The organism is Streptomyces sp. JL2001 (assembly GCF_050917515.1).
Lineage (GTDB): Bacteria > Actinomycetota > Actinomycetes > Streptomycetales > Streptomycetaceae > Streptomyces.
On record NZ_CP169421.1, the window covers coordinates 6,602,774 to 6,711,129 of the forward strand.

Sequence of the window (108,356 nt, forward strand, 5' to 3'; positions counted from 1 at the left end):
GGACGTCCCTGTACCGGATGGCCCAGGGGTACGACGACCGGCCCGTGGTGGCCGAGCGGGACGCGAAGTCGGTCTCGGTCGAGGACACCTTCGACGTGGACCTGCACGACCGGCTGCGGATCCGCATGGAGGTCGAGCGGCTGGCGGAGCGCTGTGTGGGGCGGCTGCGGGGCTCCGGGCACTCCGGGCGCACGATCGTCCTCAAGGTGCGGCGGTACGACTTCTCGACCCTCACGCGGTCCGAGACGCTGCGCGGACCGACGGACGACCCGGTGGTGGTCCGGGAGGCGGCGGGCCGGCTGCTGGAGTCCGTGGACACGACGGGCGGGATCCGGCTCCTCGGCGTCGGCGTGAGCGGCCTGGCGGACTACACCCAGGAGGACCTCTTCGCCCAGGCGGAGGCGCGGGCGGAGGAGACGGGGACGCGGCCGGGATCGGCGGACACGGCGGGGGCGGGTCCGGAGACCGCTCCGGCGGCACGGGAGGCCGAAACGGCCGTGCCGGAACCGGAGCCGTCCGCCGCCGAGCGCCGCTGGGCACCCGGCCACGACGTGCGGCACTCCGCGTTCGGCGCCGGCTGGGTGCAGGGCAGCGGAGTGGGGCGGGTCACCGTCCGCTTCGAGGAGCCGGGCTCGGCGCCGGGCCGGGTGCGCACCTTCCTCGTCGACGACCCGGACCTGGCGCCGGCGGACCCGCTGCCCCTGGTCGAGGGCGGGCCGACGGGCGTGGCGGCCGCCCGGACAGGGCCGGGGCCCGGAGGGCCCTGACCCTTGACGCGGCGACCGGGAGGGCGGTCAGGCGTCGCCCTGCCCCGCCAAGCGGCCGAAGTCGCGGTCCGGGGGCGGCGGGGGGAGGGCGATGTCGTAGTGGCGGTAGAGCTGGAGCTCCTGCTCGGGGGAGAGGTGCCGGCCCACGCCGAAGTCGGGGGCGTCCTTGATCAAGGCGCGTTCGAACGGGATGTGGAGGCCGTCGCCGACCAGTTCGCTCGGCTCCAGGGGGACGAAGGCGTCCCGGCTGAAGAGACCCGTGCGGACCGCCGCCCACTCGGGAACTCCGGTCGCGTCGTCCAGGTACACCTCGTCCACGGTGCCGATCTTGTGTCCGTTGCGGTCGAACGCCTTGCGGCCGATCAGGCTGCGCGGATCGATGTCGGTCTGCACGGTCCCTCCAACAGGTCGCAACTGCTCTACAAGGACTACGAAAGTGCACATCTGGGATGTCGGCCACTTGAGCGACGGGGAACGGAACCTCGCTGGTAGGCTGGCTGTGGCTGCTGACCCCGTGCGGGAGAGTCCTCCGGAGAAACCTTTCGGAGGCGCCGAAGGAGCAAATCCTCCCCGGAATCTCTCAGGCCCCTGTACCGCACGGACGAGGTCACTCTGGAAAGCAGGGCGGGAGTCGTCCGTCGACATCCGCCCTCACCGACGGTGAAAGCCGGCGCGCTCCTTCGGCATGCCGGTGAAACTCTCAGGTTGAGATGACAGAGGGGGAGGCCGTCCGGGTACCCGCGCCGTGGTGCCCCTCGCAGGTCGTGACGACCAGGAGGCCTCCGTACATGACCGCCAACCGCACTCCGCTCTCCGAGCTCGAACAGGGCATCCCGTTCGAGCAGCGGCACATCGGGCCCGACGCCGAAGCCCGGGCCAAGATGCTCGCGCAGGTCGGCTACGGCTCCCTCGACGAGCTCACCGACGCCGCGGTGCCGGACGTGATCAAGAACGCCGAGGCGCTCGGGCTGCCCGCGGCCCGCACCGAGGCCGAGGTCCTCGCCGAGCTGCGCACCCTCGCCGACCGCAACCAGGTCCTCGCCCCGATGATCGGCCTCGGCTACTACGGCACCTTCACGCCGCCGGTGATCCTCCGGAACGTGATGGAGAACCCCGCCTGGTACACCGCGTACACGCCGTATCAGCCGGAGATCTCGCAGGGCCGCCTGGAGGCGCTGCTCAACTTCCAGACGATGGTCGCCGACCTGACCGGTCTGCCCACCTCCGGCGCCTCCCTCCTGGACGAGGGCACCGCCGCCGCCGAGGCGATGGCGCTGTCCCGCCGGGTCGGCAAGGTCAAGAACGGCGTCTACCTCATCGACGCCGACACCATGCCGCAGACGATCGCGGTCATCGAGACCCGCGCCGAGCCGACCGGCGTCGAGGTCGTCGTCGCCGACCTCGGCGAGGGCATCCCGGCCGAGATCGCCGAGCGCGGCGTCTTCGGCGTCCTCCTCCAGTACCCCGGTGCCTCCGGCGCCGTGCGCGACCTGAAGGCCGTCGTCGACCAGGCCCACGAGCTCGGCGCCATCGTCACCGTCGCCGCCGACCTGCTCGCGCTCACCCTGCTCACCTCGCCCGGTGAGCTCGGCGCCGACATCGCCGTCGGCACCACCCAGCGCTTCGGCGTGCCCATGGGCTTCGGCGGTCCGCACGCCGGCTACATGGCCGTCCAGGACAAGCACGCCCGTTCGCTGCCCGGCCGCCTCGTCGGCGTCTCCGTCGACGCCGACGGCAACCGCGCCTACCGCCTGGCCCTGCAGACCCGCGAGCAGCACATCCGCCGCGAGAAGGCCACCAGCAACATCTGTACGGCGCAGGTCCTCCTCGCCGTCATGGCCGGCATGTACGCCGTCTACCACGGTCCGGACGGCCTGAAGCAGATCGCGGAGCGCACCCACCGCTACGCCGCGATCCTGGCCCGCGGCCTGCGCGACGGCGGCGTCGAGGTCGTCACCGACACCTTCTTCGACACCGTCACCGTCCGCGTGCCCGGCAAGGCCGACGAGGTCGTGGCCGCCGCCCGCGAGGCCGGCGTCAACCTCTACCGCGCCGACGCCGACCACGTGTCCGTGTCCTGCGACGAGACCACCGGCCGCGCCCAGCTCGCCGCCGTCTGGTCCGCCTTCGGCGTCGAGGCCGACGTCGCGGCCCTGGACGCCCTCGCCGAGGACGCGCTGCCCGCCGGACTGCTCCGCTCCGACGCGTACCTGACCCACCCGGTCTTCCACGCGCACCGCTCCGAGACGTCGATGCTGCGCTACCTGCGCAAGCTCGCCGACCGCGACTACGCCCTCGACCGCGGCATGATCCCGCTCGGCTCCTGCACCATGAAGCTGAACGCGACCACCGAGATGGAGTCGGTGACCTGGCCCGAGTTCGGCCAGATGCACCCCTTCGCGCCGGTCGAGCAGGCGCAGGGCTACCTCACGCTCATCACCGAGCTGGAGGAGCGCCTCGCCGAGGTCACCGGGTACGACAAGGTCTCGATCCAGCCGAACGCCGGTTCGCAGGGCGAGCTGGCCGGCCTGCTGGCCGTCCGCGCCTACCACCGCGCCAACGGCGACCTCCAGCGCACCGTCTGCCTCATCCCGTCCTCCGCGCACGGCACCAACGCCGCCAGCGCCGTGATGGCCGGCATGAAGGTCGTCGTCGTCAAGACCGCCGACGACGGCGAGATCGACGTCGAGGACCTGCGGGCCAAGATCGCGCAGTACCGCGACGAGCTGTCCGTGCTGATGATCACCTACCCCTCCACCCACGGTGTGTTCGAGGAGCACGTCGCCGACATCTGCGCCGAGGTCCACGACGCCGGCGGTCAGGTGTACGTCGACGGTGCCAACCTCAACGCCCTGGTCGGCCTCGCGAAGCCGGGCCGGTTCGGCGGCGACGTCTCGCACCTGAACCTGCACAAGACCTTCTGCATCCCGCACGGCGGCGGCGGCCCGGGCGTCGGCCCGGTGGGTGTGCGCGCCCACCTCGCCCCGTACCTCCCGAACCACCCGCTGCAGCCCACCGCGGGCCCGGAGACGGGCGTCGGCCCGATCTCGGCCGCCCCGTGGGGCTCGGCCGGCATCCTGCCGATCTCGTGGTCGTACGTCCGCCTGATGGGCGGCGAGGGCCTCAAGCGCGCCACGCAGGTGGCCGTCCTGGCGGCGAACTACATCGCCAAGCGCCTGGAGCCGCACTACCCGGTGCTCTACACCGGACCGGCCGGCCTGGTCGCCCACGAGTGCATCGTCGACCTGCGTCCGCTCTCCAAGGCGACCGGTGTCAGCGTCGACGACATCGCCAAGCGCCTGATCGACTACGGCTTCCACGCGCCGACGATGTCGTTCCCGGTGGCCGGCACGCTGATGATCGAGCCGACCGAGTCCGAGGACCTCACCGAGCTCGACCGCTTCTGCGACACGATGATCGCCATCCGCGGCGAGATCGAGAAGGTCGCGTCGGGCACGTGGCCGGCCGACGACAACCCGCTGCACAACGCGCCGCACACCGCGGCCGCGCTGGGCGGCGAGTGGAACCACGCGTACACCCGTGACGAGGCGGTCTTCCCGGCCGGCGTGTCCGCGGCGGACAAGTACTGGCCGCCGGTCCGCCGTATCGACGGGGCCTTCGGCGACCGCAACCTGGTCTGCTCCTGCCCGCCGATGGACGAGTACGACAACTGAGCATGAATGAGGGCCGGTTCGGAGATTCTCTCCGGGCCGGCCCTTTGTCGTGCGGGGCGCCGCCGGACGGGGCGGAGCCGGGGGCCGCGGTCTCGCGCGGCCTCTCGCGCGCGGTGGCTGCCGTGCGCGGCGGTGACGTGGGGGATCAGGCGGCCTGGGCCACCTGGCCCGCCGTCAGCGGGCGGTGCGGGGCGATGATCTGCCCGTCGGGCAGCAGTTCACCGGTGTCCTCGAAGAGCAGGACGCCGTTGCACAGCAGGCTCCAGCCCTGCTCGGGGTGGTGTGCCATCAGACGGGCCGCCTCCCGGTCGGCGGAGTGGGCGGTCGGGCAGGCGGGCTGGTGCTGGCACATGGATGGGTTCTTTCGCTGTGTCGTGGTGTGTGTCCTGCGGCTCGACGCGGTGCTCATGGCCGCTCCCCGTGGTCGGTTCGGTTGGTCCAGTCTTCCCCTACGGACGTCGATCCGCAGGGATTTCGCGGCAGCTCTTCCTACTGCATGAAGACGTATCACCCGCCCGGGCGGTTCAAGTCAACTGGGCCATCTCTTCGGGTGGTTCGTTATGGCCCTGGTGGGCTAGTCCGTCCGGGGGGAGGCGTTCGAGGCGTACGTTCGGCGCCTGTGTTCGACGTGCCGGGCGCAGAACAGTGCCCCGCGACGCGGACCGGTCGCGGGGCTCGGGGCTCTCGGAGTGACGGCTCAGGCCGGCGCCGGAGTGCCGAACAGCGGCGGTGGCGCGAGCCGCAGGGTCAGGACCGGCAGCAGGTCGGCGACCCGGTGCGGCAGATGGGCGGCGATCCCCGGCGGCGCGGGCGCGAGCGGGATGAGCAGGTCCGCGGGGTCGGGTGCGGAGGTGCCGTCCGCGGCGGTGTCGCCGTGCAGCCACAGCGTCAGCATGTACAGCTCCGGTACCGACAGCAGGCGCGGCTGGTACGGGGTGGCCAGCGTCTCGGCCTGGAGCAGGGCGCGTTCGGTGGCCGTGACGTAGGGCCCTTCGAAGAAGTGCGAGAAGGTCCAGCCGTCCGGGGTGAGCATGGTGTCCGCCGCGGCGACGGCCCGCTCGGGTCCCCGGATCAGGAAGCGCCAGCCGACGAGCCTGGTGCGCGGTGCGTGCCCCGGCGGGACGACCTGGTCCCGTACGTCGAGGACGTGGACGGGCAGGGGCAGTTCGGGGCTCAGCGGTCCCTGGGCGGACCGGAGGGCGGGCGTTCGCGCCTCGCGGACGGCGGTGGGGGAGCCGAGCGCGGCGAGGACACTGCGCAGTGCCGGCGCAGGGGCCGGGGAGGGTCGGAGCATGATGGGTCGCCTCTCACTCAGGAGACACGGTGTTGCGTGGGCAGGTACGACGGCGCTGTCGGCTGCCGGGCCGGAGGGGAGTCAGGATCCACGGCCGGGCGCCAACACTCTGCCTCGTTCGCGGAGTTTATACGACACGTGTTCACACGATGTTTCCGCTAGCCGTCGCCGATATTGCGGACAAGGCTTCATCCGGCCTTATTTCTACCGCGATTCCGAGGATTTATGAAGAGTGCGCGTCGCCTGCCTGCGACGCTGCCCGCACGGCGGACGGCCGGTTCACGACCCTTACTTCCGGGCTCGTATGACTCCGGAATATGTCCATTGTCGAGTGCCTGTGGAATGTGCCCGCCGGATGCTTCTCCCAGCCTACCGTCGAAGAGGGGTGTCGCACAGACGTTATGGATCAGTCGGCCGGGGCATCATCGTCCGTGACGCGCGGCCGTCGCCGCAGCCGCCGGAATCGAGGAGGGACGCTTCCATGGGGGAGAAGGTCGTGGCAGACGGGTTCGGCCTGTCCGATCGGCAGAGGTACCGCAGGAAGCTCCAGCAGTGTCTGGCGGGACTCGCGAGGCTTCTGGCGGAGAAGAGGTTCGACCGGCCGCAGAATCTGATGGGCCTGGAGATCGAACTCAATCTCGCGGGATCGGACGGTATGCCGCGCATGGTCAATGCGGCCGTGCTCGACCGGATCGCGAGTACGGATTTCCAGACCGAACTGGGAATGTTCAACCTCGAAGTTAACATCGCCCCGCACCGCATCGGCGGCCGGGTTTTCGACCGGCTCGCCGAGGAGCTCCGGATCGGTCTGGGATATGCCGATCGCAAAGCCCGGGAAGTCGATGCCGGCGTGGTCATGATCGGAATTCTGCCGACGCTCGCGCAGGGCGATCTCGTCTTCGAGAACCTCTCGGACGTGGACCGCTACACGCTTCTCAACGATCAGATCGTCGCCGCCCGGGGCGAGGACTTCGCCCTCGACATCCAGGGGGTGGAACGGCTGACCTGCACGTCGACCTCGATCGTGCCCGAGGCGGCCTGCACGTCCGTCCAGCTGCATCTGCAGGTCACCCCGGGCCGGTTCGCGTCGGTGTGGAACGCCGCGCAGGCCGTGACCGCGGTCCAGACGGCGGTCGGGGCCAACTCGCCCTTCCTCTTCGGCCGTGAGCTGTGGCGGGAGTCGCGCCCACCGTTGTTCCAGCAGTCCACGGACACCCGGCCGCCGGAGCTCCAGGCGCAGGGCGTACGGCCGCGGACCTGGTTCGGCGAGCGCTGGGTGGACTCCGCGTACGACCTGTTCGAGGAGAACCTCCGGTACTTCCCGCCGCTGCTGCCGATCCTCGACGACGAGGATCCGCTGCGCGTCCTGGACGAGGGCGGTGTGCCGCGGCTGCAGGAACTCGTCCTGCACAACGGGACCGTGTACCGCTGGAACAGGCCGGTGTACGGATGGGTGGACGGGGTTCCGCACCTGCGGGTGGAGAACCGGGTGCTCCCGGCCGGGCCGACCGTCACCGACGTCGTCGCCAACGCCGCCTTCTACTACGGCCTGGTCCGCAGCCTGGCCGAGGAGACCCGTCCGGTCTGGAAGCGACTGCCGTTCGAGGACGCGGCCGCGAACTTCGACGCGGCCTGCCGGTACGGCATCGAGGCCGAGCTGCGCTGGCCCCGGCCGGGACGCTCGGGCGGCGTGGCGAGCGTCCCGGCCGTCCGGCTCGTCCTGGACGAGCTGCTGCCGCTGGCCGCCGCGGGCCTGGACGCCTGGCACATCGAACCGGCGGACCGGGACTTCTACCTGGGCGTGATCGAGGAGCGGTGCCGCCGACGGGTCAACGGCGCCTCCTGGCAGGCCGACACCTTCCACAAGGCGCTGGAGTCGGGACTGGACCGCGACGCCGCCCTGGCGGCGACGACCCGGCGCTACGCCGAGCTGATGCACGAGGGGGAGCCGGTGCACACCTGGCCGGTGGGCATCGACTGAGCAGGGCGCACGGCGGGGCGGGGGCGCCGGGCGACGTCCGGCGCTCTCTTGACGCGGATGACGGGACAGTCCTGAGGAATGGCGCCCGCGGCAGGCCGTCACGCATGATCTCCGTACCCGGAACGCGATGGGGAAATGGAGACAGGTGTGGTGTCGGATCAACGAGTGGTCGCCGATTCGTTTCCCCCCGAAGGGCTGCCGCGCAAGGTACTGCGGTCCGAGACGGCGATCGTGCTGGCGCTCTCCCTCGGGGCCAGCGGGGTGTCGGCCTGCATCAGCTTCATCGGGTCGCTGACCAAGCCCGGCGGTCTCAAGGAGCAGGCGGCCACGCTCAACGGCTCCTTCGCGCCCGGGCGGCCCTGGCTGGACCTGGCCTGGCAGTTGTTCAGCATCGCCTCGGCGCTGGTGCCGGTCGTCCTCGTCGCGCACCTGCTGATGCGCGAGGGCGCCGGAATGCGCTCGATCGGCTTCGACCGGACCCGGCCGTGGCCCGACCTGAGGCGGGGCGCGCTGGTCGCCGCCGGGATCGGCAGCGCCGGCCTCGCCTTCTACCTCGGGGCGCGGGCGGCCGGGTTCAACCTGACCGTCGTCCCCGAGGCGCTGCCGGACGTGTGGTGGAAGTACCCGGTGCTGATCCTGTCGGCGGTGCAGAACTCAGTGCTGGAGGAGGTCATCGTCGTCGGCTACCTGCTGCGCCGGCTCGGCCAGTTGGGCTGGACGCCGACGGCGGCGCTGATGGCGAGCGCGGTGCTGCGCGGCTCGTACCACCTGTACCAGGGGATCGGCGGCTTCGTCGGCAACATGGTGATGGGCGTCGTCTTCGTGTGGCTGTACCGCCGCTGGGGGCGCGTCGGCCCGCTGGTGGTGGCGCACGCGTTGCTCGACATCGTGGCCTTCGTCGGATACGGCCTGCTGGCGGGGAGGGTGGACTGGCTGCCCACCGCCTGAGGGCCGTCCGGCCGGTCCTTCGAGGACCGGCCGGCCACGAGGGCCGGGGAAGGGGCGTACGGCGGCGGCCGTACGCCCCTTCCGGCGTTCGCGGACGCCTCAGGCGTGCAGTTCGCCGTCGACGACGGTGACGGCGTGGCCGGTCAGCAGGGTGCGGTCGCCGCGCAGCCGGGTCCGCACGATGCCGGTGCGGGCGCCGCCCTGGAAGCCGGTCAGCTCGTCGCGGCCGAGGCGCGCGGACCAGAACGGGGCGAGCGCGGTGTGCGCGCTGCCGGTGACGGGGTCCTCGTCGATGCCGACGGCGGGGAAGAAGCCGCGCGAGACGAAGTCGTAGCCGCGATCGGGCTGTTCGGCGGCGGCGGTGGCGATGACGCCGCGCCGGGAGAGCCGGGTCAGGGCCGCGAAGTCCGGCGCCAGGGCGCGGACGGTCGCCTCGTCGCGCAGTTCCACCACGAGGTCGCCGACATGGGCGGCGGTGTCGTGCACCGAGACGACGTCCGCGCCCAGGGCCTTCTCCAGGCCCTCCGGCGTCGGGACGGCGGTCAGTGCCGAGGTGGGGAAGTCCATCGTGACGGTGCCGTCCTCGCCGGCCGTGGCGCTGAGGATCCCGCAGCGGGCGGCGAAGCGGACGGTCCCGGTCGCCCTGCCGGTGGTGTGGAGGACGTGCGCGGTGGCGAGCGTGGCGTGGCCGCACATGTCGACCTCGGTGGTCGGGGTGAACCAGCGCAGCGCCCAGTCGGCCTCGCCGCCGGCCGGCAGCGGGTGCGCGAAGGCGGTCTCGGAGAGGTTGACCTCGGCGGCCACCTTCTGGAGCCAGTGGTCGTCCGGGAAGGAGTCCAGGAGCAGGACCCCGGCCGGGTTGCCGGAGAAGGGACGGTCGGTGAAGGCGTCGACGATTCGAATCCGCATGTCCGGGACGCTACCGGGCCGGCGAAGCGGCGGGCCAAGGCCAATCCCGGGTCACTGGCCCCACGTGCCTGACTCGCCCCGGTGGACGTCGACCGTCGGTCACCGACCGCCCCCGCGCCACCGGGGCGGCGACCGCCGACGCGGTGACCGCCTGGAGCCGACGGCTCTCGCACGCGGGTGGGAGCGCCGGTCAGGCGAGGTAGTCCGCGCGCCCCTCGTCGTCGAGTTCGAAGGGACCGTCGGGGATGACGCAGAATTCGTTGCCCTCGGGGTCGGCCATCACCAGGAACCCGCCGTCGGCGTACTCCTCCAGCCGGCGCCCGCCGAGTGCCTCGACACGCTGCTGCTCGGCGACCGGGTCCGGTGAGCTGATGTCGAAGTGCAGACGGTTCTTGCCCGACCTGGGCTCGCCGCTCCGCTGGAAGCCCAGGCCGAGGCCCTTCTCGCGCCGCAGCCACACGTAGGGACCCATGCGGCCCACCACCGGCCTGCCGAGCAACTCGGACCAGAACGCGGCGAGCCGCTCAGGGTCGGTGGCATCGACGATGAGGGCGTTGATCTGCACTGGTGAGTCCGCCATGCCCTGATCCTCTCAACCCTTGGCAAACGAACAGTTCCGATATATCGTTGACGCATCGCGACAGATCAACGATGCATACCCGATGGAAGGAGCGTTGCGATGCGTTCACATGGACACGAACACGGACATGGCTACTGCGGACCCGGCCCTCGCGGTGACTTCGAAGGGCGGCGCGCCGCCTTCGGCCCCTTCGGGCCGGGATTCGGTGGCGGGCCCTTCCGGGGCGGACCGTTCCCCGGCGGCCGAGGTCACGGCGGCGGTGGCCGGGGGCGGGCGCGGCGCGGCGACGTGCGCGCCTCGATCCTGGCGCTGCTCAAGGACCGCCCGATGCACGGCTACGAGATGATCCAGGAGATCGGGGAGCGCAGCGGCGGGGCCTGGAAGCCCAGCCCCGGCTCCGTCTACCCGACGCTCCAGCTCCTCGAGGACGAGGGGTTGATCGTCAGTGAGAGCGAGGGTGGCAAGAAGCTGTTCACGCTCACCGACACCGGCCGCTCCGAGGCCGAGTCCGGCCCGGAGGCCCCCTGGGAGGAGGCCGGGCGCGGTGTCGACTGGGAGGCCGTGAACGAGATCCGGCAGGCCGGCTTCGGTCTGATGGAGGCGTTCGGGCAGGTCTGGAAGACCGGCAGCGCCGATCAGCGGCAGAAGGCCGTCGAGGTGATCAACGAAGCACGCAAGAAGCTGTACCTGATCCTGGCCGACGAGGGCTGAGCGGGTACGGCCGGACGGGCCCCGCGGCGATCCGCCGCGGGGCCCGTCGTCGTGTCGTCCTCGTGCCGTGCGCCCCTGCGTGCCGGCCCGCGGTGGCCGCGGTGTGGGCCGGCGGTCGGGGACGGTGCCGTCAGGTCACCAGGCCGGCGAACTTGCGCAGCGACTCGTTCAGCGCCGCCGTCGCCGAGTCCTTGAGCTTGGTCGCCATCAGCGAGACCGCGGCGCCGGTGAACTCCCCGTCGATCCGCAGGGTGGTGGCCTCCCCGTCCGGCGCGAGCGAGTAGCGCGTACCGACGTTGACCCCCATCGGGCCCTTGCCCCTGATGGCCAGGACGCGGACGGACTCCAGCTCCTCCACGGTCCAGGTCACCTCGGCCGGGAAGCCCATCAGCTTCATGTTCTCCGCGAAGGTGGCGCCGGTCTCGAGGGTGGCCGGGCCGCCGTTCGGGAAGCTGGTGTGGGTGGCGTTCCACTCCCCGTACGAGGCGAAGTCGGTCAGCTGCGCCCAGACCTTGTCGGCCGGTGCCTCGATCCGTGCCTCCGCGCTGACTTCGGCCATACGACCACCCCTTCACACGTTCACGCGTCCGCGTGTCCTCATGGGCCTTCGGTGTCGACGGAACGTAGCCGCACGGCCTCGAACATTCAATACTGATGAACCGTCAGGTCTTTGCCGTCCCCGGTCCACCAGATCCGCGCCGCGTCGAAACAGTCCGAGGCCCGCGGGCCCCGGCCCTCGTCGTGGCAGTGGAAAGCGGCCCAGAAGAGGTCGGCCGGCAGCGCTGTCCGTGGCGCGTACACGCGGTAGACGTACTGCCGCCCGTCGAGAGCGAGGAGGGCGACCATCCAGAACATGCCGGGAAGGCGAGACGGGAGGGGCCCGTGGTTGCGTACGGGGCGCGGCGCAAGGCGGCGCGCGCCCCCGGGGCCGGATCCGCGCGATCTCATCCCCAGGGAGGAGGAACCGCGCACCCGTGCCCGACTCCGGTGGGATGCGGACATGCTTCTCACCGGTGACGCCGTGGCCGCCGTGACCTGATGAGGTGGGAGGGTGCAAAGTCCCGTCCCTCACGTGCCCCGGCAGCCCACGACCTGGCAGCCCGCGGCGGCGCAGCCCGCTGCCCGGTACGTCGCGGCCCGGCGTGCGGAGATCGAGGCCAGGCTGACCCCGACGCTCGCGACCGTGGTCATGGGCGCCCGTCGCAGGGCGCTGCGCGACGGCGACCGGCAGATCGACACCGCCCACCTGCTGCACTCCCTCATCGAGTCCGACCCCGACGTCGGCACCGCCTTCGAGGGAGGTGGCCGGCTCGCCCGGGTGCTCGGCTACCTCGTCCAGCGGTCCATCGGGTACGGCCTGCGCTGGCAGGGCACCGTCGAAGAGGCCGGTGCCGAGTCCGGGCCGGGGGCCGAGGTCGTCCTGCCCGGCCGGCCCGCCGCCGCCCTGTCCGGCTGGTCGCCCGCCGCCGTGGCGGCGCTCGGCGCCGCCCGGGAGCGGGCCGTGCGACGTGGGGAGGCGCGCCCCCGCGGTCTCGACCTGCTCGCCGCGATCGCCGCCGACGCCGACTGCCGGGCGGTCGAGGTGCTCCGCCGGGCGGGCGTCGACGCGACCGCGCTGGCGGCCCGGATCGGGGAGCCGTCTCAACAGGTGTAACGGGGGTTACGCACCTGACGCCGTCCTGTCATGATGGCCTGATGCACGCGTCTCAGGGGAGAAGCGCCGGCCTGGGACTCGCCCTGGCCTCGGCCTTCGCATTCGGTGGTTCAGGTGTGGCGGCGAAGCCGCTCATCGAGGCGGGACTCGACCCGCTCCATGTGGTGTGGCTCAGGGTGGCCGGCGCCGCCCTTCTCATGCTGCCGGTGGCATGGCGCCACCGCGACCTCGTGCGCCGCAAGCCGGCGCTGCTCGCCGGCTTCGGCCTGCTCGCCGTCGCGGGCGTCCAGGCCTGCTACTTCGCCGCGATCTCCCGGATCCCGGTCGGGGTCGCCCTGCTCATCGAGTACCTCGCCCCGGCCCTCGTCCTCGGCTGGGTGCGCTTCGTCCAGCGCCGTCCGGTCACCCGCGCCGCCGCCCTCGGCGTCGTCCTCGCCGTCGGCGGACTCGCCTGCGTCGTGCAGATCTGGTCGGGCCTCGGCTTCGACCTGCTCGGCCTGGTCCTCGCGCTGGCCGCGGCCTGCTGCCAGGTCGGCTACTTCGTCCTCTCCGACCACGGCGGCGACGAGTCCGACGCCGCCGATCCCATGGGCGTCATCGCGTACGGGCTGCTCGTCGGCGCCGTCGTGCTCACCGTCGTGGCCCGCCCGTGGGGCATGGACTGGTCGGTCCTCGGCGGCAGCGCCGACATGAACGGCGGACACCTGCCCGCCTGGCTGCTGCTGGCGTGGATCGTGCTCGTCGCGACCGTCCTCGCCTACGTCACCGGGGTCGTCTCGGTGCGCCGGCTCTCGCCCGCGGTCGCCGGTGTCGTCGCCTGCCTGGAGGCGGTCGTCGCGACCGTCCTGGCCTGGGTGCTGCTCGGCGAGCACCTGGCGGCCCCGCAGATCATCGGCGGGGCGATCGTCCTGGTCGGCGCGTTCATCGCCCAGTCCTCGACGCCCAAGGCGCCGATGCCCGGGCCGGTGGCCGGCTCGGACCCCGTCCCGCGGGACGCCCTCACGTCCGCCGAGCGGACGTAGCTTCCCCCGCCGGGTCCCGGCCGCCGTCGTCCGGCGCACCGGGCCCCCGGCGGGCCCTCAGCCCGTGGGGGGACGGCGGCCCAGCTGGTGGGCCCGGGCGGCCTCGTCGCCCGGGCCCCGGCGCGCCGCGAGGCCCTCGGCGATCCGGTCCTGGACCGGCACCGCCTTGTGGTGGGCGTACTTGAACTTCGCCCGCACATCGGTGACGTCCAGGCGCAGCACCCGCAGGCCCGGCAGGAGCCGCCGGAAGGGCCCCTCGTCCGGCGCGACCGGTGCCGTGCCGCCCTCGGGCTGGAAGTGGGCGACCTGCCGGTTCAGCAGCTCCGCCTTCTCGGCCGGGTCGTCGACCACCTGCGCCGTGCAGCGCAGCTGGACGGCGGCGTAGAACGAGGTCGGCGTCCCGTGCGCGGCCGGGGCGCCCTCGGGTGCCGCCCAGGGGCCGGGGACGAACACGTAGTCGTCGACCACGCTCAGCAGCACGGTCGGGTCGGCCTCCAGGGCCGTCCACAGGGGGTTCGGGCGGGCGAGGTGGGCGAGCACCCGGCCGTACGGGCCGGGCTCGGCGTCGTACCGGAAGTGCATCGGCTGGACCCATGGCGGCTCGCCGGGCAGGCCGTTGACGGCGAGCTGCCCGAAGTCGTGGCGGGCCAGCCAGTCCCGCCACGTGTCGGAGTCCTGTACGGCGTCCCAGGGGTGGATGAGCACGGCGTCACCCTCAGCCGGCGGGGAGGTAGTCGGGCAGGGCGACGGCCGGGGCGAGGTCGTCGGCCGGGATCGGCGTGCCGTACGTCCTGGCGACGGGGACCACCCCGGTCCAGTGCGGCAGCGCCAGGTCCTCGGGTTCGTCGTTCGGGCCGCCCGTGCGGAGCTTGGCGGAGACCTCGTCGAGGTCGAGCCGCAGGACGGCGGTCGCCGCGAGCTCCCTGGCGTTGGCCGGGCGGGAGTCGCGGGAGCGGCCCGGGACGACGTGGTCCACCAGTGCGTCGAGCGCGATCCGCAGCTCCTCGGGGTCGGTGACCTGGTGAGCCGTGCCGTGGACCACGACCGAGCGGTAGTTGATCGAGTGGTGGAAGGCGGACCGGGCCAGGACCAGGCCGTCGACATGCGTCACGGTCAGGCAGACCGGCAGTCCCGGTGCCTCGGTGCCGCGGCCCGCCATGCGCAGCGGCCGCGATCCGGTGGAGCCGTGCACGTAGAGGCGGTCGCCGATCCGCCCGTAGAGGGTCGGCAGGACCACGGGGGCGCCGTCGCGCACGAAGCCGAGGTGGCAGACGTAGGACTCGTCGAGTATCGCGTGCACGAGCGCCCGGTCGTAGGAGGCGCGGTCGCGGGACCGGGTGGGCACGGTCCGCTCGGTCGGCTCGTAGGAATCCGTCATTGCGCCCTCCATTGCACTAGTGCATAATCTGGTTTGTGCTAGGAGAGTATCGGATCGAGGGGCGCCGCGCATCGGAGATCGCCGCGAGTGTGGAGCGCGGGGTCGGCACGGGCGCGCTGGAGCCGGGCGGACTGCTGCCGCCCATGCGGGAGTTGGCGGTCACGCTCGGGGTGAACCCGAACACCGTCGCGGCCGCGTACCGGACCCTGCGCGAGCGGGGCGTCATCGAGACGGACGGGCGGCGCGGCAGCCGGGTGCGGGCCAAGCCGGCCACCACGACGCGCGGGTCGATCCGGGTGGAGGCCCCGGCCGGGGTGCGGGACGTGAGCCAGGGCAATCCCGACGCGGCCCTGCTGCCACCCCTGGGCGAGGCGCTCGCCGCGGCGGCGCGGCGGGAGTCCGAACGGCCCGGGATGTACGGGGAGGCCGCCGTGGACGCGGACTTCGCCCGGCTCGCTCGTGCCGCGCTGGACGCCGACGGCGTCCCTGACGGGCCCGTCGGCGTCGCCTCCGGCTCCCTCGACGCGATCGAGCGGGTGCTCGCCGTCCACCTCAGGCCCGGGGACGCGCTCGCGGTGGAGGATCCGGGCTGGGGGAGCCTGCTCGACCTCGTACCGGCGCTCGGCCTGCGGCCCGTCCCCGTCGCGGTCGACGACGACGGGCCGCGGCCGGAGGCGGTCGCCCGGGCGCTGCGGGAGGGCGCGCGGGCCTTGATCGTGACCGACCGCGCGCAGAACCCGACCGGCGCGGCCATCGGCGCGGACCGCGCGACCGCGCTGCGCCGGGTGCTCGGCGACCACCCGGACGTCCTGCTCGTCGAGGACGACCACGGGCACGGGTTCGTCGGTCTCCCGCTGCATCCGCTGGCGGGGGCGACGCGCCACTGGGCGATGGTGCGGTCGGTCGCCAAGGCGTACGGTCCCGACCTGCGCATCGCCGCCTTCACCGGCGATCCGCTGACCGTCGACCGGGTCCTCGGGAGGCAGCGGCTCGGGCCGGGCTGGGTCAGCCGGCTGCTCCAGCGGGCCGTCGTGCACCTGTGGACCACGGGAGCGGTGGACACACCGGCCGTGGCCCGCGCCTACGGGGAGCGGCGCGACGGACTCGTGCGAGCCCTGGAGCGACGCGGGATCGAGGCGCACGGGCGCAGCGGCATGAACGTCTGGGTGCCGGTCTCCGACGAGACCGGGGCGGTCACGCGCCTGCTCGCCGCCGGCTGGGCGGCGGCCCCGGGGGCCCGGTTCCGGATGGACGCCTCACCGGCGGTCCGGCTCACCGTCTCCGGGCTGGCACCGGCCGAGATCGACCGGCTGGCCGAGGCGGTCGCCGCCGCGGCGGGCCCGGCGCCCGCGCGCAGTTACGGCTGAGCGGCGTGCGGCGGCGGGGGAACGCCCGCCGCCGCACGCCGCGGCCCGTCCGCGGATCCACCCGCGGCGACGGTCACCTCGCCGGTGTCTCGCTCGCCGCGCAGGCGGCGAGTACGGGCTCCCGGGCGGCCGGGGGAGCGGCGGCGATCGGGGGTGCGGCGGCCGCGGGCACCGCCTCCGGCGCGCCGGCCGTTCGGCCCCGCTTCCGGCCGGAGGTCCGGGTCTGGGTGAGGGCCGCGCCCGCCAGCACGATCACCGCGCCGACCGGGGTGTTCCAGGTGAGCCGCTCGTCCAGCAGGGCGACGCCCGCCGCCGTGGCGATGACCGGGATGAAGTACGTGACCATCGCCGCCGTGGTGGGCCCCACCTCGTCGACCACGCCGTACTGGAGGAGCATCGCGTACCCCGTGCCCAGCGCCCCGAGGGCGATCACGGCCAGCAGGGGCAGCAGCTCGACGGAGGTCGGCAGCGAGGTGAACAGCGGGGTCACCACGGCCAGCTGCAGGGTGCCGAGCGCCACCTGGGAGCCGGCGAGGGACAGGTGGGAGACGCCGGTGCCGGCCAGGGTCCGGCGGACGTAGATCCAACCCACCGCGTAGCTGGCGGAGGCGAGCAGGGCCAGCGACGTGCCCGTGACGTCGAGGCCGGAGAAGCCCTGCCAGGCGCCGAGGACGGTCAGCACGCCGACGAAACCGATGCCCAGGCCCGCCGCCCGGACCCGGGTCGGGCGGTCCTCGGAGAGGGCGACCATCGACAGGACCATCCCCCACAGCGGGGTCGTGGCGTTGCAGATGCCCGCGAGCGTCGAGGGGATCGTCAGCTCCGCGTAGGCGAAGAGGGAGAACGGCAACGCGTTGAGCAGGAACGCGGCGACCGCGAGATGGCCCCAGGTGCGGGCGCCGCGCGGCAGGCGTTCGCGCTTAACGGCGATGGCGACGGCCAGCACGACCGTGCCGAAGAGGAGCCGGCCGAAGGTGACCTGGAAGGGCGCGAAGCCCTCGGTGCCGACCTTGATGAAGAGGAAGCTGAAGCCCCAGATCAGGGCCAGGACGCCGAAGCGGACACGCCAGTTCAGCATGCGCGGGAGGCGGGCCGCGCGTGCGGTGCGGGGGAGGGGCCGGGGCGGGGTGGCGGAGCTCATGCTCCTCAGGGTGACGCCTCGGATCTCTTAGAACAAGCGAGAATTCCTGGAGGTGTCGCCGTAGTATCGCTTACATGTTGAATCTGGAGCGCCTGCGCACCCTGGACGCCGTCGCGCGGCACGGCTCGGTGAGCGGCGCGGCCGACGGGCTGCACGTGACCACCTCCGCCGTCTCGCAGCAGCTGTCGAAGCTGGAGCGGGAGATCGGCCAGCAACTGCTCGCCAAGAACGGCCGGGGCGTGCGCCTCACCGACGCCGGCCTGCTTCTCGCGGAGCACGCGGCACGGATCCTCTCGCAGGTGGAGCTCGCCCAGGCGGACATCGAGGCGCAGCGCGGACAGGTGGTGGGCGAGGTCCGGATCGCGGCCTTCCCGACGGCCGCGCGCGGCCTCTTCCCCCGGGCGCTCGGGGCCCTGCGCGTCGCCCACCCCGAGCTGCGCGTGAGGACCTCCGAGCTGGAGCCCGAGCGGGGCATCAGGGAGGTGCTGCGGGGCGACGCCGACCTCGCGATCGTCCTGGACTGGAGCAACAAGCGGGCACCGGTGCCCGGCGGCCTGGAGCGCGTCCACCTCCTCGACGACGCCGCGGACGTCGCGATGCCGGCGGGGCATCCGCTGGCGGGCCGCGAGGTGGTGGACCTGGAGGACTTCGGCGACGACGACTGGGTGTCCTGGCCGGAGGGGGAGTTCTGTCACGACTGGCTGATGTTCACCCTGCGCTCGCAGGGCATCGAACCGCGGATCGCCCACCTCGCCGGGGAGCACCACACCCAGCTGGCCCTGATCGCCGCCGGGTTCGGCGTCTGCGTCACCCCACGGCTCGGCCGCGGCCCGGCCCCGGAGGGCATCGCGTTCGTGCCGGTGCGGCAGAAGATGAAGCGGCACATCTACGCGACCTGGCGCGCCGACGCCGGCCGGCGCCCGTCCATCCGTGCCGCCGTCGAGGCGCTGCGGGCGGCCGGGACGCCGCTGAACAGCTGACGGCGGGCTCCGTACGCTTCCGGACGCGGGTTCCGTCGGAAGGCGTCCGTCCCCGGCCGAGCCGGACCGGACGGTGCCGCCCGTCCGGTCCGCTCACCCGTGCCGGGCCGGCGGACCCTCAGAGCCCGGCCAGTTTGCGGAAGTCCCACGAGGCGACCGCGTCCGGCGTCAGCTTCAGCCAGGCGTGCCGGCCGTCGTGCGGCATCGTGTCCAGGCCGAAGTTCTTGGCCGCGAAGAGCCTTTCCGGCACGTCGAGTTCGGCACACGGCTCACCCGTCCGCGGGGCCTCCCCGACGAAGACCGCGGTGCCCGACAGCTCGGCGCCGCGCAGCTCGCCGTAGTCCTCACCGTCGTCCACGACCACGGCGATCCGCGGATCGGCCCGCAGGTCGGCCCAGCGCCGGCTGCGGGTGATCGAGTACAGCCACAGCGAGGTCCCGTCCCAGGCGTACCAGAGCGCGCCGACGTGCGGGCGTCCGTCCGCGGAGACGGTCGCGACCCGGCAGGTCCGCTGTTCGGTGAGGAAGGTGTCGAGCTCGGCCGGGGTCATCATGATCCTGCGTCCGCGACGCTGTGCGACGGCCATCGTCCCGCCCCTCGTAGAGTTCTGATGGAGTGTCAGAAATCATGGAGCCTCTTCCCTCCGCAGGCAAGGGTGGCTACCCTCGCCCGCCCGGAGTGCGCATAAGGGGAGGACCATGACCGGCAACGCCCAGTGGGAACGGCTCCAGGAGCAACTCGACCCCGCCACCACGGTACTGCTCACCGTCGAATGCCAGGAAGGGGTCGTCGGCCGGGCCGGCGCACTGCCCGAACTCGCCGCCGCGGCCCGGGCGTCGGGCGCCCTGAGCCGAGTGGCCCGGTTGGTCGGGGCCGCGCACGAGGCCGACGTGCAGGTGATGCACGCCGTCGCCGAACGGCGGCCGGACGGGCGCGGGTCCAACGGCAACGCCCGGCTGTTCCGGGCCGCGGCCCGCCTGCCCGTGCAGCAGCACAGCGGCAGCACGGCCGTCCGGATCGCCGAACCCATCGAGGTCGCCGACCAGGACCTCGTCGTCCGCCGGCTGCACGGGCTCTCGCCCCTCGCCGGCACCGACGTCGACCCGCTGCTGCGCAACCTCGGCTGCCGGACCCTCGTCGTCACCGGGGTCTCGGCCAACGTCGCCATCCCCAACGCCGTGTTCGACGCGGTCAACCTCGGCTACACCGTGGTCGTCCCCGGGGACGCCATCGCGGGGGTGCCGGCCGACTACACCCCCGCGATGATCCGTCACACGCTCGCGCTCGTCTCCACCGTCACCACCACCGAGGAGGTGCTGCGCTGCTGGAAGAGCCCGCGTCGCGTCACCCGTGCGTGATCGAGTCCCCTTCGACCTTGATCGGCGCCGGCGGCAGCGGGCTGGGGGCGGGGCCGCCCTTGACGCTGCCGTCCGAGGCGTCGAAGAGGCTCTGGTGACAGGGGCAGCTGATGACCCCGTCGCTCACGCCGCTGACGGCGCAGCCCTGATGGGTGCACTTCGAGGAGAAGGCCTTGAACTCACCCGCCGTCGGCTGGGTGATCACCACGCCCTGGTCGGCGAACACCTTGCCGCCGCCCACCGGGATGTCCGCGGTCTTCGCGATCGGGCCGCCCCCCGCGCCGCCCGCTCCGCCGTCCGCCGCGCCCGTCGTCCCGCCCGAGCCGCCCGCCTTGTCGTCCGTGCCACCGCCGCAGGCGGTGAGCACCGCCACCACGCCCATGCCCCCCGCCGCCGAGACGACTGTCCGGCGTGCCACTGCGCTCATACCGTTCCCCTTGTGTTCCGTCCGCATCGACCTGATCACTGTGTCAGCAGAAGGTACGCGGACGGGAGCGGGAACGTTCATGCCCCCCGAAAGAAACCGGCGTCCGCCCGGTGCCGGCCGGACGCGCCGGGCCGCCCGGCGGTCCGCGCACTCTCCGATCAAGAGGCGACCTCTCCCGATAACCTGGGGAAATGCTTACAGAAGTGACGGCGACCCGCTATGTCACGCCCCTGCGTGAGGGCGGCTCGCTCCCCGGCATCGTCGAGGCCGACGATCTCGGTACGTACGTCATGAAGTTCACCGGCGCCGGGCAGGGGCGCAAGACCCTGGTCGCCGAGGTCATCTGCGGGCAGCTCGCCCGCCGCCTCGGTCTGCGCGTACCCGAACTGGTCTCCATCCAGCTCGACCCGGTCATCGGGCTGTCCGAACCGGACCAGGAGGTGCAGGAGCTGCTCAAGGCGAGCGGTGGCCTCAACCTGGGGATGGACTACCTGCCCGGCTCCCTCGGCTTCGACCCGCTGGCCTACGAGGTGGACCCCCGGGAGGCGGGCAAGGTCGTCTGGTTCGACGCGGTGATCAACAACGTCGACCGTTCGTGGCGCAACCCCAACATGCTGGTCTGGCACGGCGACCTGTGGCTGATCGACCACGGCGCCACCATGATCTGGCACCACAACTGGCCGGGCGCCCAGGCGTCCGCGGCCAAGCCGTACGACGCCTCGGACCACGCCCTCGCGCCCTTCGGGCCGGACGTCGCCGCCGCCGCGGCCGAACTCGCTCCGCTGGTCACCGAGGAGCTGCTCACCGAGGTCGCCGCCGACGTGCCCGACGAGTGGCTGGTCGACGAGCCAGGTTTCGACACCACCGACGCGCTGCGGCGCGCCTATGTGGAGGCGCTGCTCCCGCGTGCCGCCACGATCCACGAGCGGATCACCCTCGGCCCGCGTGCGGAGCGCCGGGCCTCGCAGGCCCCCGGCTGGCTGACCGACCATCTCACCGACTGGCCGCACCCCACCAAGAAGGACCGCACCGGCACGAGCGAGGGCGACGGACAGTGAGCAAGCGCGATGTCTTCGAGTACGCGCTGCTGCGCGTGGTGCCGCGCGTCGAGCGCGGCGAGTTCATCAACGCGGGCGTGGTGGTCTACTGCCGTGCCCGGTCCTTCGTGGCCGCCCGTACCCATCTGGACGAGACCAAGCTGCAGGCGCTCGACGCGGGCGCGGACGTGGTCGGCGTCCGGGCCGCGCTGCACGCGGTCGAGGGGGTCTGCCGGGGTGGCGACGACGCGGGGCAGGCGGCCCGCGACGACGCGGGACGGCGCTTCCGCTGGCTGATCGCCCCCCGCTCGACGGTCGTCCAGCCCGGACCGGTGCACACCGGCCTGACCGAGGATCCCGCGGGCGAGGTCGAGCGACTGCTCGATCTGCTGGTGCGCTGACCGCCCGCGGAGGGGGTGCGGCCCCCGAGGAGGCGTCGTGCCGCTCGGGCCGGACCGGCAGGACGCGCCCCGGGTCCGGCCCTGCCGCGCCCCGGCGCGCGGCGGAAGGTGATCGGGTGCACCCGGTGGGCCGTTGACACCGGGTGCCAGGGCTTCTAGCGTCTCGTCTACTGAAGGTACTAAGCGGTCGCTCATGTGCGGGACGTACCGGGCCGGCCGCATCCAGTCATGATCCAAGGGCGAGGAGAACCAGCATGTCCACCACCGAGCAGCGCGTGGCCGTCGTGACCGGCGGGGCGCGCGGTATTGGCGCCGCGACCGCGGTGCGGTTGGCCGCGGAGGGCCGCGCCGTCGCCGTACTCGACCTCGACGAGGCGGCCTGCAAGGACACCGTCGAGAAGATCACGGCGGCGGGCGGCACCGCCCTCGCCGTCGGCTGCGACGTCTCCGACAGCGCCCAGGTGGAGGCGGCCGTCGCGCGCGTCGCCGCCGAGCTCGGCGCCCCGACGATCCTCGTCAACAACGCGGGTGTGCTCCGCGACAACCTGCTCTTCAAGATGAGCGAGTCCGACTGGGACATCGTCATGAACGTCCACCTCAAGGGTGCGTTCCTGATGGCCAAGGCGTGCCAGAAGCACATGGTGGACGCGGGCTTCGGCCGGATCGTCTCGCTGTCGTCCTCCTCGGCGCTCGGCAACCGCGGCCAGGCCAACTACTCCGCGGTCAAGGCCGGCCTGCAGGGCCTGACCAAGACCCTCGCCAAGGAGCTCGGCAAGTTCGGCGTCACCGCCAACGCCGTCGCCCCCGGCTTCATCGTCACCGAGATGACCGCGCAGACCGCCGAGCGCGTCGGCATGGGCTTCGAGGAGTTCCAGGCGGCCGCCGCCTCCATGATCCCGGTGCAGCGCGTGGGCTACCCCGAGGACATCGCGAACGCCATCGCCTTCTTCACGGGCGACGACGCCGGCTTCGTCTCCGGCCAGGTCATGTACGTGGCCGGCGGCCCGCTCAACTGACGCCCGAGCGGAAAAGGAGACGAGCATGAGCAGCAAGGAGCTTCCGGAGCCGTCCGGCAAGGTCGCACTGGTCACCGGCGCCAGCCGGGGCATCGGCTACGGCGTCGCCGAGGCGCTGGTCGCCCGCGGTGACCGCGTCTGCATCACCGGGCGGGGCGAGGAGGCGCTGAAGGAGGCCGTCGAGCGCCTGGGTGCCGACCGGGTGATCGCGGTGCCCGGCAAGGCCCACGACGAGGCCCACCAGGCCGCCGCGGTCGCGGCGACGATGGAGGCCTTCGGCCGGGTCGACTTCCTGGTCAACAACGCCGGCACGAACCCGGTCTTCGGGCCGATCGCCGATCTCGACCTCGGCGTCGCCCGCAAGGTCTACGAGACCAATGTGATCTCGGCCCTCGGATTCGCGCAGCAGACCTGGCACGCCTGGCAGAAGAACCACGGCGGCGCGATCGTGAACATCGCCTCGATCGCCGGGCTCGCCCCTTCGCCCTTCATCGGCGCGTACGGGATGAGCAAGGCGGCGATGGTCAATCTCACCCTCCAGCTGGCGCACGAGTTCGCTCCCGTCGTCCGGGTCAACGCGATCGCCCCGGGCGTCGTGAAGACCAAGTTCGCCGAGGCGCTCTACGAGGGCCGCGAGGCGGAGGCGGCGGCCGCCTACCCGCTCGGCCGCCTCGGCGTGCCGGAGGACATCGGCGGCGCCGCCGCCTTCCTCACGTCCGACCAGTCGGACTGGATCACCGGCCAGACTCTGGTGGTCGACGGAGGGATTTTCCTCAACGCCGGTGTCGAGTGACCGATAACCGGACACTTTCCTGAATTCCTGACCGGATTGGCCCCGGTTGTTCGTTGAATGCCTCAAGTGCCCCGCCCGGGTCAAACATTGACCTGGCGGGGCGCTGCGGTATGGTCGGCCGACCCATGGCTGAACGAGGAGCGTGCACGTGTTCAACCGGACCAGTCTGCAGGCCGCTGCAGCCCTTGCGTCCATATCCCTGGTGTCCGGATGCAGCCTGATTTCGGGCGATGAACCCGCCGGGGAACAGAGAATCGTCATCGGTACGACGAGTTCTCCCACCACCCTCGATCCAGCCGCCGCGTGGGATAATTCCTGGGAGCTTTTCCGGAATGTCTTCCAGACGCTGGTGAGCTTCCCGACGGGTAGTACGACGCCACAGCCCGACGCCGCCGACTGCAAATTCAAGGACACGTCCAGCCAGGTCTACGAATGCACCCTCCATGAGGGGCTGAAGTTCTCCAACGGACACAATCTGGACGCCAAGGCGGTCCAGTACTCCATCGAGCGCATCCGGACGATCGACTTCGAGGGCGGCCCCAACGGCCTGCTCGGTTCGCTGGAGGAGATCGAGACCGTCGACGACCGCACCGTCGTCTTCAAGCTGAACAAGCCGGACGCGACCTTCCCCTTCGTCCTCGCCACGCCCGCCATGTCGCTGGTCGACCCGGCCGAGTACTCCGCCGACAAGATCCGCGAGGACGGCAAGCTGGTCGGCTCCGGCCCGTACGTCCTCGACGAGTACGAGGACGGCAGCAAGGCCGAGCTGACGAAGAACCCCAGCTACAAGGGATTCGCCGAACGCAAGAACGGCGGCGTGACCATCCGGTACTTCAAGGAGTCCGAGGCGATGGTCGGCGCGCTGAAGAAGAAGGAGATCGACGCCACCTACCGAGGTCTGACCTCGGAGGAGGTCATCGCCCTCCAGGACGACAAGCCGGAGAACAAGGGGCTGCAGCTCGTCGAGTCCCCCGGCTCGGACATCCGCTACCTCGTCTTCAACACGAAGGACGCGGCCGTCGCCAAGGCCCCCGTCCGCAAGGCCATCGCCCAGGTCGTCGACCGCAACGCGCTCGTCTCCAAGGTCTACCAGGGCACGGCCGAGCCGCTGTACTCGATGATCCCCAAGGGCATCGTCGGTCACACCACCGAGTTCCTCGACCGCTTCGGCGAGCCGAGCGTCGACAAGGCCCGCGCCATCCTGCGGGGTGCCGGGATCACCGAGCCCGTCCAGCTGACCTTCTGGTTCACCACCGACCGGTACGGCTCCGGCACGGCCCTGGAGTTCGCCGAGCTCAAGCGGCAGCTGGAGGAGTCCGGTCTCTTCAAGGTCGCCTTGCGGGGCAAGCCCTGGAAGGAACTCCAGGCGGGCTTCAAGACCGGCAAGTACCCGGTGTTCGGCCGAGGCTGGTCTCCCGACTTCCCGGACCCGGACAACTTCATCGCTCCGTTCGTCGGCAAGAACAACGTGCTCCAGACGCCGTACGAGAGCCCGCGGATCACGCAGGAGCTGCTGCCGAAGTCCCGGCGCGAGAGCAACCGCGGCGCGGTCATGGACGAGTTCGAGTCGGCCGAGGAGATCATGGCCCAGGACGTCCGGCTGCTGCCGCTGTGGCAGGGCAAGCTCTACATCGCGGCCAGCGAGGACGTCGGCGGCGCCGAGCGCGCCCTCGACCCGCAGACGGTCATGCAGCTGTGGGAGCTGAGCCGCAGGACCAGCTGGTAGGAGAACGCCCGGAAGCACGGAGGGCCGGCCCGACCCGGGCCGGCCGTCCGCCGGGACGCCCGGAAGAGGGCGTTGTCAGTGGCCCCCGGTAGGTTCTTCTCTCGTAGAAGTGCTGTCCTACCGGAGGTTGTTGACGTGACCGACACCGACATGCTGCCCGAGTCCTGGAGCGGCGTCCTCGGCGAAGAGCTGGAGAAGCCGTACTTCAGGCAGCTCACCGAGTTCGTCGAGAAGGAGCGGGCCGGCGGACCGGTCTACCCGCCGCGCGACGAGGTGTTCGCGGCGCTCGCGGCGACCCCGTACGACAAGGTGAAGGTCCTGGTCCTCGGGCAGGACCCGTACCACGGCGAGGGACAGGGCCACGGCCTCTGCTTCTCCGTGCGGCCCGGCGTGAAGACCCCGCCGTCCCTGCGGAACATCTACAAGGAGATGCAGGCCGAGCTCGGCCACCCGATCCCGGACAACGGCTACCTCATGCCGTGGGCCGAGCAGGGCGTCCTGCTGCTCAACGCGGTCCTCACGGTCCGCGCCGGCGAGGCCAACTCGCACAAGGGCCAGGGCTGGGAGAAGTTCACCGACGCGGTGATCTCCGCCGTGGCGTCCCGGCCCGACCCCGCCGTCTTCGTGCTGTGGGGGGCGTACGCCCAGAAGAAGCTCCCGCTGATCGACCAGGAGCGTCACGTCGTGGTGAAGGGCGCCCATCCCTCGCCGCTGTCGGCGAAGAAGTTCTTCGGCTCCCGCCCCTTCACCCAGATCGACGAGGCCGTCGCGGCGCAGGGCCACGAGCCGATCGACTGGCGCATCCCGAACCTGGGCTGACGCCCTGCCGCCGCCGGGCCGGCTTCCACCGCCGGGCGTCCCAGCCGTCCGGCGGTCCGGCCCGCGGCCGCCCGGCTGAGCCCGCCCGGCTGACAGGCCCGGCGGTGCCGCCCGAGCCTGTGCCGCATCGGCGGCGGCTGCGGCTAGCGTCGGTGCGACCCGACGGACAGCAGGTGGAGGCCGCAGTGACCGAGCAGCAGCAGATGTCGGACGACGGCGTCCTGACCAGGATCGGACAGGCGACGATGCTGCTCCACGGCGGGGACCGGGAAGAGGCGCGGAACCGCCTCGGCGAGCTGTGGGACCAGTTGGGCCCGGACGGCGACCCGCTGCACCGCTGCACGCTCGCCCACTACCTGGCGGACGCCCAGGACGACCCGGACGCGGAGCTGGCCTGGGACCTGCGGGCGCTGCTCGCGGCCGAGGGCCCGGGCGGCGAGGGGCTCGCCCGGGACGACGCCGCGGTCGCCCTGCGGGCCCTCCACCCCTCGCTCCACCTCAACCTGGCCGCCGACTACCTGAAGGTGCGGCGCCCCGACGCGGCCCGTGACCACCTGGACCGGGCACGCGCCGCCTCGCACACCCTGGACGACGACGAGTACGGCGACGGGGTCCGCGCCGGGATCGAGCGTCTGGAGGTACGCCTCCGCTCCCTGTGACGGGCCCGGAGCCGCGTCGCGTGCGGCCGGTCGACCCCACGCGGGCTCCTCAGCGCCGGTACGTCCCCCGGCAGATCTTCGCCTGGTCGCTGTCGGGCCGCCAGCCGCCGTACCGCTCGCCCAGGTCGCAGACGTCGCCCCGGTGGCGGGGCGGCTTCGGCAACGGGTGATCCACGGCGGTGCGGTCGCGGCGCCCGTGCTGCTCGGGCACCGCCGACGCGTGTCCCCTGCCGGGGTGCGCGGCCGGGCCGCCGGCGTTCCGTCGCTGTTCCCGCCCCTCCGGTGGGGCGCTGGGCGCCGGCCGGTCGGGCGGGGGAGCGGGAAGGGCCGCTTCGAGGGCCTCGCGGGCCGGCCCCTCGACGATCTGCGGCGCCGCGTCCCGAGTGGGGCGGCCGACGTCCCCGGGCGGTGCGGGGGCCACCGGGCCCGCCTCGACCGACACGCAGCCGGAGAGGGCGGCGACCGCCACGCCGACCAGGATCTTCACTGTGGTTCTCGTTCCGTGCACCCGCGCCACTCTGCTGCCCCGGCGGTGATCTTCACACCCCTACCCGCCGGGAATGCCTCGCACGGGTGACGGCGGCGGCGAGGGTGACCCGGGCTCCACCGGCCGCCCGACCCCGTCGCCCGTCCACCGGCCGCCCGACCCCGTCGCCCGTCCACCGGCCGCCCGTCGCTCAGTCGCCCGTCGCTCCGTCGATCCGCTCGCGCAGCAGATCGGCGTGGCCGTTGTGGCGGGCGTACTCCTCGATCATGTGGGTGTAGATCCAGCGCAGGTTGAAGGTCTCCCCGCTGCGGTGGCCGCCCGCGCCCAGGTCGTCCAGGGCCAGGCCGGCCGAGATCTCGCGGGCCCGGGCGATCTCGCCCTGCCAGGCGGTGCGGGCCTCCTCCCAGGTGTCCGTCGCGGTGACGTGGAGGGCGCGCTCCGGGTCCTCGCGGGTGCCGAAGATCCGTCGCCGCTCCTCACCGGCCATGACGTGGCGGAACCAGCCGCGCTCCACCTCGGCCATGTGCCGGACCAGGCCGAGCAGGCTGAGGTCCGAGGGCGGCGCGGAGGCCGTGCGCAACTGGGAGTCGTCGAGACCCGCACACTTCATCGCGAGCGTGCCGCGATGGAAGTCGAGCCATGCCTCCAGCATCTCCCGCTCACCGGCGGTGGTCGGCGGGAAGGTCCGGGTGTCGTGTTCGGCAGAGGTCATGCCGGGCATCGTCCCCGATGCGGGAGGCGCCGCGCCAGGGTGCGACCGGACCGGGCGGACTCCCGCGTCACTCCCCGCCGTCCAGCATGCCGCGGAGCAACTCCTCGAAGCCGGTGCGCAGTTCCGCGCGGCTCGGCACGGCGGAGTGGAACGAGCCCGCGGCACAGGAGAACATCAGCCCCTCGCACCAGGCGATCAGGGACAGCGCGTGGCGCTCGGGAGCGGTCGAGCCGGCCTCCGTCATCAGCGCGATCACCGGTCCGTGGAAGGCGGCGCCCGCGGTGTCGAAGAAGCTGCGCAGCTCGGGGCGGCGCGTGGCCTCCAGGGCCAGCTCGTAGCGGGAGACGAGCAGCGCCCGGTGGTCGGTGAGGTAGCGGTGCAGGGCCAGGGAGAGGGCGTCCAGCAGGGCTTCTCCGCCGCCGTCCCGGGCCGGCATCTCGTCCGGCGTCAGGACGGTCGCCTCCCGTTCGACCTGGCGTCGCACGGCCGTCTCCAGCAGGGCCTGGCGGGTGCGGGCGTGGTTGGAGGTCGAGCCCTGCGGGAGTCCCGCCCGCTCGTCCACGGCGCGATGGGTCAGTCCGCGCATGCCCCGCTCGACGAGCAGGTCGAGGGCGGCGTCGCCGATCCGCTCGGCACGCGAGGCGGCCGGGTCCGCCGGAGCCGGGGGAGCGGTGGGGGCGCCGCCCGGGGAGCCGGGATGCGCGGGGGTGCGTGCGGTCATGAAGGACAACCTACTACCGCCCCTACTACACCTGTAGTACGGTCAAGGCGTCACTACAGGTGTAGTAGCGAGGGAGAAATCATGCACCGGCAACGGGCCGTCGTCATCGGCGCGGGCATCGGCGGACTCACCGCCGCCGTGGCCCTGCACCAGCGGGGCTGGCAGGTCACCGTCCTCGAACGCGCCGCCGCCCTCACCCCCGTCGGGGCCGGCATCGGCCTCGCCCCCAACGCCCAGCGCGCCCTCGACGTCCTCGGGCTCGGCGACCGCGTCCGCGCGCTCTCCGCCTGGCAGGGCGACGGCGGCATGCGCGCCCCCGACGGCCGTTGGCTCGCCCGGACCAGCGCCCAGGTCGCCGCCGCACGCTTCGGCGGCCCGCTGGTGCTCCTGCACCGCGCCACCCTCGTCGACCTCCTGGCCGCCGGCCTCCCCGAGGGAACCGTGCGCACCGGCGTCACCGCCTCCCTGGCCGACCACGGCGGCGACGACCGCCCCGCCGTCGTCCGTACGTCCGACGGCGACCTCGAAGCCGACCTGGTCCTCGGTGCCGACGGCATCCACTCGGGCGTCCGCCGTGCCCTCTTCCCGGAGTACCCGGGGCCGCGATACTCCGGATTCACCACCTGGCGCGTCGTCGTCCCCGCGCCTGAACGGCCCTTCCTCCCGCACGAGACCTGGGGTCCCGGCCGCCTCTGGGGAACCCAACCGCTCAAGGACGGCCGGATCTACGCCTACGCCATGGCCGCCGCACCGGCGGGCGCGCACGCACCCGACGACGAGAGGGCCGAACTCCTGCGGCTCTTCGGCGACTGGCACCACCCCGTCCCCGAGATCCTCGCGACGGTCGCGCCCGAGGACGTCCTGCGCCACGACGTCCACCACATGCCCGAACCGCTGCCCGCCTTCCACCGCGGCCGGGTGGCACTGCTCGGCGACGCCGCCCACGCCATGCAGCCCACCCTCGGCCAGGGCGGCAACCAGGCGATCGAGGACGCCGTCGTGCTCGCCCACCACGCCGGCCGCGGACTCCCGCCCGGCGAGGCACTGGCGGCGTACACCGCCGACCGGCTGCCGCGCACCACCGCGATGGTGCGCCAGGCCGCCCGGACCGGCCGGCTCGCCCTGCTCGCCGCCCGTCCCGCCGTCGCCCTGCGCAACGCCCTCGTCGTCGCCGTCTCCCGCTTCGGGCCCGGACTCGTCCTGCGCGGCTTCGACGGGATCGCCGACTGGCGGCCACCGGCCGCCGCCGACCTGCCCGCGTATGCTGACCGGCGCGAACGGCGCACCGCCGCCGCGCGACGGCGTACCACCCACAGCTAGGGAGAACCCCCGTGAAGGTCGGCTGCATCGGACTCGGCGACATCGCGCAGAAGGCATATCTGCCGGTCCTGGCCGCCCTTCCCGGAGTCGAGCTGCACCTCCAGACCCGGACGCCGGCCACCCTGGAGCGGGTCGCCGCCGTCCACCACGTCCCGGCCGCCCGCCGGCACACCGACCTCGACTCGTTGCTGGAGGCGGGCCTCGACGCCGCGTTCGTCCACGCCCCGACCGCCGCGCACGCCGAGATCACCACCCGCCTCCTGCGGGCCGGGGTGCCGACCTACGTCGACAAGCCGCTCGCGTACGACTACGACGACTCCGTGCGACTGGTGGAGCTCGCCGAGGAGCGCGGCGTCGGTCTGGCGGTCGGCTTCAACCGCCGCCTCGCGCCCGGCTACGCCCAGTGCGCCGACCACCCGCGCGAGTTGATCCTGCTGCAGAAGAACCGCGTCGGGCTGCCCGAGGACCCGCGGACCTTCGTCCTGGACGACTTCATCCACGTCGTCGACACCCTGCGCTTCCTGCTGCCGGGTGTGGTGGAGCACGTGGACGTACGGGCCCGCGTCCGCCACGGCCTGATGCACCACGTCGTGCTCCAGCTCTCCGGCGACGGCTTCACCGCCATCGGCATGATGAACCGGATGAACGGCTCCACCGAGGAGATCCTGGAGGTCTCGGGCCAGGACACCAAGCGCCAGGTCCTGAACCTCGCCGACATCGTGGACCACAAGGGCCAGCCGACCGTCCGCCGACGCGGTGACTGGGTGCCCGTCGCACGCCAGCGCGGCATCGAACAGGCCGTGCTCGCCTTCCTCGACGCCGTCCGGGCGGGCGAAGTCCTCAGCGCGCGCGACGCGTTGCTGACCCACGAGCTGTGCGAGCGCGTCGTCCGCGAGGCTCTGATCCAGGCCTCCTGAGCGAGCCCGCGCCCTCGACGGCACCGGCCACCGCCAGCACGGCCAGCGCGCCGTACAGGGGCCAGTCGCCGAAGCGGACGTAGACGGTGGAGCCCCGCGCGAGCGGGACCTCGTGGACGGCGGCGGCGCTCCGGTCGGTGCCCAGCGGCGCGCCGACGCGGGCGCCGTCCGGGCCGTACACGGCACTGACGCCGGTCAGCGTCGCGTGCACCACCGGGCGGCCCGTCTCCGCCGCGCGCAGCGCCGCCAGCGAGGCGTGCTGAGCGGGCGCCCAGCTGTGCTGGAAGGTCGAGGTCGCCGACTGCGTGACCAGCAGCTCGGCGCCGCTCCGGGCCAGCCGCCGGCTCATGTCGGGAAAGGCCGACTCGAAGCAGACCAGCGGACCGATCCGCAGCCCCGGACGGCCGTCCTCGGCCGGCAGGTTCATCACCACCGCCTCGGTGCCCCGGCGCCGGTCCTCGCCCGCCGCCTTGCCGACCGAGGTCGCCCAGCCCAGCACCGCACGGGCCGGGACGTACTCGCCGAACGGCACCAGCCGCATCTTGTCGTACCGGTCCCCGGTCGGCCCCTCGGCGTCGATCAGCACGCTGCTCTTGAAGATGCCGGGCCGGTCGGCGCGGCGCGCGTCCACGTTCACCAGGATCGGGGCGTCCACCGCCCGCGAGAGCGCAGTCAGCCGGGCGGCCAGCTCGGGGCGGGTGGTCAGGTCGGCCCCGACGCTGCTCTCCCCCCACACCACCAGATCGACGTCCCGGCCCACCAGCGTGCGGGTGAGCTCCTCGCCCCGGGCGAAACGGCGTTCCGCCCCGCCGGAGCCGTCGAACAGGCCCGGCTGGACGACGGCCACCCGGACCGTGCCCCGCTCGGACGGCGGACCCACGCCCCACCACAGCAGACCCGTCGTGAGCGCGCACACCACGAGCGCCACCACCATGGTGAGCCGCACGGCGGCCGTCGACACCAGCAGCGCCGCGGCGGTGTTGACGGCCACCACCAGCAGGCTCACCAGCCAGACACCGCCGACCGAGGCGAGCCGGAGGGCCGGCTCCACCTGCCACTGGCTCGCGCCGAGGAGACCCCAGGGGCCGCCCAGACCCTCCCAGGAGCGGGCGAGTTCGATCACCAGCCAGCCGGCGGGGACCACGACGAGCGCGGCGGCGGCCCGGACCGCGGACGGCTCGTACCCGAGCATCACGCGGACCAGCCACCCCCAGGGCAGCCACAGCAGCCCGAGCAGCGCGGCCAGGACGAAGAGGAAGACGTGCAGGCTCGGCAGCAGCCAGTGGTGCATGGCCAGCATGAACCCCAGCCCGCCCAGCCAGCCCTCCAGCGCGGCCCGGCGCGCGGTCGGGGCGGTGCGCAGCAACAGCATCCACGGCACGAGCGCGACGTAGGCGAACCACCACAGACCGGGGGCGGGGAACGCGAGGGCGGGCAGGGCGCCGGCCCCGACCGCACCGGCGGCCCGGGCGGCGCGCGCCCGGCGCGCGGCACGGCCTGCCGCGTCCGGAGTCCCGGCCCCGCCGCGGCCCCCGTCGTCCCCGGAACCCGCTTCGGGCCCCGGCCCGCCGTCTGCCGCGCCCCGCGTCCCGCGCCGGCCGAACGGAACCCGCATACCGCGCCTCCCGGTGTCGCCTCCAGTGTGACCGGAGCGCGCGGGACCTGCTACGACCGCCGCCACTTCTCCCGTACGGTCACCGAGCGGAGCCGCCATCCGGCGTCCGTCCGGCGCAGGGCGAACGAGTACCGGCCGCCGCAGACGAAGTCCTCGCCGGACTCGAACCGCATCGGGTTCACGTAGTCGGCCTCGACCTCCGCGCTGTCGCCCGGATAGCCGCCGAGGTCCTGGATGCGGACCCGCCGGTTCACGATGAGGTGCTGGCGTACGGGGAAGAGCCGCATCGTCTCCTCGAGCCAGTCGGCGACCTCGGCCGCCGGCCCCTCCACACCCCCGGAACCGCGGTAGTCGGCGCGGCCGTCGCGGGTGAACAGCGCCCGGTAGCCGGTCCAGTCGGAATCGTCCACGGCCACCGCGTATCCGGTGACCACGTCGTCGATGGCCAAGCGGTCCATCACGGTCGCGAGATCCACGCGCTGCGTCATCGGATCAGTGTCGGCCAGCGGAGGCGCGGGGCCAAGAGCCGCGCGGGAAGGTCAGGGGCGGATACCGGTCATACTTCTGGGATGCGCATCGACTTCGATCCCGACCGCAGCGACCGGAACGACTTCTACCGGTTGCTCACCGCCACCGTGGTGCCCCGGCCGATCGCGTGGATCTCCACGACCGCCGCGGACGGGACCGACAACCTCGCCCCGCACTCCTTCTTCACGATCGCCTCGGTGACGCCGCCGGTCGTCCAGTTCACCTCGGTGGGCCGCAAGGACTCGCTGCGCAACATCGAGGACACGGGCGCGTTCGTCGTCAACCTGTCCCCGGAGCCGCTCTTCGAGCAGATCAACGCCACGGCGACGGACTTCCCGCGCGGGGTGAGCGAGTTCGACGCCTGCGGCGTGCGGCGCGAGCCGAGCCTGCGGGTCGGGCCGCCGCGCGTGGCGGACGCTCCGGTGGCCCTGGAGTGCGAGCTGCACAGCACCGTGCGGATCGGCGACTCGACCGTCGTCTTCGGCCGGGTGGTGCACGCGGCGGTCGACGAGGCGGTCATGGTCGACGGCCACCCCGAGATCACCCGGATGCGGCCGCTGGCCCGTCTCGGCAAGAACGAGTGGGGCACGCTGGGCGGCATCCGGGACCTCGCGCGGGTGCCGTACCAGGCGTAGCGACGTACCGGTACCAGGGCGGCGCGACCCCGGCCCTTCCGGCGCGATCCCGCCCGTCCGGCGGGATCGTGGGCCCCGCGCGTGCCCTCGTGCGGCCCGTGGGCGCGGGCGCGGGCCCTACGCGGCTTCCCAGCGGTGCGGGCGTCCTCCCCGCCATTCCACCAGGTGGGGGTCGTCCAGGATCATGTCGGCGTCCTCGAGCCCGGCCCGGCGCAGGAACTCGACGAGGTCGGTGTCGTTGTGCGCGAGGCCCACGATCGTCCCGCGGACGGTGACGCGCCGGCCGCCGCCGGGGGAGGGGCGGTGGACGACGACGGGTGCTTGCCATGCCATGGTTCCAGGGTGCTTCGGCCTGCCGGATCCCGCCCGCCGGCCGCGGCGGTGCCGCTTCGCACGGGGTGTGAACGGAACGCCTCGACCCGCACGCCGCACACGCTCGCGGACGGCGGGCCGAGACGCGAGGATCGTCACGTCCGTCCGGGTGGGCACGACCGAGAAGAGTCGCCGGATCATCCCCCCGAGTCCGGCGACCCGTCCCGATCTGGCGTGGTCTCCGGTCACCGCCCGGACGGGCGGTGGGCCCGTCCGTACACACCGGTGGCCACGGCGGCCGCCCCGCCCGTGCAGCGGCCCGGCGCCGTGCCGTCGGGCGCAGGTGCGTCAGCCGGCCGACTCGCCCGCGTGCGGGCTCAGGACGTCCGTGCCGACCAGGACGAACAGCAGGATGCCCAGCAGGATCCGGTAGATCACGAACGGCATGAAGCTCTTGGTGGTGATGAACTTCATGAACCACGCGATCACCGCGTAGCCCACGACGAAGGCGATGAGCGTCGCGAAGATCGTCGGCCCCCAGGAGACGTGCCCCTCGCCCGCGTCCTTGAGTTCGAAGACGCCGGAGGCCAGCACGGCGGGGATGGCCAGCAGGAACGAGTACCGGGCCGCCGCCTCGCGGGTGTAGCCCATCAGCAGGCCGCCGGAGATCGTCGCACCGGAGCGGGAGACGCCGGGGATCAGCGCCATCGCCTGGCAGGCGCCGTAGATCAGGCCGTCCCGGACACCGAGGTCCTTGAGCGTCTTGCGCTCGCGGATCGCCCGGTGGCGGCCGCCGATCTCGTCCCGGGCGGCGAGCCGGTCCGCGACACCGAGGACGATGCCCATCACGATCAGAGTGGTGGCGATCAGCCGCAGGTCACGGAACGGGCCCTCGATCTGGTCCTTGAACGTGACGCCCAGGACGCCGATCGGGATCGAGCCGACGATGACGAGCCAGCCCATCTGGGCGTCGTGGTCGCCGCGCATCGACTTGTCGCGCAGCGAGGCGAACCAGGCCGTGACGATCCGCGCGATGTCCTTGCGGAAGTAGATCAGGACGGCGGTCTCCGTGCCGATCTGGGTGATCGCGGTGAAGGCGGCGCCCGGGTCCTCCCAGCCCGCGAAGGCGGCGGTGAGCCGCAGATGCGCGCTGGAGGAGATGGGTAGGAACTCCGTCAGCCCCTGGACGAGTCCGAGGATGAACGATTCGAACCAACTCATGGGGCTGGGGCTCTCCTTTGGATCTTGCCGGGCTCGTGGGGCCGGTACGCACCGGTCCCCGCTCACCGATCCGGCCTGATCCCGATGAGAGGCCCCGGGGCCGTCCCGAGGCGCTCGAGCGGTCGGTGGAGGGTCGCGCTGCGGTCACGCCGAAGGCCGTGCCCGTGGCTCACGTGGGGTCACGCGAGGTCACGGCGCACGGCCGTGGCGGTGGGATCGGAGATCCCCCGCCGGTCGGTGCGCAGCGTACCTCCCCAAGATGACGAGCCCGTTCCCAGGTCCGGGACGGGGTGTCCCCGGGGCGGACCGTCCGGGCGGTCAGCTCTCGACCGGGCCCGCCGTCGTCCAGCCGGGCGCCTGCACGTGCGGGGTGAGGCTCGCGGCGTCCGCGTCGTCGCCGCAGTGCGCGCACACGACGCGGGGGCTCAGCACCTCGCCGCAGCGGTGCTCCAGGAGGACCGGCCGGACCGTCCGGTCCAGATGACGGTCGCCCCAGCTCATCAGGGTGAGCAGGACCGGCTGCAGCTCCTCGCCCGCCGGTGTCGTCCGGTACTCGAAACGCTGCGGACGGTCGCTGTACGGCACCTTCTCCAGGATCCCGGCCTCGACGAGCCGCTTCAGGCGCGCGGTGAGGACGTCCCGCGGGGCCCCGGTGTTGCGGGCGATGCGGTCGAAGCGGCGCACGCCGAGCGAGATCTCGCGCAGCACGAGGAGCGCGTACTTCTCGCCCACCAGGGCGAGGGCGTCGGCGATGGAGCAGGGGCGGGGAGCGGCCTTCATGAGCCCAGGGTAAGGCAGTTCCCCGAGAGGGTTTGAAATTCCAACTCGCGGGGCTATGTTACTTGCGAGTGTTGGTCCAGTTTTCCAACTCAGGAGCCGTGTCATGCGAGACGCCGTCATCGTCGAAGCCGTCCGGACGCCCATCGGCAAGGGCAAGCCGGGCGGAGCCCTCTCCGACGTCCATCCCGTCGCCCTCCTCTCCCACACCCTCGGCGCGCTGATCGAGCGCGCCGGCATCGACCCGGCCCTCGTCGACGACGTGATCGGCGGCACCGTCGACCAGGTCGGCGAGCAGGCCATGAACACCACCCGGTACGCCTGGCTCGGCGCCGGACTGCCCGAGTCCGTGCCCGCCACCACCGTCGACCGGCAGTGCGGCTCCTCCCAGCAGGCCGTGCACTTCGCCGCCCAGGGCGTGCTCTCGGGCGCGTACGACATCGCCGTGGCCTGCGGGGTCGAGTCGATGAGCCGCGTCCCGATGTGGTCCAACGTGCCGCCCGGTGCGGACCCCTTCGGGCCCGGCGTCGCCGAGCGCTACCCCGAGGGCCTGGTCCCGCAGGGCATCAGCGCGGAGCTCATCGCCGCGAAGTGGTCCCTCGGCCGCGAGGCCATGGACGCGTTCGCCGCCGCCTCGCACGCCAAGGCGGCGCGCGGATGGGAGGCCGGACTCTTCGACGCGGAGGTCGTGCCGTACGGCGACGTCCGCCGCGACGAGTCGGTGCGGCCCGCGACCACGCCCGAGATCCTGGCGGGACTCCGCCCGGCCTTCAGCGACCCGGTCTTCGCCGAGCGCTTCCCCCAGATCGAATGGTCGGTGACCGCCGGCAACAGCAGCCCGACGAACGACGGCGCCTCGGCCGTGCTCGTGATGGCGGCCGAGACCGCGGAACGGCTCGGACTGCGCCCGCTCGCCCGGCTGCACAGCTTCGCGGTGACCGGCTCGGACCCGCTGCTCATGCTGACCGGGGTCATCCCCGCGACCGAGAAGGTACTGCGCCGGGCGGGGCTGGACATCGGCGACATCGACCTCTTCGAGATCAACGAGGCGTTCGCCAGCGTCGTACTCGCCTGGCAGCAGGAGACCGGCGCCGACCCGGCCAAGGTCAACGTCCACGGCGGCGCGATCGCGCTGGGCCACCCGCTCGGCGCCAGCGGCACCCGCCTGACGACCACGCTGGTGCACGCACTGCGGGCGCGGGGCGCCCGCTTCGGACTCCAGGCCATGTGCGAGGCGGGCGGCCTGGCGAACGCGATGATCGTCGAGGCGCTGTAGGCCGGGTGGTCTTCTCGGGCCGGACAGGACCTAGTCGTCGGCCCGCCCCGCCGCGCCCACCAGGGTCCTGGCCGGTTGCGGTGCGGCCGGGGCCGGCGCCCGCAGGCCGTGCCGTTTGCGCCAGGCGACGACCGCCGCGGCCAGGCCGGACACCACGATGAACCCCGTCGAGATCAGGAAGGCGGGCGAGGTCGGCGAGCCGGCCTCGCTGCCCGCCACCACGTACGCGGCGGTGTTCGGGATCGACCCGAGGCCCGTGGCCAGCAGGAACGGGACGTATCCCATGCGGGACACCGCCGCGCAGTAGTTGGCCGCGGCGAAGGGCACACCGGGGAAGAGCCGGATCGCCAGCATCGACCGGAAGCCGTGCCGGCTGAGGACCCCGTCCGCCGCCTTCAGCCACCGGCCGCGCAACAGGGGCCGCAGCGCGTCCTGGCCCAGCACCCTCCCGAGCGTGAAGGAGATGCCCGCCCCCAGCACCGTCCCGGCCACCGCCGCGACCAGCCCGGCCTGGGTGCCGAACAGCGCACCCGCCGCCAGGTTCAGGATCGGCCGCGGCACGAACGCGGCGGTGCACACGCCGTACGCGACACCGAACAGCACCACGGCGCCCGCGCCGGCCACCTGTGGGGGCCAGCCCTCGGCCAGCAGGCGCTGCGGCTCGTACAGCACCACCGTCGTCGCCGCGCCCAGGAGCAGCACGGCGAGCAGGGACAGGCGGGACCACGGCGACAGCAGGCTCCGGGAGCAACGGAGCGCGAGGGAGACCGGCGGCCGGGCGACGGGGTCGGACATCCGGGGAGAGTAACCGACGGGCCCGTGTGATCGCCGTAACGTCCGTCATGCCCGCGCGACCGCACGCCTACAGTGACGGCATGACCGTCACCGTGCCCGACAGCGCCCTCGCCGACACCGTGCTGGCCCGGCTCACCCGGCTGTACCCCGAAGCCGGGAATCCGTTCAGGGCCCAGGAGATGGTGGCGTACATGAAGGGTGTGGCCCCCTTCCTCGGCGTACGCACCCCCGAGCGGCGCGCCCTGTCCCGCCTGGTCCTCGACGGGGTCCCGCGACCCGACGAGGACGACTGCACCGCGGTCGCCCTGCGCTGCTTCGCGCTGCCCGAGCGCGAGTACCACTACTTCGCCGTCGACTACCTGCGTCGTCACGTGAAGCACTGCTCGTCCGGCTTCCTGCCGGTGGCGCGGCGGCTCGTCACCACCGTCTCCTGGTGGGACACGGTCGACCACCTCGCCGCCCACGTGGTCGGCGGGCTCGTCGCCGCGGACCCCGCCCTCGCGGCCGTGATGGACGACTGGATCGAGGACGACGACCTGTGGGTCGCGCGCACCGCGATCCTGCACCAGCTGCGGTTCAAGCAGGCCACCGACACCGAACGGCTCTTCGCCTACTGCCTGCGCCGCTCCGGGCACCCCGACTTCTTCATCCGCAAGGCGATCGGCTGGTCGCTCCGCGAGTACGCCAAGACCGACCCCGACGAGGTGCGCGCGTTCGTCGAGGAGAACCGGGACCGGCTCTCCCCGCTCTCCGTGCGCGAGGCGCTCAAGAACCTGTAGGCGGTCCCGCGGGGGACTCCCCGGCCGCTGGCAGCTCCGCGATCAGGGCGTAGCGCTCGTCGCGGACCGCCGCGCCCCACAGCTCGGTGCGCGGTGCGAGGTCCTCGACGCGTATCCGCCCGACCAGCGGGCGTACGGCGTCCGCCAGGTCGGCGGCGGTGACGCCCCCGTGCCAGGGCAGCGCCTCGGCGCCGTCCACGTACGGCACCGCGCCTTCCGCGGCCTCGCCCCAACGGCCCTCGACGAGCACGAGGATGCCGCCCGGGCGCAGCCGGGCCGCCCAGGCGCGCAGGGCGGCCGACGGGTCCGGCAGCGTCCACACCAGGTGCCGGCACAGCACCACGTCGAACCGCTCCTCGCCGACGGGCGGTGCCGCGGCGTCGCCCACCAGGAACCGGCCCGGCAGCCCGGCCGCCCGCAGCTTCTCGCGGGCCCGGGCCACCATGCGCGACGACAGGTCGACTCCGGTGACCCGGTGGCCCGCCGCGGCCGCCAGGGCCGAGAGCGAGCCCGTGCCGCACCCCACGTCGAGCACGTCCGCGGGTGTGGCGGGCAGCCAGGACGACAGCAGTCGCGACCAGGCGTCCCGGGTCGGCCGGGGCCGCAACCCGTGGTCCGGCTCGTCGTCGAAGCACGCGGCGGCGGTGTCCCAGTAGGCGGCGATGGCGGTGGAGTCGGTCATGCGGACGATTCTGCCGCCCGCCACCGACAACGGGCCCGCCCCGACGACTCGCGGCCGGAACCCGCCGCCGACCGGGCGCCCTGGTCCCTTGGCGACTGGCCCGGCGAAAATGGTTCGACGCCGACGGCCCCGCCCCACGATGATCGGGGACATGTCCCGGTACGCCTTCCTCGCAGCACGGCCCGCAGTCGCGGCCGCGCCGAAGGCTGCCGTCACTCCCGGCGTGACCACGTCCGCCGAAGCCGTCACCGCAGCCGCCGCGGTCGTCGCGGCAGCCGCCACCGCCCTCGTCCTCGACGGCGCCCGAAGCTGACCCTCCCCGGATCGTCCGGCGGACCCCGCAGGGGGAGGGTCGGTCCGGCCCCGGGGTCCCCGCACACGCTTCGAGCTCAAGGAACGAGCGAACCATGTCCAAGACGGCTTACGTCCGCACCAAGCCGCACCTCAACATCGGCACCATGGGCCACGTCGACCACGGCAAGACCACCCTGACCGCCGCCATCACCAAGGTCCTCAGCGAGCGCGGGACCGGCACCTTCGTGCCGTTCGACCGCATCGACCGCGCGCCCGAGGAGGCCCAGCGCGGGATCACCATCAACATCGCGCACGTCGAGTACGAGACCGACACCCGGCACTACGCGCACGTCGACATGCCGGGCCACGCCGACTACGTCAAGAACATGGTCACCGGCGCGGCCCAGCTCGACGGCGCCATCCTCGTCGTCTCCGCGCTGGACGGAATCATGCCGCAGACCGCCGAGCACGTCCTGCTGGCCCGTCAGGTCGGCGTCGACCACATCGTCGTGGCCCTCAACAAGGCCGACGCCGGGGACGACGAGCTGACCGACCTGGTGGAGCTGGAGGTACGGGAGCTGCTGACCGCCCACGGCTACGGCGGCGACACCGTGCCCGTGGTCCGGGTCTCCGGCCTGCGCGCCCTGGAGGGCGACCCGCGCTGGACGGCGGCCGTGGAGGCGTTGCTCGACGCGGTGGACACGTACGTGCCCATGCCCGTGCGGTACGTCGAGGCGCCGTTCCTGATGTCGGTGGAGAACGTGCTGACCATCACCGGCCGCGGCACCGTCGTCACCGGAGCGATCGAGCGCGGCACGGTCAGGGTGGGGGACCGGGTGGAGGTGCTCGGCGCCGGCGCGGAGACCGTCGTGACCGGCGTCGAGACCTTCGGCAAGCCCATGGAGGTCGCCGAGGCCGGTGACAACGTCGCCCTGCTGCTGCGCGGCGTGCCACGCGACACGGTCCGCCGCGGTCACGTGGTGGCGGCGCCCGGCAGCGTCGCGCCGAGCCGCAGGTTCACCGCCCGGGTCTACGTCCTGTCGGCCAAGGAGGGCGGCCGGACGACGCCCGTGTCGACCGGCTACCGGCCGCAGTTCTACATCCGGACCGCGGACGTCGTCGGAGACGTCGACCTCGGCGAGACGGCGGTCGCCCGCCCCGGCGACACGGTCACCATGACCGTCGAGCTGGGTCGGGACGTGCCCCTGGAGTCGGGTCTCGGCTTCGCGATCCGCGAGGGCGGACGCACGGTCGGGGCCGGCACGGTCACCAGCGTCGGCTGACGGGGCGTCCACGAACCGAGGGGGGCCCGCGTTCCGCAGCCGCGGAACGCGGGCCTCCGTCGCGTGGTGACATGCGGCGGTCGCCGGGCCGGCCCAGCCGGCTCGTGCGCCCAGGGCCTCGGACCGCGGGCACAATGAGAGCGTGAACGAGCAGATACCGGTCATCCGGGACGTCGACGGGGGCACCGCCCGGCTCATGCCCGATGTGGACCGCGAGCGTGCCTGGCTGCTGACGGTCGACGACGCGCCCCAGTCGTACGTCGACCTGGACGAGCCGACGCACCTGGAGTTCGAGTACGCGCGCCGGCTCGCCCACGTCCTCGACGGCGCCGCCGCCGACGGCGCGCCGCTGGACGTCCTCCACCTCGGAGGCGGGGCCCTCACCCTGCCGCGCTACGTCGCGGCGACCCGGCCCGGCTCGCGCCAGGACGTCGTCGAGGCCGACCGGGGGCTCCTGGAGCTGGTGTCCGAACACCTGCCGCTGCCGGAGGGTTCGGGCGTCACCGTGCACGGCGCGGACGCCCGTGCCTGGCTGGAGGGCGCTCCGGCCGCGTCCGTGGACGTCCTGATCGCCGACGTCTTCGGGGGCTCGCGGGTACCGGCGCACCTGACGTCGGCCGAGTACGCGGCGGCGGCCCGGCGGGCGTTGCGACCGGGCGGGCTCTACGCCGCCAACCTGGCCGACGGAGCCCCCTTCGACTTCCTCCGCTCCCAGCTGGCGACCTTCGCCACGGTCTTCCCCGAACTCGCGCTGATCGCCGAACCCGCCGTCCTGCGCGGCCGGCGCTTCGGCAACGCGGTCCTCGTCGCCTCCGACCGCGAGATCGACACGGCCCGCCTCGCCCGGCGGGCCGCGGCGGACGCCTTTCCCGCGCGCGTGGAGTACGGGGCCGCCCTCGACCGCTTCACGGCGGGCGCCCTGCCGGTCGGGGACACGGACGCGGTGCCGTCCCCGGTGCCGCCGTCGGGCGCCTTCAGCGTGGGCTGACGGACCGGCCGGCCGCGGGGCGCCGAACGAGGCGGGGACCCCGGGGAGCGCCTTGTCACTCTTGCCGGGCGGCCGGGCGCCCGGCGGCGAACCATCGCATCAGTCCGCCGGGTGCGCCGACGGAGGTCCCGAGGGCGCCGCGGGCGCGGCCGGACCGACGGCTTCCACGGGCGCGGCCGGACCGACGGCCTCCGTGGGCGTGATCGGCTTCGGGAGGCCGGCGGTCGGCGCCGGCGCGGTCGGCGCCCCGGATCCGTCCGGATCCGCGGGCAGCGCGGCGGCGATCCGCTTCGTCCGGCGCGTCAGATTGCGGACGTCCGGGACGAGCAGGACCAGAGCCGTGACCACCACGATCAGGGTCGCCGATCCCCACAGGGCCTCGTGCCGGCCGAAGACGCCCTCGGCCGGGCCCGCGAGCGCCGTGGAGAGGGGGAGCATGGCCGTCGAGCCGAACCAGTCGTAGGCCGAGACCCGCGACAGCTTGTCCTCGGGGATCTCCTGGTGCAGCGTCGTCATCCAGGAGACGCCGAACACCTCGATGGCCACGCCGCTGACGAACATCGCCGCGGAGAGCCCGTACACGTCGAGCGGCACGGCGAGGGCCGCCGAGGGCAGCGCGATCGGGAAGACGCACAAAGTGCCGGCCAGCAACATCCTGCGCGGCTTCCAGCGCATCATCAGCAGCGCGCCGACCAGGGTGCCGACACCGAAGGCGGCCAGCGAGAGGCCCCAGGGCCGGGCGCCGCCCAGTTCGTCCCGGGCGACCAGCGGCCCGTACACCGACTCGGCCGCGCCGACCAGCGCGACCACGATGGAGAACTGGGCGACGATGGACCACAGCCAGGGGCGGCCGACGAACTCCTGCCAGCCCTCGCGCAGGTCGGCGAGCAGACCGCCGCCGCCCTCGCGTTCCCGGATGTGGCTGACGTCGAGGAACGCGCGCAGGGCGCCCGCGACCGCGAAGGCCGCCGCGTCGATCGCCAGCACCCAGCCGGGCCCGAAGGCGGCGATCATGGCGCCGCCGAGCGCCGCGCCGCCGATGCCGGCGCCGTGCATGGCCATCCGGAACAGGGCGAAGGCGCGGCTGACCTGGTCGCCGCTGACGCTGGACATCAGCATGCCCTCGGCGGCCGGGTTGAAGAACGCCTGACCCGTGCCGCACAGGGCGGTCAGCAGCATCATCTGCCACAGCTGCGGCTCGCCCGCCAGCACCAGATAGGCGAAGGCGGCCTGCGAGACGCAGTTGAGGGCGTTGGCGGCGACCATGACCCGGTGCCGGGGCACCCGGTCGGCGATCGCGCCGCCGATGAGCAGGAAGAGCACGAGCGGCAGCGTGCGGGCCGCCGCGACGAGCCCCACGTCCCCGCCGTCGCCGCCGGACTGCAGCACGGCGAACGCCGCCGCGATCAGGGCACCGTGGGTGCCGAGGTTGGTGACGACCGCGGCGGCGGTCAGCAGCACGTAGTTGCGCCCGGCCCACTCGGGGCGGCGGGGGCGCGACGACGTGCGGGGGGAGGCGGCGGAATTTCTCACCCCGGGACTATCCCTGCCGCCGCCCCCCACTGCCAAACCGTGTGCCGTCCGCCGGGCCGGCCGGCGACTACCGTCAGGACGCCGGGGCGAGCCGCACGGTCGTGAGGATCTGCTGGATGGTGGCGTCCGGCAGCTCGTCCTTGACCCCGTCGGCCGCGTAGATCACGAACGACGAGAAGTCGCCCTTGGCGTTCTTGAAGGAGAACGCGAGGGACTTGCCGTCCGACTCGCACTTGTTCCGCTTCTTGATCCCCGGGGCGGTGGCCGTCGACACGCTGCCCGAGAGACCGGACTTGGTCGTGTAGGGCACGGCCTTGGTGATCTTGATGGTGCCCTTGGGCATGTGCTGGGCGTAGCCGGCCCACACCCAGTTGCCGGCCTCGTTGAAGGCGGCCTCCGCGGTGTCCTTGGCGCCCTGGCCGCCCTTGGTGCCGGCGGTGCTCAGACCCCAGGTCGACGGGGTGCCGTTCTTGTCCGTGTCGAAGGAGCACCAGTTGCTCTTGAAGTGGGCGGGCGAGGACATCGTGACGACGGGGGAACCGTCGTTCTTCTTCTCGTCCTCGAAGTACGTGATCACGCCCGGCTTCGCCACCTCCCACCCGGGCGGCACGTCGAACAGCGTGCCGTACTTGGGGTTGTGCACGACCTTCCAGCCGGGGATCGTCGGCTGCTGCTCGGCGTCGTCGCGCGGGTTGTCGATCGACGGCGACGGCGAGGCGGACTGGGAGCCCGGAGCCGAGGCGGTGGGCTTGGGGTCGCCGCCCGCGTCGGTCTTCTTGTCGTCGTCCTTGCCGAGGACGAGGAAGCCGGCGACGCCGGCCGCGACCACCACGGCGGTGGCGGCGACGATCGCGACGAGGGTCGTCTGCTTCTTCTTGCCGCCGTCGGGACCGCCCGGCTGCGGGGGACCCGGCATCGCGTACTGCGGCGCGGTCTGCTGGTACGGGTTCGCCTGCGGGTAGGCGGGCTGCGTCGGCTGCTGCGGATAGCCGTAGCCCGGCTGCCCCGGCTGCCCCGGCTGCCCCGGCTGTCCCGACTGCCCCGGCTGCTGGCCGGGCTGCTGCTGATAGCCCGGCTGCTGGTACGGGTTCGGCTGCTGGTAACCCGGCTGCTGGTACGGGTTCTGATTCTGGTCCTGCGGGTTCTGCTCGCCCCCGGGCGGCTGCTGTCCTGGCCACATGGCCAGTAACCATAGAGGTGCGGCGATGCCCCGGCTACGCCCGCCCCCGCACGGGCGTGCGAGTGCGGACTCTGGCCTTCCCTGCTACTCGTGGGTAACATCGGCTCATGAGCGCAGATCAGATGTCCGTCGGCGAGATGCTCGCCGCCACGGTTCCCATGGCCAGGACCCTCAAGCTGGAGTTCCAGGAGACCACTCCGGAGCGTGCCGTCGTCCGGCTGCCCGACCAGGCCGACTACCACAACCACGTCGGCGGCCCGCACGCCGGAGCCATGTTCACGCTGGCCGAGTCCGCCAGCGGCGCGATCGTCCTGGCCGCCTTCGGCGACCAGTTGAGCCGCGCGGTGCCGCTCGCCGTGAAGGCGGAGATCGGCTACAAGAAGCTCGCCATGGGCGTCGTGACCGCCACCGCCACGCTGGGCCGCCCCGCCGCCGAGGTCGTCGCCGAGCTGGACGAGGGGCTGCGCCCCGAGTTCCCGGTCCGTATCTCCCTCACCCGGGAGGACGGCGCCGAGACCGGCGAGATGACGGTCGTCTGGACCCTGCGCCCGAACTCCTGACCCGTCGGCCGCCGTCGTCCGCCCCCGCACCCGCCTCCCGGGTCCGGGGGCGGACGCGTTCCGGAGCCCTCCGGCCGCCCCGCCCCGGCGGTCTCGGGGAGCCCTGCCCGGCGGCCTCGGGGCCGCCCGTCCGATTCGAGGTCCGGCGGGGGTGACCAGGTAGGCTGCCCCGGCGCGCAGCAGCCGCGCGCCGCGGCCACGGGCCGACACCGTCGATACGGGAGGAACCCCGCGTGCACGTCCAGGAGTGGCTGGAGACGATCCCCGCGGTCGCCGTCTACGCGCTGGTGGGAGTGGTGATCGGGCTGGAGAGCCTGGGCATCCCCCTGCCGGGCGAGATCGTCCTCGTGAGTTCCGCGCTGCTGGCCTCGCAGCACGGCGCCATCGACCCGTACATCCTCGGTGCGTGCGCCACCGTCGGGGCGATCGTCGGCGACTCCATCGGCTACGCGATCGGCCGCAAGGGCGGCCGGCCGCTGCTCGCCTGGCTCGGGGGGAAGTTCCCCAAGCACTTCGGCGAGGCGAACATCGCGCTCGCCGAGCGGTCCTTCGAGAAGTGGGGCATGTGGGCGGTCTTCTTCGGCCGGTTCGTCGCCCTGCTGCGCATCTTCGCCGGCCCGCTCGCCGGCGTCCTGCGCATGCCGTACTGGAAGTTCCTCACCGCCAACGTCCTCGGCGGCATCCTCTGGGCCGGCGGCACCACGGCCGTCGTCTACTCCGTCGGCGTGGTCGCCGAGGCGTGGCTCAAGCGCTTCTCCTGGCTGGGCCTGGTCCTCGCCGTCCTGATCGGCCTCACCTCGATGCTGGTCCTGAAGAACCGCGCCAAGAAGGCCGTGGCCCGCGCCGAGGCCGCGAAGGAGCAGGCCGCCGGGGCGTCGCCGGAGCCGGTGCCGGTCGCCGACTGACGGCGGCACGCGGCGGAAGCACGACGACGGCGGCGCGCGACGACGCGAGAAAGGGCGCGGCTCCCGGTACGGGGGCCGCGCCCTTCCGCGTGGCTCTTCGGCGCGGGCCGGTCCCGCGGGACCGCGCGCTCAGTCCGCGAAGGCCTCGGCGTGGCCCTTCGCCAGGTGCAGGTACATCTCCGCGTTGAGCCGGATGCCCGCCTGCTCCTCCTCGGTCAGCGGGCGCCGGACCTTGGCCGGGACGCCCGCGACCAGGGAGCCCGGCGGGATCTGCATCCCCTGGGGCACCAGCGCCTGCGCGGCGACGAGCGAGCCGGCGCCGATGGTGGCGCCGTTCAGGATCGTCGCGCCCATGCCGACCAGCACGTCGTCCCCGACCGTGCAGCCGTGCACGGTCGCGTTGTGCCCCACCGTCACCCGGTCCCCGATGGTGACCGGGAAGCCCGGGTCCACGTGGACCGTGCAGTTGTCCTGGATGTTGGCGTCCTCTCCCACGACGATGGGCCCGCAGTCCGCGCGCAGCACCGCGTGGTACCAGACGCTGGCCCGGGCGCCGAGCGTGACCTCGCCGAGCACGACGGAGGTCGGCGCGGTGAACGCCGTCGGATCGATCCGCGGCTCCTGGCCGCCCACACCCTTGATCAACGCCTCTGTCATCGTTCGCTCCCGATCGCTCGCACGTGCGTCACGCCAGGGGAACTGTAGGGGGTGTCCCATGACCGACATCACAGGGCACCGCACTGAACTGCCACGACGGCGGCGACTACCGTGTGCGGGTGCCCAGGAACAGAAACACGTTCTCGTCTCTCGCCGCCTGGCGGCGTCGTGTCGTCGCACGCGCCCTGCAGGGCGGCTGGCGCTGGGCGCAGCAGGCCGGTGCCGTGACCGCCGAGCATCCCGGGCGGCTCCGCTTCCGCCGGCTCGGCGCGGGCACCCGGCTCGCCTTCCCGCAGGGCACCGTCTTCGGCGAGGAGTGGATCGAGATCGGCGAGTGCTGCATCATCGCCGAACAGGTCACGCTCACGGCCGGCATGATGCCCGGCCTCGACCTCGGCACGGAGACCGTCCTGACCCTCGGCGACGGCGTCGTCCTCGGGCGCGGCAGCCACGTCATCGCGGACACCAACGTGACCATCGGCTCGGACACCTACTGCGGGCCGTACGTGTACGTCACGTCGACCAACCACAGCTACGACGACCCGCACGAGCCCATCGGGCGGCAGTGGCCGCGCTCGGAGCCGGTCGAGATCGGGCCCGGCTGCTGGCTGGGCACGGGCTCGGTGATCCTGCCGGGCGCCCGGATCGGGCGGAACGTGGTCGTCGCCGCGGGCGCCGTCGTCCGCGGCGAGGTGCCCGACCACTCGGTCGTGGCCGGCGCCCCCGCCCGTGTCGTGCGCAGCTGGGACCCGGAGAAGGGCTGGCAGCCGCCGCTGCGGACGCCGGCCCCGGTGCCGATTCCGGACGGGGTGACGCCGGAACAGCTCGCCGCCCTCGCGCAGCTCGAACTCGAGGTGGACGGCGACCTGAGCGAGGCTCTGAAGGACGCCTGACCGGCACGGGGTCGGGTCTTCGTGAAGTGCGCCGGGCGCCCGGCGCCGTGCCCGGTCAGCCGGTGGCGAGCAGCACGGTGCCGACCAGCGCGAGGCCCGCGCCCGCCGCCTGGACCGCGCGCAGCCGCTCCTTGAGCACCCCGCGTGCCGCCAGCGCGGTCACGACCGGGTAGAGGTTCGCCAGGACGGCGGCGACCGTGACCGGGCCGAGCTGCGCCGCGATCGAGTACGTCCCGTTGGCGGCCACGTCTGCGAGGCCCACGAAGGCGAGGGCCGGCAGGGCGGCCCAGACCACCCGCATCCCGCCGCCGTCCTCGGGCAGTGCCCGCCCGCCCCGCTTCACCGAGACGTACAGGGCGCCACCGCCCACGACCACGTTGGTGACGCGCTGGACGAACAGGGCCAGGAAGAGGCCGGTGAGGGTCGAGGAGGCCTCCGCGATCAGCGCCATCACCGAGCCGAACCCGAAGGCCGCGACCAGCGTGAGGAGCACCGAGCGCCGCTGGACGGGTGCGCCGCGCAGCTCGGGTCCGCCGGCCAGGACGACGCCCGCGATCGCCACGCCGATGCCGGCGAACTGCAACAGCCCCGGCCGGTCGCCGATCAGCAGGCCCACGGACACGGGGACGACGACCCCGAGCGAGCCGAGCGGCGAGACCACGCCCATCGGCCCGAGGGCCAGCGCCTTGTAGAAGCAGAGCATCGCCACCGGGCCGACCGCGCCCGCCGCGACCGCGTACCAGAGCTGCGGGCCCGCCTCGCTCCAGCCGCCCGTGGCGATCACGACGGCGCCCAGCACCACCACGGCGACGGCCTGGGAGGCGACCACCACGGTCAGCGCGGGCATCCGCCGGGTGAGCAGGCCGCCACCGAAGTCGGCCAGCCCCCAGAGCAGGCTGGTGGCCAGGGCGAACAGTGCGGTCATGGAATCCTCGCGGTCGCGCAGTACAGTGCGGTGAACATTCGGGTGCACCCCACCGTAGTGCAGTGTATTGAACTATGTCATCCAGAATATTGGACGGAATGTGTCTGACCTCGATCAGCTCACGCAGTCGCTCGCGCGCAACCTGAAGCGATGGCGCAACGAGCGCGGCTTCACGCTGGACGCGCTGGCCGCCCGGGCCGGCGTCAGCCGCGGCATGATCATCCAGATCGAGCAGGCCCGTACGAACCCCAGCGTCGGCACCACGGTGAAGCTCGCCGACGCCCTCGGTGTCTCGATCACCACCCTGCTCGACTACGAACAGGGCCCCCAGGTCCGCCTCGTGCCGCCGGACCAGGCCGTCCGTATGTGGTCCACCTCCACGGGCAGCCACACCACGCTCCTGGTCGGCACCGAGGCGCGCGGACCACTGGAACTCTGGGCCTGGACGCTGATGCCGGGCGAGGGCAGCGCGTCCGATCCGCACCCCGACGGCACCACCGAGCTGCTCCACGTCAGCGCGGGGGTGCTCACCCTGGTCGTCGACGGTGCGGAACACACCCTGCCGGCCGGGACCTCCGCCGTCTTCGAGGCCAACTCGCCGCACGCGTACCGCAACGACGGCGAGGAGCCGGTCGAGATGACCATGGCGGTCTCCATCCCGCCCGTACGCTGAGACGCCCGGGCCCCCGGCCGGGAGGCGCTGTTAGCGTGCCGACATGCGCGCACCCATCGGAGACTTCGACGACGCCCGGCCCGCCCCCGACTGCCTCGACCTGCTGACCGAGCCGGTCGCCGCCGCCGTCCGCGCCTGGACCGGAGCCGTACCGGCCGACCAGCTCCTGTACGTGGACACCGACCCCGAGATCGCCGACACGGCCGTCTTCGTCGAGCACCACGGCCGTGAGCTGCTCGACACGTCCGCGAACTGCGTGATCGTCGCGGCCAAGCGGGGCGGAGAGGCGCGCCTGGCCGCGTGCGTGGTGCGCTCCGCGACGCGGATCGACGTCAACGGGGTCCTCCGCAAGCACCTGGGCGCCCGCCGGGTGTCCTTCGCTTCGATGGACGCCGCGACCGGCGGGAGCGGCATGGAGTACGGCGGGATCACGCCCGTCGGCCTGCCCGCGTCCTGGCCGGTCCTCGTCGACGCCGCCGTCGTCGACACCCCGTGGGTGCTGATCGGCAGCGGCCGCCGCCGCGGGAAGCTGATCGTGCCCGGCAAGGCCTTCGCCCAACTGCCCGGCGCGGAGGTCCTGGAGGGCCTCGGCGTCCCGGTCGCCGGCTGACCCGTCAGGCCAGACGCGGGATCTCGATGGCGGGGCACCGGTCCATCACCATGTCCAGGCCCGCATCCCGCGTCCGCGCGTACGCCTCGTCGTCGACGACGCCGAGCTGGAACCACACCGCCTTCGCGCCCACGGCCACCGCCTCGTCCGCGATCCGCCCCGCGTGCTCGCTGTTCACGAACACGTCGACGACGTCGACCGGGAACGGGATGTCCGCGAGCGAGGCGTAGCCCTGCTCGCCGTGTACGGTCTCGGCCTTCGGGTGGACGGGTACGACCCGCTTGCCGAACCGCTGCAGGACGGCGGCGACGCCGTACGCCGCGCGCGACCGGTTCGACGACAGACCCACGACGGCCCAGGTGTCACCCGTGCCCGTCAGGATCCTGCGAACGGTCTCCGACTCGGTGGTCGCGGCCTCGACGCTCATGTACTGCCTCCGGTGACTGGGTTCCTGTCTGACCAGAACCGGCCGGGGCCCGGGGTGATTCCCCGCACGCCGATCCCGGTCACGGAGGCCGCGGCCCGGGGCGCTTAGGCTGACCGGATGCAGGAGCAGTACCGCACCCTCGCCCGCGAGGGCGTGCACGAGACCGAGATCAACCGCTCGCGCTTCATCTGCGCGCTGGCGCCCGTCGCGACCGAGCAGGAGGCCCAGGACTTCGTCGCCCGCATCCGCAAGGAGCACCCGACCGCCTCGCACAACTGCTTCGCGTACGTGATCGGCGCCGACGCCGGCGTCCAGAAGGCGAGCGACGACGGTGAACCCGGAGGCACCGCCGGAGTCCCGATGCTCCAGATGCTGATGCGGCGCGAGGTGCGCTACGTCGCCGCCGTCGTCACCCGCTACTACGGCGGCGTGAAGCTCGGCGCCGGCGGCCTGATCAGGGCGTACGGCGGCGTGGTCGGCGAGGCGCTGGACGCGCTCGGCACCCTCACCCGGCAGCGCTTCCGGCTGGCCGAGGTCACCGTCGACCACCAGCGCGCGGGCAAACTGGAGAACGACCTGCGGGCGACGGGACGAGCCGTGCGCGAGGTGCGGTACGCCGAGGCGGTCACGATCGAGATCGGGCTTCCGGACGCCGACGTGGACGCGTTCCGCGCCTGGCTCGCGGATGTGACGGCCGGCACGGCGTCCCTCGAACTCGGCGGCGAGGCGTACGGCGACGCCTGAGGCCCGGGCCCGTACGGGACCGGCGCCGGAAAGGCGGTCCGTCCGTCCGCGGAGCCACTCCGGATCCGGCGTACGCCCGGGGCCGGTGCCGGAAGCGGTGTGGATCATGCGCTCAGGGGCGCTAGCGTGGTTGCCGCTGACACCGGTGCCCGCGAGGGTGCCGTGACGGCGGGGGCGGAGGAACGGAACGACATGCGGGGCGGAGCGGCACCTTGAGAATTCTGCACACGTCGGACTGGCACCTGGGGCGCTCGTTCCACCGGGTCGGCCTGCTCGACGCCCAGGCCGCCTTCCTCGACCACCTCGTCACCACGGTCCGCGAGCGCGAGGTCGACGTCGTGCTCGTCGCCGGCGACGTCTACGACCGGGCCGTGCCCCCCTTGCCCGCCGTGGAGCTCTTCGACACCGCCCTGCACCGGCTCGCCGAGACCGGGGTGCCGACCGTGATGATCTCCGGCAACCACGACTCGGCGCGCCGCCTCGGCGTCGGCGCCGGACTCATCGAGCGGGCCGGCATCCACCTGCGCACCGATCCGGCGGGTGTCGGCACCCCCGTCGTCCTCGCGGACGCCCACGGGGACGTGGCCCTCTACGGCCTGCCCTACCTCGAACCCGCCCTCGTGCGCGAGCAGTTCGGCGCCGCGAAGGCGGGACACGAGGCGGTGCTCGGCGCCGCCATGGACCGGGTCCGCGCCGACCTCGCCGAGCGGCCCGCGACCACCCGTTCCGTGGTCCTGGCCCACGCCTTCGTCGCGGGCGGCGAGCCGAGCGACAGCGAGCGGGACATCACCGTCGGAGGGGTCTCCGCCGTCCCCGCCGGGATCTTCGAGGGCGTCGACTACGTCGCCCTCGGCCACCTGCACGGCAGCCAGCGGGTCACCCCCCGGGTGCGCTACTCCGGATCGCCGCTGGCCTACTCCTTCTCCGAGGCCGACCACCGCAAGACGATGTGGCTGATCGAGATCGGCGCCGACGGCGGCATCGAGGCCGAGGAGCGGGTCGACTGCCCCGTGCCCCGGGCGCTCGCCCGGATCAGGGGCCGTCTCGACGACCTGCTCGCCGACCCCGCGCTCGCCCGCCACGAGCAGTCCTGGATCGAGGCGACGCTCACCGACCCGGTTCGGCCGGCGGAGCCGATGGCCCGGCTCGCCGAACGCTTCCCCCACACCCTCAGCCTGGTCTTCGAGCCCGAGCGCACCGGGAGCGACGACGGAGCCTCCTACGCCCAGCGGCTGCGCGACCGCAGCGACCAGCAGATCGCGGAGGACTTCGTGGCCCACGTACGCGGCGGCGCGGGACCGGACGGCGAGGAGCGGACGGTGCTCCTCGGGGCCTTCGACGACGTCCGCGTGGACACGGCCGGGCGGGAGGTGGCCCGATGAGGCTGCACCGGCTCTCCGTCACCGCGTTCGGGCCCTTCGGCACCACGCAGGAGATCGATTTCGACGCCCTGTCCTCCGCCGGGCTGTTCCTCCTCCACGGACCGACCGGGGCCGGTAAGACCTCCGTCCTCGACGCCGTCTGCTACGCGCTCTACGGAGCCGTGCCCGGCGCCCGGCAGACGCCCGGCGCCTCCCTGCGCAGCGACCACGCCCCGGCCGGCACCCCCACCGAGGTCACCCTCGAACTGACCGTGGGGGACCGCCGGCTGGAGATCACCCGGCTGCCGGCCCAGCCGCGGCCCAAGAAGCGGGGCGGCGGCTTCACCACCGAGAAGGCCCAGAGCAGGCTGCGCGCCTACGACCCCGGGACCGGCACCTGGACCGGGCTCAGCAAGTCGCACCAGGAGATCGGTGAGGAGATCACCCAGCTCCTCGGCATGAGCCGCGAACAGTTCTGCCAGGTCGTCCTGCTGCCGCAGGGCGACTTCGCCCGCTTCCTGCGCGCCGACGCGGAGGCGCGGGGGAAGCTGCTGGGCCGCCTCTTCGACACGCGGCGGTTCGCCGCCGTCGAGGAGCGCCTCGCCGAACTGCGGCGCGGCGCCGAGCAGCAGGTCCGCGAAGGCGACGAGCGGCTGCTCGCACTCGCCCACCGGATGGCGCAGGCCGCGGGAGGCGCGGCCGTCGAGGAGCGCCCCGGCGAGCCCGGGCTCGCCGAAGCCGTGCAGACCCGGGCGGCCGTGGCGCGCTGCGAGGCGCGCGAGGCGCTCGACATCGCGGAGTCGGCCGTCGCGTCCGCCGAGGGCCGGCAGACGGCGGCCCGGCAGGCGCGCGACGAGGAGCGGGACCTCGCCAACCGGCAGGCGCAGGCCGCCGAAGCCCGCCGCCGCCAGGCGGAACTGACGGCCCGCCGGCCCGAGCGGGACCGCTGGCAGGCCGCCCTCGACCGGTCCCGCAAGGCCGACCTCGTGGCACCCGCCCTGGGCCTGCGGGCCGACGCGGAGCGGGAGCACGCGGCGGCCGACGCGGCCCGCCGTCAGGCCCGCGGCGGGCTCCCGCCCGAGCTGGCCGACGCGGGCGCGGAGGAGCTGTCCGCCCGGGAGAACCGGCTGCGCGAGGAGCTGGGCGGCCTGGAGTCGGCGCGGCGGGCGGAGCGGCGCAGCACCGAGATCGCCCGGGAGCGGGCCGTGCTGGACCGGCGGGCGCGCGAGGACGAGGAGATCCTCCAGGACGCGTCCGGCTGGCTCGCCGGCTGGGAGTCGCGCCGCGCGGAGCTCAGGGAGCAGGTGGAGTCGGCGCAGGACGCCGCCGCCCGCGCCGAGCACCTCGCGGGACGTCTCGAACCGGCCCGCCGCCGGCTGGCCGCCGCCCGCCGCCGCGACGAGCTCGCGGAGCGCGTGGGCACGGCCGCCTCCCGGCTGACCGAGGCCCGCGAGCGCCGCAACGACGCCCGCGAGGCCTGGCTCGACGTCAAGTCCCGCCGTCTGCAGGGCATCGCCGCCGAACTCGCGGCCGCGCTGACGCCCGGCGACCCCTGCCAGGTCTGCGGCTCCGCCGACCACCCGGCCCCCGCCCGTACCGGCGCCGACCACGTCGACCGTGCCGCGGAGGAGACGGCCTACGCCACCTTCACGGCGGCCGAGGAGTCCCGTGGCAAGGCGGAGCGCGCCCGCGCGGTGGCCGAGGAGGCGTGGTCCGCCGCCCGGGTCGAGGTACTGGGCGGTCGCGCGCCCGAGTCCGCCGCCGACGTGCTCCTCGCGTCGCCCGGGGACGGCGCGGTGCCCGCGGCGCGTACCGCGCCGGACGCCGCGGCCTTCCCGGGAGACACCGGCGAGCCCACGGTCTCCGAACTCGCCCGCGAGGCCGAGGAGCTGGCCGCGCTGCACGCCGAGGCGCACGCGCGCGCAGCCCGGACGCACGCGGCACGCGAGGCGCTCGCCCGCGCCGAGCGGGAGCACGAAGGACGGCTCGCGGCGCAGCGGGAGGCCGAACGCCGGGTCGCCGCCCGGACCTCGCAGCGCGAGGCGCTCGACCGCGAGCAGACCGCGCTCGACGCCGAACTGGCCCGCGGCCGGGGCGACTCGGGCAGTGTCGCCGAGCACGCCACCCGACTGGAGCGGCGCATCGCCCTGCTCATGGAGGCCGCGGACGCGGTACGCGCCGTCGAACTCACCGCCCAGCGGCTCAAGGAGGCCGACGCCAGGCTCGCCGACGCCGCCTACCGCGCCGGGTTCGACACCCCGGAGCAGGCCGCCGCCGCCCTCCTGGAGGCGCCCGAACGCCGCGACCTCCAGCACCGGTTGGACGCCTGGCAGGCGGAGGCCGCCGTCGTCGCCGACCGGCTCGCCGACCCCGTCACCCAGGCGGCGGACCGGCTCCCGCCGGCCGACCCCGAGTCGGCGGAGTCCGCGCACACCGCGGCCGAGCGGGCCCTGCGCGACGCCGCCTCGGCCCTCGCCACCGCGCGGGCCCGGTGCGCCGAACTGGCCGGGCTCTCCCGGCAGGCCGACGCCGAGGTGCGCCGCCTCGGCCCGCTGCGCGGCGCGTACGAGCGCGTGGCCCGGCTCGCCGGCCTCACCGCGGGCACCTCCGCCGAGAACGAGCGCCGGATGCGCCTGGAGTCGTACGTCCTGGCGGCCCGGCTCGAACAGGTCGCCGCCGCGGCCACGGCCCGCCTCCAGCGGATGTCCTCCGGCCGCTACACCCTCGTCCACTCCGACGCCCGGGCCGGCGGCCGGCGGGCGGGCCTCGGGCTGCACGTGGTCGACGCCTGGACGGGCCACGAGCGCGACACGGCGACCCTGTCGGGCGGGGAGACCTTCTTCGCCTCCCTCGCCCTCGCCCTCGGCCTCGCCGACGTCGTCACCGAGGAGGCCGGCGGGGTACGGCTCGACACCCTGTTCATCGACGAGGGCTTCGGCAGCCTGGACGACCAGACCCTCGACGAGGTGCTCGACGTCCTGGACTCGCTGCGCGAACGGGACCGCAGCGTCGGCATCGTCAGCCACGTCGGCGATCTGCGCCGCCGGATCCCCGCCCAGCTGGAGGTCGTCAAGGAGCGGAACGGCTCGGCCGTGAAGCTCAGGGCCGGGGGAGCGGGACCTCTCGACCGCTGATCGCGCGCCGGGGCAGGGGTGACGAGTACACGACGCTCGTCGTCACCGAGCCGAGCGTCATGATCTTCCCCGAGATCTCCTCCAGGTGCTTCATGGAACGGGCGGCGACCTTGAGGACGAAGCAGTCGTCGCCGGTGACGTGGTGCGCCTCCAGGACCTCGGGGGTCGCGTCGAGGAGGTCGTGGAACGGCTTGTAGTTGCCGTGCGGGTAGCGCAGCCGGACGAAGGCGAGGATCGGCAGACCGAGCCGCTCGGGATCGACCACGGCCGTGTACCCGGCGATGACCCCGGTCTCCTCCAGCCGGCGCACCCGCTCCGTGACGGCGGACGCGGACATGGAGACGGCCCGGGCCAGTTCGGCGAAGGTGGCCCGCCCCTGCTCCTGGAGGGCGTCGAGGATGCGCCGGTCGGTGGCGTCGGGTGTGTATCCGGTCATGACCGACGAATAGCAGGCGAATCCCCGGGCGATCAAGCGATGCCCGGGGACTTCTCACGGTCCGGACCGTGTCACGGGCGGGATTCCCCGCCCGGCCGGCCTCCTCAGAGGCGGGAGATCTCGTCCACCAGGTCGTCGAGACCCAGCGGTCCCTGCGACAGCGCCGCCATGTGCCACGCCTTCGCGTCGAACGCGTCGCCGTGCGCCGCCTGCGCGTTGGCCCGGCCCAGCAGCCACGCCCGCTCGCCCAGCTTGTAGCCGATGGCCTGGCCCGGCATGGAGAGATAGCGGGTCATCTCGCTCTCGACGAAGGCCGGCGGCCGGCTGCTGTGCCGCTGGAAGAACTCCTGCGCCAGCTCGGTGGTCCACCGCTCGCCGGGGTGGAAGGGCGAGTCCGCGGGGATCTCCAGCTCCAGGTGCATGCCGATGTCGACGATCACCCGGCAGGCCCGCATCATCTGCGCGTCCAGGTAGCCCAGGCGGCGCTCGGCGTCCGGGAGGAAGCCCAGCTCGTCCATGAGCCGCTCGGCGTAGAGCGCCCAGCCCTCCGCGTTGGCGCTGACCCCGCCGATCGTCGCCTGGTAGCGCGAGAGCCGGTCGGCGACGTGCACCCACTGCGCGATCTGCAGGTGGTGACCGGGGACGCCCTCGTGGTACCAGGTCGACACCAGGTCGTACACCGGGAAGCGGGTCTGGCCGTCCACGGGCAGCCAGGTGCGGCCGGGGCGGGAGAAGTCCTCGGACGGACCCGTGTAGTACGGCGCGGCCGCCCCGCCGGGCGGGGCGATCCGGGACTCCACCCGGCGGACCCGCTCGGCGAGTTCGAAGTGGGTGCCGTCCAGCGCGTCGATGGCCTCGTCCATGAGGTTCTGCAGCCAGAGCCGGACCTCCTCGACGCCCTCGATGTGGGTGCCGTGGACGTCCAGATGGGCCAGCGCCTCCCAGGGGCCGGAGCCCGGAAGGATGCGCTCGGCCTCGGTCCTCATCTCACCGAGCAGGCGGTGGTACTCCGACCAGCCGTAGGCGTACGCCTGGTCCAGGTCCAGATCCGTGCCGTTGAAGTAGCGCGACCAGCGCTGGTAGCGCTCGCGGCCCACCGTGTCGGGCGCGCCCGCGACGGCGGGGGTGTAGACGTCCCGCATCCAGTCCCGCAGCGCCGTGACCGACTCGGTCGCGCCGCGCGCCGCCGTGGCGAGTTCCGACCGCAACTCGGGAGCGAGCGACTCGGGGCCACCGGCGGCGAAGGACTCGAACCAGCCACGCCCCTCGGCGTCCGGGCCCGCCCACTCGGTCAGCTGGTCGACGAAGGTCGCGGTCGGCCGCGGGCCGCCGAGCAGCTTGCGCTCCAGGCCCAGTTCGAGCGAGGCGCGGTAGCCCTCCAGAGCCGCGGGAACCGCGCGCAACCGCCGGGCGACCGCGGCCCAGTCCTCCTCGGTCTCGGTCGGCATCACGGTGAACACCATCCGCACGCTGTGCGCGGGGGAGCGCATGTTGCTGACGGTACACAGCCCCTCGTCGGCGTCGTGGACGGCGAGTTCGGCGTTCAGACGTTCCCGCAGCAGACGGCCGCAGCGGCGCTCGGCATCGGTGTCCGCGCCCGGCTGCCGCTCGGCTTCGTCGAGCAGGCGCAGGGTGTGGCGGCCGAGTTCGGCCACCGCCTCCTGTCCGGCGGGCGAGAAGTCGGGAAGGAGGCCGGCGCTCTCCGCGACTCCCAGGTAGGTTCCGGTGATCGGGTCGAGGGCGATGAGTGCGTCGACGTAGGTGTCGGCGACCTGGCGGGGCAGCGGGCTGCGGGAAGTCTCTGGCATGAGGCTCATCCTCGTGCCTGCGCGGGCCCCGCGTCACCCTCGTTCGATCTCACTCGGCCGACAAATGAGCGCCCGCCGCGGGAGGCAGCAGCGGTCCGCACTCCCACTGCTGGAAGATCAGCCGGGTCTCGACCCGGGCCACCTCGCGGCGCGAGGTGAACTCGTCGAGGACGAGTCGTTGCAGGTCGGCGGGGTCGGCCACGGCGACGTGCACCAGGTAGTCGTCCGGGCCGGTCAGATGGAACAGCGCGCGGGACTCCGGCAGCGCGCGGATCCGGTCGACGAACGGACCGATCAGTTCGCGCCGGTGAGGGCGGACCTGGACGAGGAGGAGCGCTTCCAGACCGCGGCCGAGTTTGGCCGGATCCAGTCGTAGCTGGTGCCCGAGGATCACTCCCGTGCGGCGAAGTCGGGCCACCCGGTCCAGGCAGGTGGAGGGCGCCACGCCGACCTCGGCGGCGAGCTCGCGGTAGGTGCTCCGGGCGTCGTTCTGCAGGAGGCGAAGAATGTGCAGATCGATCGGGTCCAGTACGACAGAATCGGCCATTCGGCGAACGTAGCACGGCGTTTCCGCACTACTTTCCGGTATCCGTTCACAGTGCCGCCATGGACTACGCCGCCTCGACCACCCCCAGGGCTCTGGCCACCGAAGCCGTGCACGCCGGCCGTGAAGATCTCGCCGGGCTCGGCCTGCACGCCCCGCCGCTCGACCTCTCCACCACCTACCCGTCGTACGACACCCGGGCCGAGGCCGCGCGGATCGACGACTTCGCCACCACCGGCGCCCGGCTCGACGGGCCCCCCGTCTACGCCCGCCTCGACAACCCCACCACCGCGCGCTTCGAGGACGCGCTGGCCCGGCTGGAGGGCACCGAGTCGGCGGTGGCGTTCGCCAGCGGCATGGCGGCGCTCACCGCCGTCCTGCTGGCCCGGGCGAGCCTCGGCCTGCGGCACGTCGTCGCCGTCCGGCCGTTGTACGGCTGCAGCGACCATCTGCTGAACGCCGGCCTGATCGGCACCGAGGTGACCTGGACCGACCCGGCGGGCATAGCGGACGCGATCCGCCCCGACACCGGCCTGGTCATGGTGGAGACCCCCGCCAACCCGACGCTCGCCGAGGTCGACATCCGCGCCGTCGCCCACTCCTGCGGTTCCGTGCCGCTGCTGGTCGACAACACCTTCGCCACCCCGGTGCTCCAGCGCCCGGCCGGTCAGGGCGCCCGGATCGTCCTGCACAGCGCGACCAAGTACCTGGGCGGCCACGGCGACGTCATGGGCGGCGTGGTGGCCTGCGACGAGGAGTTCGCCCGCACGCTCCGCCAGGTGCGCTTCGCCACCGGCGGGGTGCTCCACCCCTTCGCCGGCTACCTGCTGCTGCGGGGCCTCGCGACCCTGCCGGTCCGGGTCAGGGCGGCCTCCACGACGGCCGCCGAGCTGGTCCGGCGCCTCGCCACCGACCCGCGCATCGCCCGCGTGCACTACCCGCGGGTGGGCGGGGCGATGGTCTCGTTCGAGGTGTACGGAGACCCGCACGACGTGATCGCCGCGGTACGGCTGATCACGCCGGCGGTGAGTCTCGGCAGCGTCGACACCCTGATCCAGCACCCGGCCTCCATCAGCCACCGGATCGTCGACGAGGGCGACCGGCGGTCGGCCGGCGTCAGCGACCGGCTCCTGCGGATGTCGGTCGGCTTGGAGGACGTCGAGGACCTGTGGCGGGATCTGACCCAGGCGCTCAGTGCTCCGCCTGCTGGTACGTCCCGGGCCGGCGTCGGCTCTGCGACCGAGCCGCGCCCAGTCGGGCGGTGATGACCAGGGTCCCCTCCTCGATCTGGTAGTCGAGGGGGAGGTTCAGCGCCCGCATCGCGGCCACCATCCCGGTGTTGGACGACTGCGTCACGGCGTAGACGCTCTCGCAGCCCGCCTCGACCGCCATGGCGACGAGCCTGCCCAGGAGCTCGGAGCCGATGCCCCGGCGCTGCCAGTCGTCCTCCACCATCAGGGCGACCTCCGTCTCGTCGCCGTCCCAGAGCAGATGGCCGAGGGCGACGAGACGGCCCGAGGTCGTCTGCACGGCGAGGGTGCGGCCGTAGCGGGGGCTGAGCAGGTGGTTGAGATAGCGGTCCGCGTCGCCGACCGGGCCGTGGTACCGCAGGCCGAGGGTGCGGGCGGAGCAGCGGTCGTGCATGGCACGCGCGGCCACCACGTCGCGCTGGTCGGCCCGGCGGACGGTGATCTCGTTGCCCTCGGGCAGGGTGAGTACGTCCTGGCTGCGCGGGATGCGCGGTCCGAGCCGGGCGTCGAGCTCGACGAGGGCCCGGGCCCGGGCGAACTCCGACGGGGTGAACGGCAGGTACGGCCGCTCGATGGTGATCACCCCGCCGTTCGGGTCGCGCAGTCGCATGACGGTGTCCTCGAGGACGCCCTCGACGGGCGCGGTCTCCCCGGTGGGCCGGCCGGTCAGCGAGACCGCGGGCAGCGAGTGGATGGTGCAGCGGCCCAGCAGCTGGCGCAGGGCGAGCGGGAGCTCGGCGGCGTCGAGGGCGGTGCGGGTGGCCAGGCCGAGCAGCCGGGTCGGGGTGTCGACGAGGTCGTGGGCGTCGGCCCGTTCGATCCAGGTGCCGGTGCCGCCGGCCGCCGCGATCTCGTGGCCGAGGCGGGTGGCCTGGAGCTCCGCGGGCGCCCGCAGGAGGAACTCGTCGACGGTGCCGTCGGCGAGCGGGTGGGTCTGGAGCGTCAGGATGTCGACGCCCTCGCGGGCCAGTGCCGTGCACAGGGCGGCGAGGCTGCCCGGGGTGTCCCGGACGGTGGTCCGCATCCGCCACAGCACGGTCTCGGCGGGTGCGGCGTCCGGCTCGCCGTCCGGGGCGGCCCCGGACGCGGACGGCGGCAGCGGGTGCGTCCCGCTGCCGCCGGGATCACCGGTCGGCGGCGCATGGCTGTGGCGCCGTGCCCACCAGGTGTGGAAGGCCGCCGTCGCGATCAGCGCGATCGCCGAGAACACGAGCATGTACGGGCCTTCGGCGCCCTTCACCACCGTCTTGGCGATCGTGTCGGCGACCACCACGGCCGTGAACAGGGCGGCGAGTTCGATCAGGTCGTGCCGCCAGTGGTGCGGGCGGCGGGCACTCTTCGCGGATGTCACATCAGTCATGACCTCACTGTGACCCAGTGGTGTTGCGTGATCACGAACGCTTTGTGACTGACGGGTTAAGCGCCCATCTATGAGCTTAGTGACCGATTTCAGTCGCTTGTGTCGGAGACCGATCGGTCCCTTGGCGGAGTGCGGTCAGCAGGCGCCGGGCCTGGACGAGGAGCACGGAGGAGCCCTTCCGTGCCGCCAGATCCTCGAGCCCCGGCACCTCCCGCACCACCCGCGACCGCTCGACGCACTCCGCGGCCACCGTCAGCAGATCGCCCAGTCCGTGCACGGGCTTCCCGGAACGCCTCGAACCGGAGCCGGTCGCCGTTCCCCGTCACCACCGGGTCCAGCGAACCCGGCCGCATCCGCTGGTGGTGGCGGGCGGCGGCCACGTCCGCGACCGCGAGCAGGCCCCGCGCGGCGATCTGTGGAGACGTCAGGAAGCCGGAGAAGAACCGCGGATGGGCCTCCGCTCCGGTGGGGGTGAGGCCGCCCGAGGTCTCCAGACCGAGCAACCGGCCCGCCCCCGAGGACCCCAGGGCGGACGGGCGTGAAGAGGCGAGCGCCTGCACGGATCGCGTCATGGGGTGGACCGTAGGTCCCCCCACTGACATCCCGGAGTGCCTCGGTGCCGTCACGCCCCCGGGTCGTCGGGCTCCCTCGCCGCGCCGCCCGACGGCGCGCAGGCCCGTGCCACCAGCCGGACGCCCCGAGCGATCTCGGCGGGCCCGAGGTGCGCGTACCCGATGACCAGACGGACGTCGCCGTCCGCCGGACGGGCCGTGCCGTAGTCCTCCAGCGGGCGCAGCGCCACTCCGGCCGCGGCGGCCCGCTCCAGGAAGCTCCGGGGCGGGCCGTATCGACCCGGCACCCGCGCGATGACGTGCAGCCCGGCGGCGATCCCGCTCACCCGCGTCCCCGGAAGCTCCTGCCGCAGGGCGGCCACCAGTGCGTCCCGCCGTTCCCGGTAGGCCCGCTGACAGCGCCGCAGTTGCCGGTCGTAGCCGCCGCGCGCCACGAACTCCGCGAGCAGCGCCTGGTCCAGGGCCGGGTTCCCGAGGTCCATGGTCCGCTTGCGTTCCACCACCTCGTCCAGCAAGTCCTCGGGCACCAGCATCCAGCCGAGCCGGAGCCCCGGCGCGAGGGACTTGCTGACCGATCCCGCGTACACCACCCGCCGCGGATCGAGCCCCTGCAGGGCGCCGACGGGTGCCCGGTCGTAGCGGAAGTCCCCGTCGTAGTCGTCCTCCATGATCCAGCCGTCCACGCGCCGGGCCCAGTCGAGGAGCGCCGCCCGTCGGTCCGCCGAGTAGGCGATCCCGGACGGGAACTGGTGCGAGGGCGTCAGGACCACGGCCCGTACCCCCGAGGCCGCCAACGGGCCCGGAAGCAGCCCCTCCTCGTCCATGGGCAGCCACAGCGCGTCCAGCCCGGTCGAGGCGAACAGCCGCCCGTGCTCAGGGCTCCCCGGATCCTCGATCCCCACCGTCCGCAGGCCGCGGGCGCGCAGGGCGAAGCCGAGCAGCGTCGACGCCTGCGCGACCCCGGAGCACACGACGAGCCGCTCGGGATCGGCCACCACCCCCCGGCGGCGCGCCAGCATCGCGGCGAGCGCCGTACGCAGTTCGGGCAGCCCCCGCGGGTCCGGGTACCCGAGCGCGCCGTGGGGCAGCCGGGACATGACGGAACGGTGGGCCGCCGACCAGGCGGACCGGGGGAAGAGCGAGAGATCGGGCGTGCCGGGGCGGAAGTCCACCCGCACGGCCGGTCCGCGGGCCGCCGGACCACGAGCCTCGGGCTCGGCCGCCGCCCGTGCCGCGTCCCCCACCCAGGTGCCCGAACCGCGGTCGCTGCGCAGGTAGCCCTCGGCGGTGAGCTGCTCGTACGCCTCCGTCACGAGACCCCGGGAGACGCCGAGATCGGCCGCGAGGTCACGGCTCGACGGCAGCCGGGTTCCGGCCGTCAGCCGCCCCGTGCGCACCGCCTCGCGCAGTGCCTCCTGGAGCGCCCTGCCCCGCCGCCGTGCCGGTGCCGCGGCCGCCGGCAGCAACAGCTCCCAGGCCGGCTGTCCGCCCGCGCGTCCCTGCCCGTGGTCCCGCATCGAGAACCTCCCCCTCCGGCGCGTACGCGCCGCTTCCCCGGCGGTGCCGTTGCCGGCACCGATGCTCCCCCGGCCTCCTCGACCGCCGTCGGGGCGGCAGCCGCCGCCCCGCGAACCGGCCTCTCGAAGGAGGCCTCTCGAAATATCGGGCATCGGCGGGAACCTCGTCGAACGGAGCCCGACGCGCTGCCCGGCCGGACCCGGACGGCGGCCGCCCGGGGACGACGCCTACGGCAGGCCGGGAAGCCGCACCGTGACGAGGAGACCACCGGCGGCGCGGGCGACGAGGTCGAGGGTCCCGTCGTGGGCGTCGACGACGCTCCGCACGATCGCGAGGCCGAGGCCGACGCCGGCGTGCTCGTCGGTGCGTACGCGCTCCGTTCCGCGCCGGAAGGGTTCGGTGAGGGTCGGCACCAGTTCCGCTGGGAGCGGCTGCCCCGTGTTCTCGACCCGCACCTCGCTCACGTCGCCCCGCGCCTCGGTGTGGACCCGCACGGTGCCGCCGGCGGGGAGATTGTGGACGACGGCGTTCTGGACGAGGTTCGTCACCATCCGCAGCAGGAGCTCCGCGGAGCCGGCGGTCAGGGTCGCGCCGCCGGTGACGTCGAGCGTGACCCCGCGCTGTTCGGCCAGGGGGAGCAGGGTCTCCGCGGCCTCCTCGGCGACGAGGGAGAGGTCGACGTCCTCGCGGGTGAAGTTCCCGCGGCCGCTGCGGCCGAGCAGCAGGAGCGCCTCGGTGAGACCGATCGCGCGCGTGTTCACGGCCTGCAGGCGTGCGAAGAGTTCCTGCGGGTCCCGCGTGGGGTCCTTGCGGGCGACGTCGAGCAGGGTCTGCGAGATGGCCAGCGGGGTGCGCAGTTCGTGGGAGGCGTTCGCGGCGAACCGCTGCTGCTCGGCCACGTGCGACTCGAGCTGCTCGAGCATGGTGTCGAACGCGTCGGAGAGCTCCCGGAACTCGTCCCGGCGGCCTTCCATGCGGATCCGGTGGGACAGCGATCCGTTCCCGGCCATCCGTGCCGCGGTCGTGATCCGGGTGAGCGGTGCGAGCATCCGGCCGGCGAGGACCCATCCCCCGGCGAGGCCGAACACCAGCAGGAAGCCCATCGCCACGGCCGCGGCGGGGGCGAAGGTGCGCACCAGGAGGTAGCGGTTGGGCGCGATCCCGAGGAGGCCCTGGGAGGTATCGGGTACGTAGCGCAGCAGGAACACCCACACCACGGCCAGGAGGAGGGTCCCGGCGACGGCGAGGAACCCGGCGTAGCTGAGGGTGAGTCTCAGCCGGGCGCTGAGCCCCGGGCGTCTACGCATGCCCGCTGCCGGGGCCGGTCGTCGCGGGACCGGCGTCGATGCGGTAGCCGACACCCGGCACCGTGGCGATGATCCACGGTTCGCCGAGCCGTTTGCGCAGGGCGGAGACGGTGATGCGGACGGCGTTGGTGAAGGGGTCGGTGTTCTCGTCCCAGGCCCGCTCCAGGAGCTCCTCGGCGCTGACGACACCCCCCTCGGCGGCGACGAGGACGTCGAGCACCGCGAACTGCTTACGGGTGAGCGCGACGTAACGCCCGTCGCGGAAGACCTCCCGGCGGAAGGGGTCCAGGCGCAGCCCCGCGATCTCGCGGACCGGGGGCCGGACGTAGGCGCGCCTGCGGTCGAGCGCCCGCAGCCGCAGGACGAGCTCCCGCAGCTCGAACGGCTTGGTGAGGTAGTCGTCGGCACCGAGCCCGAACCCGGACGCCTTGTCGTCGATCCGGTCGGCGGCGGTGAGCATCAGGATCGGGATGCCGCTGCCGGAGGCGACGATGCGCCGGGCGACCTCGTCGCCGGAGGGGCCGGGGATGTCGCGGTCGAGCACCGCGAGGTCGTAGGAGTTGACGCCGAGCAGTTCCAGGGCGGAGTCGCCGTCGCCGGCGATGTCGGCGGCGATCGCCTCCAGCCGCAGGCCGTCCCGGACGGCTTCGGCCAGGTAGGGCTCGTCCTCCACGATCAGTACGCGCATGCCCGAAGCCTAGAGGGCTGTCCAGCGCGCCCTGTCGCCGACGTATCCGCAGGTGAAGCGGTCCCGCCCCGCCGGAGCGGTCCCGCCGCCCGAAGCGGCCCCGCCCCTCCGTCGGGCCCGCCCGCCGAAGTGGTCCCCGATCTCTCCGGGGAAGTGGACCTCAACCCGGGCCGCCCCGCTTCCTAGCGTCGGGAGCATGAACGCGAACACCCTGCGAGGGACGCTGCTCGTCACCTTCGCCTACGCCCTGGTCGGTGCCTCCTTCACCGCCAACAGCCTGCTCGGCGCCTACCCCTACGCGGGCGGCCAGGCCCTGCGCTACGCCGCCGCCTGCCTGCTCCTGCTGCCCCTCCTCGGCCCCGGCGGCCTCGCCCCGCTGCGCCGTCTGACCGCCCGCCACCTGCTGCGCGTCGCGGTCCTGGCGGGCGTCGGCATGGTCGGTTTCAACCTCGCCGTGCTCGCCGCCGAACGCACCTCCGAGCCGGCCGTTCCCGGCGTCTTCGTCGGCTGCGCACCCGTCGTGGTCGCCGTGCTCGTGCCGCTCCTGGGCGGGCGCAGGCCCCGCCGCCCGGTCCTGCTCGGCGCGCTGCTCGTCGCCGCCGGTGCCTTCACGGTGCAGGGCTGGGGCCGCACCGACCCGGCCGGCATCCTCTACTCCGCCGGGGCCCTGGCCGGCGAGGTCGGGTTCACCGTCCTCGCCGTGCCCGTCCTGCGGCTGCTCGGACCCCGCCTGCTCACCGCCGTGGTCTGCGGCGTCGCCGCCGCCGAGTCGGTCCTGTTGGGCCTCGTCCTGGACGGGGCCGCGTTCCTCCGCGTGCCCACCGCCGTGGAGGCCGGGGCGCTGGTCTGGCAGGCGGCCGTGGTGACGGTGGTCGGCTTCGTCGCCTTCTACATGGGCGTCCAGCGCATCGGCGTGGAGCGGGCCACCCTGTTCACCGGCATGATCCCGGTCGCCGCCGCCATGAGCGCGCCCTTCGTCGCCACCGGTGGCTTCGGCCTCCCGCAGGCCGCCGGCAGCGTGCTCGTGGCGGCCGGGGCGGCCCTGGGGACGGGCCTGTTCTCGGGCGCGGGCGGGTCAGCGGCTGCCGTCCAGGATCACCCGCGCGACCAGAGCCGGATCGTCGTTCATGGGGACGTGCCCGCAGCCCGGCAGCCGGACGAGCCGGGCCCCGGGGACCGTGCGCTTGGCGCGGACGCCCTGCCGGGGGAGCAGCAGCCGGTCGCGGGTGCCCCAGGCGATGGTGACGGGCACGGCCGGGACGTCGTCGGCGAACAGCACGCCGCGGCCGGCCTCCAGGGTCTGCCGGAAGCCGGTGGCCTCGCGCAGGGCGAGCGTCTCGGCGACCACGGCCTCCGGTGAACGGCGCCCGGGCCGGGCGTAGATCGTGCTGGTCAGGGCGGTGCGGCCGACGGCGCTGCGGGACAGCCGCTCGATCAGCGGCACCGGCATCGACAGCGCGGCGGCCCGCATCGCCCGGAGCGTCCCGAAGGCGTAGCGGCGCTCGCCCTCCGACCAGAACCCGGCCGGGGACAGGGCGGTCACCGAGCGGGCCAGCTTCTCCCTGCCGAGCTCCAGGGCGAGCAGCCCGCCCAGCGAGTTGCCGGCCACGTGCGGCCGCTCGATGCCGACGGCCTCGCAGAACGCGCCCAGCACGGGCACCACCGCCGAGAGACCGTGGGCGTGCCCCTCCGGCAGGGCCGGGGACGCGCCGAAGCCCGGCAGGTCGACGGCGACGACGTCCCGCTCGGCGGCGAGGACGTCCAGCACCGGTTCCCAGGCCTGCCAGTGATGGCCGATGCCGTGGAGCAGCAGCAAGGGCGTTCCCGCGCCCCGGCGTTCGTAGGCCACCGAGACCGTGCGCGTTCCCCCGGGGGACGCGATCGGGAAAGAGATCCGTTCGGACATGCTCCTGCTCCCTGCCTTAGACACCCTGTCAGCAAGAATTACCGTTCGGTAGCCACGAGTTCAAGAGGCCGGACGGAAACTGGACAGGGCCGGGCCGGTCGGCTGGGATGGGGCGGTGGCTACCGAAACACTGACCGACGTCTTCGAGGAACACCGGCCGATGCTCACGGGTGTCGCCTACCGCATGCTCGGCCGCGTCGCCGACGCCGAGGACGTGGTCCAGGAGGCATGGCTGCGCTGGGCCGCCGAGGACCGCGACGACGTGCGCGAACCGCGCGCCTACCTCGTACGGATCACCACCCGGCTCGCCCTCGACCGTCTCCGCCGGATCAAGGCCCGTCGCGAGTCCTACGTCGGGCCCTGGCTGCCCGAACCCGTCGTCACCGACTTCGGGCCGGCCGTGCCCGACACCGCCGAGCGGGCCATGCTCGCCGACTCGGTGTCGCTCGCCGTGCTCGTCGTCCTCGAATCCCTCTCGCCCCTGGAACGCGCGGTCTTCGTGCTCCGTGAGGCGTTCGGCTTCCCCTTCGGGGAGATCGCCACCGCGCTCGACCGCTCAGAGGCGGCCGTCCGGCAGCTCGCCGGAAGGGCCCGCCGTCACGTCGACGAGGGCCGGCCGCGCTACGACGTCGACCCGGCCGAACGGCGCGACCTCACCGAACGCTTCCTGGCCGCGGCCGCCGGCGGCGACCTCGAACAGCTGATGCGGCTCCTCGCCCCGGACGTGCGTCTCGTCGGCGACAGCGGCGGCAAGACCAAGGCGCCGCTGCGGATCATCGAGAGCGCCGACAAGGTCGGCCGCTTCCTCGTGGCCGTCTCCGAGGGCGCCCAGGCCGAGTTCGAGTTCCGCGTCGTGGAGCTCAACGGCGGCCCCGCGCTGGTCGCCCTGGCCGGGGGCAAGCCCGACTCCGTCTTCCAGATCGAGGTGCGGGACGGCCGCATCCAGTGCCTGTACATCGTCCGCAACCCCGACAAACTGCACGCGGTGCCCGCCGCCTGACCCCGCGCCGCCCCGCTCGCGGCACGCCCGCCACGCAGCGTCCGCCCCACCCGCCCCGTCTCCGGCCCCCGGAGGCGGGGCGCTTTGCTGCGCACGGCTCACGCGGGCGCGAACGTCCTGTGAACGATCTGCGCCGGATGCCCGGATACGCGGGCCTCCGGCGCAGGATTGGTCTTGACCAAGTAGGTGCGCCGCCTTATGGTCGCAGAGTTAGTGCAGGAACCTTTAATAAACAAGGGCGCGGAAAACTGCCGGGGACACGGCGATTGCGGAGGATCAGGGTGGGGACCACGCAGCTGGAGACGGTGCCGGAGCCTAAGTACTGGCACCTCAAGACCGTGATCGGCGAGGCGCTCGACTCCGACTTCGCCGTCGGGGAGATCCTCCCCAACGAGCGGGACCTGGCCGCGCGCTTCGGCGTCGCCCGGGCCACCCTCCGCCAGGCCCTGGAGCAGCTGGAGCTCGAAGGCCGCCTGCAGCGCCGCCGCGGTGTGGGCACGACCGTCGCCCCGCCCCGGGTCGGCGTCGACGTCTCCACCACCCAGCACACCTGGCCCGGCGTCGGCGAGGACACCTGGCAGTCCGTGGACTCGGCCACCGACGCGGTTCCGCCCGCCGTGGCCCGTCTCCTCGACATCGAGCCCGGCGAGCAGGTGCACGTCGTGCGCCGGCTGCGCGTCACGGAGGGCCAGCCCGTCGCGGCCGAGCTCCTCTACGTGCCGTCCGGCTCCGTCCCCGGACTGTCGGCCGCCGGTGTCCCCTCCGGCCCCGCCCGCGCCGGCGGCGTGCTGCGCGAACTCCAGCGCCTCGCCCTGGACGGCCAGGACCGCTCGGTGGAACTCGGCTCCGCGCGGGCCGACGACGCCAAGGAACTGGACCGCCTGCCCGGCGCTCCCGTCCTGGTCGTGACGACCCGCTACCTCTCCGAGGGCCGCACCGCGGCCGTCTCGCTGGCCACCTACCGCGCCGACACCTGCCGCCTCACCTTCGGCGACTCCGGCGACCTGGTCATGGCCTCCTGACACCACCCGGCCTGCCGGCGGGCACACCCGTCCGGCCGACCGGAACCCGCTCCACGAAAGGACGGGCGCCCGCGACGCGGGCGCCCGTCCTTTCGTCGTCGGCTCGTGTCAGCGGCGGGCGGTGACGGTGCCCTCCACCGCGAACAGCTGCTCCTCCACATGGTCCAGGGCCAGGCGCAGCGCGCCCGTACCCACGGCGGCCTCGCCCAGCATCGACAGGACCACCCGCGGGGGGCGCAGGCAGAAGCGGGCCAGTTCGTCCCGCAACGGCTGGAGGACTCCGTCCAGGCCGGCCGCCCAGCCGCCGACCACCACCAGTTCCGGATCGAGCGCGAGCACCAGCGCCGCCACGTCGTGGACCAGCCGCTGGGTGAAGCGCTCGACGGCCGCCTCCGCCCGCGCGTCGCCCTGTCGTGCCAGGGCGAAGACCTTCGCGACGGCTTGCTCGTCCAGCGGGTGCAGCGGCTCGTCCGTCGTCGACAGCAGGTGCTCCGGAGTGACCCCCTGACCCAGCAGGTGCAGGGCGCCGATCTCCCCGGCCGCCCCGCCGTACCCGCGGTGCAGCCGTCCGCCGATCAGCGAGCCCGCACCCGGGCTCAGCCCGGCCAGCACGAAGACGATGTCGTCGGAGTCGGTCGCCGCGCCCTTCCAGTGCTCCGCGACCGCCGCCGCGTTGGCGTCGTTCTCCACCAGCACCGGGCAGCGGAAGGACCTCCGCAGCCGTTCGCCGAGCGGCAGTCCGGTCCAGCCGGGGAGCGCCGTACCGAGCCGGACGGTGCCGTCGGCCTCCACGATCCCCGGAGTTCCGACGCCGACCGCCCGCAGGTTCGCCCGCGGCACGCCGGCCCTGCGGAGCACGTCGGCGACGACCGTACGGACCCGCTCCAGGCGCTCGTCCTCCGGAGCCGCCTCCGATACCTCCCGGGCACCGGCGCCGATGATTCGCCCGTCCAAGCCGGAGAGCAGCGCGGCGACCCGGTGCGGGCCGATCTCGATGCCCAGCAGATGCCCCGCCTCGGCGCGGAACCGGAACCTCCGGGCCGGCCGCCCCTGGCGTCGCGCCTCACCCTCCTCGGGCGCGGCCTCGACGACCAGTCCGCCTTCGATGAGCCCCTCGACGACGCCCTCGACCGTCGGCCGGGACAGGCCCGTGATCCGGGTCAGATCCGTGAGCGTCAGCGCGTCGGCGCCTCGCAGGGCATGGAGCACCACCGCGGAATTGATCCGCCGCAGCAGCGACGGGTCCCCGCCGGTCAGCCTCCCCACCGTGTGTCCTCCCAGCTCGCGCGCATGTTCTGCCGGATGTTACTCAATGGACCGGAGGGCGGCGAGCGCCGGCCGTGGCGTGGGCGGCGCTCGGGACCTCCTGACGGATCACCAGCTGTCGGTGCCCACCGCTTTACTGGACCCATGACGCTCGCACAGCACCTCGCCGCCATCGACCTGCTGCGCGCCCGCGCCTTCCCCGACCAGCCCTACCACCTGGCCGAGTTGGCCCCCGCCCCTGCCTGTCCGGAGGCGCCCGGAGAGGACCGGGCGGAGGCCGAGCGGGAGGCCCTCGCCCTGCTCCTCGCCGCCCGCTGGGGACCACCCCACCTCGTCGGCCTGTCCGGCCTCCTGCTCAGGTCCGGGGCGGGGGAGGAGATACCGAGGCCCTGGGACCTGCTCGCCGGCGCGGTGCCGGACATCCAGCTCTGGCGGACGGACGGGCCGGCCGCCTGGGTCGCCCTCGGCGTCACCGGCTCGGGCGAGGAGGGGCGCCGGCTCGTCGTCTGCGTCACCGAGGTCGATCCTCCGTGAACACCCGCGCGCCGCCACCCCGGCCGTGCCGCCCGGACGCCTCGCATCCGCGGCCCGCTACGTCCGCCGGTCCGGTACGCCCGCCCGCTCCCGCAGCCTGCCGAACTCCTCGGCCATCGACTCCAGGGTCCAGTGCGCGTTCAGCCCGCTCGGATTGGGCAGTGCCCAGATCCGCGTCCCGCCGATCGTCCGCTCCTGCGGCCCGATCACCGCCTTCCGCTCCCCGAACGCCGTGCGGTACGCCGTGATGCCGACCACCGCCAGCCACCGCGGGCGCACCCGCTCCACCCGTGCGGTCAGCCGCCGGCCGCCCTCCCGGAACTCCTCGTCGGAGAGCTCGTCGGCCCGCGCGGTCGCCCGCGCCACGACGTTCGTGATGCCGAGCCCGTACGCGAGCAACTCCTCCTGCTCGTCGGGCCGCAGCCGCCGCGGGGTGAAGCCCGAGAGATGGAGCACGGGCCAGAAGCGGTTGCCGGGGCGGGCGAAGTGATGCCCCGTCGCGGCCGACATCAGCCCCGGGTTGATCCCGCAGAAGAGGACGGAAAGGCCGCCCGCCACCACGTCGGGAATGACGCGGTCGCGAGCGGCCTCCAGCTCCTGCGGGGTGAACCCGGTCAGAGGATCGACCCGGGGGTGTACCCGGCGGCCTCCGGGTGCTGCTTGACGATCTCCTCGATACGGGAGACGACGACGGCGACCTGGTCGGCGGCGGCGCCGGTGAAGGACAGCTTGTCCGCCATCAGCGCGTCGAGCTGAGCCCGGTCCAGCGGGATCCGCTCGTCGGCGGCCAGCTTGTCGAGCAGCTCGTTGCGCTCGGCGCCCTGCTCGCGCATGGCGAGGGCGGAGGCGACGGCGTTCTCCTTGATCGCCTCGTGGGCGACCTCGCGGCCGACACCGGCGCGGACGGCTCCCATGAGGACCTTCGTCGTCGCCAGGAACGGCAGGTAGCGGTCCAGTTCGCGGGCCACGACGGCCGGGAACGCACCGAACTCGTCGAGCACGGTCAGGAAGGTCTCCAGCAGGCCGTCGAAGGCGAAGAACGCGTCGGGCAGCGCGACCCGGCGGACCACGGAGCAGGAGACGTCGCCCTCGTTCCACTGGTCGCCGGCCAGCTCGCCGGTCATCGAGGCGTAGCCCCGCAGGATGACCATCAGGCCGTTCACACGCTCGCAGGAGCGGGTGTTCATCTTGTGCGGCATCGCGGAGGAGCCGACCTGGCCGGGCTTGAAGCCCTCGGTCACCAGCTCGTGACCGGCCATCAGGCGGATCGTCTTGGCGACCGACGACGGAGCGGCCGCCAGCTGCACGAGCGCGGTGACCACGTCGTAGTCGAGGGAGCGGGGGTAGACCTGGCCGACCGAGGTGAAGGCCTCGGCGAACCCGAGGTGACCGGCGATCCGCTGCTCCAGCTCCGCCAGCTTGGCCGCGTCGCCGCCGAGCAGGTCGAGCATGTCCTGCGCGGTGCCGACCGGGCCCTTGATGCCCCGGAGCGGGTAGCGGCCGAGCAGGTCCTCCAGGCGGCCGTAGGCGACGAGGAGCTCGTCGGCGGCGGTGGCGAAACGCTTGCCGAGGGTCGTGGCCTGGGCGGCGACGTTGTGCGAGCGGCCGGCCATGACCAGCTCGGCGTACTCGCCGGACAGCTTGCCCAGACGGGCGAGGACGGCGACGGTGCGGTCGCGCATCAGCTCCAGCGAGAGCCTGATCTGGAGCTGCTCCACGTTCTCGGTGAGGTCGCGGGAGGTCATGCCCTTGTGGACGTGCTCGTGACCGGCGAGGGCGTTGAACTCCTCGATGCGGGCCTTCACGTCGTGGCGCGTGACCTTCTCGCGCTCGGAGATGGAGGCGAGGTCGACCTGGTCGAGCACGCGCTCGTAGTCGGCCAGGGCCTCGTCGGGAACCTCGATCCCGAGGTCCTTCTGAGCACGCAGCACGGCGAGCCACAGCTGACGCTCCAGCTTCACCTTCTGCTCGGGGGACCAGAGGACGGCGAGCTCCGCGGAGGCGTAGCGGCCGGCCAGGACATTCGGGATGCGGGGCTTTGCAGTCGCAGCAGTCACGTGACCAGATTCTACTGGCGGTTTCTGCAGGCCAGTGACACGGCCGCCTTCGTCTCTTGCTACGAGACGCCCGTCACTCCGGTCGCCGGTCGCGGTGCCCGACGCCCCACCCGAGTGCCGTCGCCGCGCCCCGCGCCGCCGGTGGGGCGCTTCTCACACCACCGGCGGTTCGAAGGGCAGCAGCTCCGGACGCTTGGCCGGGCGGCCGTCCCCGGAGGAGCGGCCGGTCAGGCGCCGGCCGATCCAGGGGCCGAGGTACTGCCTGGCGAAGCGGGCGTCGTCGACCCGGCGGGTCGCCCACCGGGGGCGCGCCGCCGGGGGCAGCGGGGTCGTCCAGTCGCTCTCGGCGGCCAGGCCCAGGCCCTGCCAGACGGCCTCCGCCACCCGCCGGTGTCCCTCGTCGGTGAGGTGCAGGCGGTCGACGTCCCACATCCGTGGGTCGCCGAGCGCGGGCGTGCCGTACAGGTCGACCACCAGGGCCCCGTGGCGCGCGGCGAGTTCGTCGACATGGGCGAAGAGCTCCTCCATGCGCGGCCGGAAGCGCTCCATGACGGGGCCGTTGCGTCCCGGGCTGCGCATCAGGACCAGCTGCCCGCAGGACGGGGCCAGCCGTTCGACCGCCTCGGTCAGCAGCCCCCGCACGCGACCCATGTCACATCGCGGCCGCAACGTGTCGTTCAGCCCGCCGACCAGCGTGACCACGTCCGCCTTCATGTCGGCGGCCACGTCGATCTGTTCGTCGACGATCTGGCCGATGAGCTTTCCGCGGACGGCGAGGTTCGCGTATCGGAATTCCGGGGTACGCGCCGCGAGACGCTTCGCGAGGAGGTCGGCCCATCCCCGGTAGGAACCGTCCGGCAGTCGGTCCGACATACCCTCGGTGAAGCTGTCGCCGACGGCGACAAGACTTGTGTAGGTGGCATTCATCTCCATGGCGGTGCGATCATACCGAACGGTATGGCTCTCGGGCCGTCGGAGCCCGGGAGGGGAGACCGTGAGCGACACGCTCGAGAACACGCTGGCCGAGGCGCTGGCCGAACTGGTGACGGTCGTCGAGACCTGCGACGGGGACACCCTCGCCCCGGACACCGCCGTGACGTGGCTGGAGAGCACGGGGTACCTGCTGAACAGGCTCCCCGTCGCCGAGCGGCACACCCTCGACCGGCTCTTCCGCGAGGCCGCGCTCCGCCGGCCGCCCGGCGCCTGGCGCGAGCGGATGCTGAAGGTCTCCGAGGGCTTCGGCCTGACCGAGGACGCGCACGGGGCCGCGTGCGACGCGGTCGAGCGGTACACGCGACGACTCGTCGCGACCGTCCGGCACGCCGACCCCGCCACGCCCGTCCCGACCTGCCCCGGCTGGACCCTCGCCGACCTCGTACGTCACGTGGGCACCGTGCACCGGTGGACGGAGCACCTCGTGCGTACCGGGGCGACCACCCGGATGCGGGCCGCGGAGGTCCCCCTCGACCTGCCGGCGGGACCGGCCGGACTGCCCGACTGGCTGGCGGCCGGTGCCGAGACGGCCCTGGCCACCCTGCGCGCCGCCGACCCCGGGTCCCCCGTCTGGTCCCCGGGCGCCGACCCTCACGTCCGCTACTTCCCGCGCCACGTGCTCTTCGAGACCGTCGTCCACCTCGCCGACGCCGAACTCGCCCTCGGGCGGGAGCCCGGCCTCGCGCCCGGCACGGCGGCCGACGGGATCGACGCGCTCCTGGAGAACCTGCCCTACCTTCCCGCGGCCGCCGAACGGGTCGCCCGGCTCGACCGCGACGGAACGAGCATCCGTCTGACCGCCACCGACACCGGCGCGGCCTGGACCGTCGTCCTCGGCGGGGGCGGCTTCACCTGGCACCGGCGCGGCGAGAGCGGGGCCTCGGCCGCCGTCGAGGGAGCCGCGGCTGACCTGCTCCTGTTCCTCTACGGGCGCCGCCGCGCCGAGGACCCGTGCCTCACCGCCTCGGGCGACCGCACGCTGCTGGACGCCTGGGGCGCGGCGACCGCGCTGTGACGGCGCGGGGCGCAGCGCCCCGCGCCGGACACTTCCGGACGGCCGACGGGACCCGGCCCCCCGCGGGGGCCGGGTCCCGTCCCGCTGCCACGCCTCACACGGGGGCCGGTACCCGGCCCCCGCCGTCACGGCGCCGCCGGGCGGCCAACCAGCTCCCGCAGCACGTCCTCCATCGTGACGAGGCCGGCCAGCTTGCCGTCCTCGCCCTGGACCGCCGCGAGATGGGTGCGTCCGCGCCGCATCGCGGTCAGGACGTCGTCCATCGGCGAGGCCGCCCGGACCCGGGCGATCGGCCGCAGGGCCGAGACCGGGAACGGCAGATCGCGCGGGGTGACGTCCAGGGCGTCCTTCACATGGAGGTAGCCCAGGATCCCGCGGTCCGAGTCCACCACCGGGAAGCGTGAGAAACCGGACCGCGCCGAGAGCGCCTCCAGCTCCTCGGGCGTCGTCCCCACCGCGGCGTACACGACCTTCTCCACCGGCATGACCACGTCCCGGACCGGACGGCGGCCCAGCTCCAGGGCGTCGTGCAGCCGCTCCGCGGCCCGGTCGTCGAGCAGACCGGCCACACCCGAATCGGTGACCATCCTGGCCAGCTCGTCGTCCGAGAACGTGGCCGAGACCTCGTTCTTGACCTCCACGCGCAACAGCTTGAGCAGTGCGTTGGCGAAGGCGTTGACCGCGAAGATCACCGGGCGCAGCGCCCGGGCGAACGTCACCAGCGGCGGGCCGAGGAGCAGCGCCGTACGGACCGGTTCGGCCAGCGCGACGTTCTTCGGGACCATCTCGCCGAGCAGCATGTGCAGATAGGTCGCCAGGGACAGCGCGATCACGAACGAGATCGGGTGCACCAGGCCGTGCGGCACGCCGATCGCGTCGAAGACCGGCTCCAGCAGGTGGGCGATCGCCGGCTCGGCGACGATGCCCAGCACCAGGGTGCAGAGCGTGATGCCGAGCTGGGCGGCGGCGAGCAGCGCCGAGACGTGCTCCAGGCCCCACAGGACGCTGCGCGCCCGCCGGTTGCCCTCCTCCGCCTGCGGCTCGATCTGACTGCGGCGCACCGAGATCAGGGCGAACTCCGCGCCGACGAAGAAGGCGTTCACGACCAGGGTCAACAGACCGATCAGCAACTGGATCGCGATCATCGTCCCGCCTCCCCGTTCTCGTCCGTCCGGCGGTCCGTGCGACGGTCCGTCCGGGACCTGCCGGTGCCGGAGCCGCCCGATCCGCCGTCCGCCGCGCCGTCGCGCACGCCGTGCTCCGCGTCGTCGTCCGGCTCGTCCGGCGGCGCGTGCATCAGCACCCGCGCCGCGCGCCGACCGGTGGCGTCCACCACGTCGAGCCGCCAGCCGGCCAGCTGCACGCTGTCCCCGACGGCCGGGATCCGGCCCAGCTCCGTGGCGAGCACGCCCGCCAGCGTCTCGTAGGGGCCGTCGGGCACCCGCAGGCCGATCGCCTCCAGCTGGTCGGTACGGGCGGCGCCGTCCGCGGACCAGAGCTCGCGCCCCTCCGTGTCGGCACCCGCCCGCGCCAGGTCCGGCGTCTCGTGCGGATCGTGCTCGTCGCGGACCTCGCCGACGACCTCCTCGACGATGTCCTCGAGCGTGGCCACGCCGGCCGTGCCGCCGTACTCGTCGATCACGACCGCCATCGTCTGCCGGCCGGAGAGCCGGTCCAGGAGCTTGTCCACGGTCAGCGTCTCCGGCACCAGCAGCGGCTCGCGCAGGATGTCGCCGATCCGCCGGCGCGCCCGGTCCTCGGCCGGTATGGCCAGAACGTCCTTGATGTGGGCGATCCCCACGACCGAGTCGAGGCTTCCCCGGTAGACGGGGAAGCGGGACAGGCCGGTCGCGCGGGTCGCGTTGGCGACGTCCTCGGCCGTGGCCTGCACCTCCAGCGCCGTGACCTGGACGCGCGGGGTCATCACGTTCTCCGCGGTCAGCTCGGCGAGGTTCAGGGTCCGGACGAACAGCTCCGCGGTGTCCGCCTCCAGCGCGCCCTCCTTCGCGGAGTGGCGGGCCAGCGCCACCAGCTCCTGCGGGGAGCGGGCGGACGCCAGCTCCTCGGTGGGCTCCAGCCCGAACCGGTGCACGATCCGGTTGGCGGTGTTGTTCAGGTGGCTGATCAGCGGCCGGAAGGCGGCGGTGAAGACCCGCTGCGGGGTCGCCACCACCTTGGCCACCGCCAGCGGGGAGGAGATCGCCCAGTTCTTGGGTACCAGCTCGCCGACGACCATCAGGACGACGGTGGACAGCGCGGTGCCGATGACCAGGGCCACCGAGGAGGCGACCGCGGGGGACAGCCCGAGGTCCTCCACCGGCCCCCGGATCAGGGCGGCGATCGACGGTTCGGAGAGCATGCCGACGACCAGGTTGGTGACGGTGATGCCGAGCTGAGCGCCGGAGAGCTGGAAGGTGAGCGTCTTGACGGCCTTGAGCGCGCTCGCCGCCCCGCGCTCACCCCGCTCGACGGCGGCTTCGAGCTCGCCGCGCTCGACCGTGGTCAGCGAGAACTCGGCCGCGACGAAGGCGCCGCAGGCGAGTGACAGCAACACCGCCACGAGGAGCAGGAGCACTTCGGTCATCGGTTCACCTCCGTCCCATGATCAGTCAGGAGGAGGAGGATCGCTCGATGTCGGTCCCGGTCGTGTCGCAGCGTGCTACTGGGAGGCTCGCCCATGGGCGGACGCTCACACCTTTCGGTCGTCGTGGAAGAGGAAGCAACCATGGTAAAGGATGAGCAAAGCAGGGTTGCGATCAGCCCGTGAGCGGCTTCACCCAGCGGGTCCACTGGTCCTGCGGCCCGTAGGAGGCCGCCCGCCAGGCATGCTGCCCGAGCTCGTTGCGGTCGAGCACCATCGCGTCCACCCGCCGGCCCCCGAGCCGTACGAAGTGCTCCTCGGCCGCAGCGAGCAGCGCGCCGCCCACCCCCCGTCGGCGGTGGTCGGGATGCACGGCGAGCCGGTAGAGGTGACACCGCCAGCCGTCGAACCCGGCGATGACGGTGCCGACGAGCTCACCGTCGTGCTCCGCGAGGATCAGGGCCTCGGGATCACGGGCGACGAGCCGCTCGATCCCGTCCCGGTCGTCGCTGATGCTGGTCCCCTCGGCGGCGAGCTTCCAGAAGGCGAGCACGTCGTCGAGGTCGGCCGCCACGGCGGCCCGGATGCGCGGTTCGGTCATGGGCCGCATCCCATCACCGGCCCCGGGGGGCCGTCGACCATGTTTCGCCATACGGGCAGGGCGGGTGCCGTCGCGGCAGGGTGGTGCCCGCGCAGCCGCTCCGGGGCCGGCGACCGTCGCCGCGACCGCCCCCGAACCGGCGGCGAACCCCCGCGCGCCCATCGCCTCAGCGCCCCCGCGCCCCTCAGACCCGTCGTGCCGTGCCCAGCACACAGAACGACGACGGCAGCCGGGGCCCGCCCTCCGGGACCGTGAACGTCCGGTACGCCGTCGGCTCGAAGCCCGCCGCCTCGATCGCCGCCAGCGGATCGCGCGCCGTGTGACACCCGCCGAACAGCAGCGGCCACACCGTGCGGTCCAGCACCCGCTGAGTCCGCGCCATGCCCCGCCCCGGAGCCAGACCGTGCTCGAAGAAGCGGAGTTCGCCCCCCGGACGCAGGACCCGGTGCAGCTCCGCGAGCGCCCTCGGCACGTCGCGGACGGTGCACAGCACCAGCGAAGCCACCGCCGCGTCGAAGCCCTCGCTCTTGACCGGCAGCGCCTCCGCCGCGCCCGGCGCCACGTCCACCGGGACCTCGGCCCGCCGCCCGGCCTCCACCGCCAGACGGCGCAGATGCTGCTCCGGTTCGATGGCCACCACCTCGGACACGGTGCCGGGGTAGTGCGCGAAGTTCAGCCCGTTCCCGGCCCCGACCTCGATGACCCGGCCCGACAGCCCGGCCAGCAGCTCCGCGCGCAGGGCGGCGACGCCGCCCTTGTCGTCGGCGGAGACGCTGAACCGTGCGTAGAAGCGGGCGAAGAGCGGATGGTGGACGGCGTCCCGGGGAACCCGGGTCGTACGCGGTGACATCGCGGACCTCCTCCGACGCGCGGGAGCGCGGACACGGACGGGGGGATTCTGCCCCGTACCGGCCCCGGTCAGCCCGTCACGAAGCAGAACTCGTTGCCCTCCGGGTCGCGCATCACCTGGAAGGAGCCCTGTTCGTCCGTGACGATGCCGCCGCTGCGCACCGCTCCGAGCCCGGTCGCCTCGTCGGCCGCCGCGGCCACCGCGGCCACCTCCAGATCCAGGTGGACCCGGTTCTTCGCCGTCTTGCCCTCGGGAACCCGCTGGAAGGCGAGCCGGACGAACTCCGGCGGGTCCACGTACGACCAGTCGGGACCCCGGTCCACCGGAGTCCCGCCCAGCAGCCCGGCCCAGAAGCGCACCAGGGCCGCGGGGTCGGCGCAGTCGAAGACGATCTCCTGAACGTGTGCGCGCATGCCCTCAGCCTACGGAGATCACGCCCGGTGCGTCGAGGAGAAGGAATCCGCGTCCCATGCGCCGCCCAGCGCCGGGGCGAGCCAGCTCCTCGCCGCCTCCCGGAACGCCGCCGGATCGAGCGCGCCCGCGCCGGCCGGCACGGCCCCGAGCAGCGGCGCGCCGGCCGCCTCGGGCAGGTCGGTCAGGTTGCAGCGTTCGGCCAGGTCCGGGGCGGCCGGCCAGCTGCCGACCACCACGCCGAGCTGCGCGACGCCGCGCGCCCGGAGCGCCTCGGCGGTCAGGGTGGTGGTGTTGAGAGTGCCGAGCCCGGCCGGCGTCACCACCAGGACCGGTGCGTCCAGCAGCCGGGCCACGTCGGCGAGCGTGCCGCCGTCCGCGTCGAGGCGGACGAGGAGCCCGCCGGCTCCCTCCACCAGGACCAGATCGTGCTCCGCGGCGAGTTTCGTGGCGGCGGCGGCGATCTCCGACGGGCCCACCGGCGCCATTCCCGCCCGCCGGGCGGCGGTGGCGGGTGCCAACGGCTCCGGGAAACGGGCCAGTTCGACCGACGCGGCGGCGCCGGAGAGCCGGACGGCCTCGTCCGCGTCCCCGCGTTCGCCGGGCTCGAGTCCGGTCTGCGCCGGCTTGAGCACGGCCACCGACCGTCCGGCCGCGGTGGCCGCGGCGGCCACCGCCGCGGTCACGATCGTCTTCCCGATCTCCGTACCCGTACCGCTGACGACGATGACGGTCATGGTCTGCTGCGTCCTTTCCGAGGTTCCGCCGCCACGCACTGGCGGCGGGCGAAGTACCGATCGGCCGGAGCCGGTCGCCGGGCGCCGTCGTACGGCCCCGGCCCTCCGGACGGCCCGTTGTGCCGGGCGCGGACCCCGGATTCCCCCGAGGTCCGCGCCCCCGCCTCGCTTCGGGGCCGAGGCGGTCAGCCCGCCGCGGCCGCCGCGCGCACCGCCTCGCAGATACGGGCCACGTCCGCGTCGCCGGTCACGAACGGCGGCATCGTGTAGATCAGGTCGCGGAACGGCCGCAGCCACACGCCCGCCCGCACCGCCGCCTCCGTGGCCGCCGCCATGTCGATCTCGTGGTCGAGCTGCACGACACCGATCGCGCCGAGCACCCGCACGTCCCGGACACCGGGCACGTCGGCCGCCGCCGCGAGCCCCTCGCGGAGTCCCGCCTCGATCCGCTTGACCTCGACGGCCCAGTCCTGGGACAGCAGCAGGTCGATCGAGGCACAGGCCACCGCCGCGGCCAGCGGATTGCCCATGAACGTGGGGCCGTGCGCCAGGACCGGGACCTCGCCGCGCGAGATGCCGTCGGCGACCCGCGAGGTGCACAGCGTCGCCGCCATCGACAGGTAACCGCCGGTCAGGGCCTTGCCCACGCACATGACATCCGGGGCGACCCCGACGTGGTCCGCGGCGAACAGCGCGCCGGTGCGGCCGAAGCCGGTGGCGATCTCGTCGAGGACCAGCAGGACGTCGTGCTCGTCGCACGCCTCGCGCAGGACCCGCAGGTACTCGGGAGCGTGGAAGCGCATGCCTCCGGCACCCTGGACCACCGGCTCCACGATGACCGCGGCCAGCTCCTCCGCGTGCTGCCCGATCCGCTCGCGGAGCAGCTCCGCGTACGCCTCGTCGTACTCGGCGGGCGGCGCGTCGACGAACACCTGCTTCTGGAGCACGCCCGACCAGAGGTCGTGCATCCCGCCCTCGGGATCGCACACCGACATCGGCGTCCAGGTGTCTCCGTGGTACCCGCCGCGCCAGGTGAACAGCCGGTGCTTGCCCGGCCGCCCCACCGAGCGCCAGTACTGCAGGCACATCTTGGCCGCGACCTCGACGGCGACGGAACCCGAGTCGCTGAGGAAGACGTGCCGGAGCGGACCCGGGGTGATCTCCACCAGCCGGGCGGCCAGCCGGACGGCCGGCTCGTGGGTGAGCCCGCCGAACATGACGTGGCTCATCCGGTCCAGCTGGTCGCGCGCCGCCTCGTTCAGCACAGGGTGGTTGTAGCCGTGGATGGCCGACCACCACGAGGACATGCCGTCGATCAGCTCGGTCCGCCCGTGCACCGGCTCGGCGAGACCGAGGCGCACACCGGACGCGCACGCGACGACCAGCGGATCCGTGCGGCCCGGCATGGGGCCGTACGGATGCCAGACGTGCGCCCGGTCCAGGGCCAGCAGTTCGCTGTTACGCATTCGGCGCGAGGTCCGTGCCGGCGCCCCGGCGCCGCACCGCCACGAGGTCGGTCCGGGCGTTCGTGCCCTCGCCCTCCCCGGCGGACCCGGCCGCCGCCACCGGCGCGGTCTCCGCCGGCGCCGCGTGCCCGCCGCACGGGCCGCAACCGCCGCCCTGCTCGTGCGAGCCGCAGCCGCCGCCCGCCCCGGCCTCGGCGTGCGAGCCGCAGCCGCCCACCGCGGCGGCGGCCTCGACGCGGTGCCTCGGCAGCGTCGTCGTGCCCGCGCCCTCCACCTCGAAGCCCGCGTCCGCGATCATGTCGAGGTCGGCCTGACCGGCCTGCCCCTCACTGGTGAGGTAGTCGCCCAGGAAGATCGAGTTCGCGATGTTCAGCGCCAGCGGCTGCATCGAGCGCAGGTGCACCTCGCGTCCGCCGGCGATCCGCACCTCCACGTCGGGGCAGACGAACCGGACCATCGCCAGGATCCGCAGGCAGCGCTGCGGGGTGAGGTGCCACTCCTTGGCCAGCGGCGTGCCCTCGAAGGGGATCAGGAAGTTCACCGGCACCGAGTCGGAGTCCAGCTCACGCAGCGCGTACACGACGTCGACCAGGTCCTCGTCGCTCTCGCCCATGCCCGCGATCAGACCGGAGCACGCCGACAGACCGGCGGCGTGCGCCTTCTGCACGGTGTCCACGCGGTCCGCGTAGGTGTGCGTGGTCGTGATCTCCCCGTACGTCCCCTCGGACGTGTTCAGGTTGTGGTTGTACGCGTCGGCTCCCGCGGCCCGGAGCCGCTCCGCCTGGCCGTCCGAGAGCAGGCCGAGGCACGCGCAGACCTCGACGCCCTCGTTCTGCTCCTTGATCGCCTCGATGGTCTTGCCGACCCGGTCCACGTCCCGGTCCGTCGGACCGCGGCCGCTCGCCACCAGGCAGACCCGCTTCGCGCCGCCCGCGACACCGGCCGCCGCGGCCTCGGAGGCCTCGTCGGGCTTCAGCCAGGTGTACTTGAGGATCCCGGCCGTGGAGCCGAGCCGCTGCGAACAGTACGAGCAGTCCTCGGGGCACAGCCCGGACTTCAGATTGACCAGATAGTTGAGCTTCACCCGGCGTCCGAACCACTGGCGGCGCACCTTGCCGGCCGCGGCCACCACATCGAGGAGTTCGTCGTCGGAGGTCGCCAGCACGGCGAGCGCTTCTTCACGGGTCGGCAGCTCGCGCCGAAGCCCCTTGTCCACCAGCGTGTTCAGCAGGTCCATAAAGGCTGATCCTCGCTTACCGCACACCCCGCGGCCAAGGAGGAACTGAACAAACGAGGCCGTTTGATGTGTGGGCATGGCCACACCCTGACCTTGCCCGCGGAGCGTTAGGGTCTGTGCGCTGCCTACAAAAGGATCTGCCGCATGCATCGGGACGAGGACACGCGCCGCACCGCGTTCGACTGGACCGAAGCCGAAGCGCGCCGGCGAGCGGACGCCGGGCTCGTCCGCACGCTGCGGCCCCGCGCCGCGGAATCGGAGCTCCTCGACCTGGCGAGCAACGACTACCTCGGCCTGACGCGGCGCCCGGAGATCACCGAGGCGGCCGCCGAGGCCGCCCGCCGCTGGGGCGCGGGCTCCACCGGCTCCCGGCTCGTCACCGGCTCCACCCGCCTGCACGCCCGGCTCGAACGCGAACTCGCCGAGTTCTGCGGCTTCGAGGCAGCCCTCGTCTTCTCCTCCGGCTACACCGCCAATCTCGCCGCGCTCACCGCGCTGAGCGGCCGCGACGCGCTCATCGTCTCGGACGCGGGCAACCACGCCTCGATCGTCGACGGCTGCCGGCTCTCGCGCGCCGAGACCGCCGTCGTCCCGCACGTCGACCCGGAGGCGGTGCGCAAGACGCTGCGCGCCCACGACGGCCGACGGGCCCTCGTGGTCAGCGACTCGGTCTTCTCCGTCGACGGCGACAAGGCCCCCCTGGCCGAACACGCCGAGGCGTGCCGTGAACACGGCGCCGCGCTCGTCGTCGACGACGCCCACGGCCTCGGCGTCCTCGGCCACGGCGGCCGGGGCGCACTGCAGGAAGCCGGCCTCGCCGGCGACCCCGACGTGGTCGCCACCCTCACCCTCTCCAAGTCGCTGGGCAGCCAGGGCGGAGCCGTCCTCGGTCCGGCCCGTGTCATCGAGCACCTGGTCAACACGGCCCGGACCTTCATCTTCGACACCGGCCTCGCCCCCGCGGCGGCGGCCGCGGCACTCGCGGGCCTGCGCCTGATCCAGGAGGAGCCCGCGCTCGCCGGCCGCGCCCGGACCGTCGCCACCACCCTGCACCGACTGCTCACCGAGGCGGGGCTGACCGCCGCGCGCCCGGACGCGGCCGTCGTCTCCGTACGCGCCCCGTCGCCGGACGCGGCGCTGCGGTGGGCGGCGGACTGCCGCGAGCAGGGCCTGGCCGTCGGCTGCTTCCGTCCCCCGTCGGTGCCCGACGGCATCTCGCGCCTGCGGCTGACGGCCCGGGCGGACCTGACGGACCTGGAGATCGGCAAGGCGGTCTCGACGATCGTCCGTACGGCCCCACCGGCCTGACGCACCGGCTCCGCCGTCCCCGCCCGTGCCGGGCGTCACCACCTGCCGCGCACCCTCAAAATCCCCTGCCTGTAGCAGAGTTCACCGCTTCGGGCGATAGATATATGCATATCTTGGTGGATCGACCCTCATGGTGGCACGAGAAGTGGCAGTCTGGCGCGAAGCGCAATCCGGGGCTGGCCCCGGTGGGAAAGGGACAGCGTCGCCATGGCAGATCACCAGGAAGCAACCGTCACTCTGCCGAGCGATCCGGCCTCGGTCTCCGAAGCCCGGAGGTACGTCGCCGACGTCCTGACCGGATGGGGGCTCGCGGGCGGCAGCGACACCGCCGACACCGTCCGGCTGATCGTGTCGGAGCTGGCCACCAACGCCGTCCAGCACACCTTCGGCCAGTCGCCCACGTTCACCGTCGACGTCCGTCTGGTGCGCGAGGAACAGCTCCACATCGGTGTCACCGACAGCTACCCCCGCTGGCCGAGACGCCTGCCCGCGGCGGTCCAGCAGGACAACGGCCGGGGCATGGTCATCATCCGCATCCTGACCGCCGAGGCGGGAGGCCGCCTCTCGGTCACGCCGACCGACGAGGGCGGCAAGACCGTCTGGATCAACCTCCCGTGGACGGCGTCCCCGAACTAAGGGCTGTCCCGTAATCCGCGGTGGGTTGGCGCACGGCGTCGGATGCGGTGCATCGCAAGGCGGAGGATCGCTCTCATACTGGGCGTATTCGGGCGATCCGACAACGCAGCGAAGGGCCGTAGCCGGCGTCGTGCGCCCGCCGGGGATTACGGGACAGCCCTTAGGGCCGCTCGTCCGGACCGGGCCCCGGGCCGGTGTGCGAGGGTGCGGCGGCGCCGCCGCACCCCCCCGGCCCGTCGGCCGTCGCGCCGTTCGTCAGCAGGCGGGTCCCCGTCGTGGGACCCGCCGAACCGGCCGCCCGCTGTCCTGAGCGGCCGTCAGGGGGTCGTCGGAGGCCGTGGGAGGGCCTCCTGCGAGGGCGTCAGCGGACCCGGCCGTAGTAGACCTTCGAGGACCAGATCCGGTCGAGCTTCACCCAGGAGCCGGTCTTGGGGGAGTGCCAGATCTTGCCGCTGCCGGCGTAGATGCCCACGTGGTACACCCTCCCCCCGGAGTGGAAGAAGACCAGGTCCCCCTTCTGCCTGCCGGAGGCGGCGATGTGCCGGGTCTTGTTGTACTGCTGCTGCGCGGTACGGGGCAGCGACTTGCCCGCCTTCCTGTACGAGTAGAGCGTGAGCCCCGAGCAGTCGAACCTGGTGGGCCCGCTCGCTCCGTACCTGTACGGCGATCCCTTCTTCGACGCCGCGACGTTCAGCGCCTTGCCGGCGTACGTCGTGGCGGCCTGGGCCTCCGGCGCCGCACCTGGTGCCAGCAGCGTGCCGCCGACGGCGGCGAGGGCGAGAGCCGAGACGGCTCCGGCCCGGGACAGCAGGGACGGGACATGAATCTGCGCAGTCATGCGCAACCCTTCGTCAGCCGCCTGTGAAGGATGACCTGTCGGGTTCGGGCTGGCGAAGTTGCCCGGCCGCGGCTGCGGCTTCACCCCAAGGAACGGCCCCACTGGCCGGCCGTTCCGTACTGCTCGGGTCCTCCACTCCTGCCGATCCACTCCTGTCGACCAGACATCCGGGACGGCGGCAGGACTCGGCGTCCGCCCGGACCGCCCCGCCGCGGTGGCGGGGGCTTGTCGTCGTCAGGGATCTTGACCCACGAACCGGTCGAAAACCGAGCTGAAACGGCGATATGTGAGGCTCCTCACGACTGATCCATTCGGGTGGACAAGCAGGTTTCGTGATCTTCCGAAGGGTGGTCAACAGGCCTCGTACCAGCGAAGGAACATCCGATTCCGCCAGATGTGTGCACCTCTCGCGCAACTCGCCCCAGCCACATGTCGATTCGTCGACTACGCCGTACGGGGGAGGATTTCTGCGGTCGCACTGGGCCGACCGGACCTCGACACGACACGCCTGAATGTCAACTCGACGGCGGCTCCGGCACGGTGACCCGTCCGGACCGCCGCTCCCCGTCCAGCACGCGGAGCGCGCGGGCCATCGTCTCGGTGTGCACCTCGCTCTCGCCGCGCAGGTGCATGGTCGTCAGTGCGTCGCGCAGGGCCGTCGCCCTGCCCACCAGTGCCTGCGCCGCACGCAACGCCCCATAAGTATGCAATGTCCTGGATGGATTGATACGTCCGAGCAGGTCCACGACCTCGAGGTAGGCGTCGACGAGCTTGCCCTCGGCGCGCGTCAGCGCGGGCAGCGGCGGCAGTTCGGGGACCACGGCCGGCTCACCGCCCCGCGGCGCCGCCGGACGCGGCACGGTTGCGGACGACGTGGTCCACCAGTCCGTAGGCGGTCGCCGCCGCGGCGTCGAGGACCGTCGTCCGGTCGATGTCGGCGTCGATCCGCTCGCGGCTCCGGCCGGTGTGCGTGGCCAGCATGCCGGCCACCATCGCGCGCAGCCGCAGCAGTTCCCGGGCCTGGATGTCGAGATCGCTCGGCTGCCCCTGCACCGGCTCGTCCATCGACGGCTGCTGGAGCACGATCCGCGCGCCGGGCAGCGCCATCCGCTTGCCGGGGGTGCCCGCGGCCAGCAGGACGGCGGCGGTGGACGCGGCCTGCCCCAGGCAGGTGGTCTCGATGTCGCAGGTGACGACCTGCATCGTGTCGTAGATCGCCGACATCGCGCTGAGGGAGCCGCCGGGGGAGTTGATGTAGAGGGAGATGTCGCGCTCGGGGGCCGCGTACTCCAGGTGGAGGAACTGCGCGATGACGTCGTTGGCCGAGGTCTCGTCGATCGGGGTGCCCAGGAAGACGATCCGCTCGTCGAGCAGCTTGGAGTACGGGTCGAGGGTGCGGGTGCCGTGGCCGGTGCGCTCGGTGAACTCGGGCAGCACGTAGCGGGCGTCGGGTCGGTACATGGTGGGTCGCCTCCCGGAGTGGTGACTCTGTCAAAAATGTACAGGACGTACAGGCCGTAAGATGAGGAGCATGGCCTACGAGATTCCGGTGACGCAAGCACGTGCAGAGCTCGCCGACCTGATCAACCGCGTGGTGTACGGCGACGAGCGCGTCGTCGTGACCCGGCACGGCAAGCCGCTCGTGGCGCTCGTCTCCGCCGCTGACCTGGAACGACTGGAGGCGGAGGAGGCGCGCGAGCAGGCGGCCGCCGAGGAGCCGGTGGTCTCGTCCGTCTCCCGCGTCCGCTCGATCGCGTCCGCTCCGGGTGAACACGGCCGCTTCGGCATCGCCGCCCACCACCGCGAGCCCGGAGTCTGACCGGACGTCACGAGCGACCGGACCGCGGCGGGTTCCGCGGCCCGGACACGCGAAAGCCGCGTGCCCCCGTCCGCTACAGCGGGGGCACGCGGCGGTAGGTGAGGGGCGTCAGCCCACCGGCGCCGGGGTGGGGGCCGCGGCCGGCTCCGGCACCCGGGCCGCGGTGGTGCGCCGCCCGCCGACCAGGACCGCCGCCAGCCCGGCTGCCGCCCAGAGGTCGAGGACCAGCAAGGGCGCGCCCGCCCCGCCGCCGTCGAAGAAGGCGACCGAGCGCAGCGCCGAGCCGCCGGCGCCCGGCGGGAGCCACTGGCCGAGCGTCCCCACGGGCGAGGGCAGCAGCTCCGGAGCGCTGGCCACACCCGAGAACGGGTTGCCGAGCAGCACCATGAGGAGCGCGCCGAGCCCGAGGCCCGGCTTGCCGAGGAGTGCGGCGAGACCCGCCAGCGCCGAGCCGATCGCGAGGACGGTGAGCCCCAGGACCCCCGCCTCGGCCCACCAGTCGCCGGCGAGGGCACCGAGCCAGCCGTCGGCGAGCGAGGCGCCGACGATCCCCGCCAGTGCGGCGGCCCCGACCAGGGCGAGGGCCGCGCGGGAGCGCCGCAGGCCGAGCATGGTCACCACCACGCCGGAGGCGGCGCCCGCCAGGATGAGGGGGAACACGCTCGCGGCGAGCGCGGCGCCCCGCGGGTCGCCCGCCGGGGTCGGCACGACGTCGGTGACCTTGACGGGCGCGCCGGGCGGAGCCTGGGCGGCCACGGCCTCGCGCAGCAGTCCGGCGACGACGGGGCTCGCGGCGGAGGCCGTCAGCAGTTCGGCGCCCTGCGGTGTGACGACCACCGCGCCGTATACGACGCGGTCCTCGATCGCGGCACGGGCGGCGGACTCCGAGGCGTAGCGGTGGACCTCGAAGGCGCCGTCGTGCGCGGTGAGGCGCTGCTCCAGCGGGGCGGTGGCGGTGGCGGGTCCCGCGACGCCGATGGGCAGGTCGCGCGGGGCGGTCCGGGCGGCGGGCCAGGCGAAGGCCCACAGGGCCAGGGCGACGGCGACGGGGATCAGCACCATCACCGCGAGGGTCTTGCGGGTGGCGGTGGCAGGCATGGCGGACCTCGTGATTCAAAGAGAAGGATCGTTCGTTTTACCGTTCGCCCACTGTCCCGCCGGCGTGCTCGCTTGTCAAGAATGAATGTTCGTTTTAGATTTCGGGCATGGCTCGTGTCTCCCAGGAACACCTCGACGCCCGCCGCCGTCAGATCCTCGATGGCGCCGCGCGCTGCTTCGCCCGCAACGGCTTCCACGCCACGTCGATGCAGGACGTGCTGGCCGAGGTGGGCCTCTCGGCCGGCGCGGTCTACCGCTACTTCCGCGGCAAGGAGGAGCTCATCGGGGCCATCGCGGGGGAGGCGTTCGCGGGGATCCGCGCCGCCTTCGAGGAGGCGTCCCGCAGCACCCCGCCGCCCACTCCCGACGTCCTCCTCGGCACGGTGCTGAGGCTCTTCCTCGAGGAGCGGATCCCGGGCGGCGACCGGCAGGCCTTCGCCCGTCTCATCCTCCAGGTGTGGGCCGAGACCCTGCGCGACGAGCAGCTGTTCCGGACCCTTTCCGGGGGGTACGACGGGATGCGCGAGGCGTGGTCGACCCTCGTCGTCGCCTACCGCGAGAGCGGGGTGATGGCGGCCGACGTGCCCGCCGACCACGTCGCGCGCACCCTCATCGCCACCGCCCAGGGCTTCATCGCCCAGCAGGCCCTGTTCGGCGACGTCGCGGTCGAGGTGCTGGAGGACGGGCTGCGCGGGCTGATGTCCATGCGGCTGCCAAGCCCGAGTTAACGCGCCGGAAAAACTTCCGCCCTAACGTTCAAAGTTCGACGGGGCGGCCCATCACCGCAGCTCAACAGAGTGTTGAAGATCGGTAGGGTCCGCTGCTGTCCGGGGGCTGCCCCGGTGGACGACTGTGAGGTGGAAGAGTGCAACTGACCCCGCACGAACAGGAACGCCTGCTCATTCACGTGGCGGCGGACGTGGCGGAGAAGCGCAGGGCGCGCGGTGTGAGGCTCAACCACCCCGAGGCCGTCGCCCTGATCACCTCCCACATCCTGGAGGGCGCCCGCGACGGCCGCACCGTCGCGGAACTCATGGCCAGCGGACGCAAGGTGCTCACCCGTGACGACGTCATGACCGGCATCCCGGAGATGATCCACGACGTCCAGGTCGAGGCCACCTTCCCGGACGGCACCAAGCTCGTCACCGTCCATGACCCGATCGTGTGACGGGGGAGCGCCGCCGATGACTCCCGGAGAGATCCTTTTCGGTGACGGCCCGATCGCCCTCAACGAGGGGCGCGCCGTGACCCGCCTGACCGTCCTCAACGCCGCCGACCGGCCCGTCCAGGTCGGCTCCCACTACCACTTCGCCGAGGCCAACCCCGGTCTGGACTTCGACCGCGCCGCCGCGCGCGGCCGCCGGCTGCACATCGCCGCCGGCACCGCCGTGCGGTTCGAGCCCGGGATCCCGGTCGAGGTCGAACTCGTCCCCCTCGCGGGCCGCCGGGTGGTCCCCGGACTGCGCGGAGAGACCGCCGGACCGCTCGACGCCCCGGCGACCGCCCCCGAGGCGAAGGAGGCCGACCGTGCCTGAGCTGCACCGCGCCGTCTACGCCGACCTGTTCGGCCCCACCACCGGCGACCGGATCCGGCTCGCCGACACCGACCTGCTCGTCGAGATCGAGGAGGACCGTTCCGGCGGCCCCGGCCGGGCCGGCGACGAGGCCGTCTTCGGTGGCGGCAAGGTCATCCGCGAGTCGATGGGCCAGGCCCGGACCACCCGGGCCGAGGGCGCTCCGGACACCGTGATCACCGGCGCCGTGGTCATCGACCACTGGGGGATCGTCAAGGCCGACATCGGCATCCGCGACGGCCGCGTCACGGGGATCGGCAAGGCCGGCAACCCCGACACCATGGACGGCGTCCACCCCGACCTGGTCATCGGTCCGGAGACCGAGATCATCGTCGGCAACGGACGGATCCTGACCGCGGGCGGCGTCGACACCCACGTCCACTTCATCTCGCCGACCCTCGTCGACGAGGCCCTCGCCTCGGGCGTCACCACCCTGGTCGGCGGCGGCACCGGCCCCGCGGAGGGCACCAAGGCCACCACGATCACCCCCGGCCCGTGGCACCTCGCCCGGATGTTCGCGGCGCTGGAGGGCTCCCCGGTGAACATCGGGCTGCTCGGCAAGGGCAACACGATGTCCCGGGAGGCCATGCACTCCCAACTCCGCGGCGGCGCACTGGGGTTCAAGATCCACGAGGACTGGGGGGCGACGCCCGCCGTCATCGACGCCTGCCTGGGCGTCTGCGAGGAGACCGGCGCCCAGCTCGCCATCCACACGGACACCCTCAACGAGGCCGGCTTCGTCGGCGACACGCTCGCCGCCATCGCCGGACGCACCATCCACGCCTACCACACCGAGGGTGCGGGCGGCGGGCACGCGCCGGACATCATCACCGTCGTCTCCGAGCCGCACATACTGCCCAGCTCCACCAACCCCACCCGGCCGCACACCGTCAACACCATCGAGGAACACCTCGACATGCTGATGGTCTGTCACCACCTCAACCCGGCCGTGCCGGAGGACCTCGCCTTCGCCGAATCCCGGATCCGGCCCTCCACCATCGCCGCCGAGGATCACCTCCACGACCTCGGCGCCATCTCGATCATCTCCTCCGACTCCCAGGCCATGGGCCGTATCGGTGAAGTGATCATGCGGACCTGGCAGACCGCGCACGTCATGAAACGGCACCGAGGCGCCCTCCCCGGCGACGGCCGCGCCGACAACCACCGGGCCCGCCGCTACGTCGCCAAGTACACGATCAACCCGGCGGTCGCCCAGGGGCTCGACCACGAGATCGGCTCGGTCGAGACCGGCAAACTCGCCGACCTGGTGCTGTGGGAGCCGGCCTTCTTCGGGGTGAAGCCGCTGGTCGTGCTCAAGGGCGGCCAGATCGCCTACGCGCAGATGGGCGACGCCAACGCCTCCATCCCCACCCCCCAACCGATCCTGCCCCGGCCGATGTTCGGCGCACTGGGCCGGGCGCCCGCGGCCAACTCCGTCAACTTCGTCTCGCAGGCCGCGATCGAGGACGACCTGCCCGAACGTCTCGGCCTGGAGAAGACGTTCACGGCGATCAGGAGCACTCGGCGCATCACCAAGGCCGACATGCGGGAGAACGACGCCATGCCCCGGGTCGAGGTCGACGCCGACAGCTTCACCGTGACGATCGACGGCGACCCGGTCGAACCCGCACCGGCCGCCGAACTCCCGATGACCCAGCGGTACTTCCTCTTCTGATGGACACGCACACGCACGGCCGTGCCGCACTCCTGGTGCTCGCCGACGGACGCTTCCCCGCCGGTGGGCACGCCCACTCCGGCGGGGCCGAGGCCGCCGTGAAGGCCGGACGGATCACCGACGCGGCCGGACTCGCCGCCTTCTGCCGGGGCCGGCTGCACACCACGGGCCTGACCACGGCGGCGCTGGCCGCCGCCGCCGCGCTCGGGCTCGACCCGGCCGAGCTCGACGCGGCCGCCGACGCCCGCACCCCCTCGCCCGCCCTGCGTGCCGCCGCCCGCAGGCTGGGCCGGCAGATGATGCGGGCGGCTCGGGCCGCCTGGCCGTGCGCCGAACTCGACGCGCTGGCCGCCGCGTTCCCGCGCGGCGCCCATCAGCCCGTCGTGCTCGGCGCGGCGGCCCGCGCCGCCGGTCTCGGCCCCGAGGACGCCGCCTCCTGCGTCGCGTACGAGACGGTCAGCGGTCCCGCCACCGCGGTCGTCCGTCTCCTCGGACTCGACCCCTTCCAGGCCACCGCGGTCCTCGCCCGCCTCGCCCCCGACCTCGACCGGATCGCCGCCCTGGCCGCCTCGGCCGCCCGGCAGGGCATCGACGCCCTGCCCGCCGCCTCCGCCCCCCTGCTCGACATCACCGCCGAGCAGCACGCGGCCTGGCCCGTACGCCTCTTCGCCTCCTGACCCACCCCCGCGAACCCGGAGCCGCCCCATGCACCTCGACCACTTCCACGAAGGACCCGCCGCCGTCTCCGCCGACGCCCGCCGCCCCGACGGCACCCGCCGCGCCCTGCGCATCGGGCTGGGCGGCCCCGTCGGCTCCGGCAAGACGGCGACCGTCGCCGCGCTCTGCCGCGCGCTGCGCGACCGGATCTCCATCGCCGTCGTCACCAACGACATCTACACCCGCGAGGACGCGGAGTTCCTGCTCCGCAACGCCGTCCTCCCTCCCGAGCGGATCCAGGCCGTGGAGACCGGGGCCTGCCCCCACACCGCGATCCGGGACGACATCTCCGCCAACCTCGAAGCGGTCGAGGAACTGGAGGACTCCGTCGGACCGCTCGACCTGATCCTGGTCGAGTCGGGCGGCGACAACCTCACCGCGACCTTCTCCCGGGGCCTCGTCGACGCCCAGATCTTCGTCATCGACGTGGCCGGCGGCGACGACATCCCGCGCAAGGGCGGCCCCGGCGTCACCACCGCCGACCTGCTCGTCGTCAACAAGACCGACCTCGCCCCCTACGTCGGCTCCGACCTGGAACGGATGGCGCGGGACGCCAAGGAGCAGCGCGGCGACCTGCCCGTCGCCTTCACCTCGCTCACCGGCGCGCAGGGCGTCGCCCCGGTGGCCGACTGGGTCCGCGAGCGCCTCGCCGCCTGGTCCGCATGAGCCTGCGCGCCACCGCCCGGATCGTCGCCGAAGCCGGCGGCGCCCTGCCGCTGCTGGAGAGCGACGGCCCGCTCGCCCTCCGCCGCACCCGCGGCCCGGGCCCGTACACCCACGTCACCGTCGTCGGCGCCATGAGCGCGCCGCTCGGTGGTGACCGGCTCGCCATCGAGGCGGACGTCCGGGCCGGGGCGCGGCTGCGGGTCGACTCGGCAGCCGCCACGATCGCCCTGCCCGGCCGCACCGCCGAGCCCGCCACCTACGACGTCCGGCTCACCGTCGGTGCCGGCGCCGACCTGCGCTGGCTCCCCGAACCGCTCGTCTCCGCCCGCGGCTCCGATCTGCGGATGCGGACGACCGTCGAACTCGCCCCCGACGCACGGCTGGTGCTGCGCGAGGAACAGGTCCTCGGCCGCCACGGGGAGGAGCCCGGCACGCTCACCACCCGGCTGACCGTGCGCCGTGCGGGACGGCCGCTGCTCGACCAGGAGCTTCGCCACGGACCCGGCGCACCGGACGGCTGGGACGGCGGAGCGGTCCTGGGCGGCCACCGTGCCGCTGGACAACTCCTCTGCGTGGCGCCGGAGTTCGAGGACAAGCCGGTGGAGACGAGACTGCTCGGCGAGTACGCCGTCCTCACCCCACTCGCCGGACCCGCGGCGCTCGTGACCGCCGTCGCCCCCGACGCGCTGCGGCTGCGCCGCGTCCTCGACGAGGCCCTGCAGGCGCTGGCCCCCTCGTGAGTTCTCCGCTCAGCGGTACTCCGGTGTCCGGTTATTGGTTCGGCAAAGAAACACGTGTACGCCCTTTTGTTGTGAGCGGGTCAGACGAAAGGATCCACCGGACAGACTGACCGACTTCACGGCGCCGCGACGGGGGCGGCGCCGACAGAGGGGGAGGAACCACGTGAGACGCGCTCGTGTGCTCGGCTCGGCCGGCACTCTGATAGCGGGCACGCTGATGGCGACCACGCTGGCGGCACCGGCCGCCACCGCCCACAGCCGCGACCACCGTCCGGACCCGGAGGCGCGCGGCGCCGCCGTCGCCGCCGACCGGGCCGCGAAGCAGGGCATCGACTGGAAGGACTGTCCGGCCGACTGGGGCCTGGAGAAGCCGATCCAGTGCGGCTGGGTCACCGTCCCGGTCGACTACGCGAAGCCGAACGGCAAGCAGATCAAGCTCGCCGTCGACCGCATCGCCGCCACCGGAACGGCCGCGGAGCGCCAGGGCGCGCTCCTGTACAACCCGGGCGGCCCCGGCGGTTCCGGACTGCGCTTCCCGCGCCGGGTCACCACCAAGAACGCGATCTGGGCGAACGCCGCGAAGGCCTACGACTTCGTGGGCTTCGACCCGCGCGGCGTCGGCAAGTCGGCGCCCATCTCCTGCGTCGACCCGACCGAGTTCGTCAAGGGCCCCAAGGCCGACCCGGTCCCCGACAGCGAGGCCGACAAGCGTGCCCAGCGCAAGCTGGCCGCCGAGTACGCCGCCGGCTGCGCGGAGAAGAGCGGCGACATGCTGCCGCACATGACCACGCCCAACACCGCCCGCGACCTCGACGTCATCCGGGCCGCGCTCGGCGAGAAGAAGCTCAACTTCGTCGGCGTCTCCTACGGCACCTACCTCGGCGCGGTCTACGGCACCCTCTTCCCGACCCACGTCCGCCGCATGGTGCTGGACAGCGTCGTGAACCCCTCGACGCGCAAGATCTGGTACGAGGTCAACCTCGACCAGGACATCGCCTTCGAGGGCCGGCTCAAGGACTGGATGACCTGGGTCGCCCAGCACGACGCCACCTACCACCTGGGCGACACCTACGCCGAGGTCCGGCAGCAGTGGGACGTCCTGCGTGCGGCCGCGAAGAAGAACCCGCTGGGCGGCAAGGTCGGACCCGCCGAGCTCGTCGGCTTCTTCCAGAACGCCCCGTACTACGACTCGATGTGGGCCCCGGTCGCCGAGGCGTGGAGCGCCTACGCCGCCGGTGACCCGCAGCCGCTGATCGACTCCGCCGCCGCGGACCTCACCGACACGGCCGGCAACGCCGCCTCGGAGAACAGCAACGCGGTCTACACGGCCGTCGAGTGCGCCGACGCGCCCTGGCCGACCAGCTGGAAGAAGTGGGACCGGGACAACACCCGGCTCCACGAGCAGTACCCGTTCATGACCTGGGCCAACGCCTGGATGAACCTGCCCTGCGCCACCTGGGCCGCGCCGCGCCAGCGGCCGACCGAGGTCCGCACCGGCAAGGGCCTTCCGCCGGTGCTCATCGCCCAGTCCGAGCGGGACGCGGCCACGCCGTACGCCGGCGCCGTCGAACTGCACAAGCGGTTCAAGGGGTCGCGTCTGATCACGGAGAAGGACGCCGGCTCGCACGGCATCACCAACCTGGTCAACCCCTGCCTCAACACCAAGGTCGAGGCGTACCTGCTGACCGGGCAGCTGGACGGCAAGGACGTGACGTGCGCGCCGCACGCCACGCCGCAGCCGTAGTCACCGGGTGACACGGTGAGAAGCGAGGGGCGGCCGTCGTGCGACGGCCGCCCCTTCGCGCTCGGCGGCCGGGCCCCGGCCGCCGCGCCCGGGCCGGACGGCCCTGCCCGGCTCCCGGACCCGTCAGCGCTTCCGGCGCGGGAACCGGCGGGGAGTCCCGGGCTTCGCCGCCTCGGCCTCCTTGACCCGGGCCGCGTAGTCGTCGACGTACTCCTGCCCGGACAGGGCCAGGATCTCGTACATGATCTCGTCCGTGACGGCGCGGATCGCCGCCTTCTCGCCCTCCATGCCCGCGAAGCGGGAGAAGTCCAGCGGAGCACCGAAGCGGATCGTGACCCGCTTGAGCTTCGGCACGACCTTGCCGGGCGGCTGGATCTCGAAGGTCCCGACCATGGCGCAGGGGACCACCGGAACCCCCGCCGTGATCGCCATGACCGCGACCCCGACCTTCCCCTTGTAGAGCCGGCCGTCGTGCGAACGCGTGCCCTCGGGATAGATGCCCAGCAGTTCGTCCTTCGCGAGCACGCCGAGCCCCTCCCGGATGGCGGCCTGACCGGCCTCCTTGCCGGAGCGGTCCACCGGGATCTGCCCGGCGCTGCGGAAGAACGCGGCCGTCAGCCTTCCCTTGAGTCCCGGGCCCGTGAAGTACTCCTGCTTGGCGAGGAACGTGATGCGCCGCCTGAGGACGACCGGCATCAGGAAGTGGTCGGAGAACGACAGGTGATTGCCGGCCACGATGGCCGCCCCCTCGTCCGGAACGTGCTCCAGACCCTCGATGCGCGGGCGGAAGGCCAGCCTCAGCAATGGCCCGAGCAGGACGTACTTGAGCACGTAGTAGAACACCGGCTGCCCCCGTTCACTTGTGAGGAATCCTTTGTAACCATTCGCGCACCCGTGGTCCACTGGTGGGGGAGACAAGGACCGATGGCAGCCGCGCGCCGACGCTCACGGCCCGGCGCAGCCGTCACCGCGCTGCTGTGCGCGCTGATGACCGCCGGGCTGTACGGGTGCGCCGACTCCGGGACCCCCACACCCGCGCCGACCTCGGCCCCGGCCACCACCCCGGTAGCCCCGCCCCAGGCGTCCGGCCGCTCACCCTTCACCGGTCTGCCCGCCCGGCCGGCGCCCGTCCTCGCCGTCAAGATCGACAACGTCGGCCCGGCCCGGCCCCACACCGGCCTCGGCGCCGCCGACCTGGTCTACGTCGAGCAGGTCGAGGCCGGCCAGACCAGGCTCCTGGCCGTCTTCTCCTCCCGGCTGCCCGACCGGACGGGCCCCGTCCGCAGCGCCCGGGAGTCCGACATCGAGCTGCTCGCCCAGTTCGGCCACCCGGCGCTGGCCTACTCCGGCTCGCAGACGGCACTGAAGCCGCTCCTCGAGGCCGCCCCCCTGGAGGCGTTGCCCCAGGAGGACGCGCCACGGTCCTTCGTGCGCAGCTCCGCCCGCCCCGCGCCCCACAACCTCTACCTGCTGCCCGGCCGCGCGCTCGCGGCCGCGCCGCAGGCGAGCCCGGCCCAGGACATCGGCTTCCGTTTCGGCCCGGCGCCCGACTCCGGCACCCCCGTGCGTGAACGGACCGTCCGCTTCCCCGCGGCCCGCTACACCTTCACCTGGTCCGGTGCGGAGAAGGCCTGGCGGGTGGCGATGGACGGCCGGCCCGCGCGGACCACGGACGGCGGCCCGCTGAAGCCGGCGACGGTCGTGGTGCAGTACGTCGACATCCACCCGTCGCGGTTCCGCGACTTCCTCGGGAGCGTCTCCCCGTACTCCGAGACCGTCGGGTCGGGAAACGCGGTCGTGCTGCGCGACGGACGCGCTCACGACGCCCGCTGGAACCGCCCCACGGGCGCGGCGGGCACCACCTTCACCACCCCGACCGGGGCGGCGATGACCTTCGCCCCCGGCCAGGTCTGGGTGGTCCTCGCCCCGCGCGGATGACGGGGTCAGGGCTGCGGCCCGGGCCGCCCCGGGCCCCGGCCGGGCCCGGCCGGCACGCTGCTGTCGGCGGCGGCCATCCCGATCGTGATCACACCCAGCACCACCCAGCCGAACCACAGCCAGCCGCTGCTCCCCAGTGCCACCGTGTACGCGGTCGTCAGCACCAGGGCCGCGACGGTGATCACGCTCATCGCCTTCGTGGGACCGGACATGGGTCCTCCTCGTGACGGGGCCGTCCAGCCCATCGTGACCCCGCAGGAGGGGTACGCGCTACTCCCCGGACGCCCCCGGCGCGCGCCCGTGCCCCCCGGCCGCCGTGAGAAGGGTCCGGGTCCCGTCCCGGCCGTCGCCGCGGACCCGGGAGGATCGACCGGGCAGGGCCTACTGTCCGCGGGTCTGGAGCGAGGCGAGGTACGCGTTGTACGCCTCCAGCTCCTTGTCCCCGTCGCGGTCCGCGGCCCGGTCCTTGCGCACCGCCTGCCGCTGCTCGGAGTGGTACCACTGGTAGACCAGGGCGATCAGGACCAGCACCGACGGGATCTCGCTGAACGCCCAGGCGATGCCGCCCGCCGCGTTCTGGTCCGCGAGCGCGTCGATCCCGAGCGAGGCCGGCGGGTTCTCGTACGACGCGACCATCGGCTGCGTCGCCATCATCAGGGCGATGCCGAAGAAGGCGTGGAACGGCATGCCCGCGAAGAGTTCCAGCATCCGCATGACGTAGCCGGGGCGGTGCGGTCCCGGGTCGACGCCCATGATCGGCCAGAAGAAGACCAGACCGACGGCGAGGAAGTGCACCATCATCGCGATGTGCCCGATCTTGGAGCCCATCAGCGTGTCGAAGACCGGGGTGAAGTAGAAGCCGTAGAGGCTCGCGATGAACAGCGGGATCGTGAACGCCGGATGCGTGACGACCCGCATGTAGCGGCTGTGCAGCAGCATCAGCAGCCATTCGCGCGGACCCTTCGTGCCGCGCGCCGCGACCGGCAGGGCGCGCAGGGCCAGGGTCACCGGCGCTCCGAGCAGCAGCAGGATCGGCGAGAGCATGGAGACCACCATGTGCTGCACCATGTGCACGCTGAACATGACCATGCCGTAGTCGTTCAGCTTGGTGCACATCACCAGGGCCACGCTCAGCACACCGGTCCCGAAGAAGACGGTCCGGCTGACCGGCCAGGCGTCGCCGCGGGCCCGCAGCCGCGCCACGCCCCAGCCGTACAGGGCGAGCGCCACGAGGCACCCGACCAGGAAGAAGGGGTCCGCCGAGAACTCCAGTCCCCGCCCCAGCGTGAACGGCGGCAGATCCGTGGTCATGCCGTGCCCGCTGTGATCCATCTGCGTACTCCTGGAGCCCGATTCGCGCTTGTTGTCCGCACCAGACTAGAACCGCCCCCGTTCGCGGATGCGACCGGGGGCGGTTCGGGGTCTACGCGGCGCGGGTCAGAGCACGCACTCGGCCTCGGCGTACCGCTCCGCCGGAACCGTCTTCAGGGTCTCGACGGCCTGGGCCAGCGGCACCATCACGATGTCCGTGCCGCGCAGCGCGGTCAGCATGCCGAACTCCCTGCGGTGCGCCGCCTCCACCGCGTGCCAGCCGAAGCGGGTGGCGAGGACGCGGTCGTACGCGGTCGGTGTGCCGCCGCGCTGGACGTGGCCGAGGATGACCGGGCGGGCCTCCTTGCCGAGGCGCCGCTCCAGCTCGACGGACAGCTGGTTGGCGACACCCGTGAAGCGCTCGTGGCCGTAGACGTCCTTGGCGCCGACGTCGAAGTTCATCGAGCCCTCGCGCGGCTTGGCGCCCTCGGCGACGACCACGATCGCGAAGCGCTTGCCGGCCTCGAAGCGCTCGCCGACGCGGGCGGTCAGCTCGTCGATGTCGAAGGGGCGCTCCGGGACGACGATGGCGTGGGCACCGGCCGCCATGCCGGAGTGCAGGGCGATCCAGCCGGTGTGCCGGCCCATGACCTCGACGATCAGGACGCGCTGGTGGGACTCGGCGGTCGTCTTGAGCCGGTCGAGGGCCTCGGTCGCCACACCGACGGCGGTGTCGAAGCCGAAGGTGACGTCGGTCGACGCGATGTCGTTGTCGATGGTCTTCGGGACGCCGACGATCGGCAGCCCGGCCTCGGAGAGCAGGTTGGCCGCCTTCAGCGTGCCCTCGCCGCCGATCGGGATGATCGCGTCCAGGCCGAGATCGGCGACGTGGCCGCGGGCGCGCTCGACCCCGTCGACCAGGTGGGCGGGCTGGACCCGGGAGGAGCCGAGGATGGTGCCGCCACGAGCGAGTATGCCGCCGACCGCGTCGAGATCGAGCTTGCGGTAGTCGCACTCGAGGAGGCCCCGCCACCCGTCGTGGAAGCCGATGACCTCGTCGCCGTGGTCGACGACGGCGCGGTGCACGACGGAACGGATGACGGCGTTCAGACCGGGGCAGTCGCCGCCGGAGGTGAGCACACCAATGCGCATAGCCCGAAATACCTTTGCAACGTGGGCCGACTCCCGGACCACGTCGTCCGGTTGGATCCCCGCCACCCTATCGGTGCTGGGAGGCGGGGCCGAACCCGATGTCCGCAGATTGGACACCGTATTTCCTTACGAATCCAATGGGCGTAGCGGTGCTCAGACGTGCAGTCCGCGGGACGGTCAGGCGGGCTGCGTCGCCGCCGCGATCCGCTCGGCGCGCAGCGCCTCGTACCACCGGTCGTCGGTCGGCGGCAGCGCGTTCACGTCGAGGGCCAGCTTCAGGAGCAGGTCCGCGATCTGCGGGTTGCGCGCCATCACGGGACCGTGCATGTACGTGCCGAACACCGTGTCGTTGTAGGCGCCTTCGGTGCCGTCGCCGGTGCCGTTGCCCTTGCCCAGGACGGTGCGGGCGAACGGGCGGGCCGTCGGTCCGAGGTGGGTGATGCCCTGGTGGTTCTCGAACCCGGTGAGCTGGGGGAGGCCCAGCCGCGGGTCGATGTCCGCAAGGACGTCGCCGACGCACCGCTCGCCCTCGCCGCGGGTGGAGATCACGTCGATCAGACCCAGACCGGCCTCGCGCTCGCCGAGGTCGTTGATGAACTCGTGACCCAGGATCTGGTAGCCGGCGCAGACCGAGAAGATGATCGCGCCGTTGGACGCGGCCCGGGACAGGCCGCCGTCGCGGCGCAGCCGCTCGGCCGCGAGCCGCTGCGGCCGGTCCTCGCCGCCGCCGATCAGGTAGATGTCGCCGGAGGTCGGCACCGGCTGGTCGCTGCGGACGTCGACGCGCTGGACGTCCAGGCCGCGCTGGCGGGCGCGGCGCTCGACGACGAGGGCGTTGCCCTGGTCGCCGTAGGTGCTGAGCAGGTCCGGGTAGACCCAGACCAGGCGCAGGCTGCTGTCACTCATGCTGCAAGTCCTCTACGGGTCAGTTGCCGACGCGGCGGCGGACGTCCTGGAAGGCGGTGTAGTTGGCGATCAGCTCGATCTGCCCGGGCGGGGACAGGCGGACGGCCTCGTCGATCGAGTCGCACACCCGGAACTCCACGCCCGCGACCTCCAGGCGGACCGCCAGGTCCAGCTTGCGGTCGCCGATGACCATGATCGGGTGCCCGGCCAGGCGCCCGTAGTCCACGTCCCACAGCCAGGAGGTGTCCGTGCCGTCGGCGCCGCGCGCGTTGACGGAGAGGATCACCGGGGTCGGCGGCTGGTCGATGAGGGAAAACGTTTCGAGCCAGCCCGCCGGGTTCTTGGCGAGGAGCAGACGCAGCTCGCGGCCCTGGAAGGTCACGACGTCGTAGCGGCCGGCCACGGCCTGCACCTGGTACATCCGCTCCAGGGCCACCTGCGGCGGCACCCCGAACACCGCGGCGACGGCGGCGGAGGTCGCGGCGTTGGCCTTGTTGGCGCGGCCGGGCAGCTGGAGGTGGATCGGCCAGGCGGAACCGTGCGGGTCCAGCACGTGGTCGCCGTTCAGCGCCCAGCTCGGCGCCGGGCGGCGGAAACCGCACTCGCCGCAGAACCAGTCGTCGCCCGGGCGCTGCATGACACCGCCGCAGGACGGGCACGACCAGGCGTCGTCCTTCCATTCCTGACCGGCGGCGACCCACACCACGTTCGGGGAGGAGGAGGCGGCCCACACGATCAGCGGGTCGTCGGCGTTGGCGATGACCACGGCCTTGGTGCCGGAGAGACCCTCGCGCCACTTCTCGGCGAGCATGCGGGTCTCGGCGGCCCGGTCCAGCTGGTCGCGGGAGAGGTTGAGGAGCGCGATCGCCTTGGGCGTGGTGTCCCGGGCGACTCCGGCGAGGTACTTCTCGTCGACCTCGATCACGCCGTACTTGGCGTCCGAGCCGCCGGCCAGCGCCGAGGTGATGCCCGCGGGCATGTTGGCGCCCAGCGCGTTGGAGACGACGGGGCCACTGGCCCGCAGCGCCTCGGCGATCAGCCGGGTCGTGGTGGTCTTGCCGTTGGTCGCGGACACCAGGACGACGTCCAGATGCTGTGCGAGCCGACCCAGCAGGTCCGGGTCGAGCTTCAGCGCCACCTTGCCGCCGATCACCGATCCGCTGCCGCGTCCCGCTGCTCGCGACACCGCGGCCGCGGCCTTGCCCGCCGTCACGGCCAGCTTGGCGCGCGGCGACAGCGGCTCTGGATTACCGGGGTGTCCTGACATCTTCCTTGTTCCTCCTTGCGTCGGTCCGGGCTCAGCCTATCGAGATCAGGCCAGGGCCCTGAACAGCGGCACCGTTCCGACCCCGGCGAAAACAGTGAGGTCACGGCGGACCGTACCCTTGCGCCCATGCGAAACCGGCCGATCCCCGGCAGTTCCGGCCTTGTCCGAGCCATGACCATGCTCGGCGACCCGGTGCTGCACACGCCCTGCGAACCCGTCACCGACTTCGGCCCGGAGCTCTCCCGGCTCGTCGAGGACATGTTCGCCACGATGTACGCCGCGAACGGCGTCGGCCTGGCGGCGAACCAGGTGGGGGTGGGGCTGCGGGTCTTCGTCTACGACTGCCCGGACGACGACGACGTGCGGCACCTGGGGCATCTGGTCAACCCGCGCCTGGTGGAGGCGGACGGCGGCGAGTACCGCGGCCCGGAGGGCTGCCTGTCCCTGCCGGGCCTGGAAGCGCCCACTCCGCGCTTCGACCGGGCGGTCGTCGAGGGGTTCAGGACGGACGGCACCCCGGTCCGCGTCGAGGGCACCGGCTTCTTCGCCCGCTGCCTCCAGCACGAGTGCGACCACCTGGACGGCGGCGTCTACGCGGACCGCGTCACGGGGTGGCGCAGGTCGCGCCTGCTGCGGGCCATCCGCAAGGAGCCGTGGGGCGCCGACACGGGCGCGTGGGGGACGCGGGCCTGAGAGCCGGGCGCCGCGGGGGCGGCGGGGCTCGCCCGGGCCCCGGGGCCGGGTCGTGAGGTCCGGCCGGGTCGGTCGCCGGCCCCGGAAGCCGGCGGGTCAGAAGGCCTGGCCGCCGACGCGGTCGCCCGCCTCCGCCAGCCGGCCCCACAGCAGGTCGGCGAGGCTGCGCACCAGCTCGGCTCGCGAGCAGGGGCGTTCGCCGAGCCACCAGTCGCCGGCCGCGTGCATCATCCCGACGATGCCGTGGCCCCAGATCCTGGCCTGGGCGTCGCCGCCGGGGCCCAGGTCGATCCGCTCGGCGATGACCTGGCCGAGCTCCTCGCCCATCCGCCGCAGCAGCGGCGCCGAGTGCCGTCCGACGTCGAAGCCCTGCTCGGCCTGCTGGGTCTCCTCCGCCGGGTGCATCAGGAAGCGGTAGACCTGGGGCATGGCCTCGATCGAGGCGAGGTACGTGTCGAGCGTCGCCTCGACTCTCCGGCGCCGGTCGGCCGGTGCGTCGAGCGCCGCCCGTAGCGCGGCGAGCAGGGCGTCCGTGTGCCGGGTCGCCAGGGCCCGGTACAGACCGCCCTTGTCGCCGAAGTGCCGGTAGAGGATCGGCTTGGTGATCCCGGCCTCCGCCGCGATCGCGTTCATCGAGGCGCGGGGACCGTCCCGGAGCACCACCCGGTCGGCCGCCTCCAGCAGTTCGCGGCGCCGCTGATCGGCAGGCTTCTGCTGGTCGGTGGTCCGGTGTGTGGTCTCCATAGCGTGTCTCCCCGCCCGTGCGATTCCGTGAGGCTGTCGCAACGTAACACCCGAGCGCCCCCCGGTGCCGGTCGCCCCGGACCGCTCCGCCGCAGGTTGACAGGGCCTACTTGCCAGTAACAGACTACTGTTACCGGAAGTAACGCAGTGCTGGGAGGGAACATGGCCGAGTTCACGCTCGAACTCAACGACGACCAGAAGCAGGTCCGTGACTGGCTGCACGGATTCGCCGAGGACGTGATGCGCCCCGCCGCCGCCGAGTGGGACGAGCGTGAGGAGACTCCCTGGCCGATCATCCAGGAAGCCGCCAAGATCGGCATCTATTCCCTCGATTTCTATGCCCAGCAGTTCTTCGACCCGACCGGCCTCGGCATCCCGATGGCGATGGAGGAGCTCTTCTGGGGCGACGCCGGCATCGCCCTCTCGATCGTCGGCACCGGTCTGGCCGCGGTCGGCGTCCTCGCCAACGGCACCGAGGAGCAGATCGGCACCTGGATCCCGCAGATGTACGGCGACGTGAACGACGTCAAGGTCGCCGCCTTCTGCTCCTCCGAGCCGGACGCCGGTTCCGACGTCGCCTCCATGCGCACCCGGGCCGTCTACGACGAGGCCAAGGACGAGTGGGTCCTCAACGGCACCAAGACCTGGGCGACCAACGGCGGCATCGCCAACGTCCACGTCGTCGTCGCGGTCGTCGACCCCGAGCTCGGCTCCAAGGGCCACGCCTCCTTCATCGTGCCGCCGAACACCCCCGGTCTCTCCCAGGGCCAGAAGTTCCAGAAGCACGGCATCCGCGCCTCGCACACCGCCGAGGTCGTCCTGGAGGACGTCCGGATCCCCGGCCACTGCCTCCTCGGCGGCAAGGAGAAGCTCGACGAGCGCCTCGCCCGCGCCCACGAGAAGGCGAAGGCGGGCGGCGGCGAGCGCGTGAAGAACGCAGCCATGGCCACCTTCGAGGCATCCCGCCCCGCGGTCGGCGCGATGGCCGTCGGCACCGCCCGGGCCGCGTACGACTACGCGCTCGAATACGCCAAGACGCGCGAGCAGTTCGGCCGTCCGATCATCGACAACCAGGGCATCGCCTTCCAGCTCGCCGACATGCGCACCCAGATCGACGCGGCGCGCCTGCTGGTCTGGCGCGCCTCGTGGATGGCGACGGCGGGCAAGCCCTTCACCTCGGCCGAGGGCTCCATGTCCAAGCTGTTCGCCAGCGAGACGGCCAAGAAGGTCACCGGCCAGGCCATCCAGATCCTCGGCGGCAACGGCTTCACCCGCGAGTACCCGGTGGAGCGCATGCACCGCGACGCGGCGATCTACACGATCTTCGAGGGCACCAGCGAGATCCAGCGCCTGGTGATCGCCCGCACCCTCTCGGGCATGCCCATCCGCTGACCGCCCGCAGACACCGACGGCTCCGCCCCGGAGGAGGGTGCGGAGCCGTCGGCACGCGTACCGGGTCCTGCCGGTCAGCCGTCCGCCCGTACGGGGCCCGGCCCGGCCCCGTACGCCGTGGACCGCGGCGGGTCTCCGGCCGGCGCCTGCCCCGTCCCGTCGCCGCCGAACAGCCGGACCCCGCCGTAGACGAGGAGCGCGGCCACCGCCACCAGCACCACGGCCAGCAGCGCGCGCCCGCGCGGGCCCCAGGGCCCGCCGAACCCCATCCGGCCCGTCCCGATCCGACTTCCGCTGCGCGCCGCACGCCCCGGCGGTCCCGGCGCCGGTTCCGACAGGAGCAGGGTCAGCGCGTGGCGGAACTCCGCGTCGGCCTCGGTCTCCGCACGGAGGACCGCGGTGGCCTCCGCGCGGGCATCCGGGGACTCCGGGCCGGTCTCCAGGCCCGCCAGGGCCCGCCGGCCCCGCTCCGACGCCAGGAGGCGGGCGCGCACGACGGGGACGAGGGCGGCGCACTCCCGCTCCCCGAGGCCGGCCGTCGCCCCCGTCACCACCGCCGCCAGCACGCCGACGGCCGCCGCGGCCAGCTCGCCCGCCTCCATCGCACCCCCCGTGCCCGGGAAACCAGGAGTCCAAGGCTTCCCACGCGGTCGCAGGAAGACACGCTTCCGCCACGGGGTCGTCTCTTTGGCGCGGGCCCCGCGGGCGTCAGACGATGCAGAACTCGTTGCCCTCGGGGTCCTGCAGCACCACCGCGTAGTAGTCCATGCCGTCCGGCTCGTCCATCGTGTACAGGATCGAGGCACCGATCGCGGTCAGCCGCGCCACCTCGCCGTCGACCCGCTCGCGCCGGACCGCCAGCGGCAGCTCGCGCCCGCCGCCGACCTTCAGGTCGAGGTGGAGGCGGTTCTTGACCGTCTTCGGCTCCGGGACGTGCTGGAACCAGACCCGCGGCCCGATCCCCTTCGGGTCCACGATCGACTCCGGCAGCTCGCCGACCCCCTCCGGCAGCTCCTCCTCGGGCACGCCGGTGGCGGCCCAGTACTCCCGCCAGGTCGCGTGTCCCTCCGGCGCCGGCTGGGGGACGTAGCGCAGGGCGGCCGCCCAGAACGGCACCAGCTTCCGGGGCTCGGCGCAGTCGATGGTCAGTTGCAGGGTCATCTCGATCGGCTCCATGGTCCGAGCCTCCCAGACGCCTCTGACAGTCACGCCAACCGGCCTGATCCGGTCGGGTGTTCGCGTGAACCTACCCGTGGGTCACCGGGTGCGGCACAATCGCCGGGACGGTGACGAACGAGGGGGAAACCGTACGCATGGCCACCACCAGCACCGAAGTACCCGGCCCCGCAGGGACGCCCCTGCTCGGCTCGATGCACGACCTGAAGCAGGACTCGCTCGGCACCTTCCTGCGCTCCCGGAGCGAGCACGGTGACGTCGTCCGCTTCACCGCGGGCCCGCCCGGACTGCGCGCCGTCGTGTACGGCGTCTTCTCCGCCGCCGGGGCCCAGCAGGTCCTGGCCACCGAGTCGGCCAACTTCCGCAAGGACAACGCCTTCTACCAGGAGGTCCGCGAGTCCTTCGGCAACGGTCTGCTGACCAGCCAGGACGAGGACTACCTGCGCCAGCGCCGGCTCGTGCAGCCGCTCTTCACCCGCCGGCGCGTCGACGGCTACGCCGATGCCGTGGCCGTCGAGGTCGCCGCGGTCCTCGCCTCCTGGCGCGACTCCGGCAGGACCTCCGTCGACGTCCTGGACGAGATGACCGTGCTGGCGCTGCGGGCGGTCGCCCGCATCCTCTTCGGCACGGACGTCGCCGAGGCCGTCGAAGTGGTGGAGCGCTGCTTCCCCGCCCTCGGCGACTACGTCCTGCGCCGCGGCTACTCACCCGTGAAGCTCCCCCGGAACTGGCCGACCCCCGGCAACCGCCGGGCCGCCGCCGTCCACGAGGAGCTGTACGCGGTCTGCGACCGGATCATCGCCGAGCGCCGCGCCTCCGCCGCGGATCCCGGCGCCCAGGACCTGCTGACCCTCCTGGCCGAGGCCGAGAGCGCCGAGGACGGCAGCTTCGACGCTTCCGAGCTGCGCGAACAGGTCCTGGTCTTCCTCCTCGCCGGCCACGAGACGACGGCGACCTCGCTGGGCTTCGCCCTCCACCTCCTCGGCCGCCACCCCGAGGAGCAGAAGCGGGCCCAGGAGGAGGTCGACCGCGTCCTGGCCGGCCGTACCCCGACCGCCGCCGACCTCGACGCCCTGCCCTATCTGACCCAGGTGCTCAAGGAGGCGATGCGGCTCTTCCCGGCCGCGCCGGTCATCGGCCGCCGGGCCGTCGAGTCCACGGTGATCGACGGCCACACGATTCCGGCGGGTGCCGACGTGATCGTCGCCCCGTGGGTCACCCACCGTCACCCCGACCACTGGCCGGACCCCGAGCGCTTCGACCCGGACCGCTTCACGCCGGAGGCCGAGGCCGACCGCCCCCGCTACGCCTGGTTCCCGTTCGGCGGCGGCCCGCGCGCGTGCATCGGTCAGCACTTCTCGATGCTGGAATCGGTGATCGCGCTGGCGATGATCCTGCAGGAGTACGGCTTCGAGGCGATCGACACCGAGGTACCGCTCAGCTCCGCGATCACCCTGCGCGCCGAGGGCCCGGCCCGCTGCACCCTGATTCCCCGGAGCGGCTGAGCCCGGTCGGTCCCTCCGTGCCGGACGGTCACCGTCCGGCACGGGGAGACCCCGGCGTCCGGATCAGTCGCGCGTGGCGACGACCACGGTCGCGTACAGCTCCTTCGAGCACACCACCCACGGGGTCAGGCCGCGGTCGGCCACCACGGCGACCGCCCGGTCCGCCTGCCGCTCGCTCGTCTCCACGAGCAGATGCCCGCCGGGCGCGAGCCAGTGCGCGGCCTCCGCCGCCACCCGCCGCAGCACCGCGAGGCCGTCCGCGCCGCCGTCCAGCGCCACCAGGGGCTCGTGCTCGCGCGCCTCGGGCGGCAGCAGGGCGACCTCCTCGCTCGGCACGTACGGCACGTTGGCCACCAGGACCTCGACCCGGCCGCGCAAGGAGTCCGGCAGGGGCGCGAACAGGTCGCCCTCGTGGACCCGGCCACCGCGCGGCTCGACGTTGCGGCGCGCGCAGCGCACGGCCGCCGGTTCGATGTCGGAGGCGTGCACCTCGGCGCCCTGCACGGCGGAGAGGAGCACCGCGCCCGCCGCGCCGGAGCCGCAGCACAGGTCGACACAGACGGCGCCCGGACCGGCCAGACCCACGGCCTGGGACACGAGGAACTCGGTGCGGCGCCGGGGCACGAAGACCCCCGGGTCCACGGCGATCCGCAGACCGGAGAACTCCGCCCAGCCGACGACGTGCTCCAGGGGCAGGCCGTCCGCGCGCCGC

General features: G+C 73.3%; 114 protein-coding genes, 2 pseudogenes and 2 riboswitches (2 of these 118 running past the window's edge). Of the genes and pseudogenes, 54 read left to right on the top strand and 62 right to left on the bottom strand.

From position 1 onward, the window contains the following. Positions 1-767 carry the 3' portion of a DNA polymerase IV gene (locus tag ACE1OA_RS29485; protein WP_386544363.1) on the top strand. Its footprint begins 670 nt before the window's first position, so only the last 767 of its 1,437 coding nucleotides appear in the window; its start codon lies beyond the left edge, outside the window; its stop codon occupies positions 765-767. 27 nt (positions 768-794) lie between these two features. On the opposite strand, the gene ACE1OA_RS29490 is transcribed toward ACE1OA_RS29485, so the two are convergent. Beyond that, positions 795-1,211: a PRC-barrel domain-containing protein gene (locus ACE1OA_RS29490; RefSeq protein ID WP_356602590.1), complete on the bottom strand. Its 417-nt coding sequence runs from the start codon at positions 1,209-1,211 to the stop codon at positions 795-797. A 63-nt stretch (positions 1,212-1,274) separates the two neighbouring features. After that, positions 1,275-1,373: riboswitch (glycine riboswitch) on the top strand. A gap of 182 nt (positions 1,374-1,555) precedes the next feature. Between ACE1OA_RS29490 and gcvP the strand changes: the two genes are divergently transcribed. Beyond that, the gene (gene gcvP / locus ACE1OA_RS29495) at positions 1,556-4,441 is read left to right on the top strand and encodes an aminomethyl-transferring glycine dehydrogenase (protein WP_356602588.1); all 2,886 of its coding nucleotides are present in this window, start codon (positions 1,556-1,558) and stop codon (positions 4,439-4,441) included. A gap of 145 nt (positions 4,442-4,586) precedes the next feature. Here the strand turns inward: gcvP and ACE1OA_RS29500 are convergent, their stop codons facing one another. Both ACE1OA_RS29500 and ACE1OA_RS29505 read right to left on the bottom strand, forming a co-directional pair. Next, the gene (locus tag ACE1OA_RS29500; protein ID WP_147977010.1) at positions 4,587-4,793 is read right to left on the bottom strand and encodes a DUF5999 family protein; all 207 of its coding nucleotides are present in this window, start codon (positions 4,791-4,793) and stop codon (positions 4,587-4,589) included. 345 nt (positions 4,794-5,138) lie between these two features. Next, the gene (locus ACE1OA_RS29505) at positions 5,139-5,735 is read right to left on the bottom strand and encodes a hypothetical protein (protein WP_356602586.1); all 597 of its coding nucleotides are present in this window, start codon (positions 5,733-5,735) and stop codon (positions 5,139-5,141) included. A gap of 481 nt (positions 5,736-6,216) precedes the next feature. Here ACE1OA_RS29505 and ACE1OA_RS29510 point away from each other — a divergent pair, with 481 nt between their 5' ends. Next, entirely contained in the window at positions 6,217-7,716 is a 1,500-nt protein-coding gene (locus ACE1OA_RS29510) for a glutamate-cysteine ligase family protein (protein ID WP_432753620.1), read from the top strand. A 135-nt stretch (positions 7,717-7,851) separates the two neighbouring features. Continuing rightward, positions 7,852-8,664, top strand: a complete 813-nt coding sequence (locus ACE1OA_RS29515) for a CPBP family intramembrane glutamic endopeptidase (protein WP_432753621.1) — start codon at positions 7,852-7,854, stop codon at positions 8,662-8,664. A 99-nt stretch (positions 8,665-8,763) separates the two neighbouring features. Here the strand turns inward: ACE1OA_RS29515 and ACE1OA_RS29520 are convergent, their stop codons facing one another. Together ACE1OA_RS29520 and ACE1OA_RS29525 are read right to left on the bottom strand one after the other, a co-directional pair. Then, a complete protein-coding gene (locus ACE1OA_RS29520) occupies positions 8,764-9,573 on the bottom strand; it encodes a PhzF family phenazine biosynthesis protein (protein ID WP_356602580.1) in 810 nt (269 codons plus the stop codon). A gap of 190 nt (positions 9,574-9,763) precedes the next feature. After that, complete coding sequence (locus ACE1OA_RS29525; RefSeq protein WP_384875120.1) at positions 9,764-10,153, bottom strand: VOC family protein; 390 nt, start codon at positions 10,151-10,153, stop codon at positions 9,764-9,766. A 99-nt stretch (positions 10,154-10,252) separates the two neighbouring features. On the opposite strand from ACE1OA_RS29525, the gene ACE1OA_RS29530 reads away from it, so the two are divergent. Next, positions 10,253-10,864, top strand: a complete 612-nt coding sequence (locus tag ACE1OA_RS29530) for a PadR family transcriptional regulator (RefSeq protein ID WP_356602576.1) — start codon at positions 10,253-10,255, stop codon at positions 10,862-10,864. 130 nt (positions 10,865-10,994) lie between these two features. On the opposite strand, the gene ACE1OA_RS29535 is transcribed toward ACE1OA_RS29530, so the two are convergent. Beyond that, the gene (locus tag ACE1OA_RS29535; RefSeq protein ID WP_356602575.1) at positions 10,995-11,423 is read right to left on the bottom strand and encodes a type II toxin-antitoxin system Rv0910 family toxin; all 429 of its coding nucleotides are present in this window, start codon (positions 11,421-11,423) and stop codon (positions 10,995-10,997) included. Positions 11,424-11,509: 86 nt separating this feature from the next. Next, positions 11,510-11,719 (bottom strand): hypothetical protein, encoded by a 210-nt coding sequence (locus ACE1OA_RS29540; protein WP_356602573.1) that lies wholly within the window; start codon positions 11,717-11,719, stop codon positions 11,510-11,512. Between the two features lie 196 nt (positions 11,720-11,915). On the opposite strand from ACE1OA_RS29540, the gene ACE1OA_RS29545 reads away from it, so the two are divergent. Together ACE1OA_RS29545 and ACE1OA_RS29550 are read left to right on the top strand one after the other, a co-directional pair. Beyond that, the gene (locus tag ACE1OA_RS29545; RefSeq protein WP_432753622.1) at positions 11,916-12,518 is read left to right on the top strand and encodes a Clp protease N-terminal domain-containing protein; all 603 of its coding nucleotides are present in this window, start codon (positions 11,916-11,918) and stop codon (positions 12,516-12,518) included. A gap of 41 nt (positions 12,519-12,559) precedes the next feature. Further along, on the top strand, positions 12,560-13,540 hold the full coding sequence (locus ACE1OA_RS29550) for an EamA family transporter (protein WP_356780488.1): 981 nt from the start codon (positions 12,560-12,562) through the stop codon (positions 13,538-13,540). Positions 13,541-13,597: 57 nt separating this feature from the next. Here ACE1OA_RS29550 and ACE1OA_RS29555 read toward each other — a convergent pair whose 3' ends face one another. Further along, positions 13,598-14,245 (bottom strand): FMN-binding negative transcriptional regulator, encoded by a 648-nt coding sequence (locus ACE1OA_RS29555; RefSeq protein ID WP_386544377.1) that lies wholly within the window; start codon positions 14,243-14,245, stop codon positions 13,598-13,600. Between the two features lie 10 nt (positions 14,246-14,255). Beyond that, complete coding sequence (locus tag ACE1OA_RS29560; RefSeq protein ID WP_386544380.1) at positions 14,256-14,918, bottom strand: pyridoxamine 5'-phosphate oxidase family protein; 663 nt, start codon at positions 14,916-14,918, stop codon at positions 14,256-14,258. A gap of 35 nt (positions 14,919-14,953) precedes the next feature. On the opposite strand from ACE1OA_RS29560, the gene ACE1OA_RS29565 reads away from it, so the two are divergent. Further along, positions 14,954-16,285, top strand: a complete 1,332-nt coding sequence (locus tag ACE1OA_RS29565) for an aminotransferase class I/II-fold pyridoxal phosphate-dependent enzyme (RefSeq protein ID WP_432753623.1) — start codon at positions 14,954-14,956, stop codon at positions 16,283-16,285. 73 nt (positions 16,286-16,358) lie between these two features. On the opposite strand, the gene ACE1OA_RS29570 is transcribed toward ACE1OA_RS29565, so the two are convergent. Further along, positions 16,359-17,426, bottom strand: coding sequence for a DMT family transporter (locus ACE1OA_RS29570; RefSeq protein WP_386545137.1), 1,068 nt, complete (start codon positions 17,424-17,426; stop codon positions 16,359-16,361). A gap of 74 nt (positions 17,427-17,500) precedes the next feature. On the opposite strand from ACE1OA_RS29570, the gene ACE1OA_RS29575 reads away from it, so the two are divergent. Beyond that, on the top strand, positions 17,501-18,406 hold the full coding sequence (locus ACE1OA_RS29575) for a LysR family transcriptional regulator (protein WP_356779142.1): 906 nt from the start codon (positions 17,501-17,503) through the stop codon (positions 18,404-18,406). 118 nt (positions 18,407-18,524) lie between these two features. Here ACE1OA_RS29575 and ACE1OA_RS29580 read toward each other — a convergent pair whose 3' ends face one another. Beyond that, positions 18,525-18,992 (bottom strand): pyridoxamine 5'-phosphate oxidase family protein, encoded by a 468-nt coding sequence (locus tag ACE1OA_RS29580; RefSeq protein WP_356602559.1) that lies wholly within the window; start codon positions 18,990-18,992, stop codon positions 18,525-18,527. 112 nt (positions 18,993-19,104) lie between these two features. Between ACE1OA_RS29580 and ACE1OA_RS29585 the strand changes: the two genes are divergently transcribed. Continuing rightward, a complete protein-coding gene (locus ACE1OA_RS29585; RefSeq protein ID WP_356602557.1) occupies positions 19,105-19,764 on the top strand; it encodes a cysteine hydrolase in 660 nt (219 codons plus the stop codon). Here the strand turns inward: ACE1OA_RS29585 and ACE1OA_RS29590 are convergent. Further along, positions 19,751-20,191, bottom strand: a complete 441-nt coding sequence (locus ACE1OA_RS29590) for a Rieske (2Fe-2S) protein (protein WP_356602555.1) — start codon at positions 20,189-20,191, stop codon at positions 19,751-19,753. The two genes, ACE1OA_RS29585 and ACE1OA_RS29590, sit on opposite strands and share 14 nt — an antisense overlap. A 191-nt stretch (positions 20,192-20,382) precedes the next feature. On the opposite strand from ACE1OA_RS29590, the gene ACE1OA_RS29595 reads away from it, so the two are divergent. The 7 genes from ACE1OA_RS29595 to ACE1OA_RS29625 all read left to right on the top strand — a co-directional run bounded on the left by ACE1OA_RS29595 (position 20,383) and on the right by ACE1OA_RS29625 (position 26,642). Then, positions 20,383-21,249 (top strand): HipA family kinase, encoded by an 867-nt coding sequence (locus ACE1OA_RS29595; RefSeq protein ID WP_356602553.1) that lies wholly within the window; start codon positions 20,383-20,385, stop codon positions 21,247-21,249. Beyond that, positions 21,246-21,629, top strand: a complete 384-nt coding sequence (locus tag ACE1OA_RS29600; RefSeq protein ID WP_356602551.1) for a DUF3037 domain-containing protein — start codon at positions 21,246-21,248, stop codon at positions 21,627-21,629. Before ACE1OA_RS29595 ends, ACE1OA_RS29600 begins: the two co-directional genes overlap by 4 nt. Positions 21,630-21,883: 254 nt before the next feature. Further along, positions 21,884-22,645, top strand: a complete 762-nt coding sequence (fabG, locus tag ACE1OA_RS29605; RefSeq protein ID WP_147976992.1) for a 3-oxoacyl-ACP reductase FabG — start codon at positions 21,884-21,886, stop codon at positions 22,643-22,645. A gap of 25 nt (positions 22,646-22,670) precedes the next feature. Further along, positions 22,671-23,438, top strand: a complete 768-nt coding sequence (locus ACE1OA_RS29610) for an SDR family oxidoreductase (RefSeq protein ID WP_356602549.1) — start codon at positions 22,671-22,673, stop codon at positions 23,436-23,438. 148 nt (positions 23,439-23,586) lie between these two features. Then, positions 23,587-25,164 carry an ABC transporter substrate-binding protein gene (locus ACE1OA_RS29615; protein WP_356602547.1) on the top strand — a complete coding sequence of 526 codons (1,578 nt, stop codon included), beginning with the start codon at positions 23,587-23,589 and terminating at the stop codon, positions 25,162-25,164. Positions 25,165-25,299: 135 nt separating this feature from the next. Next, positions 25,300-25,983: a uracil-DNA glycosylase gene (gene ung, locus ACE1OA_RS29620; RefSeq protein ID WP_356602545.1), complete on the top strand. Its 684-nt coding sequence runs from the start codon at positions 25,300-25,302 to the stop codon at positions 25,981-25,983. A gap of 185 nt (positions 25,984-26,168) precedes the next feature. Further along, positions 26,169-26,642, top strand: a complete 474-nt coding sequence (locus ACE1OA_RS29625) for a hypothetical protein (protein ID WP_384873959.1) — start codon at positions 26,169-26,171, stop codon at positions 26,640-26,642. 49 nt (positions 26,643-26,691) lie between these two features. On the opposite strand, the gene ACE1OA_RS29630 is transcribed toward ACE1OA_RS29625, so the two are convergent. From ACE1OA_RS29630 to ACE1OA_RS29640, 3 genes are all read right to left on the bottom strand, one after another. After that, positions 26,692-27,150, bottom strand: a complete 459-nt coding sequence (locus tag ACE1OA_RS29630; RefSeq protein ID WP_384873961.1) for a hypothetical protein — start codon at positions 27,148-27,150, stop codon at positions 26,692-26,694. 169 nt (positions 27,151-27,319) lie between these two features. Further along, a complete protein-coding gene (locus tag ACE1OA_RS29635; protein ID WP_432753624.1) occupies positions 27,320-27,841 on the bottom strand; it encodes a DinB family protein in 522 nt (173 codons plus the stop codon). A 67-nt stretch (positions 27,842-27,908) separates the two neighbouring features. Beyond that, entirely contained in the window at positions 27,909-28,562 is a 654-nt protein-coding gene (locus ACE1OA_RS29640; protein ID WP_356602537.1) for a TetR/AcrR family transcriptional regulator, read from the bottom strand. Between the two features lie 81 nt (positions 28,563-28,643). On the opposite strand from ACE1OA_RS29640, the gene ACE1OA_RS29645 reads away from it, so the two are divergent. Both ACE1OA_RS29645 and ACE1OA_RS29650 read left to right on the top strand, forming a co-directional pair. Further along, positions 28,644-29,882, top strand: a complete 1,239-nt coding sequence (locus ACE1OA_RS29645) for an FAD-dependent monooxygenase (RefSeq protein ID WP_432753625.1) — start codon at positions 28,644-28,646, stop codon at positions 29,880-29,882. 11 nt (positions 29,883-29,893) lie between these two features. Continuing rightward, positions 29,894-30,799, top strand: a complete 906-nt coding sequence (locus ACE1OA_RS29650) for a Gfo/Idh/MocA family protein (RefSeq protein ID WP_356602533.1) — start codon at positions 29,894-29,896, stop codon at positions 30,797-30,799. Here the strand turns inward: ACE1OA_RS29650 and lnt are convergent. Continuing rightward, positions 30,723-32,414 carry an apolipoprotein N-acyltransferase gene (gene lnt, locus ACE1OA_RS29655; protein WP_432753626.1) on the bottom strand — a complete coding sequence of 564 codons (1,692 nt, stop codon included), beginning with the start codon at positions 32,412-32,414 and terminating at the stop codon, positions 30,723-30,725. The genes ACE1OA_RS29650 and lnt overlap by 77 nt on opposite strands. Positions 32,415-32,464: 50 nt before the next feature. Then, on the bottom strand, positions 32,465-32,902 hold the full coding sequence (locus tag ACE1OA_RS29660) for a nuclear transport factor 2 family protein (protein WP_187282592.1): 438 nt from the start codon (positions 32,900-32,902) through the stop codon (positions 32,465-32,467). Positions 32,903-32,983: 81 nt separating this feature from the next. Between ACE1OA_RS29660 and ACE1OA_RS29665 the strand changes: the two genes are divergently transcribed. Further along, a complete protein-coding gene (locus ACE1OA_RS29665; RefSeq protein ID WP_356602529.1) occupies positions 32,984-33,577 on the top strand; it encodes a flavin reductase family protein in 594 nt (197 codons plus the stop codon). Positions 33,578-33,694: 117 nt separating this feature from the next. On the opposite strand, the gene ACE1OA_RS29670 is transcribed toward ACE1OA_RS29665, so the two are convergent. The 3 genes from ACE1OA_RS29670 to ACE1OA_RS29680 form a co-directional block, all read right to left on the bottom strand. Next, the gene (locus tag ACE1OA_RS29670; protein WP_356602527.1) at positions 33,695-33,910 is read right to left on the bottom strand and encodes a hypothetical protein; all 216 of its coding nucleotides are present in this window, start codon (positions 33,908-33,910) and stop codon (positions 33,695-33,697) included. A gap of 327 nt (positions 33,911-34,237) precedes the next feature. Next, entirely contained in the window at positions 34,238-35,110 is an 873-nt protein-coding gene (locus tag ACE1OA_RS29675) for an undecaprenyl-diphosphate phosphatase (RefSeq protein WP_356602525.1), read from the bottom strand. 318 nt (positions 35,111-35,428) lie between these two features. Then, positions 35,429-35,890 carry a winged helix-turn-helix transcriptional regulator gene (locus tag ACE1OA_RS29680; RefSeq protein WP_356602523.1) on the bottom strand — a complete coding sequence of 154 codons (462 nt, stop codon included), beginning with the start codon at positions 35,888-35,890 and terminating at the stop codon, positions 35,429-35,431. Positions 35,891-35,993: 103 nt separating this feature from the next. Between ACE1OA_RS29680 and ACE1OA_RS29685 the strand changes: the two genes are divergently transcribed. After that, complete coding sequence (locus tag ACE1OA_RS29685; protein WP_356602521.1) at positions 35,994-37,163, top strand: thiolase family protein; 1,170 nt, start codon at positions 35,994-35,996, stop codon at positions 37,161-37,163. Positions 37,164-37,193: 30 nt separating this feature from the next. Here ACE1OA_RS29685 and ACE1OA_RS29690 read toward each other — a convergent pair whose 3' ends face one another. Next, positions 37,194-37,958 carry a TVP38/TMEM64 family protein gene (locus ACE1OA_RS29690; RefSeq protein ID WP_356602519.1) on the bottom strand — a complete coding sequence of 255 codons (765 nt, stop codon included), beginning with the start codon at positions 37,956-37,958 and terminating at the stop codon, positions 37,194-37,196. Between the two features lie 80 nt (positions 37,959-38,038). Between ACE1OA_RS29690 and ACE1OA_RS29695 the strand changes: the two genes are divergently transcribed. Next, entirely contained in the window at positions 38,039-38,737 is a 699-nt protein-coding gene (locus ACE1OA_RS29695; RefSeq protein ID WP_432753627.1) for a DNA alkylation repair protein, read from the top strand. On the opposite strand, the gene ACE1OA_RS29700 is transcribed toward ACE1OA_RS29695, so the two are convergent. After that, positions 38,724-39,419: a class I SAM-dependent methyltransferase gene (locus ACE1OA_RS29700; RefSeq protein ID WP_432753628.1), complete on the bottom strand. Its 696-nt coding sequence runs from the start codon at positions 39,417-39,419 to the stop codon at positions 38,724-38,726. The two genes, ACE1OA_RS29695 and ACE1OA_RS29700, sit on opposite strands and share 14 nt — an antisense overlap. 151 nt (positions 39,420-39,570) lie before the next feature. Between ACE1OA_RS29700 and ACE1OA_RS29705 the strand changes: the two genes are divergently transcribed. The 3 genes from ACE1OA_RS29705 (at position 39,571) to ACE1OA_RS29715 (ending at position 41,984) form a co-directional block, all read left to right on the top strand. Further along, entirely contained in the window at positions 39,571-39,732 is a 162-nt protein-coding gene (locus tag ACE1OA_RS29705) for a hypothetical protein (protein WP_356602513.1), read from the top strand. Between the two features lie 94 nt (positions 39,733-39,826). Further along, the gene (gene tuf / locus ACE1OA_RS29710) at positions 39,827-40,996 is read left to right on the top strand and encodes an elongation factor Tu (protein ID WP_356602511.1); all 1,170 of its coding nucleotides are present in this window, start codon (positions 39,827-39,829) and stop codon (positions 40,994-40,996) included. A gap of 142 nt (positions 40,997-41,138) precedes the next feature. Beyond that, the gene (locus ACE1OA_RS29715; RefSeq protein ID WP_432753629.1) at positions 41,139-41,984 is read left to right on the top strand and encodes a spermidine synthase; all 846 of its coding nucleotides are present in this window, start codon (positions 41,139-41,141) and stop codon (positions 41,982-41,984) included. 99 nt (positions 41,985-42,083) lie between these two features. Here ACE1OA_RS29715 and ACE1OA_RS29720 read toward each other — a convergent pair whose 3' ends face one another. Together ACE1OA_RS29720 and ACE1OA_RS29725 are read right to left on the bottom strand one after the other, a co-directional pair. Next, positions 42,084-43,517, bottom strand: coding sequence for an MFS transporter (locus ACE1OA_RS29720; RefSeq protein ID WP_432753630.1), 1,434 nt, complete (start codon positions 43,515-43,517; stop codon positions 42,084-42,086). Between the two features lie 73 nt (positions 43,518-43,590). Continuing rightward, the gene (locus ACE1OA_RS29725) at positions 43,591-44,697 is read right to left on the bottom strand and encodes a hypothetical protein (RefSeq protein WP_432753631.1); all 1,107 of its coding nucleotides are present in this window, start codon (positions 44,695-44,697) and stop codon (positions 43,591-43,593) included. A 122-nt stretch (positions 44,698-44,819) separates the two neighbouring features. Between ACE1OA_RS29725 and ACE1OA_RS29730 the strand changes: the two genes are divergently transcribed. Both ACE1OA_RS29730 and ACE1OA_RS29735 read left to right on the top strand, forming a co-directional pair. After that, positions 44,820-45,257 carry a DUF4442 domain-containing protein gene (locus tag ACE1OA_RS29730; protein WP_356602629.1) on the top strand — a complete coding sequence of 146 codons (438 nt, stop codon included), beginning with the start codon at positions 44,820-44,822 and terminating at the stop codon, positions 45,255-45,257. A gap of 233 nt (positions 45,258-45,490) precedes the next feature. After that, entirely contained in the window at positions 45,491-46,162 is a 672-nt protein-coding gene (locus tag ACE1OA_RS29735) for a DedA family protein (RefSeq protein WP_356602503.1), read from the top strand. Between the two features lie 129 nt (positions 46,163-46,291). Here ACE1OA_RS29735 and ACE1OA_RS29740 read toward each other — a convergent pair whose 3' ends face one another. Continuing rightward, complete coding sequence (locus ACE1OA_RS29740; protein WP_432753632.1) at positions 46,292-46,819, bottom strand: gamma carbonic anhydrase family protein; 528 nt, start codon at positions 46,817-46,819, stop codon at positions 46,292-46,294. Between the two features lie 119 nt (positions 46,820-46,938). On the opposite strand from ACE1OA_RS29740, the gene ACE1OA_RS29745 reads away from it, so the two are divergent. Then, positions 46,939-47,712, top strand: coding sequence for an acyltransferase (locus ACE1OA_RS29745; RefSeq protein ID WP_432753633.1), 774 nt, complete (start codon positions 46,939-46,941; stop codon positions 47,710-47,712). A 55-nt stretch (positions 47,713-47,767) separates the two neighbouring features. On the opposite strand, the gene ACE1OA_RS29750 is transcribed toward ACE1OA_RS29745, so the two are convergent. Further along, positions 47,768-48,637, bottom strand: coding sequence for a DMT family transporter (locus ACE1OA_RS29750; protein ID WP_356779160.1), 870 nt, complete (start codon positions 48,635-48,637; stop codon positions 47,768-47,770). A gap of 100 nt (positions 48,638-48,737) precedes the next feature. Here ACE1OA_RS29750 and ACE1OA_RS29755 point away from each other — a divergent pair, with 100 nt between their 5' ends. Further along, a complete protein-coding gene (locus tag ACE1OA_RS29755) occupies positions 48,738-49,310 on the top strand; it encodes a helix-turn-helix domain-containing protein (protein WP_356602495.1) in 573 nt (190 codons plus the stop codon). Between the two features lie 43 nt (positions 49,311-49,353). Then, a complete protein-coding gene (locus tag ACE1OA_RS29760; RefSeq protein WP_356602493.1) occupies positions 49,354-49,920 on the top strand; it encodes a YbaK/EbsC family protein in 567 nt (188 codons plus the stop codon). A gap of 4 nt (positions 49,921-49,924) precedes the next feature. On the opposite strand, the gene ACE1OA_RS29765 is transcribed toward ACE1OA_RS29760, so the two are convergent. Next, complete coding sequence (locus ACE1OA_RS29765) at positions 49,925-50,347, bottom strand: CoA-binding protein (protein ID WP_356602491.1); 423 nt, start codon at positions 50,345-50,347, stop codon at positions 49,925-49,927. A gap of 117 nt (positions 50,348-50,464) precedes the next feature. On the opposite strand from ACE1OA_RS29765, the gene ACE1OA_RS29770 reads away from it, so the two are divergent. The 3 genes from ACE1OA_RS29770 to ACE1OA_RS29780 all read left to right on the top strand — a co-directional run bounded on the left by ACE1OA_RS29770 (position 50,465) and on the right by ACE1OA_RS29780 (position 55,586). Then, positions 50,465-51,091: a YigZ family protein gene (locus ACE1OA_RS29770; protein ID WP_356779164.1), complete on the top strand. Its 627-nt coding sequence runs from the start codon at positions 50,465-50,467 to the stop codon at positions 51,089-51,091. A gap of 212 nt (positions 51,092-51,303) precedes the next feature. After that, entirely contained in the window at positions 51,304-52,473 is a 1,170-nt protein-coding gene (locus ACE1OA_RS29775; protein WP_386544968.1) for an exonuclease SbcCD subunit D, read from the top strand. After that, positions 52,470-55,586: an AAA family ATPase gene (locus ACE1OA_RS29780; protein WP_386544967.1), complete on the top strand. Its 3,117-nt coding sequence runs from the start codon at positions 52,470-52,472 to the stop codon at positions 55,584-55,586. The genes ACE1OA_RS29775 and ACE1OA_RS29780 overlap by 4 nt, the downstream gene beginning before the upstream one ends. Here ACE1OA_RS29780 and ACE1OA_RS29785 read toward each other — a convergent pair. From ACE1OA_RS29785 to ACE1OA_RS29795, 3 genes are all read right to left on the bottom strand, one after another. Further along, positions 55,552-56,022: an Lrp/AsnC family transcriptional regulator gene (locus ACE1OA_RS29785; RefSeq protein WP_356602483.1), complete on the bottom strand. Its 471-nt coding sequence runs from the start codon at positions 56,020-56,022 to the stop codon at positions 55,552-55,554. The genes ACE1OA_RS29780 and ACE1OA_RS29785 overlap by 35 nt on opposite strands. A 104-nt stretch (positions 56,023-56,126) precedes the next feature. After that, positions 56,127-57,839 carry a DUF885 domain-containing protein gene (locus ACE1OA_RS29790; RefSeq protein ID WP_384874008.1) on the bottom strand — a complete coding sequence of 571 codons (1,713 nt, stop codon included), beginning with the start codon at positions 57,837-57,839 and terminating at the stop codon, positions 56,127-56,129. Between the two features lie 40 nt (positions 57,840-57,879). Continuing rightward, a complete protein-coding gene (locus tag ACE1OA_RS29795; protein ID WP_147976960.1) occupies positions 57,880-58,377 on the bottom strand; it encodes an Lrp/AsnC family transcriptional regulator in 498 nt (165 codons plus the stop codon). 59 nt (positions 58,378-58,436) lie between these two features. Here ACE1OA_RS29795 and ACE1OA_RS29800 point away from each other — a divergent pair, with 59 nt between their 5' ends. Continuing rightward, a complete protein-coding gene (locus ACE1OA_RS29800; RefSeq protein ID WP_356602479.1) occupies positions 58,437-59,639 on the top strand; it encodes a trans-sulfuration enzyme family protein in 1,203 nt (400 codons plus the stop codon). Here ACE1OA_RS29800 and ACE1OA_RS29805 read toward each other — a convergent pair. The 5 genes and pseudogenes from ACE1OA_RS29805 to ACE1OA_RS29825 form a co-directional block, all read right to left on the bottom strand. Next, positions 59,566-60,984 carry a GNAT family N-acetyltransferase gene (locus ACE1OA_RS29805; protein WP_356602477.1) on the bottom strand — a complete coding sequence of 473 codons (1,419 nt, stop codon included), beginning with the start codon at positions 60,982-60,984 and terminating at the stop codon, positions 59,566-59,568. The two genes, ACE1OA_RS29800 and ACE1OA_RS29805, sit on opposite strands and share 74 nt — an antisense overlap. Before the next feature lie 287 nt (positions 60,985-61,271). Then, positions 61,272-61,556 (bottom strand): annotated as a pseudogene (locus tag ACE1OA_RS29810) (SWIM zinc finger family protein); the annotation flags it as partial. 50 nt (positions 61,557-61,606) lie between these two features. After that, a complete protein-coding gene (locus ACE1OA_RS29815; RefSeq protein WP_432753634.1) occupies positions 61,607-63,073 on the bottom strand; it encodes a PLP-dependent aminotransferase family protein in 1,467 nt (488 codons plus the stop codon). Between the two features lie 228 nt (positions 63,074-63,301). Next, positions 63,302-64,381 (bottom strand): sensor histidine kinase, encoded by a 1,080-nt coding sequence (locus ACE1OA_RS29820; RefSeq protein ID WP_432753635.1) that lies wholly within the window; start codon positions 64,379-64,381, stop codon positions 63,302-63,304. Next, positions 64,374-65,069, bottom strand: a complete 696-nt coding sequence (locus ACE1OA_RS29825; RefSeq protein ID WP_356602471.1) for a response regulator transcription factor — start codon at positions 65,067-65,069, stop codon at positions 64,374-64,376. Before ACE1OA_RS29825 ends, ACE1OA_RS29820 begins: the two co-directional genes overlap by 8 nt. 196 nt (positions 65,070-65,265) lie before the next feature. Here ACE1OA_RS29825 and ACE1OA_RS29830 point away from each other — a divergent pair. Further along, positions 65,266-65,670, top strand: a pseudogene (locus tag ACE1OA_RS29830) (EamA family transporter); the annotation flags it as partial. 474 nt (positions 65,671-66,144) lie between these two features. Here ACE1OA_RS29830 and ACE1OA_RS29835 read toward each other — a convergent pair. Then, a complete protein-coding gene (locus ACE1OA_RS29835; RefSeq protein WP_356602469.1) occupies positions 66,145-66,975 on the bottom strand; it encodes an alpha/beta fold hydrolase in 831 nt (276 codons plus the stop codon). A 115-nt stretch (positions 66,976-67,090) separates the two neighbouring features. Between ACE1OA_RS29835 and ACE1OA_RS29840 the strand changes: the two genes are divergently transcribed. Together ACE1OA_RS29840 and ACE1OA_RS29845 are read left to right on the top strand one after the other, a co-directional pair. Continuing rightward, a complete protein-coding gene (locus ACE1OA_RS29840; protein ID WP_356602467.1) occupies positions 67,091-67,975 on the top strand; it encodes an RNA polymerase sigma-70 factor in 885 nt (294 codons plus the stop codon). Between the two features lie 281 nt (positions 67,976-68,256). Next, positions 68,257-68,997, top strand: a complete 741-nt coding sequence (locus ACE1OA_RS29845) for a GntR family transcriptional regulator (protein ID WP_356779174.1) — start codon at positions 68,257-68,259, stop codon at positions 68,995-68,997. Positions 68,998-69,105: 108 nt separating this feature from the next. Here the strand turns inward: ACE1OA_RS29845 and ACE1OA_RS29850 are convergent, their stop codons facing one another. Further along, positions 69,106-70,263: an ROK family transcriptional regulator gene (locus ACE1OA_RS29850; RefSeq protein WP_356602463.1), complete on the bottom strand. Its 1,158-nt coding sequence runs from the start codon at positions 70,261-70,263 to the stop codon at positions 69,106-69,108. Between the two features lie 144 nt (positions 70,264-70,407). Between ACE1OA_RS29850 and ACE1OA_RS29855 the strand changes: the two genes are divergently transcribed. Then, positions 70,408-70,797 carry a hypothetical protein gene (locus ACE1OA_RS29855; protein ID WP_432753636.1) on the top strand — a complete coding sequence of 130 codons (390 nt, stop codon included), beginning with the start codon at positions 70,408-70,410 and terminating at the stop codon, positions 70,795-70,797. 57 nt (positions 70,798-70,854) lie between these two features. Here the strand turns inward: ACE1OA_RS29855 and mug are convergent, their stop codons facing one another. The 3 genes from mug to ACE1OA_RS29870 all read right to left on the bottom strand — a co-directional run bounded on the left by mug (position 70,855) and on the right by ACE1OA_RS29870 (position 73,787). After that, complete coding sequence (mug, locus tag ACE1OA_RS29860; protein ID WP_356602628.1) at positions 70,855-71,415, bottom strand: G/U mismatch-specific DNA glycosylase; 561 nt, start codon at positions 71,413-71,415, stop codon at positions 70,855-70,857. Beyond that, a complete protein-coding gene (gene purB / locus ACE1OA_RS29865; protein WP_356602459.1) occupies positions 71,412-72,854 on the bottom strand; it encodes an adenylosuccinate lyase in 1,443 nt (480 codons plus the stop codon). Before purB ends, mug begins: the two co-directional genes overlap by 4 nt. A 153-nt stretch (positions 72,855-73,007) precedes the next feature. Then, the gene (locus tag ACE1OA_RS29870; RefSeq protein ID WP_356602457.1) at positions 73,008-73,787 is read right to left on the bottom strand and encodes an SGNH/GDSL hydrolase family protein; all 780 of its coding nucleotides are present in this window, start codon (positions 73,785-73,787) and stop codon (positions 73,008-73,010) included. 61 nt (positions 73,788-73,848) lie between these two features. Here ACE1OA_RS29870 and ACE1OA_RS29875 point away from each other — a divergent pair, with 61 nt between their 5' ends. Further along, positions 73,849-74,862, top strand: a complete 1,014-nt coding sequence (locus ACE1OA_RS29875; RefSeq protein WP_432753637.1) for a maleylpyruvate isomerase family mycothiol-dependent enzyme — start codon at positions 73,849-73,851, stop codon at positions 74,860-74,862. A gap of 125 nt (positions 74,863-74,987) precedes the next feature. Here ACE1OA_RS29875 and ACE1OA_RS29880 read toward each other — a convergent pair whose 3' ends face one another. The 8 genes from ACE1OA_RS29880 to bioB form a co-directional block, all read right to left on the bottom strand. Continuing rightward, the gene (locus ACE1OA_RS29880) at positions 74,988-76,007 is read right to left on the bottom strand and encodes a hemolysin family protein (RefSeq protein ID WP_356602453.1); all 1,020 of its coding nucleotides are present in this window, start codon (positions 76,005-76,007) and stop codon (positions 74,988-74,990) included. Then, positions 76,004-77,446: a hemolysin family protein gene (locus ACE1OA_RS29885; protein ID WP_356602451.1), complete on the bottom strand. Its 1,443-nt coding sequence runs from the start codon at positions 77,444-77,446 to the stop codon at positions 76,004-76,006. The genes ACE1OA_RS29880 and ACE1OA_RS29885 overlap by 4 nt, the downstream gene beginning before the upstream one ends. Positions 77,447-77,618: 172 nt before the next feature. After that, on the bottom strand, positions 77,619-78,044 hold the full coding sequence (locus ACE1OA_RS29890; RefSeq protein WP_356779179.1) for a GNAT family N-acetyltransferase: 426 nt from the start codon (positions 78,042-78,044) through the stop codon (positions 77,619-77,621). A 184-nt stretch (positions 78,045-78,228) separates the two neighbouring features. Further along, complete coding sequence (locus ACE1OA_RS29895) at positions 78,229-78,894, bottom strand: class I SAM-dependent methyltransferase (RefSeq protein WP_432753638.1); 666 nt, start codon at positions 78,892-78,894, stop codon at positions 78,229-78,231. A 68-nt stretch (positions 78,895-78,962) separates the two neighbouring features. Then, the gene (locus ACE1OA_RS29900) at positions 78,963-79,307 is read right to left on the bottom strand and encodes a VOC family protein (protein WP_386545156.1); all 345 of its coding nucleotides are present in this window, start codon (positions 79,305-79,307) and stop codon (positions 78,963-78,965) included. An 18-nt stretch (positions 79,308-79,325) separates the two neighbouring features. After that, entirely contained in the window at positions 79,326-80,042 is a 717-nt protein-coding gene (bioD, locus tag ACE1OA_RS29905; RefSeq protein WP_432753639.1) for a dethiobiotin synthase, read from the bottom strand. Positions 80,043-80,227: 185 nt separating this feature from the next. Then, entirely contained in the window at positions 80,228-81,508 is a 1,281-nt protein-coding gene (locus ACE1OA_RS29910) for an adenosylmethionine--8-amino-7-oxononanoate transaminase (RefSeq protein ID WP_384870210.1), read from the bottom strand. Then, positions 81,501-82,745: a biotin synthase BioB gene (gene bioB / locus ACE1OA_RS29915; RefSeq protein ID WP_356602439.1), complete on the bottom strand. Its 1,245-nt coding sequence runs from the start codon at positions 82,743-82,745 to the stop codon at positions 81,501-81,503. Before bioB ends, ACE1OA_RS29910 begins: the two co-directional genes overlap by 8 nt. Before the next feature lie 144 nt (positions 82,746-82,889). Here bioB and ACE1OA_RS29920 point away from each other — a divergent pair, with 144 nt between their 5' ends. Both ACE1OA_RS29920 and ACE1OA_RS29925 read left to right on the top strand, forming a co-directional pair. Beyond that, complete coding sequence (locus ACE1OA_RS29920) at positions 82,890-84,053, top strand: 8-amino-7-oxononanoate synthase (protein ID WP_384870208.1); 1,164 nt, start codon at positions 82,890-82,892, stop codon at positions 84,051-84,053. 207 nt (positions 84,054-84,260) lie between these two features. Further along, positions 84,261-84,689, top strand: a complete 429-nt coding sequence (locus tag ACE1OA_RS29925) for an ATP-binding protein (protein WP_356602435.1) — start codon at positions 84,261-84,263, stop codon at positions 84,687-84,689. A gap of 361 nt (positions 84,690-85,050) precedes the next feature. On the opposite strand, the gene ACE1OA_RS29930 is transcribed toward ACE1OA_RS29925, so the two are convergent. From ACE1OA_RS29930 to ACE1OA_RS29940, 3 genes are all read right to left on the bottom strand, one after another. Further along, positions 85,051-85,527, bottom strand: a complete 477-nt coding sequence (locus tag ACE1OA_RS29930) for a C40 family peptidase (protein ID WP_432753640.1) — start codon at positions 85,525-85,527, stop codon at positions 85,051-85,053. A gap of 3 nt (positions 85,528-85,530) precedes the next feature. Next, a riboswitch (cyclic di-AMP (ydaO/yuaA leader) is annotated at positions 85,531-85,648 on the bottom strand. 394 nt (positions 85,649-86,042) lie between these two features. Then, a complete protein-coding gene (locus tag ACE1OA_RS29935; RefSeq protein ID WP_432753641.1) occupies positions 86,043-86,348 on the bottom strand; it encodes a hypothetical protein in 306 nt (101 codons plus the stop codon). Between the two features lie 7 nt (positions 86,349-86,355). After that, positions 86,356-86,988: an ATP-dependent Clp protease proteolytic subunit gene (locus ACE1OA_RS29940; RefSeq protein WP_386545169.1), complete on the bottom strand. Its 633-nt coding sequence runs from the start codon at positions 86,986-86,988 to the stop codon at positions 86,356-86,358. A 70-nt stretch (positions 86,989-87,058) separates the two neighbouring features. Between ACE1OA_RS29940 and ACE1OA_RS29945 the strand changes: the two genes are divergently transcribed. Next, on the top strand, positions 87,059-87,346 hold the full coding sequence (locus tag ACE1OA_RS29945; protein WP_384870204.1) for a type II toxin-antitoxin system Phd/YefM family antitoxin: 288 nt from the start codon (positions 87,059-87,061) through the stop codon (positions 87,344-87,346). A 108-nt stretch (positions 87,347-87,454) separates the two neighbouring features. On the opposite strand, the gene ACE1OA_RS29950 is transcribed toward ACE1OA_RS29945, so the two are convergent. Further along, positions 87,455-88,444 carry an ABC transporter permease gene (locus ACE1OA_RS29950; RefSeq protein WP_432753642.1) on the bottom strand — a complete coding sequence of 330 codons (990 nt, stop codon included), beginning with the start codon at positions 88,442-88,444 and terminating at the stop codon, positions 87,455-87,457. Between the two features lie 107 nt (positions 88,445-88,551). Here ACE1OA_RS29950 and ACE1OA_RS29955 point away from each other — a divergent pair, with 107 nt between their 5' ends. The 8 genes from ACE1OA_RS29955 (at position 88,552) to ACE1OA_RS29990 (ending at position 95,560) form a co-directional block, all read left to right on the top strand. Then, complete coding sequence (locus ACE1OA_RS29955) at positions 88,552-89,172, top strand: TetR/AcrR family transcriptional regulator (protein ID WP_361316327.1); 621 nt, start codon at positions 88,552-88,554, stop codon at positions 89,170-89,172. 137 nt (positions 89,173-89,309) lie between these two features. After that, a complete protein-coding gene (locus ACE1OA_RS29960; protein WP_356602423.1) occupies positions 89,310-89,612 on the top strand; it encodes an urease subunit gamma in 303 nt (100 codons plus the stop codon). Positions 89,613-89,628: 16 nt separating this feature from the next. Continuing rightward, complete coding sequence (locus tag ACE1OA_RS29965; RefSeq protein WP_356779187.1) at positions 89,629-89,979, top strand: urease subunit beta; 351 nt, start codon at positions 89,629-89,631, stop codon at positions 89,977-89,979. Next, positions 89,972-91,693 carry an urease subunit alpha gene (locus ACE1OA_RS29970; RefSeq protein ID WP_356602419.1) on the top strand — a complete coding sequence of 574 codons (1,722 nt, stop codon included), beginning with the start codon at positions 89,972-89,974 and terminating at the stop codon, positions 91,691-91,693. Before ACE1OA_RS29965 ends, ACE1OA_RS29970 begins: the two co-directional genes overlap by 8 nt. Further along, positions 91,693-92,370 (top strand): urease accessory protein UreF, encoded by a 678-nt coding sequence (locus tag ACE1OA_RS29975; protein WP_356779189.1) that lies wholly within the window; start codon positions 91,693-91,695, stop codon positions 92,368-92,370. The genes ACE1OA_RS29970 and ACE1OA_RS29975 overlap by 1 nt, the downstream gene beginning before the upstream one ends. 28 nt (positions 92,371-92,398) lie before the next feature. Further along, positions 92,399-93,076, top strand: a complete 678-nt coding sequence (ureG, locus tag ACE1OA_RS29980; RefSeq protein WP_356602416.1) for an urease accessory protein UreG — start codon at positions 92,399-92,401, stop codon at positions 93,074-93,076. Next, complete coding sequence (locus ACE1OA_RS29985) at positions 93,073-93,816, top strand: urease accessory protein UreD (protein WP_356602414.1); 744 nt, start codon at positions 93,073-93,075, stop codon at positions 93,814-93,816. The genes ureG and ACE1OA_RS29985 overlap by 4 nt, the downstream gene beginning before the upstream one ends. Before the next feature lie 163 nt (positions 93,817-93,979). Continuing rightward, positions 93,980-95,560 (top strand): alpha/beta hydrolase, encoded by a 1,581-nt coding sequence (locus ACE1OA_RS29990; protein ID WP_356602412.1) that lies wholly within the window; start codon positions 93,980-93,982, stop codon positions 95,558-95,560. A gap of 123 nt (positions 95,561-95,683) precedes the next feature. Here the strand turns inward: ACE1OA_RS29990 and ACE1OA_RS29995 are convergent, their stop codons facing one another. Next, positions 95,684-96,403, bottom strand: a complete 720-nt coding sequence (locus ACE1OA_RS29995; protein ID WP_356602410.1) for a lysophospholipid acyltransferase family protein — start codon at positions 96,401-96,403, stop codon at positions 95,684-95,686. Positions 96,404-96,484: 81 nt separating this feature from the next. Here ACE1OA_RS29995 and ACE1OA_RS30000 point away from each other — a divergent pair, with 81 nt between their 5' ends. After that, entirely contained in the window at positions 96,485-97,498 is a 1,014-nt protein-coding gene (locus ACE1OA_RS30000) for a DUF3048 domain-containing protein (protein ID WP_432753643.1), read from the top strand. Positions 97,499-97,503: 5 nt separating this feature from the next. Here the strand turns inward: ACE1OA_RS30000 and ACE1OA_RS30005 are convergent, their stop codons facing one another. The 5 genes from ACE1OA_RS30005 to ACE1OA_RS30025 all read right to left on the bottom strand — a co-directional run bounded on the left by ACE1OA_RS30005 (position 97,504) and on the right by ACE1OA_RS30025 (position 102,134). Next, positions 97,504-97,710, bottom strand: a complete 207-nt coding sequence (locus ACE1OA_RS30005; protein WP_147976907.1) for a hypothetical protein — start codon at positions 97,708-97,710, stop codon at positions 97,504-97,506. 169 nt (positions 97,711-97,879) lie between these two features. Further along, positions 97,880-98,830: a cytochrome c oxidase assembly protein gene (locus tag ACE1OA_RS30010; protein ID WP_356602406.1), complete on the bottom strand. Its 951-nt coding sequence runs from the start codon at positions 98,828-98,830 to the stop codon at positions 97,880-97,882. Between the two features lie 105 nt (positions 98,831-98,935). After that, a complete protein-coding gene (locus tag ACE1OA_RS30015) occupies positions 98,936-99,961 on the bottom strand; it encodes a 6-phosphofructokinase (RefSeq protein ID WP_356602404.1) in 1,026 nt (341 codons plus the stop codon). 177 nt (positions 99,962-100,138) lie between these two features. Continuing rightward, positions 100,139-100,867, bottom strand: coding sequence for a type 1 glutamine amidotransferase (locus ACE1OA_RS30020; protein ID WP_147976904.1), 729 nt, complete (start codon positions 100,865-100,867; stop codon positions 100,139-100,141). Between the two features lie 19 nt (positions 100,868-100,886). Further along, positions 100,887-102,134: a Mur ligase family protein gene (locus ACE1OA_RS30025; protein ID WP_147976903.1), complete on the bottom strand. Its 1,248-nt coding sequence runs from the start codon at positions 102,132-102,134 to the stop codon at positions 100,887-100,889. 126 nt (positions 102,135-102,260) lie between these two features. On the opposite strand from ACE1OA_RS30025, the gene def reads away from it, so the two are divergent. Further along, the gene (gene def, locus ACE1OA_RS30030; protein ID WP_356602402.1) at positions 102,261-102,827 is read left to right on the top strand and encodes a peptide deformylase; all 567 of its coding nucleotides are present in this window, start codon (positions 102,261-102,263) and stop codon (positions 102,825-102,827) included. A 96-nt stretch (positions 102,828-102,923) separates the two neighbouring features. Here def and ACE1OA_RS30035 read toward each other — a convergent pair whose 3' ends face one another. Further along, positions 102,924-103,571 (bottom strand): TetR family transcriptional regulator, encoded by a 648-nt coding sequence (locus ACE1OA_RS30035; RefSeq protein ID WP_356602400.1) that lies wholly within the window; start codon positions 103,569-103,571, stop codon positions 102,924-102,926. A gap of 162 nt (positions 103,572-103,733) precedes the next feature. Here ACE1OA_RS30035 and ACE1OA_RS30040 point away from each other — a divergent pair, with 162 nt between their 5' ends. Continuing rightward, positions 103,734-104,963, top strand: coding sequence for an acyl-CoA dehydrogenase family protein (locus tag ACE1OA_RS30040; RefSeq protein ID WP_393557538.1), 1,230 nt, complete (start codon positions 103,734-103,736; stop codon positions 104,961-104,963). Between the two features lie 74 nt (positions 104,964-105,037). Here the strand turns inward: ACE1OA_RS30040 and ACE1OA_RS30045 are convergent, their stop codons facing one another. Both ACE1OA_RS30045 and ACE1OA_RS30050 read right to left on the bottom strand, forming a co-directional pair. Next, positions 105,038-105,565, bottom strand: a complete 528-nt coding sequence (locus ACE1OA_RS30045; RefSeq protein WP_432753644.1) for a hypothetical protein — start codon at positions 105,563-105,565, stop codon at positions 105,038-105,040. 106 nt (positions 105,566-105,671) lie between these two features. Beyond that, entirely contained in the window at positions 105,672-106,139 is a 468-nt protein-coding gene (locus ACE1OA_RS30050; protein WP_432753645.1) for a VOC family protein, read from the bottom strand. A 137-nt stretch (positions 106,140-106,276) separates the two neighbouring features. Between ACE1OA_RS30050 and ACE1OA_RS30055 the strand changes: the two genes are divergently transcribed. Continuing rightward, on the top strand, positions 106,277-107,644 hold the full coding sequence (locus ACE1OA_RS30055) for a cytochrome P450 (RefSeq protein WP_432753646.1): 1,368 nt from the start codon (positions 106,277-106,279) through the stop codon (positions 107,642-107,644). Positions 107,645-107,707: 63 nt separating this feature from the next. Here ACE1OA_RS30055 and ACE1OA_RS30060 read toward each other — a convergent pair whose 3' ends face one another. Beyond that, positions 107,708-108,356, bottom strand: partial view of a putative protein N(5)-glutamine methyltransferase gene (locus ACE1OA_RS30060; RefSeq protein WP_432753647.1) — the 3' portion only. Its footprint extends 140 nt past the window's final position; 649 of the gene's 789 nt are visible here — the last part of the coding sequence; its start codon lies beyond the right edge, outside the window; the stop codon is at positions 107,708-107,710.

What these genes read in the sequence shown, in the direction of transcription:
- ACE1OA_RS29510 (WP_432753620.1), top strand. Translation starts at nt 6,217, where the DNA reads ATGGGGGAGAAGGTCGTGGCAGACGGGTTCGGCCTGTCCGATCGGCAG.
- ACE1OA_RS29895 (WP_432753638.1), bottom strand. Translation starts at nt 78,894, where the DNA reads ATGTCACCGCGTACGACCCGGGTTCCCCGGGACGCCGTCCACCATCCG.
- ACE1OA_RS29725 (WP_432753631.1), bottom strand. Translation starts at nt 44,697, where the DNA reads ATGTGGCCAGGACAGCAGCCGCCCGGGGGCGAGCAGAACCCGCAGGAC.
- ACE1OA_RS29930 (WP_432753640.1), bottom strand. Translation starts at nt 85,527, where the DNA reads ATGACTGCGCAGATTCATGTCCCGTCCCTGCTGTCCCGGGCCGGAGCC.
- ACE1OA_RS29740 (WP_432753632.1), bottom strand. Translation starts at nt 46,819, where the DNA reads ATGACAGAGGCGTTGATCAAGGGTGTGGGCGGCCAGGAGCCGCGGATC.
- ACE1OA_RS29505 (WP_356602586.1), bottom strand. Translation starts at nt 5,735, where the DNA reads ATGCTCCGACCCTCCCCGGCCCCTGCGCCGGCACTGCGCAGTGTCCTC.
- ACE1OA_RS29665 (WP_356602529.1), top strand. Translation starts at nt 32,984, where the DNA reads ATGCGCATCGACTTCGATCCCGACCGCAGCGACCGGAACGACTTCTAC.
- ACE1OA_RS29640 (WP_356602537.1), bottom strand. Translation starts at nt 28,562, where the DNA reads ATGACCGCACGCACCCCCGCGCATCCCGGCTCCCCGGGCGGCGCCCCC.
- fabG (WP_147976992.1), top strand. Translation starts at nt 21,884, where the DNA reads ATGTCCACCACCGAGCAGCGCGTGGCCGTCGTGACCGGCGGGGCGCGC.
- ACE1OA_RS29825 (WP_356602471.1), bottom strand. Translation starts at nt 65,069, where the DNA reads ATGCGCGTACTGATCGTGGAGGACGAGCCCTACCTGGCCGAAGCCGTC.
- ACE1OA_RS29540 (WP_356602573.1), bottom strand. Translation starts at nt 11,719, where the DNA reads ATGTTCTGGATGGTCGCCCTCCTCGCTCTCGACGGGCGGCAGTACGTC.
- ACE1OA_RS29590 (WP_356602555.1), bottom strand. Translation starts at nt 20,191, where the DNA reads ATGAGCGCAGTGGCACGCCGGACAGTCGTCTCGGCGGCGGGGGGCATG.
- ACE1OA_RS29695 (WP_432753627.1), top strand. Translation starts at nt 38,039, where the DNA reads ATGACCGTCACCGTGCCCGACAGCGCCCTCGCCGACACCGTGCTGGCC.
- ACE1OA_RS29975 (WP_356779189.1), top strand. Translation starts at nt 91,693, where the DNA reads ATGGACACGCACACGCACGGCCGTGCCGCACTCCTGGTGCTCGCCGAC.
- ACE1OA_RS30010 (WP_356602406.1), bottom strand. Translation starts at nt 98,830, where the DNA reads ATGGATCACAGCGGGCACGGCATGACCACGGATCTGCCGCCGTTCACG.
- ACE1OA_RS29910 (WP_384870210.1), bottom strand. Translation starts at nt 81,508, where the DNA reads ATGCGTAACAGCGAACTGCTGGCCCTGGACCGGGCGCACGTCTGGCAT.
- ACE1OA_RS30050 (WP_432753645.1), bottom strand. Translation starts at nt 106,139, where the DNA reads ATGGAGCCGATCGAGATGACCCTGCAACTGACCATCGACTGCGCCGAG.
- ACE1OA_RS29955 (WP_361316327.1), top strand. Translation starts at nt 88,552, where the DNA reads ATGGCTCGTGTCTCCCAGGAACACCTCGACGCCCGCCGCCGTCAGATC.
- ACE1OA_RS29670 (WP_356602527.1), bottom strand. Translation starts at nt 33,910, where the DNA reads ATGGCATGGCAAGCACCCGTCGTCGTCCACCGCCCCTCCCCCGGCGGC.
- ACE1OA_RS29675 (WP_356602525.1), bottom strand. Translation starts at nt 35,110, where the DNA reads ATGAGTTGGTTCGAATCGTTCATCCTCGGACTCGTCCAGGGGCTGACG.
- ACE1OA_RS29520 (WP_356602580.1), bottom strand. Translation starts at nt 9,573, where the DNA reads ATGCGGATTCGAATCGTCGACGCCTTCACCGACCGTCCCTTCTCCGGC.
- ACE1OA_RS29945 (WP_384870204.1), top strand. Translation starts at nt 87,059, where the DNA reads ATGGCCTACGAGATTCCGGTGACGCAAGCACGTGCAGAGCTCGCCGAC.
- ACE1OA_RS29805 (WP_356602477.1), bottom strand. Translation starts at nt 60,984, where the DNA reads ATGACTGATGTGACATCCGCGAAGAGTGCCCGCCGCCCGCACCACTGG.
- ACE1OA_RS29890 (WP_356779179.1), bottom strand. Translation starts at nt 78,044, where the DNA reads ATGACCGAACCGCGCATCCGGGCCGCCGTGGCGGCCGACCTCGACGAC.
- def (WP_356602402.1), top strand. Translation starts at nt 102,261, where the DNA reads ATGCGAAACCGGCCGATCCCCGGCAGTTCCGGCCTTGTCCGAGCCATG.
- ACE1OA_RS29815 (WP_432753634.1), bottom strand. Translation starts at nt 63,073, where the DNA reads ATGCGGGACCACGGGCAGGGACGCGCGGGCGGACAGCCGGCCTGGGAG.
- ACE1OA_RS29700 (WP_432753628.1), bottom strand. Translation starts at nt 39,419, where the DNA reads ATGACCGACTCCACCGCCATCGCCGCCTACTGGGACACCGCCGCCGCG.
- ACE1OA_RS29645 (WP_432753625.1), top strand. Translation starts at nt 28,644, where the DNA reads ATGCACCGGCAACGGGCCGTCGTCATCGGCGCGGGCATCGGCGGACTC.
- ACE1OA_RS29880 (WP_356602453.1), bottom strand. Translation starts at nt 76,007, where the DNA reads ATGATCGCGATCCAGTTGCTGATCGGTCTGTTGACCCTGGTCGTGAAC.
- ACE1OA_RS29885 (WP_356602451.1), bottom strand. Translation starts at nt 77,446, where the DNA reads ATGACCGAAGTGCTCCTGCTCCTCGTGGCGGTGTTGCTGTCACTCGCC.
- ACE1OA_RS29835 (WP_356602469.1), bottom strand. Translation starts at nt 66,975, where the DNA reads ATGTCCGAACGGATCTCTTTCCCGATCGCGTCCCCCGGGGGAACGCGC.
- ACE1OA_RS29750 (WP_356779160.1), bottom strand. Translation starts at nt 48,637, where the DNA reads ATGACCGCACTGTTCGCCCTGGCCACCAGCCTGCTCTGGGGGCTGGCC.
- ACE1OA_RS30000 (WP_432753643.1), top strand. Translation starts at nt 96,485, where the DNA reads ATGGCAGCCGCGCGCCGACGCTCACGGCCCGGCGCAGCCGTCACCGCG.
- ACE1OA_RS29525 (WP_384875120.1), bottom strand. Translation starts at nt 10,153, where the DNA reads ATGGCGGACTCACCAGTGCAGATCAACGCCCTCATCGTCGATGCCACC.
- ACE1OA_RS29680 (WP_356602523.1), bottom strand. Translation starts at nt 35,890, where the DNA reads ATGAAGGCCGCTCCCCGCCCCTGCTCCATCGCCGACGCCCTCGCCCTG.
- ACE1OA_RS29925 (WP_356602435.1), top strand. Translation starts at nt 84,261, where the DNA reads ATGGCAGATCACCAGGAAGCAACCGTCACTCTGCCGAGCGATCCGGCC.
- ACE1OA_RS30055 (WP_432753646.1), top strand. Translation starts at nt 106,277, where the DNA reads ATGGCCACCACCAGCACCGAAGTACCCGGCCCCGCAGGGACGCCCCTG.
- ACE1OA_RS30005 (WP_147976907.1), bottom strand. Translation starts at nt 97,710, where the DNA reads ATGTCCGGTCCCACGAAGGCGATGAGCGTGATCACCGTCGCGGCCCTG.
- ACE1OA_RS29610 (WP_356602549.1), top strand. Translation starts at nt 22,671, where the DNA reads ATGAGCAGCAAGGAGCTTCCGGAGCCGTCCGGCAAGGTCGCACTGGTC.
- ACE1OA_RS29550 (WP_356780488.1), top strand. Translation starts at nt 12,560, where the DNA reads ATGCACGCGTCTCAGGGGAGAAGCGCCGGCCTGGGACTCGCCCTGGCC.
- ACE1OA_RS29595 (WP_356602553.1), top strand. Translation starts at nt 20,383, where the DNA reads ATGCTTACAGAAGTGACGGCGACCCGCTATGTCACGCCCCTGCGTGAG.
- ACE1OA_RS29575 (WP_356779142.1), top strand. Translation starts at nt 17,501, where the DNA reads ATGTTGAATCTGGAGCGCCTGCGCACCCTGGACGCCGTCGCGCGGCAC.
- ACE1OA_RS30040 (WP_393557538.1), top strand. Translation starts at nt 103,734, where the DNA reads ATGGCCGAGTTCACGCTCGAACTCAACGACGACCAGAAGCAGGTCCGT.
- ACE1OA_RS29790 (WP_384874008.1), bottom strand. Translation starts at nt 57,839, where the DNA reads ATGAGCCTCATGCCAGAGACTTCCCGCAGCCCGCTGCCCCGCCAGGTC.
- lnt (WP_432753626.1), bottom strand. Translation starts at nt 32,414, where the DNA reads ATGCGGGTTCCGTTCGGCCGGCGCGGGACGCGGGGCGCGGCAGACGGC.
- ACE1OA_RS29900 (WP_386545156.1), bottom strand. Translation starts at nt 79,307, where the DNA reads ATGCGCGCACACGTTCAGGAGATCGTCTTCGACTGCGCCGACCCCGCG.
- ACE1OA_RS29685 (WP_356602521.1), top strand. Translation starts at nt 35,994, where the DNA reads ATGCGAGACGCCGTCATCGTCGAAGCCGTCCGGACGCCCATCGGCAAG.
- ACE1OA_RS29820 (WP_432753635.1), bottom strand. Translation starts at nt 64,381, where the DNA reads ATGCGTAGACGCCCGGGGCTCAGCGCCCGGCTGAGACTCACCCTCAGC.
- ACE1OA_RS30035 (WP_356602400.1), bottom strand. Translation starts at nt 103,571, where the DNA reads ATGGAGACCACACACCGGACCACCGACCAGCAGAAGCCTGCCGATCAG.
- ACE1OA_RS30020 (WP_147976904.1), bottom strand. Translation starts at nt 100,867, where the DNA reads ATGAGTGACAGCAGCCTGCGCCTGGTCTGGGTCTACCCGGACCTGCTC.
- ACE1OA_RS29580 (WP_356602559.1), bottom strand. Translation starts at nt 18,992, where the DNA reads ATGGCCGTCGCACAGCGTCGCGGACGCAGGATCATGATGACCCCGGCC.
- ACE1OA_RS29660 (WP_187282592.1), bottom strand. Translation starts at nt 32,902, where the DNA reads ATGACGCAGCGCGTGGATCTCGCGACCGTGATGGACCGCTTGGCCATC.
- ACE1OA_RS29760 (WP_356602493.1), top strand. Translation starts at nt 49,354, where the DNA reads ATGCGCGCACCCATCGGAGACTTCGACGACGCCCGGCCCGCCCCCGAC.
- ACE1OA_RS29560 (WP_386544380.1), bottom strand. Translation starts at nt 14,918, where the DNA reads ATGACGGATTCCTACGAGCCGACCGAGCGGACCGTGCCCACCCGGTCC.
- ACE1OA_RS29690 (WP_356602519.1), bottom strand. Translation starts at nt 37,958, where the DNA reads ATGTCCGACCCCGTCGCCCGGCCGCCGGTCTCCCTCGCGCTCCGTTGC.
- ACE1OA_RS29965 (WP_356779187.1), top strand. Translation starts at nt 89,629, where the DNA reads ATGACTCCCGGAGAGATCCTTTTCGGTGACGGCCCGATCGCCCTCAAC.
- ACE1OA_RS29785 (WP_356602483.1), bottom strand. Translation starts at nt 56,022, where the DNA reads ATGACCGGATACACACCCGACGCCACCGACCGGCGCATCCTCGACGCC.
- ACE1OA_RS29795 (WP_147976960.1), bottom strand. Translation starts at nt 58,377, where the DNA reads ATGGCCGATTCTGTCGTACTGGACCCGATCGATCTGCACATTCTTCGC.
- bioD (WP_432753639.1), bottom strand. Translation starts at nt 80,042, where the DNA reads ATGACCGTCATCGTCGTCAGCGGTACGGGTACGGAGATCGGGAAGACG.
- ACE1OA_RS29855 (WP_432753636.1), top strand. Translation starts at nt 70,408, where the DNA reads ATGACGCTCGCACAGCACCTCGCCGCCATCGACCTGCTGCGCGCCCGC.
- ACE1OA_RS30045 (WP_432753644.1), bottom strand. Translation starts at nt 105,565, where the DNA reads ATGGAGGCGGGCGAGCTGGCCGCGGCGGCCGTCGGCGTGCTGGCGGCG.
- gcvP (WP_356602588.1), top strand. Translation starts at nt 1,556, where the DNA reads ATGACCGCCAACCGCACTCCGCTCTCCGAGCTCGAACAGGGCATCCCG.
- ACE1OA_RS29490 (WP_356602590.1), bottom strand. Translation starts at nt 1,211, where the DNA reads ATGTGCACTTTCGTAGTCCTTGTAGAGCAGTTGCGACCTGTTGGAGGG.
- ACE1OA_RS29770 (WP_356779164.1), top strand. Translation starts at nt 50,465, where the DNA reads ATGCAGGAGCAGTACCGCACCCTCGCCCGCGAGGGCGTGCACGAGACC.
- ACE1OA_RS29920 (WP_384870208.1), top strand. Translation starts at nt 82,890, where the DNA reads ATGCATCGGGACGAGGACACGCGCCGCACCGCGTTCGACTGGACCGAA.
- ACE1OA_RS29870 (WP_356602457.1), bottom strand. Translation starts at nt 73,787, where the DNA reads ATGGAGATGAATGCCACCTACACAAGTCTTGTCGCCGTCGGCGACAGC.
- ACE1OA_RS29800 (WP_356602479.1), top strand. Translation starts at nt 58,437, where the DNA reads ATGGACTACGCCGCCTCGACCACCCCCAGGGCTCTGGCCACCGAAGCC.
- ureG (WP_356602416.1), top strand. Translation starts at nt 92,399, where the DNA reads ATGCACCTCGACCACTTCCACGAAGGACCCGCCGCCGTCTCCGCCGAC.
- ACE1OA_RS30025 (WP_147976903.1), bottom strand. Translation starts at nt 102,134, where the DNA reads ATGTCAGGACACCCCGGTAATCCAGAGCCGCTGTCGCCGCGCGCCAAG.
- ACE1OA_RS29500 (WP_147977010.1), bottom strand. Translation starts at nt 4,793, where the DNA reads ATGTGCCAGCACCAGCCCGCCTGCCCGACCGCCCACTCCGCCGACCGG.
- ACE1OA_RS29765 (WP_356602491.1), bottom strand. Translation starts at nt 50,347, where the DNA reads ATGAGCGTCGAGGCCGCGACCACCGAGTCGGAGACCGTTCGCAGGATC.
- tuf (WP_356602511.1), top strand. Translation starts at nt 39,827, where the DNA reads ATGTCCAAGACGGCTTACGTCCGCACCAAGCCGCACCTCAACATCGGC.
- ACE1OA_RS29950 (WP_432753642.1), bottom strand. Translation starts at nt 88,444, where the DNA reads ATGCCTGCCACCGCCACCCGCAAGACCCTCGCGGTGATGGTGCTGATC.
- bioB (WP_356602439.1), bottom strand. Translation starts at nt 82,745, where the DNA reads ATGGACCTGCTGAACACGCTGGTGGACAAGGGGCTTCGGCGCGAGCTG.
- ACE1OA_RS29780 (WP_386544967.1), top strand. Translation starts at nt 52,470, where the DNA reads ATGAGGCTGCACCGGCTCTCCGTCACCGCGTTCGGGCCCTTCGGCACC.
- ACE1OA_RS29585 (WP_356602557.1), top strand. Translation starts at nt 19,105, where the DNA reads ATGACCGGCAACGCCCAGTGGGAACGGCTCCAGGAGCAACTCGACCCC.
- ACE1OA_RS29985 (WP_356602414.1), top strand. Translation starts at nt 93,073, where the DNA reads ATGAGCCTGCGCGCCACCGCCCGGATCGTCGCCGAAGCCGGCGGCGCC.
- ACE1OA_RS29635 (WP_432753624.1), bottom strand. Translation starts at nt 27,841, where the DNA reads ATGACCTCTGCCGAACACGACACCCGGACCTTCCCGCCGACCACCGCC.
- ACE1OA_RS29705 (WP_356602513.1), top strand. Translation starts at nt 39,571, where the DNA reads ATGTCCCGGTACGCCTTCCTCGCAGCACGGCCCGCAGTCGCGGCCGCG.
- ACE1OA_RS29530 (WP_356602576.1), top strand. Translation starts at nt 10,253, where the DNA reads ATGCGTTCACATGGACACGAACACGGACATGGCTACTGCGGACCCGGC.
- ACE1OA_RS29730 (WP_356602629.1), top strand. Translation starts at nt 44,820, where the DNA reads ATGTCCGTCGGCGAGATGCTCGCCGCCACGGTTCCCATGGCCAGGACC.
- ACE1OA_RS30015 (WP_356602404.1), bottom strand. Translation starts at nt 99,961, where the DNA reads ATGCGCATTGGTGTGCTCACCTCCGGCGGCGACTGCCCCGGTCTGAAC.
- ACE1OA_RS29535 (WP_356602575.1), bottom strand. Translation starts at nt 11,423, where the DNA reads ATGGCCGAAGTCAGCGCGGAGGCACGGATCGAGGCACCGGCCGACAAG.
- ACE1OA_RS29940 (WP_386545169.1), bottom strand. Translation starts at nt 86,988, where the DNA reads ATGTACCGACCCGACGCCCGCTACGTGCTGCCCGAGTTCACCGAGCGC.
- ACE1OA_RS29570 (WP_386545137.1), bottom strand. Translation starts at nt 17,426, where the DNA reads ATGAGCTCCGCCACCCCGCCCCGGCCCCTCCCCCGCACCGCACGCGCG.
- ACE1OA_RS29515 (WP_432753621.1), top strand. Translation starts at nt 7,852, where the DNA reads ATGGAGACAGGTGTGGTGTCGGATCAACGAGTGGTCGCCGATTCGTTT.